The sequence below is a fragment of the Bacillus cereus group sp. BfR-BA-01522 genome (genome assembly GCF_022662635.1).
In the GTDB taxonomy this organism is placed as follows: Bacteria; Bacillota; Bacilli; order Bacillales; family Bacillaceae_G; genus Bacillus_A; species Bacillus_A cytotoxicus.
Genome location: NZ_JAKUDY010000008.1, coordinates 115,343 through 206,955, shown reverse-complemented (window position 1 = coordinate 206,955; position 91,613 = coordinate 115,343). Strand labels below are relative to the sequence as shown.

Genomic DNA, 91,613 nt, shown 5'->3' with positions numbered 1-91,613 from the left:
CCATAGCGTAAGCTAGTAAGATCCCTGAAAGATGATCAGGTTGATAGGTTCGAGGTGGAAGCGTGGTGACACGTGGAGCTGACGAATACTAATAGATCGAGGACTTAACCATATATCTAAAGCGGAAGCGACTTGTTCAGAGTCGCTGGAGCTGGATTCAATATGAAGCAAATGTTATCTAGTTTTGAAGGAATATCCCTTCAATAGTTTGGTGATGATGGCAGAGAGGTCACACCCGTTCCCATACCGAACACGGAAGTTAAGCTCTCTAGCGCCGATGGTAGTTGGGGCCTTGCCCCTGTGAGAGTAGGACGTCGCCAAGCAAAAAAACCTAAGTCAATCTGACTTAGGTTTTTTGTTATTTCTCTATCATTTGAATATTCGTGTTTGATTGTAACTTATCAAGCTCACTTTGCAATTCTTTTGTTCTACTATGTTTTTAATATGAATAGAAATAGCTACATAGGTGAGGTGGATTTAGATATCTTAGGTTAGAAAGAACTATAGGAATCCCTCCCCCCTAAGTTTAGCTTTTAGCAATTTAAGAGGATAAAAAGAAACATGAGAGAATGACTTAAAATTCTTTTATATTAATAATAATTCGCATAAATATGTCAACAAATAACTAAAACACGAACATTTTTTTTAGTGTTTAAAAAAACATTCGATTATTTGTTGACATCGCTTACTGAATATTGTTAATATAACCATAGAAACAATATTATATCGCACCTCATATAATCGCGGGGTTATGGCCTGCAAGTCTCTACCTAACGACCGTTATTCGTTAGACTATGAGGGAAAGTCACTCGGTATTTTCTATTCACAAGGGATACGTATGCCTGGATAGAGCGCTTTCTCTTATAGTAAGAGAAATGTTCTATTTCAGGCTTTTTTTATTTGAATCGGGGGGATTCTACTATGAAATCACTAGTTGGAGTCATAATGGGAAGCACGTCAGACTGGGAAACAATGAAATATGCTTGTGACATCTTAAATGAATTAAAAATTCCGTATGAGAAGAAAGTTGTATCTGCTCATCGGACTCCGGATTATATGTTTGAATATGCAGAAACCGCTCGTGAGCGTGGATTAAAAGTGATTATCGCTGGAGCTGGAGGTGCTGCTCATTTACCAGGAATGGTTGCAGCAAAGACAAATCTTCCTGTAATTGGTGTGCCTGTGCAATCAAAAGCATTGAATGGCTTGGATTCATTATTATCTATTGTTCAAATGCCAGGGGGAGTTCCCGTTGCGACAGTTGCCATTGGAAAGGCTGGTTCCACAAATGCAGGGTTGCTCGCGGCACAAATACTTGGCTCATTTTATGATGACATACATGATGCATTAGAACTGAGACGAGAAGCAATTGAGAAAAATGTGCGCGAAGGTAGTGAGCTAATATGACGAAAATCATTTTACCTGGACAAACAATTGGAATCATTGGCGGCGGTCAGCTTGGAAGAATGCTGGCTTTAGCAGCGAAGGAAATGGGCTATAAAATCGCTGTTTTAGATCCAATAAGACATTCTCCATGTGCACAAGTTGCTGATATTGAAATTGTAGCCGCTTATGACGATTTAAAAGCGATACAGCATTTGGCGGAAATAAGCGATGTTGTTACATATGAATTTGAGAACATTAATTATAGATGTTTACAGTGGCTTGAGAAGTATGCATATTTGCCACAAGGGAGCCAATTACTATTCAAAACCCAAAATCGTTTTACAGAAAAGAATACGATTGTAGAAGCTGGTTTGCCGGTAGCACCATATCGTCTCATTCAAAAGCAAAATGAGCTACTTACGGCAATAAGGGAACTGTCTTTCCCTTGTGTATTAAAAACAACAACGGGAGGATACGACGGCAAAGGTCAGGTTGTTTTAAGAAGCGAAGCTGATATTACAAGAGCAAGTGAACTGATTAGTAAATCTGAATGTATTTTAGAAAAATGGGTGCCATTTGAAAAAGAAATATCTGTTATTGTAACGCGCAGTGTAAGCGGGGAAACAAAGGTATTTCCAGTAGCTGAAAATATTCACGTGAATAACATCTTACATGAATCAATCGTACCAGCTCGCATTACAGCAAACCTTTCCCAAAAGGGAATTCAATATGCACAGATACTCGCGGATGAACTTCAGTTAGTGGGAACACTAGCAGTAGAAATGTTTGCTACAGTTGATGGTGAAATTTATATTAATGAATTGGCTCCACGTCCTCACAATTCCGGTCATTATACAATTGATGCATGTGAAACGAGTCAGTTTAGACAGCATATTCGAGCAATCTGTAATTTACCTCTTGGGGAAACAAATTTGTTAAAACCAGTTGTCATGGTAAACATTTTAGGCGAACATATAGAAGGGGTCCTAAGACAAGTGAATAGATTAACCGGGTGTTATTTACACTTATATGGAAAAGAAGAAGCAAAATTACAGCGTAAAATGGGACATGTTAATATTTTGAATGAAAATATCGAAGTGGCTCTAGAAAAAGCGCGTAGTTTGCATATTTGGGACCATCAAGAACAACTGTTGGAGGGAAAAAGATGATTAGTCGTTATACACGCCCTGAGATGGGTGCGATTTGGACGGAAGAAAATAAATTTAAAGCATGGTTGGAAGTGGAGATTTTAGCTTGTGAAGCATGGGCGGAACTTGGTGAAATTCCAAAAGAAGATGTGAAAAAAATTCGCGAAAATGCATCATTTAATATGGATCGTATTTATGAAATTGAAAAAGAAACACGTCATGATGTAGTAGCATTTACTCGTGCAGTATCAGAAACACCTGCATTAGGGGAAGAACGCAAATGGATTCACTACGGTTTAACATCAACAGACGTAGTAGATACAGCATTGTCTTATATTTTAAAACAAGCAAATGAAATCTTATTAAAGGACTTAGAAAACTTTATTGAGATTTTAGCAAATAAAGCGAAAGAACATAAATACACAGTTATGATGGGGCGAACACATGGTGTTCATGCAGAACCAACAACGTTTGGTTTAAAACTTGGTCTTTGGTATGAAGAAATGAAACGTAACTTGGAACGTTTCAAACAAGCAGCTAATACAGTTCGCGTCGGTAAATTATCAGGTGCAGTTGGTACGTATGCAAACATTAATCCATTTGTAGAAAAATATGTTTGTGAAAACTTAGGATTAGAAGCAGCACCAATTTCTACACAAACATTGCAACGTGATCGCCATGCGCATTACATGTCAACACTTGCATTGATTGCCACATCTATTGAAAAGATGGCAGTTGAAATTCGCGGTTTACAAAAGAGTGAAACTCGTGAAGTAGAAGAGTTTTTCGCAAAAGGTCAAAAAGGTTCTTCTGCTATGCCGCATAAACGTAACCCGATTGGCTCTGAAAATATGACTGGTATGGCACGTGTTATTCGCGGTTATATGTTAACAGCTTATGAAAATGTTCCATTATGGCATGAGCGTGATATTTCGCACTCTTCTGCAGAACGTGTTATCTTACCCGATGCAACTATTGCATTAAACTATATGTTAAACCGCTTCGGTAATATCGTGAAAAACTTAACGGTATTCCCAGAGAACATGAAACGCAATATGCAAAGAACATACGGTTTAATTTATTCGCAACGTGTCATGCTTACTCTTATCGACAAAGGTATGGTACGTGAAGAAGCTTATGATATCGTACAGCCTAAAGCGATGGAAGCGTGGGAGACACAAGTACAATTTAAAGATCTTGTAGAGGCAGATGAGCGTATTACAAGCAAGTTAACACAAGAAGAAATCAACGAATGTTTCAACTATGAATATCACTTACAACATGTTGATACTATTTTTGAACGTCTTGGACTAAACTAAGCAGAAAATTTTATATGGCACAGAATAGCGTTATTCTGTGCCATTCTTTATAAAAATATTATTCACATTTTTCAAACTACAGGGGGCTTGCGAAATGCAAAAGCTAGAATTGCTGTATGAAGGTAAGGCAAAAAGAATATATCGTACAGAAGCAGCAGATATGGTTTGGATAGAGTACAAAGATAGTGCTACTGCTTTCAATGGAGAGAAAAAAGCGACCATTACAGGAAAAGGTCGTTTGAACAATGAAATTACAACTTTTTTGTTCAGAAAGTTGCAAGAAGTGGGAATTGAAACACATTTTGTAAAGAAGCTATCAGATACAGAACAACTTGTGAAAAAAGTAAGTATTATTCCATTAGAAGTTGTTACAAGAAACGTCATTGCAGGGAGCCTTTCCAAACGATTAGGAATGGAAGAGGGAATACCACTTGCCAAACCAATCGTAGAATTTTACTACAAAGATGATGATTTAGGAGATCCTCTTGTAACAGAAGATCATATTCGTGTGTTAAACGCTGCAACATTAGAGCAGATAAGTACATTACGAGAAAAGGCTCTACGAATCAATCAAGTTTTGATTGAGCATTTCGCAAGCTGTCGTGTAAGGTTAATAGATTTTAAATTAGAGTTTGGTATTACAGAGGAAGGCAAGATTGTATTAGCGGATGAAATCTCACCAGATACTTGTCGTTTATGGGATGAAGAGAGCAATGAGAAATTTGATAAAGATGTATTTCGCCGCGATTTAGGTAATTTAACCGAGGCATATGAAGAAATTTTAAAACGTTTAGGAGGGGCTTCACATGTATAAAGTTAAGGTATATGTAACATTAAGAGAGAGTGTATTAGATCCACAAGGAACAGCAGTAAAAGGTGCTCTTCACAGCCTTTCCTTTACAGAAGTACAAGATGTGCGCATTGGTAAATATATGGAGTTAACAATTGATAAATCGGTAACTGATCTTGATAGAAAAGTAAAAGAAATGTGTGAAAAACTATTAGCAAACGTTGTAATGGAAGATTTCCGTTATGAAATTGAGGAGGTTGTCGCACAGTGAAATTTGCCGTAATCGTTTTTCCAGGTTCGAACTGTGATGTTGATATGTTTCATGCAATTAAAGATGAGCTTGGTGAAGATGTAGATTATGTTTGGCATGATGCAGAGAACTTAGACGAATATGATGCGATTCTTTTACCAGGTGGATTCTCTTATGGTGATTACCTTCGCTGCGGTGCCATTTCTCGATTTGCGAATGCAATGAAAGCAGTGCAAAAAGCTGCTGAGCAAGGAAAGCCTATTTTAGGCGTGTGTAATGGATTCCAGATTCTTGTTGAATCAGGATTATTACCAGGGGTATTGATACGAAATCAAAACTTAAAATTCATGTGCCGAACTGTTCCGTTACGTGTTGAAAATAATGAAACGATGTTTACATCACAATATAACAAGGGGGAAATCATTCATATCCCAATTGCACATGGTGAAGGAAATTATTATTGTGATGAAGCAACTCTTAAAAAATTAGAGCAGAAGAATCAAATTGTATTCCGTTATGTAGACAATCCAAACGGAAGTGTTTCAGATATTGCAGGTATTGTAAATGAAAAAGGTAATGTGCTTGGCATGATGCCACACCCAGAGCGTGCTGTGAATGAAATTCTTGGCGGTGCAGAAGGGTTAAAAGTCTTTCAATCTATTTTGAAATATTGGAGGGAAACATATGTCGTTAATGCTTGAACCAAATCCAACACAAATTAAAGAAGAACGTATATATGCGGAAATGGGGTTAACAGACGAAGAGTTTGCCATGATTGAAAAGATTTTAGGACGTCTGCCGAACTATACGGAAACAGGGCTTTTCTCTGTTATGTGGTCAGAGCATTGTAGTTATAAAAACTCAAAACCAGTTCTTCGCAAGTTCCCAACAACAGGAGAACGTGTATTACAAGGACCTGGAGAAGGCGCAGGTATTGTAGATATTGGTGATAATCAAGCAGTTGTATTTAAAATGGAAAGTCACAATCATCCTTCGGCAATTGAGCCGTATCAAGGTGCAGCAACAGGGGTTGGCGGTATTATTCGTGATATATTCTCTATGGGAGCACGTCCGGTTGCATTATTGAACTCACTGCGCTTCGGTGAACTCCAATCACCACGCGTGAAGTATTTATTTGAAGAAGTAGTTGCAGGGATTGCAGGATACGGTAACTGTATTGGTATTCCAACTGTTGGCGGAGAAGTACAATTTGATCCATGTTATGAAGGAAACCCACTTGTCAATGCAATGTGCGTTGGGTTAATTCATCATGAAGATATAAAAAAAGGGCAAGCGCACGGTGCTGGTAACACGGTTATGTATGTCGGTGCTTCAACAGGACGAGACGGTATTCATGGTGCAACTTTCGCATCAGAAGAACTATCTGAGAGTTCAGAAGCAAAACGCCCAGCAGTACAAGTAGGCGATCCGTTTATGGAGAAACTTCTTATTGAAGCATGCTTAGAGTTAATCCAATCTGATGCGCTTGTTGGAATTCAAGATATGGGCGCTGCGGGCTTAACATCATCTTCTGCGGAAATGGCAAGTAAAGCGGGAATGGGTATTGAAATGTATTTAGACGATGTGCCACAGCGTGAAACAGGTATGACACCATATGAAATGATGTTATCTGAATCACAGGAACGTATGTTGATTGTGGTGAAAAAAGGTAGAGAGCAAGAAGTTGTAGAGTTATTTGAAAAGTATGGCTTAGCGGCAGTTGCGATGGGAAAAGTAACGGAAGATAAAATGCTTCGTTTATTCCATAAAGGTGAAATGGTAGCAGAAGTACCTGCGGATGCATTAGCAGAAGAAGCGCCAATTTATCATAAACCTTCAAAAGAGGCAGCATATTTTAGGGAATTTCAAGAAATGAAAATGAAGACGCCAAAAGTAGATAACTATAAAGAAACATTACTAGCTTTATTACAACAACCAACGATTGCAAGTAAAGAATGGGTATATGATCAGTATGATTATCAAGTACGCACAAGTACTGTTGTTACACCAGGATCAGATGCAGCGGTGGTGCGAGTACGTGGTACAGAGAAGGCATTAGCAATCACAACGGACTGTAACTCTCGTTATATTTACTTAGATCCTGAAACGGGCGGTAAAATTGCAGTAGCAGAAGCTGCGCGTAATATTGTATGTTCTGGCGGAGAACCACTTGCAATCACAGATTGCTTAAATTTTGGTAATCCAGAGAAACCAGAAATTTTCTGGCAAATTGAGAAATCAGTAGATGGTATGAGCGAAGCTTGTCGTACATTACAAACTCCAGTTATTGGTGGAAATGTATCAATGTACAACGAGCGCAGCGGTGAAGCTGTATATCCAACACCAACTGTTGGAATGGTTGGGCTTGTTCACGATTTAAAACATGTAACAACACAAGAATTTAAGCAAGCTGGGGATCTTATTTATGTTATGGGTGAAACGAAAGCTGAATTTGGTGGAAGTGAATTACAGAAGATGATGTACGGTAAAATCTTCGGTCAATCACCAAGTATTGATTTAGAAGTAGAAGCAAAACGTCAAAAACAATTACTAGAAGCAATTCAGGCGGGACTTGTTCAATCGGCACATGACGTTGCAGAAGGCGGATTAGCAGTTGCGATTGCTGAAAGTGCAATCGGTGCGAAAGGATTAGGTGCTACTGTGAAATTAGCTGGGGAGGCAACAGCGGCATTATTCGCAGAATCACAATCTCGTTTTGTTGTAACAGTAAAACGTGAACAACAAGAAGCGTTTGAAAAAGTAGTAGAAGCAATTCAAGTTGGTGAAGTCACAAATACAAATGAAGTAACAATTCATAATGAAGAAAATGAAGTACTACTTACAGCAAATGTTGATGAAATGAGAAAGGCTTGGAAAGGGGCAATCCCATGCTTGCTGAAATAAAGGGGTTAAATGAAGAATGTGGCATCTTCGGAATTTGGGGGCATGAAAATGCAGCACAAGTTACGTACTACGGATTGCATAGTTTACAGCACCGTGGGCAAGAAGGTGCAGGTATTGTGGTGAATAATGGGGAGAAAATTATTGGTCATAAGGGGTTAGGTTTAGTATCAGAAGTGTTTTCAAGAGGCGAGTTAGAAGGTTTAAATGGAAAATCAGCCATTGGCCATGTGCGTTATGCAACAGCGGGCGGAAGTGAAGTAGCAAACGTTCAGCCATTACTATTTCGTTTCTCTGATCATAGTATGGCATTAGCTCACAATGGGAATTTAATTAATGCCAAAATGCTTCGCCGTGAATTAGAGGCAGAAGGAAGTATCTTTCAAACAAGTTCAGATACAGAAGTATTGCTGCATTTAATTAAGCGAAATACGAAAGGGTCATTAATCGAGAGTGTAAAGGATGCGTTAAATAAAGTAAAAGGTGCATTTGCATATTTGTTACTAACAAGTCATGAAATGATTGTTGCACTAGACCCAAATGGGTTTCGCCCGCTTTCGATTGGGAAAATGGGGGATGCCTATGTTGTAGCATCTGAAACATGTGCTTTCGATGTAGTTGGTGCGACATATATTCGTGATGTTGAACCTGGAGAACTTCTTATCATAAATGATGAAGGGATTCAAGTAGATCGTTTTACAAATGAAGTAGAGCACGCAATTTGTAGTATGGAATATATTTATTTTGCACGACCAGACTCTAATATTGCCGGCGTCAATGTTCATGCGGCGCGTAAAAATATGGGGAAACGTTTAGCAATGGAAGCACCTATTGCGGCAGATGTTGTAACAGGGGTACCTGATTCTAGCATCTCAGCAGCCATTGGTTATGCAGAAGCAACGGGAATTCCATATGAATTAGGATTAATTAAAAATCGTTATGTCGGACGTACCTTTATTCAACCATCCCAAGAGCTGCGTGAGCAAGGGGTGAAAATGAAGCTTTCTGCAGTACGCGGTGTAGTTGAAGGAAAACGTGTTGTCATGATTGATGACTCAATTGTAAGAGGGACAACCAGTAAGCGGATTGTTCGCATGCTTCGTGAAGCAGGAGCGACAGAAGTGCATGTAAGAATTGCTTCGCCTCCTCTTAAGTATCCATGTTTCTATGGCATTGACATTCAAACGAGAAAAGAATTAATCGCTGCAAATCACTCTGTAGAGGAAATCTGTCAAATCATCGGTGCAGATTCTCTAACATTTTTAAGTGAAGATGGATTAGTAGATGCAATTGGACGTCCATATGAAGGGAAATACGGCGGGTTATGCATGGCTTATTTTAATGGAGATTATCCGACCGCTCTTTACGATTATGAACAAGAACTTTTAGAAAGTATGAAATAAAAAAGAAAAGAAGCTTCTACTTCTTTCTATGTAGAAGCTAGCTTCTTTCTGAAAACGGTCGCCCTAGATGGGGAGAAATTAAAAGACGAGGTGTGAAAAACAATGGCGAATGCGTATAAGCAAGCAGGAGTAGATATTGAAGCTGGATATGAAGCGGTATCTCGCATGAAAAAACACGTACAAACAACAATGAGAAAAGAAGTGCTAGGCGGTCTAGGTGGTTTTGGGGGTATGTTTGATTTATCAAAATTGCCATTAGAAGAACCTGTATTAGTATCAGGAACAGATGGTGTAGGTACAAAGTTAATGCTTGCTTTCATGGCAGATAAACATGACACAATTGGCATCGATGCAGTAGCAATGTGTGTAAATGATATCGTTGTTCAAGGAGCAGAACCATTATTTTTCCTTGACTATATTGCTTGTGGTAAAGCTGATCCAAGTAAAATTGAGCACATCGTCAAAGGGATAGCGGAAGGTTGTCGGCAAGCTGGATGCTCACTAATTGGAGGGGAAACAGCAGAAATGCCAGGTATGTATTCCAAGGAAGAGTATGATTTAGCAGGATTTACTGTTGGGATTGTTGATAAAAAGAAAATTATAACAGGTCATTCGCTTGATGAGGGGCATGTGTTAATTGGTTTAGCTTCTAGTGGGATTCATAGTAACGGTTATTCTTTAGTTCGCAAAGTATTATTAGAAGACGGACAGATGTCTTTAGACCGTATATATGGACGGTTAGAACTACCTCTTGGTGAAGAGTTATTAAAGCCGACGAAAATTTATGTCAAACCTATTTTAGAACTATTGAAGAAATATGAAGTGTATGGCATGGCACATATTACAGGTGGTGGTTTTATTGAAAATATTCCACGTATGTTACCGAAAGGAATTGGAGCAGAAATTGACCTTGGCTCTTGGAACATTCAACCGATTTTTAGCCTAATTCAAGAGGTTGGAAAGATAGAAGAGAAGGAAATGTTCAATATTTTTAACATGGGTATTGGTATGGTAGTAGCGGTGAAAGAAGAAAATGCAAAAGCGGTTGTTCGTCTTCTTGAAGAACAAGGAGAAAAAGCGTATATCATTGGACGCACTGTAAAAGGATCAGGTGTTGCTTTTAATGGAGGAATAGATCATGAATAGATTGGCAATCTTTGCCTCTGGAAGCGGATCTAACTTTCAAGCATTCGTTAACGCAGTAGAAGAAAATAGATTACATGCTGAAATTAGTTTGCTAGTATGTGATCAACCCGAGGCGCGTGTAATCGGAAGAGCGCATTATCATCATGTTCCATGCTTTGCTTTTTCGGCGAAAGCATATGAATCAAAGGAAGCGTTTGAAAAAGAGATATTAAAAAAATTACGAGAATACGAGATTGATTTTGTTATTTTAGCGGGATATATGCGTCTTATCGGACCGACATTGCTAGAAGCATATGGGGGAAAAATCATTAATATTCATCCATCGTTATTACCGAGCTTTCCAGGAAAAGATGCTATTGGCCAAGCGTTAAAAGCAGGGGTGGGAGTAACTGGAGTAACGATTCACTATGTAGATGCTGGTATGGATACAGGACCGGTTATTGCACAAGAAGCAGTGCAGGTTTCTGAAAATGATACGAGAGATAGTTTGCAAAAGAAAATTCAACAAGTGGAACATCGTTTATATGTAAATACGGTAAATAAAATCATTCAATCTATGAAAGAACGAACTGTGAAATAGGGGTGTAAAAGAAATGAAAAAGCGTGCATTAGTAAGTGTTTCTAATAAAACAGGAGTAGTAGAATTCGTGAAAGGTTTGCTTGAACAAGGAATTGAAGTGATTTCAACAGGTGGCACGAAAAAATTATTAGAGGAAAATGGCTTACAAGTAATGGGGATTTCTGAAGTAACAGGTTTCCCAGAGATTATGGATGGTCGTGTCAAAACATTACATCCCAATATTCATGGTGGATTACTTGCAGTGCGTGATAATGAAGCGCATGTAGCAGAAATGAGCGAATTAGGCATTCAGCTGATTGATTTTGTCGTTGTAAATTTATACCCATTTAAAGAGACGATTGCTAAGCCTGATGTAACATTTGCTGATGCGATTGAAAATATTGATATCGGTGGTCCAACAATGATTCGTTCAGCTGCAAAAAATCATAAATTTGTATCAGTAATTGTAGATCCAGCAGACTATGACGTTGTATTAGCTGAATTAAAAGAAAAAGGTGAGGTTACAGACGAAACAAAGCGTAAATTAGCAGCGAAAGTATTCCGTCATACAGCGGCATATGATGCATTAATCTCAAACTATTTGACTGAACAAATGGGAGAAGAAAGCCCAGAAATATTAACAGTAACATTCGAGAAAAAGCAAGATTTACGTTACGGAGAAAATCCGCATCAAAAAGCAACATTCTATAAAGCACCATTTGCGGTGGCTTCTTCTGTTGCATATGCAGAGCAATTGCACGGAAAAGAACTATCTTATAACAACATCAATGACGCAGATGCAGCGCTTAGCATTGTGAAAGAATTTACAGAACCAGCGGTAGTCGCCGTAAAACATATGAATCCATGCGGAGTTGGTGTTGGTACGGATATCCATGAAGCGTATACACGTGCTTATGAGGCGGATCCAGTATCAATCTTCGGCGGCATTATTGCAGCGAACCGTGAAATTGATAAACGTGTGGCAGAGAAATTACATGAAATCTTCTTAGAAATTATTATTGCACCTTCATTTTCGAAAGAGGCTTTAGAAGTATTGCAAAGTAAGAAAAACTTACGTCTGTTAACGGTAAATATTGAGAAGACAACAAGTGCAAGTAAAAAACTAACTTCTGTTCAAGGTGGACTTCTTGTTCAAGAAGAAGATACGTTAGCGCTAAATGAAGAGACAATCATAATTCCTACAAAACGTGAACCAACAGAGCAAGAATGGAACGACTTAAAATTAGCTTGGAAAGTTGTAAAACATGTAAAATCAAATGCAATTGTACTCGCAAAAGATAATATGACAATCGGTGTTGGTGCTGGACAAATGAATCGTGTTGGTTCTGCAAAAATTGCAATCTCGCAAGCAGGTAGCAAAGCGCAAGGTAGCGCCTTAGCATCCGATGCGTTCTTCCCAATGCCAGACACAGTAGAAGAGGCCGCAAAAGCGGGGATTACAGCAATCATTCAACCAGGCGGGTCAATCCGTGACGAAGATTCGATTAAAAAAGCGGATGAATATGGGATTACGATGGTGTTCACGGGCGTACGTCATTTCAAACATTAATAGGCATATAAAAGTACATGAAATTTTATCGGCGCAAATTGAAATATATCGACCGTTTCTCATGATATATCGGCGTTTCGACATGAGATATCGACATATCTACAAAATACGACACGAAAAATAGGCTTGCTCCTATTTTCCATTTTAAAAGTGGAGGATGACATATGAATATATTAGTAATCGGCCGCGGCGGACGTGAACATGCTTTAGCTTGGAAGTTTGCACAGTCTGAGAAAATAGAGAAGGTGTATGTAGCACCAGGTAATGAAGGTATGCGAGATGTAGCAACACCAATTGATATCGAGGAACATGAGTTTGATGCACTTATTTTATTTGCGAAAGAAAACAATATCGGTTTCACATTTGTTGGTCCAGAAATTCCTCTTATGAATGGAATCGTTGATCGTTTTGAAGCAGAGGGGCTTCGCGTTTTTGGACCGAATAAAGCGGCTGCTGTAATTGAAGGAAGTAAAGCTTTTGCAAAAGAATTAATGAAAAAATATGATATTCCAACAGCAGCATATGAAACATTCACGGATTATGAGGAAGCAGTCGCATACATAAAAAAAGTCGGTGCACCAATTGTAATTAAAGCGGACGGTTTAGCAGCTGGTAAAGGCGTGACAGTCGCAATGACGCTTGAAGAGGCACTCGAAGCTGCGCGAGAAATGCTGCACGATGTAAAATTTGGTGAGTCGAGCAAAAAGATTGTTATTGAAGAATTTTTAGATGGACAAGAATTTTCTTTAATGGCATTTGTAAATGGAACAACAGTACACCCAATGGTAATTGCACAAGATCATAAACGTGCTTTTGATGGGGATAAAGGACCGAATACAGGCGGGATGGGAGCATATTCTCCAGTACCGCAAATTCCACAATCAGCGGTTAATGAAGCGGTGGAGAAAATTTTACATCCAACTGCAAAAGCAATGATTCAAGAAGGACGTTCATTTACAGGTATTTTATATGCGGGACTTATTTTAACTAATGAGGGACCGAAAGTAATCGAATTCAATGCACGTTTTGGTGATCCAGAAACAGAGGTTGTATTACCTCGCTTGGAAAATGATTTAGTTGATGTATGTCATGCTGTATTGGATAATCGTGAGTTAACACTAAAATGGTCTAAAGAAGCTGTGATTGGTATTGTACTTGCCTCAAAAGGATATCCGGAATCATATGAAAAAGGTGCTGTTATTTCTGGGCTAGAGATGTTAGAAGATGTAATTGTGTTCCATGCAGGGACAAAGATGCAGCATGGAGATTTTGTAACAAATGGTGGTCGTGTGCTATTTGTTGCATGCAAAGCGCACGACTTACAATCTGCCAAAGATCAAGTATATACAGAAGTTACAAAGATTAAGAGCGATGGTTTATTTTATCGAAATGATATAGGATATCGTGCAATTGGAAATGAAATGACGAGAAGCTAACAGATGTTAGCTTCTTTTTTTGAAAGGAAATAAGAAAGGGAATGTGGAATGGTTTCAACAGCTTATAAAGAGTCTTGTACCGATAGAGAGTTTTTGGCTGCTTGTTTACATCGTATTTCACCGATGAATAAGAGTAGAATTGCGATGAATAAAGTGAGAGCGGCGATGAGAAGTGGGAAGAAAAAGCTATCAGTTTGTTTTGCGATAACACCTGTTAATATAGGCCCGATAATTTGCCCAATTCCATAAACACCTGTTGTATAGCCGATAATTTTATTACTTTCATTCGGCTGGATTCGCTTTGCTTCTGTCGTTGTTAAGATGGTAATCCCAACAAAGGTGCCTCCCAGAAATAATGCGCTTAAAAATGATCCGAGAACATTTGGAAGGAGGAGCGGGGAAAGGATACTTATCATTTGTAAAATATAAGCAAAAGTAAGGGTACGCGTTGTTCCGTATTTTTGTGCAAGACTTGACCAAAGATAGCTAGATGGAATCACGGCAATTCCAACAATAATCCAGCTCCAAGATGCGTAAAAGAGAGAATGTGTCATTCTTTCGACAATCATAACAAGGAAAGTACCAGTAATGATATAGCCAAATCCTTCAAATCCATAAGCTAAAATAAGCCAAAATAAATAGTTTTTTCTATGATTTGTATGGATTGAAGGAACTTTTGATTTTTGTTCGGTATGTTTTGTATCTTCTTTTAACCATTTCCACACAAAAATAGCTAGACTAAAGCTAATAAGACCTAATCCAAGCCAAGCACCTTGCCAATTCCAAAATGAGTTGAACAGAGGAGCGAATACTCCAGCAAAAATAATTCCGATTCCAACGCCGCTATAAATCATCCCGCTTAGTACAACTTTATTCCGATGAAATAAATAATCTAAAACAATACTGGAGGCAAGAACAAATACGATAGCGCTCGTAAATCCTCCAATAAATCGAAGAGGAAACCAAAAGTAAATTTGAGAGGGAACGCCCATACAAAGGGTCGAAAGAACATTGAAAAATAAACAATGATGTAACACTTTTTCACGATTTTTTATCGTAATTAATCCAATGAAGAAGGCGCCAAGGAGATAACCGAGATAGTTACTGGATGCTAAATATCCAGCAAGGTCTTCTTCTACATGAGCTTGCTTTTCCATAAAAGAAATAATGGGTGTATAAGCGAATCGACTGATGCCCATTACAGCTACTAGGGCAAAGATACCGGATAAAATCATTTTCCATGTTTTTGTGTCTTTCATGTAATCTCCCTTCTTGAAATAGCTCTTAATACATATGATAGTGGAATATACATAGTGCGTAAAATACTGTTTTTCAATATGTAATATCAAAAATAATGATATGAATGAAAGGATGAGAAAAAATGAATTTACAAGATTTTGTAGCTTTTTATATGGTTGCGCAAGAGAAGAGCATTTCAAAAGCAGCAGTTCGTCTTAATTTTGTCCAATCGAATGTAACAGCTAAAATAAAAAGATTAGAAGTAGAATACGAAACACAGTTGTTTTATCGCCATCGAAATGGGGTGACATTAACACATGCAGGAGAAAAGTTACTAATATATGCTGAAAAAATGATTCAATTATTGAATGAGTCAAAAAGAGATATTAAATATACGATTTTACCAGGGGGGACATTAAAGATTGGAGCGATGGAAACGGCAGCAGCAGTTAGACTGCCAAACATTCTTTCTAATTATCATACAAAATATCCAGAAGTTGAGATTGCGCTTCAAACGAATAGCACGGAAGAATTAACGAAAAAGGTGCTTTTGCATGAGCTTGAAGGAGCATTTGTAGCAAATTGTATAGATGATCCAGCACTCGAAAAAATTGAAGTATTTCAAGAAGAAATGATGCTGCTGTCAAAGAAAAGTTTGTTACTGGACCATAAGTATATGGAAAATCAGTCGTTTATTGTTTTCCAATCGGGCTGTTTTTATAGAAAAGTATTGGAAGAATGGCTATTGTCAGAAGGAATTGTTCCGAGGAAAGTGATGGAGTTAAATTCTTTGGATGGTATTATCGGCTGTGTAAAAGCTGGGCTTGGGGTATCTATACTCCCGAGAGAAGTAGCAGAGCAGTTCGATTCTCATCAAGAGCTCGTTCGGAAACCGTTATTAAATGAAAATAGATTTATTCCAACGTATTTTATTTATCGGAAGGATAGTGTGAAAACCGCTACATTTAATGAATTTATCAGACTTCTCGTATAGTATAGGAGAGATAGGGGTTCTAAAATTACTCTTATACTTTTGGAAATTCGATAATTGAAGAGAAGAGACTATATTCATCTTTAATCATCGCATAGGCAAATTATTTTAAGAGAGCAGAATAGGAAGGTGATATGAAAACTTTTATGTTACTATATGCAAAATAAGGATTTTTTTGTATTTTTCTCATGGCATAGTCGATCATAGGATGATAGATTTCCAAAGAAAATCTGGAGAAGAGATTGTTTTGCATAATTAATTATGAGTGTTCGAAAGTCAATTTTTGTCTGTTTTATTATTGCGGATATGCAAAGAGTGGTACCTAAATATTATAAGAGAGAGTATTGGCAGATACTCTCTTCTTTAGACTTACTATGATTATATACTTTTTAAGAAATTTTAAAACCTATTTATAAAATAGCTTTCCTTTTATCTGTTAAAGGGAAGAACTTTATAGGGGAACTTTAAGCCTATTTCTCTTTTTTGAGCTTTCCTTTTTGTTTCGCCATTTCTCGAAGTAAATACTCGATGTGAGCATTAACACTACGAAACTCATCATTCGCCCATTTTTCAATGATTGCGTGTAATTCAGGATCAATGCGTAATGGAAAACTTTTCTTTTTCGCCATATTACCTACAACCTTTAATATAGACTTCCTGTGTTAATAACCGGTTGTGCTCCTTTATCTGAAACGATGGCAACTAATAAGTTATTCACCATATTTGCTTTACGTTCATCATCTAAATCAAGTATACCTTCTTCATCTAGCTTCTGAATAGAGTCTTTTGCCATTTGAACGGCACCCTCAACAATTTCTTTACGCGCAGCCAGTACCGCTTTTGCTTGCTGACGCTGTAGCATGGCATGCGCAATTTCTGTCGCGTAAGCTAAATGTGTTAAACGAGTTTCTAATACTTCTACACCAGCGATTTCTAAGCGTGCTTCTAGTTCACGCTTTAGTTCTTCTGAAATTTCTTCAGCATTTCCGCGTAGTGTGATGCATTTATCATCTTGAAAATTATCATACGGATATTTCGTTGCGACGTGGCGGATTGCTGTTTCACTTTGAATTTCTACGAATTCATCATAATGTTCTACACCGAAAATTGCTTTTGCTGAATCCACAACTTTATAAACAACAACAGCTGCAATTTCAACTGGATTCCCATCAATATCATTTACTTTTAATTTTTTACTATTAAAATTTTCTACGCGAAGAGAAACAGTTTGACGGAAGGATAAAGGAATTGTTAAAAATAAACCATTTTCACGAATCGTTCCTAAATAATTACCGAAAAATGTAATAACTTTTGCTTGGTTTGGTGGAACAATTCCAATGCCAGTAGCAAGAATGGCAGCTAAAATGATACAAAGTGCAGCTACGATAAATACTTCTTGTACGAGGCAAAATACACCGATACCAGCTAAGACTAAGAGCCCGATAATACCTAGAAACCCATTTACATAAAACACCTGTTTTTCTTTCATACAAATCGCCTCCTTTTGATATAAAAATGATATCACTTTTATATCATTTAAACAATGATTAAAACGAAAAATTCCGAAAAATAACAAATTGGGAATGTATGTTCTGATTTATGGTAAAATAAAAAGACTTAGCTGCCCACTGCAGCAGCTAAGTCTTTTTGAGAGCATCTATGACAAATGATTCAAAGCGGTTTGGTCAGAATTGCTTTTTCAATTGCTGACTCAATCTCTTTGTCAGAAGCATCATAACTTCCATTCGACGTTTGTTTGTCAGAACTAGAAGGGGAATTCGCTTCCTGATTAGTATGTCCCGTTTTCTTAAAATCCATGCTAGGAATTTTAACAGCATTCATATATTTTCCGAATTTCAATACCTCTACAATTGGACAAAAACGAACAAACCCTTCCGCAATTTTCATCGCACCCCACCATAATAAAACTTGAGACCAAGTACACCAAGGTTTACGTACGAGTTTAGCTGTACTACAACTTAACAGAACGAATCCGAGTGTAATTCGAATTAGGGCATTTATTGTTCCGATATTTGGCTTCATCAGAAAAACATTCCTTTCTTAATGAGCTTAGAAATAGAAAAAGTACTATTTCATCTTTTATTGTTCCACCTAAGTTTTGCGATATGTAATCCAACATTTGACGGTGGAAAAGATGTTGATTAGGGCGTGTGTGTAAGATGTTTTTTTTGTTATAATGTAAGAATGCGTAAAGGAAATGAAAAAAGACCAGTCCCAGTTTTTTCGCTATGTAGCTAGCGTTCTTCGGACTCCTTTTTTGAATAAATAGGTGATTAGAAAAAAGAAAGGGTGTTTTCATGTACGATATTTCAAAGTGGAAACATGTATTTAAACTTGATCCGAATAAGGAAATAAGTGATGAACATTTAGAGATGATTTGTGAGTCTGGCACAGATGCTGTTATTGTAGGCGGAAGTGATGGAGTTACAATTGATAATGTATTGCACATGCTTGTAAGCATTCGTAGATATGCAGTTCCTTGTGTATTAGAAGTTTCTAATGTGGAAGCAATTACACCGGGATTTGATTTTTATTATATACCAAGCGTGTTGAATAGCCGAAAAGTTGAATGGTTAACGGGCGTTCATCATGAGGCGCTAAAAGAATTTGGAGATATTATGAACTGGGATGAAATTTTCATGGAAGGATATTGTGTTTTAAATCCGGAAGCGAAAGTAGCTCAGCTGACAGAAGCAAAATGTGACTTAACGGAAGATGATGTGATTGCATATGCTCGCATGGCAGACAAGCTGTTACACTTACCGATTTTCTATTTAGAATATAGCGGCACATACGGAGATGTGGAACTTGTTAAGAAAGTAAAGGCAGAATTACAGCAAGCGAAGTTGTATTATGGCGGCGGAATTTCAAATGTGAAAGAGGCAAAAGAGGTAGCGCAATATGCCGATACAGTTGTTGTTGGGAACGTCATTTATGAGAATATAAAAGCAGCGTTACAAACAGTAAAAGCTGTAAAAGGAGAGTAGGTGCAAGTAAATATGAGTATGACAGATCGATTATTGAACGGTTTAAACCCAGAACAGCAAAAAGCGGTACAAACAACAGAAGGCCCCCTTTTATTAATGGCGGGTGCAGGTAGTGGTAAAACACGCGTGTTAACGCACCGTATTGCATACTTACTTGGTGAGAAGGGGGTTGCACCGTGGAACATACTAGCAATTACCTTCACAAATAAGGCAGCTCGTGAAATGCGTGAACGTATCGATACACTTGTTGGACCTGAAGCAGAAGATATTTGGATTTCTACATTCCACTCTATGTGTGTACGCATTTTACGACGTGACATTGATCGTATTGGAATTAATCGAAACTTCACTATTTTAGATGCAAGCGATCAACTTACTGTTGTAAAAAAGATTATGAAAGAACGTAATATTGATCCGAAGAAATTCGATCCACGTTCTATTTTAGCTCGTATTAGTAATGCGAAAAATGAATTGTTATCTGCAGAGAAGTATGCAAAACAAATTTCAATTGCGGATCCATTTGAAAAATTATCAAGCGATGTGTATACAGAATATCAGAAGCGTCTTTTGAAAAATAATTCATTGGATTTTGATGATTTAATTATGACAACGATTCACCTGTTTGAGCGCGTACCTGAGGTATTGGAATTTTATCAACGTAAGTTTCAATATATTCATGTGGACGAGTATCAAGATACGAACAGAGCGCAATATATGCTTGTAAATAAATTGGCAGCGCGCTTTAAAAATCTTTGTGTTGTTGGTGATTCTGATCAGTCAATTTATCGTTGGCGTGGTGCGGATATTTCCAACATTCTTTCATTTGAAAAGGACTATGAGAACGCAAAGGTTATTTTGTTAGAACAAAACTACCGTTCCACAAAAAATATTTTAAATGCAGCGAATGCCGTTATTGAGAACAATATAAATCGTAAGCCAAAGAAATTATGGACAGAAAATCAAATTGGAAGCAAAATTTCATATTATCGAGCTGCAACGGAAAAAGATGAAGCATACTTTGTTGCGAAGAAAATTCGCGATGAAGTTCAAATGGGAAACAGAAAGTATACAGATTTTGCTGTATTATATCGTACGAATGCCCAATCTCGTATGGTCGAGGAGATTTTCTTGAAATCAAATATCCCATACAAAATTGTTGGCGGAATTAAGTTCTATGACCGTAAAGAAATTAAAGATATTTTGGCATATTTACGTCTTATTGCGAATCCGGATGATGAAATTAGCTTTGCGCGCATTATTAATGTGCCAAAACGCGGAATTGGTGCCACTTCCATTGATAAGATTATTAATTACGGTGTGCAAAATGGAATTTCATTAACAACTGTATTAGATGAAATTGAACATGTTGGTGTGAGTGCGAAAGTTACAAAGGCTGTGAAAGAGTTTGCGGGTTTATTACACAATTGGGTAAACATGCAAGAATATTTATCAGTTACAGAATTAGTAGAAGAAGTAATTGAAAAAACGGGTTATCGCGACATGCTTAAGAATGAGCGAACTTTAGAATCTGAAGGCCGCTTAGAAAACTTAGACGAGTTTTTATCTGTTACACAAACATTTGAATCACAAAGTGAAGATAAGAGTTTAGTTGCGTTCTTAACAGACTTAGCACTTGTTGCAGATATCGATCGAGTGGATGAAGACCCAACTGCTGGTGAAGAAGTGATTTTAATGACAATGCATTCAGCGAAAGGGTTAGAGTTTCCAGTTGTCTTCATTATTGGCTTAGAGGAAGGGGTCTTTCCGCATACTCGTTCGCTTATGGAAGAGGATGAAATGCAAGAAGAACGCCGTCTTGCGTATGTAGGGATTACACGTGCGGAAGAAGAGCTATATTTATCGAATGCGCAAATGCGCACATTATTTGGTAGAACAAATATGAATGCAGCATCTCGATTTATTTCAGAAATTCCGACAGAACTAATTGAACCATTAAATGAAACAAAACCAAAAAGAGAAACATTTGGTGCAAAAGCAAAAGTGGCAGCGACAACGACACGTTCTCGTTCGCAGATTGTAAGGCCAACTGTGAAAACAACAGGAGGAGAGCAAATTGGTTGGGCAGTAGGCGATAAAGCGCTCCATCAAAAGTGGGGAGTCGGTACGGTTGTCAGTGTAAAAGGAGAAGGTGATGCAAAAGAATTAGATATTGCATTCCCAAGTCCGATTGGAATTAAACGATTATTAGCGAAATTTGCACCTGTGACGAAACAATAAGAAAGGAATGAGGATATGTCAAAAGAGGCGGTACAACAGCGTATAGAAGAACTTCGTGATCTTTTAAATACATTTAATTATCAATATCACGTATTAGACAATCCTTCTGTTTCTGATGCGGAATATGACCGCAATATGCAGGAGCTTATAAAATTAGAAACAGAAAACCCAGAATTTATAACGGAAGACTCTCCCTCTGTTCGTGTTGGGGGAGCTGTCCTTGATATATTTGAAAAGGTAACGCATAAATCACCGATGTTAAGTTTAGGAAATGCATTTAATGAAGGGGATTTACGTGATTTTGATCGCAGAGTTCGTCAAGGAATTGATGGTGTAAATGTAAGATATATTTGTGAATTGAAAATTGACGGCCTTGCAGTTTCTCTTCACTATGAAAAAGGCCGCTTTATTCAAGGTTCAACACGAGGCGATGGTATTACAGGCGAAGATATTACACAAAATTTAAAAACGATTAAGGCGATTCCTTTACGTTTGCAAGAAGAAGTAACGTTAGAAGTGCGAGGCGAGGCTTATATGCCGAAGCGTTCATTTGTAAAATTAAATGAAGAGAAAGAGCAAAATGGCGAAGCTGTATTTGCGAATCCTCGTAACGCAGCAGCAGGGTCTTTACGTCAACTGGATCCAAAAATCGCAGCAAAACGTAACTTATCTATGTTTGTATATGGACTAGCTGATATAGAAGGAAAAACAATTACATCTCATAGTGAAGCACTAGATTTCTTAGGAGAGCTAGGGTTTAAAACAAATCCGAATCGTCGCATCTGTGAGACAATTGAAGAAGTAATTGCTTATGTAGAAGAATGGCAAGAAAAACGTCCAAATCTTGATTATGAAATTGACGGTATCGTAATTAAAGTAGATGATGTAACATTGCAAGAACGTTTAGGAACGACTGCGAAGAGTCCAAGGTGGGCAATCGCTTATAAATTCCCAGCTGAAGAAGTTGTAACACGATTAACTGGTATCGAACTAAGTGTAGGACGTACAGGGGTTGTAACACCAACTGCAGAACTTGAACCAGTGCGAGTAGCTGGGACGATTGTTCGCCGTGCTTCTTTACATAATGAAGATTTAATTCGGGAAAAAGACATTCGCATTGGCGATTATGTCGTTGTGAAGAAGGCGGGCGATATTATTCCTGAGGTTGTGAATGTTGTTTTCGATAAACGAACTGGTAAAGAAGAAGCATACCATATGCCAACGCACTGTCCTACTTGTGATAGTGGGCTTGTCCGCTTAGAAGAAGAGGTGGCTCTTCGCTGCATTAATCCAGCTTGTCCAGCTCAAATTCGTGAAGGATTAATCCACTTTGTATCACGTAATGCGATGAATATTGATGGGCTAGGAGAACGCGTTATCACACAGCTATTTGAAGCAAATTATATTCGAACATTTGCGGACCTATATGGTTTAACGAAAGATCAGTTACTCCAGCTTGATCGCTTTGGTGAAAAATCAGCTTCTAATTTAGTACAAGCAATTGAAGCTTCGAAAGAAAACTCATTAGAACGATTGTTATTTGGATTAGGTATTCGCCATGTTGGAGCAAAAGCAGCACGAACATTAGCTGAACATTTTGAAACGATGGATAATCTTGTGAAAGCTGGGGAAGAAGAATTAAAGGCGATTAATGAGATCGGTGAAAAAATGGCGCAATCTATTGTTACGTACTTTGATAATGAAGATGTACTACACTTAATTCAACAGTTTAAAGACTATGGCGTTAATATGACATATAAAGGTATAAAGCGTGCTGATTTGCAAAATATCGCATCTTACTTTGCTGGAAAAACAGTTGTATTAACAGGTAAACTAGAAGTTATGGGACGAAGTGAAGCAAAGAAAAAAATTGAAGCATTAGGCGGAAAAGTAACGGGTAGTGTAAGTAAAAGTACTGACCTTGTCATAGCAGGTGAAGCGGCTGGATCGAAATTAGCACAGGCAGAGAAACATAATATTGAAATTTGGAATGAAGAGAGGTTCTTACAAGAGCTGAATAAGTAAGAGGTGCACTTACCATGAAAAAAATAGCATTAGCGGTATTGAGTCTTGGGCTACTTGTAAGTGGTTGTAGCACGGGACTAAAAAAAGAAGAGAAGATCGTGGAAAAATCAGGTGGGGCGAAAGAACAAGCCATTGTTCCGAAGTATTCTATTTCCGATGATTACTATAAAACGACCGTTCCGTTTGACCCAGGTGAGGCACGTGGCTTAGTTGTACAAGGGTTAAATAGTCGTTTGGATATAGATGAGTTCGAAACAGGTTTAATGCGTATTGCAAAAGAATCATTTAGTACAAAGGATTATTTATTTGGAGGCGGCAAAATTTTAACGGGCCAGAAGATTCAAATGCTTGTCAAAAGAAAACGGACAGATGCTGAACAAAAGGAACTGGAAGAAAAACTAAAAAAAGATGCCGTTAAATTTCCTAATATTGGTTTGAATCCGCCGTTACCAGAGGGGGCAGAGTCATTAGAGGTAAAACATAAAAAAGCCCCAATATACCTTTCTAACATTTTAGAACATGATTATTATGTGCAAAAGAATAACAAAGCTGAACTTGGTGGGGTTGTAGTTGGCTTAGCGATGAATTCAATTCAATATTATAATGAAGAGCACGGTTACCCACGTGAAAGTGAAATTTCAAAAAAAGTGATGTTAGAACAAGGAAAGAAAATGGCACAGGAAATTTTAAAAGAGATGCAAAAAGAGGATCCAAAGGTAAAAGAGGTTCCAGTTATCTTTGCTATTTATCGTCAAGGTCCAAAGTCGACACTTGTACCGGGAAACTTTTTGTCCTATGCTAAACTTGATAAAGGCAGCGATTCGATTGAAGAATGGAATCCAATTAATGAAAAGTATTACTTATTCCCTTCTGAAGCAGCGAAATCTGATAAACGTGAAGATCATGCCATGATGGATAACTTTAAGACGAATCTGAGCAAGTACTTTGAAGGAGATTACAGGGCTGTTGTGGGTACAGGATTTTATAAGGATGATGAATTAAAAGAGATGAAAGTGGATATTCCGGTTCAATTTAATGGAAAATCAGAAATTATCGGCTTTACTCAATATGTAGCTGGAAGTGTCATGCAGTACTTCCCAAACTATATGAAAGTACAAGTAACGATTAGGTCAGTTGAACATCCAGAAGCTGTGATTGTACGTGAAGCGAAGCAGGACGAACCGTTTGTGAAAATTTTAAATTAAAGAAAAAAGCTGTTCCATTCATGGAATAGCTTTTTTTCTTTAATAATTTTGTTATAATTTCTAATGTTACAAATAAAAGGATGAGGGGAAAAGAAATGGATGAATTAAGTCTTCAGGTTATCGTTTTACTAGTGGCTTTCGGCTTTTTAGCTTCTTTTATTGATTCTGTTGTTGGAGGAGGGGGATTAATTTCATTACCTGCACTTATGTTCGTAGGATTATCACCTGCTTCAGCGATTGCAACAAATAAATTAGCTTCAACAATGGGGGCATTCACAAGCACAATTTATTTTATTCGTTCAAAAAAAGTTGATTTTTGCATTGTAGGAAAGTTAATCCCATTAACTATTATGGGAGCAATTGCGGGAGCGTTAGTTGTAAAATGTATTCCCCCGGATATTTTACGGCCACTTGTATTAGTTATGTTGGTATTTATCGCCATTTATATTATTGTAAAAAAGGATTGGGGAAGCGTCTCTACTTATAAAAAGATGACAAAGGGAAAAGCTTTAATGTTTTACTTTGCAATTTTAATGATAGGATTTTATGATGGTTTTTTTGGTCCAGGTACCGGATCCTTTTTAATTTTTGCATTTTTATTAATTGGTTTAGATTTTATTCGAGCAGCTGCATCTGGAAAAGTTTTGAATTTTGTTAGTAATATTGTGTCTTTCTTTACATTTTTATTTTTAGATATTATTCATTTTGAATACGGTATTATTATGGGATTATCAATGATTATCGGAGCATATTTTGGGTCGAGATTTGCAGTGCAAAAAGGTGTTGGGTATGTCCGAACTTTATTCCTATTGGTGACGATTTTGTTAATTGGAAAAAATGTTTTAGAATATACGCATGTTTTTTAGGTTCATACTTTTGTATGAATCTTTTTATTATATTTTAAAAATTTATTAATTTTTAAAATATAAGTCTAGGAATATTTGAATAAATCTAAATTATCGTGTAGAATAATGTTGTAAAATGTAAACGTTTTTCTAAGGGGAGGCTAAAAAGAATGGTAGTAGCGTACAAACATGAGCCCTTTACAGATTTTTCAGTAGAGGCTAACAAATTAGCGTTTGAAGAAGGGTTAAAGAAAGTAGAATCTTATCTTGGACAAGACTATCCATTAATTATCGGGGGAGAAAAAATTACTACAGAAGATAAAATTGTTTCTGTAAACCCTGCGAATAAAGAAGAAGTTATTGGTAGCGTTTCAAAGGCTAGTCGCGAATTAGCTGAAAAAGCAATGCAAGTGGCTGATGAGACATTCCAAACTTGGAGAAAGTCGAAACCCGAAATGCGTGCAGACATTTTATTCCGCGCTGCAGCAATCGTTCGCCGTAGAAAACATGAGTTCTCTGCTATTCTTGTAAAAGAAGCAGGTAAACCATGGAATGAGGCAGATGCTGATACAGCAGAAGCAATTGATTTTATGGAATATTATGGACGTCAAATGTTGAAATTAAAAGACGGTATTCCAGTAGAAAGCCGTCCTATTGAATATAACCGTTTCTCTTATATTCCATTAGGAGTAGGTGTAATTATTTCACCTTGGAACTTCCCATTTGCAATTATGGCAGGAATGACAACAGCTGCGTTAGTTTCTGGTAATACAGTATTATTAAAACCAGCTAGTACAACACCTGTAGTAGCAGCGAAATTTATGGAAGTTTTAGAAGAAGCAGGCTTACCAGCAGGCGTAGTAAACTTTATCCCTGGTAGTGGTTCTGAAGTTGGTGACTATTTAGTAGACCATCCTCGTACGCGTTTCATTAGTTTCACTGGATCACGTGATGTAGGTATTCGTATTTACGAACGCGCTGCAAAAGTACACCCAGGTCAAATTTGGTTAAAACGCGTTATTGCTGAAATGGGTGGTAAAGATACAATCGTTGTTGATAAAGAAGCAGATCTTGAATTAGCAGCGAAATCTATCGTTGCATCCGCATTCGGATTCTCAGGACAAAAATGTTCTGCTTGCTCTCGTGCAGTCATCCATGAAGAGGTATACGATCAAGTATTAAATCGTGCAGTTGAATTAACAAAAGAATTAACTGTAGGTAACCCAGCTGAAAAAGGAACAAATATGGGACCAGTAAATGATCAAGCTGCATTTGATAAAGTGATGAGCTATGTTGCAATTGGTAAAGAAGAAGGGAAAATAGTAGCAGGTGGCGAAGGAGACGATTCTAAAGGATGGTTTATCCAGCCAACAATCGTTGCTGACGTTGCAGAAGATGCTCGCTTAATGAAAGAAGAAATCTTCGGACCAGTAGTAGCATTCTGTAAAGCAAAAGACTTTGATCATGCGCTTGCAATTGCAAATAATACAGAATACGGTTTAACAGGAGCAGTAATCTCTAACAACCGTGCACATATTGAAAAAGCACGTGAAGACTTCCATGTAGGTAACTTATACTTTAACCGTGGATGTACTGGAGCAATCGTAGGTTATCAACCATTCGGTGGTTTTAACATGTCTGGTACAGATTCTAAAGCTGGTGGTCCTGATTACTTAGCGCTTCATATGCAAGCAAAAACAACTTCTGAAATGTTATAAGAAGTAACAAAGAGAGCCTTTCCAAAATGTATAACTTTTGGACGGGTTCTTTTTACGTTTGTAATAGCAACATTTTTTGATTAAGCTGATCTATTGTCATTTTGTGTTGATATTAAAAGTTCATGGTTTTGTGCTCTTTTACGTAGGTTATGTTATGAAACGAATAGAATGCTACAAAATTTATTCAATTCGTCGTATTTTTCTGTATTATTTTTATGGAATTCCTGTATAATACAACTTGAAAGAAAATCTATGGTTAGGCAAGAGAACACTACTTTCAGTTTTATTGACTGAAAGTAGTGTTTTTATATTCACAAATATAGTAAAAAGGGTAATAGATAGAATTTTTTAGACGGGTAAAAATTCTTCTGTACTTATTACATCAGCATATCCTTCATTTAGACTTGCCAAAATGGTGTTATGAATATAGACAGCGGGAATAGTGGCATTTTTAAAGAGAAGGTCTTTCGTTGCGCAAGCATCATGTATCACGGTGCAATGAAACCCAAAATCAAAAGCAGCTCTCACGGTAGCATCAATACACATATGTGTCATCATTCCGCATATAATAATACGCTCGATTTTTAATTTCTGTAGTTTCTGTAATAGATTTGTTTCTCGAAAGCTATTCGGATAGTGTTTTAAAATCACCGTTTCATTTTGTAAGGGACGAACGCTTTCGTGAATATGGACACCTTCTGTATTGGGGAGGAAGAAAGTTGCATGATCCCCAAAAGATACATGTTGAATATGAAAAATTGGTTGGTTTGTTTGTCGAAAATATTGTAATAATTGACGAGCGTACTCACTAGCTTCTACGGCATTACGTAATTCCATCTTTCCATTCGGAAAATAGTCATTTTGAATATCAACGAGTAACAGTGCTGTTTTCATATTATTTATCGTCCTCCACTATATTTCGTATTCATGTCATTTTATTCAATGAGGCAGGGATATTTTCCTTTGCAAAAGAGAATAAGAGAAGAATTTTACATTTGATTTGAAAATTCCAATAGAAAAATAATCGCTATACTTTAGGAATTTTATGTTGACTCTAACTTTTCTGAGTTTTATAATAAAAAATAATTAAATAACAATTAAATCGAGACATTCTTATCCAGAGAGGTGGAGGGACTGGCCCTATGATACCTCAGCAACGGGTTTTTTAATACCGTGCTAATTCCAGCAAGTCTAAAAAGGACTTGAAAGATGAGAAGATGTGAACGAGTATATTTAAAAGTGCTCTCCTTCTTATCTTTTATGACTGATAAGAAGGAGGGCGCTTTTTATTTTACCTCGGGAGGTCTACTTCAAGTTGCTATAGCATATGGGAGGGGAAAAAATGATTTCTTTTACAAATGTAAGTAAGGTATATGAATCTGGTGGAGAGCCTATTCATGCAGTAGAAGATGTAACACTTTCGATTAAAAAGGGAGAAGTATTCGGTATTATTGGGTTTAGTGGCGCTGGAAAAAGCACATTATTACGCTTAGTTAATATGTTAGAAAGACCGACTTCAGGGAAAGTTTCAATAGATGATAAAGACATTACATCTCTAACAACAAAGGAGTTACGACAGTTAAGACAAAGAATCGGAATGATTTTCCAAAGTTTTAATTTATTCAATTCAAGAACAGTGTTTGGGAATATTGCATATCCATTAAAGTTAGCGAAAGTACCGAAGAATGAGATAAAAGAAAGAGTAAATGAGCTGTTGGAATTTGTAGGATTAGAAGATAAAGCAAATTATTATCCAGAGCAATTGTCAGGGGGACAAAAACAACGTGTTGGAATTGCGAGAGCACTTGCTACATCACCAGATATTCTTATTTGTGATGAAGCAACATCGGCATTAGATCCTGAAACAACCACAGAAATTTTGAATCTATTAAAGAAAATAAACAAAGAATATAAATTAACAATTCTCCTCATTACACATGAAATGCAAGTTGTGAAAGAAATTTGTCACCGCGTGGCAGTTATGGAGAAAGGGAGAGTCATTGAAGAAGGGACATTATTTGATATCTTTACAAAACCAAAAACAAAAACGACTCAAAATTTTGTTCGTTCTGTTGTGAATGACCATTTACCAGAAAGTGTACTAGCAAAAATTCAAACTGGTGGACAAATTTATCGATTAACATTTACGGGTGAAGAGACAGGACAGCCGGTATTATCGTATATTGCCAAAAATTATAATGTGGATGTAAATGTGCTCTACGGAAACATTATTGAATTACAAAATGTGTTATTTGGAAATCTTCTTGTAGAACTGCAAGGTGAACAAAAAGAAATTCAAAAAGCCTTACAATATCTCAGACTGCAAGTACAACTGAAGGAGGTTAAAGCACATGCGAGTTGATTGGAGTATATTTTGGCCACGGATTCTCGATGCGACAGGGGATACCCTTTTAATGGTAATTGTAACTCTTATATTCGCCGCAATACTAGGTATACCTCTAGGTTTACTTTTATATGTGACAAGGAAAGGTAACTTTTTAGAAAATAAATTGGTCTTTTCTATTCTTAATATTGTTATTAATACGATTCGTCCAATTCCGTTTATTATCTTTTTAGTAGCTTTAAGTCCCATTACAAGAACTGTTATTGGAACAACAATCGGAACAGCTGCAGCGATTTTTCCAATGACACTTGTTGCTTCGATTGGAATTGCCAGAATGGTAGAAACAAATCTTGTTTCAGTACCGAAAGGAGTAATCGAGGCAGCGCAAGCAATGGGGGCATCACCATTAAGAATTGTGTTTGAAATTCTTGTTCCGGAGGCATTGGCACCATTAATTTTAGGGGTTACGTTTATGACTGTTGGCTTAATTGAGTTTTCAGCAGTGGCTGGGCTTGTTGGTGGCGGTGGTCTTGGTGATTTAGCAATGACATATGGTTATCAACGCTTTGATACATCGGTTATGTTCGTGACAGTTGTATTGCTTATTATTCTTGTACAATTAGCTCAACATCTAGGGAATTATTTCTCGAAAATATTTTTAAGAAGGTCATAAAGAAGAGAAGAGGGATAGAAGATGAAAAAGATATTAGCATTTGCATTATCAGCAATTGTAGGAATTACCGCTTTGAGTGGTTGCTCAAATGGGGATGCTGAAGCGAAAGAAAAGGAGAAGGTCGTTCGCATCGGTGTAACAGGAACGGATGGAGAAGCTTGGAGCATTCTTCAGAAGAAAGCTGAGAAAGAAGGTATGAAAATCAAACTTGTGGAGTTCTCTGATTATACAACGCCAAATAAAGCATTAGCTGATGGGGATATTGAATTGAATGCATTTCAACATATTGCCTTTTTAGAGCAGTTTAAAAAGGAACATAAATTAGATATTACAGCTGTAGGTACAACGCAAATTGCACCAATGGGATTATTCTCTGAAAAGTATAAAAAACCAAATGACATTCCAAATGGTTCAGAAATTGCTATTCCGAATGATCCAACGAATCAAGCACGTGCCTTAAAACTTCTTGATGCAGCGGGCCTATTAAAATTGAAAAAAGATTTCGGTTTATTCGGCGATCCAAGTGGTATTGCTGAAAATCCAAAAAAATTAAAAATTACACCAGTTATTGCACAGCAAACCCCTCGTGTATTAAAGGATGTAGCAGCTTCCGTTATTAACAATGGTGTAGCTGGTCAAGCTGGTTTAAATCCTGCGAAAGATCCTATTTTCTTAGAAGATCCAAAAAACGACAGTGCGAAAGCGTATATTAACATCTTCGCAGCTCGTACGAAAGATAAAGATGATCCAACAATCAAAAAAGTGATTAAATTATACCATTCAAAAGAAGTAACAGATGCAATTAAGAAAGAAACGAAGGATGGTTCGATCTCAGTAGATCTTTCACTTGATGAAATAGAAAAAATTGTTAAATGATAGTGCGTTTAACGGATTAACAGAAGGAACCCCTCCGCTGTTAGTCTGTTCAACATATAATCTTACTTAACAGATGAAACCCTAATTTTTTGTATCTTCCAATTCTGTATACCATAAAAAATAACGTCTGTGAAGGAGAGTGGAGAGATCAGGAGTTTTCCTGGTCTCTCTTATTTTGGTTAGTCAAAGAAACTAGCTAAATATAAGGTGATCCAAATCATAGAAGGATAGGAGAGTAAGCTGAAAATTAGTATAAGGACTAGTTTCTTTTTTGGAACTTGTATTAAAGAAAATAAGTAGAGGGAAAATAGTACAATGATAAATGCTGATATCACTCCAGGGTTGTATGCGCGATACATGAAAAATAAAATCATATGTTGAACAGCGTTAAAGAAAATAGCACCTTGTATGAAAATAATCCAGTAAATAGAAGAGATAATATGAAGTTGATAGAGAATGATAAAGAGCAGAACAATGGTTGTTAATATACAAATTGCTATTAGAAATTGATGCGTATTTATGAAGTTGATAGAGAATTGATTAGCGAGATATTGAGGCATACTAATAGATTCTTCAAGATTATGAATGAAAAATAATAAGGGAATAATCCAAATTATCATATTGGTAGATACATGTTTCGCTTTAGGTGTTTTAATCAAATCGATCATCTCCGAGTAAAGGAATAGAAAGCCCTTAAGGAGAGGGCTTCCCATATTGTTATTCGATAGTAATACTTTAATAGGTAAAGCTATACTGAGCCTCGTTAATCATCATTTTTCAGGATTTACAACAATGTGAATTTATCCCGCTATTTTAGGGCAGTAAGACTCCCATCTCAAGATTCAGAGAGAAGCAAGGAAGATAGGTGGGAGTAGGGCTGCCCGTAACAGCCCGATTGGTGAGGGCTCAGAATCAGTGGGAGATGAAGAAAAACCCCACTGATTAAAGTTTCACTTTATTATATCACGATTGGAAAAAGTTCTCGTATTTCTTCTAGTTGCTTGAGTGTGTTTGTTAATTCATCCATGATATCATCTGTAGGAAGAGGGATACCGAGTAAAGGTTGTGCCACAGGACGGGCAACTTTTAATACTTTTCTGTTAATAGAAAAGAGTTTTTCCATCCACCATCCGAGCATGTCAAGAAAACTTAACATAGCAAGTGTTTCACTCGTTGGTGCACAGTCAATAACGATAACACCATATATTTTTTTGATTAATTCGAAAATAAGTTGTGAAGTGAGAAAATTTTATGATAGATTAATAAAGAGAAAAAATTACATAAAAATCCATGATGATAAATATATTTATCTATAATGGATATGCAGCTATAAGGGGGAGAACAATGAGAAGGAGAAATACGCAAGCGTTCACGTTTTTAGCATGGACTTCGTTTGTTTGTGCGCTTTCAGGTATGTTGATTGGTATTTATACACTAGATGAAACGCTTAGTGTAAAAGGATACTATTTAATAGGTACATTGTTTTTAACAATGTCATGTTTTGTACTTCAAAAAACAATTCGTGATAATGAAGAAGATAACGAAAGATTTCCGAAAAATAAACCATTAGATAAAGAGTGATTTACGAGAAGGGCAAAAGCCTTTCTTTTTTTATGTAAAAGTGCTATAAGTGCCATGTGTTGACTTGCTTGAAGTACTGAAAATTTGGTATCATCAATAGTATTGTAGATTGCACGATATATTATGGAGGTGGCCTAGCCGTGTCAAGAATTTCCGTTGAGAATGTAAAGCATGTAGCGCATTTAGCGCGTCTTGCCATTACAGATCAAGAAGCAGAAAAGTTTCAAAAACAACTCGATGCAATTGTTACTTTTGCAGAACAGTTAAATGAATTGGATACAACAAATGTCAAACCAACAACTCACGTATTAACGATGAGAAATGTTATGCGTGAAGATGTACCAGAACAAGGTTTACCAGTAGAAGAAGTATTAAAAAATGCACCGGATCACAAAGAGAATCAAATCCGTGTTCCAGCAGTATTAGAATAGGGGGGGAATTTCGATGTCATTATTTGATCATTCTGTATCAGAGTTACATAAGAAATTAAACAACAAAGAAATTTCCGTTACGGATTTAGTAGAAGAGTCTTACAAACGTATTGCGGATGTTGAAGATAACGTAAAAGCGTTTCTTACATTAAATGAAGAAAACGCACGTGCGAAAGCGAAAGAATTAGATGCAAAAATTGGTGCTGAAGATAATGGTCTATTATTCGGTATGCCAATCGGTGTTAAAGATAACATTGTAACAAAAGGTCTTCGTACAACTTGTGCAAGCAAAATGTTAGCAAACTTTGATCCAATTTATGATGCGACAGTTGTGCAGAAGTTAAACGAAGCTGACACAATTACAATCGGTAAATTAAATATGGACGAGTTTGCAATGGGTTCTTCCAATGAAAACTCTGGTTTTTATGCTACGAAAAATCCATGGAATTTAGAATATGTTCCAGGTGGCTCTAGCGGTGGTTCTGCAGCAGCAGTTGCAGCAGGAGAAGTATTATTCTCTCTAGGTTCTGATACCGGCGGTTCCATCCGTCAGCCAGCTGCATATTGCGGTGTTGTAGGTTTAAAACCAACTTATGGACGTGTATCTCGTTATGGTTTAGTCGCATTTGCATCTTCACTTGATCAAATCGGACCAATTACACGTACTGTAGAAGACAATGCGTACTTATTACAAGCTATTTCAGGTGTTGACCGTATGGATGCAACTTCTGCAAATATTGAAGTAGGTAACTATTTAGCTGGTTTAACAGGCGATGTAAAAGGTTTACGTATTGCTGTACCAAAAGAATATTTAGGAGAAGGTGTTGGTGAAGAAGCTCGTGAGTCCGTACTAGCTGCTTTAAAAGTGTTAGAAGGTATGGGCGCAACTTGGGAAGAAGTATCCCTTCCGCACTCTAAATACGCGCTAGCAACGTACTACTTAATTTCTTCTTCTGAAGCGTCTTCTAATCTGTCACGCTTTGATGGCGTACGCTACGGTGTTCGTTCTGATAATGTGAATAACTTAATGGATCTTTACAAAAATACGCGTAGTGAAGGGTTCGGAGACGAAGTAAAACGTCGTATTATGCTCGGTACATTTGCACTTAGCTCTGGTTACTATGATGCATATTACAAAAAAGCACAACAAGTACGTACATTAATTAAAAATGACTTTGAAAATGTATTTGCAAATTACGATGTGATTATTGGACCAACAACGCCAACTCCAGCGTTTAAAGTAGGCGAAAAAATTGATGATCCAATGACAATGTATGCAAATGACATTTTAACAATCCCAGTAAACTTAGCAGGTGTTCCAGCGATTTCTGTTCCATGTGGATTCGGCGCTAATAATATGCCGCTTGGTTTGCAAATCATTGGTAAACATTTCGATGAAGCGACAATTTACCGCGTTGCACATGCATTTGAGCAAGCAACAGACTATCATACAAAAAAAGCAAGTCTGTAAGGAGGCGAGCATAGATGAATTTTGAAACAATTATTGGTTTAGAGGTTCACGTTGAGTTAAAAACAAATTCGAAAATTTTCTCTGCGAGTCCAACAGAATTCGGAGCGGATCCAAATACACAAACAAGTGTAATTGATTTAGGATACCCAGGGGTACTTCCAACTTTAAACAAAGAGGCAGTAAACTTTGCAATGAAAGCTGCAATGGCTTTAAACTGTGAAATCGCAACAGAAACGAAGTTTGACCGCAAGAACTATTTCTATCCAGATAATCCGAAAGCATACCAAATCTCTCAATTTGATAAACCAATTGGGCAAAATGGTTGGATTGAAATCGAAGTAGGTGGTCAAAAGAAACGAATCGGTATTACTCGTCTTCATTTAGAAGAAGATGCAGGTAAATCAACACATACAGGTGAAGGTTACTCATTAGTAGACTACAATCGTCAAGGCCTTCCGTTAATTGAGATCGTATCTGAGCCAGATATGCGTACGCCAGAAGAAGCATATGCATACTTAGAAAAATTAAAATCAATCATTCAATACACTGGTGTATCTGATTGTAAGATGGAAGAAGGTTCTCTTCGCTGTGATGCAAACATTTCTCTTCGTCCAGTAGGGCAAGAGAAGTTTGGTACAAAAGCAGAACTAAAAAACTTAAACTCTTTCACTTATGTTCAAAAAGGTCTTGAGTTTGAACAAGCTCGTCAAGAAAAAGAATTACTATCCGGTGGTATTATTCAACAAGAAACACGTCGTTATGATGAAGCTACAAAGAAAACAATCTTAATGCGTGTAAAAGAAGGATCTGACGATTATCGTTACTTCCCAGAACCGGATTTAGTTGAACTTTATATTGATGAGGAATGGAAAGAACAAGTTCGTGCTTCCATTCCTGAACTTCCAGATGCTCGTAAAGCACGTTATGTTGCAGAACTTGGTCTGCCAGCTTACGATGCACACGTATTAACATTAACAAAAGAAATGTCTGATTTCTTTGAGGAAACAGTTGCAGGCGGTGCAGATGCGAAGTTAGCATCAAACTGGCTAATGGGTGAAGTGCTTGCATATTTAAACAAACAACAAAAAGAATTAAAAGATGTAGCTTTAACACCTGCTGGGCTATCTAAAATGATTCAATTAATCGAGAAAGGTACGATTTCTTCTAAAATTGCGAAGAAAGTATTTAACGAGTTAATTGAAAAAGGTGGAGACCCAGAAGAAATCGTGAAAGCAAAAGGTCTTGTTCAAATTTCTGATGAAGGTACACTTCGTAAGATTGTAACAGAAATCCTTGATAATAATGCACAATCTATTGAAGACTTTAAAAACGGTAAAGACCGTGCAATTGGTTTCTTAGTTGGTCAAATTATGAAAGCGACAAAAGGACAAGCAAACCCACCGCTTGTGAATAAAATCTTACTAGAAGAAATAAATAAGCGATAAAAAGAAAAGCATAGGCGGTTCGATTAGAAGAAGGAGGCGTTGGAGCCTTCGAAAGAGAAGTGTTTTTTGCTTCACTACAGGAGGAGAAACGCCTGATCCTTCTAGCTGCAAGAACTAGTCCGTAATGAAAGATCAAGGAAAAAAACACCCGCATGTGGGTGTTTTTTTCTGTAAAATGTGGGAAAATGTTTGTATAGCAACTATGGTATGATAGTTGCAAAAAGGTGGGAATAATGATACATCTAGACATATAAAGTTTTTTATCTTATGAAAAATAGATCATTAAGATTCCCATGTTTTCCATAAAACAAACAGTAATAGCGATGAAGAATGGTAGGATTTGCGAATGCATAGCGATATGAATCCTGGTTCTTACTTGTCCTTTTAAATTGGGATAAAAGAAGGATATGGAGATGAGAGGAGGCAGGCATAGGAAGGCTGGAGAAAAGTTGGATATATTCTTTTTTCTGAATTGATGAATGAGAAAATTCCTGTGCTAATACATGATGAAACGAGCAAGAATAATTTATAATCCTACTTCTGGTCGTGAGTTATTTAAAAAGCATTTACCAGAAGTATTACAGAAATTAGAACAAGCTGGATATGAAACATCTTGTCACGCGACAACAGGGCCTGGAGACGCAACAATTGCGGCAAGGCAAGCGGCAAAGCGTAAATTTGATGTAGTCATTGCAGCAGGCGGTGATGGGACTTTAAATGAAGTGGTAAATGGTTTAGTAGAGCAAGAACATCGTCCGAAGTTTGGAATTATTCCAGTTGGAACAACGAATGATTTTGCACGTGCTATTGGTGTCCCACGTTCTATTGAAGAAGCGGCAGATATTATCTGTGAAGGGAAAACGGTCCCGTTAGATCTTGGTAGAGCAAACGATACATATTTTATTAATATTGCTGGAGGCGGACGTATTACAGAGTTAACGTATGAAGTGCCGAGCAAATTAAAAACAGTGCTAGGACAATTAGCATATTACTTAAAAGGAATTGAAATGTTACCGTCATTACATCCAACGTATGTTGAGATTGAGTATGATGGAAAGTTGCTGCAAGAAGAAATTACGATGTTTTTAATTACAAATACACGTTCAGTAGGTGGATTTGAAAAGGTAGCACCATATGCTTCTATTAATGATGGGTTATTTGACTTGTTAGTACTGAAAAAAGGATCAATAGCGGATTTAATTAAAGCGGCAACTCAAGCGCAGCGCGGTGAGCATATTAACAATCCAAAAGTATTATATACGCAAGCAAATCGTATTAAGGTGCATTCGCCTGATAAGTTAATGATCAACTTAGATGGTGAATACGGTGGAGATGCACCGATGGAGTTTGAAAACATCTATCATTGCTTAGAACTATTTGTTCCTGAGCAGAAAGAGGACGCCTTATAATGGCATCCTCTTTTTTAATAGCTTATTATTGCTTTGTATCATACATATAGGCGCGTGTCCATGGAATATCATCATTAATCCCTTTAGTAAATACGAATTGGTGTAAGTCGATATTGCCAGTATAGAATGAAGCTGCGCAAGCATTTAAATAGAGGCGCCACATCCGGATGAAGCGTTCATCTTTCGTTTTGCGAATTTCATCAAGTGCATTTTCGAAATTTTTGGCCCAGTGTTCCAATGTTTTACCGTAGTGTCTTCGTAAACTTTCCACATCCACGAGGAACATTTTTTGATTCGTGATGTTTGTAATTAATTCACTAACAGATGGAACGTATCCGCCAGGGAAGATATATTTTTCAATCCATCCATTTGTAGCTCCATCTGTTGGAGAAGTAATACAATGTAGTACAGAAACACCACCGTCTGCTAATAGACGATTTACTGTATGAAAATATTCAGTAATACGATCTTTTCCCACATGTTCAATCATACCAACACTTACAATTTTGTCGAACTTGCGATTTGTAATGTCACGATAATCAAGTAAGGCAACTTCCACTAAATCAGTAAGGCCTTCTTGCTTAATTTTTTCAGTAGTTTTTGCGTATTGTTCTTCACTTAATGTTACGCCCATTGCCTTCACGCCATATTGTTTCGCGGCTGCTGTAATCAGTTCTCCCCATCCGCATCCGATATCTAACAAAGTATCTCCTTTACGCAGATTTAATTTTTTTAGAATGTGATTTACTTTATTATGTTGAGCTGTTGTTAAGGGGTCATCAGGATGCTGAAAATAAGCACAAGAATACGTCATTGTGTCATCAAGCCATAATTTATAAAAGTCGTTTCCAATATCATAGTGATGAGTAATGTCTTCTTTGTTTTTCTTCTTTGAAAAATTCCATTTACTTGTGAAGTATTGCAACTTACTATTTCCTAAAAAGCTTTCTTGGCTCTTGTAAATGGACTCAATCGCTTTTTCAAGATCACCCTTTAATTCAATATCTCCATTCATATAAGCTTCGCCGAATGCAATCGATGGGTCGTTGGCAAGTTCTTTTTTGGAAAGGGGTTTATGGAATGTAATTTGAAATAGAGGTTCTCCTTCACCATATTGAACTGTTTTTCCATCCCAAAGTGTCACTTCAATAGGGTCTGAAAAGAGATTTTCTAATATTTTTCGATAAAACATTTCTTCAACCATATAAACATCTCCTATAATAATATAAAAATTGTAGGAAACTATCATGATAGTTAATAAAGTTAAATAATTAGCTCATTACGATGAAAGTAATTCTACGCCTTTCCAAAATGATAGTCAAATGATTCGATTTAGATTGTAAATTGGAAGTTTGTTTGTTTTTTATGGCATCTTTACAATATATTCATTTTTTATCCATATTTCCTTGTTACAATGGGAGAGAGAAGAAGAGAAAGGTGGGGGGTTATGGAGAAGATCAAAGCAATATTATTTGATAAAGATGGTACATTAATGGATTTTCATTCCGTTTGGGTAAAAGTGGCCGAAGAACTTGTCGCTGAGCTTATAAAGGTATATGATTTACCACAATCTTTACAACAAACGCTTTTAAGTGAAATAGGTGTAGAAGAAAATTTTGTTCATCCTGAGAGTGCCTTAGCAGCTGGAACAAGTCGTGATGTAGCAAAAGTATTTTGTGAATATATTTCATCAGAAAAAGAAGAGAATATGTCTCAGTGGGTGAGTCAGCAATTATTTACTCTTATGTATGAACACCGCTCTCATATGAAAATGACCGCGAATATTCCGGAAATTTTGCAAGCGTTGAAAGATAGAGAATTTATTTTAGGTGTTGTAACAGCTGATGATTTAGCGCCAACAGAATTATTCTTGAAGCAATATCAATTGGAATCTTTCTTTGATTGTATAATTACTTCTGACACTTTCCCAGCACAAAAACCAGATAAAAAAATTATAGAATTCATTTGCGAAAGATTTCATCTCATACCGTCAGAAATTGCTGTTATTGGAGATACCCCAACAGATTTACATTTAGCGAAAAATAGCGGGGATTGTTATGCGATTGGTGTGCTATCTGGGACTGGGGATTATCAAACTTTAGCACCGCTTGCCGATCTTATATTAGATTCGGTAGGAGATCTAATTTCAAGTTCTGGTACACTTCTTTTTGAACAAGTAAAGCCTAATAGGTAAATAAAATAAGTCTATACTGACTTGAAATAAGTCGTTATAGACTTATTTTTTATGTTGAAATATAAAGAAAAAGGGAAGAATGCTAGGATCATAAGTTGGCATACATTTTGCAATGGATATAAGAAAAAACATTGTATAGAAAAGGATGGGAAAAACGATGAGTATAAAAAAATATGCAAAAGTAAATGAGCAAATTCCAGGGCCAAAAGCAGCTTCTTTATTAGAACGTCGTCAAAATATTATACCAAGAGGTGTGAGTAATGGGATTTCAACGTTTGTACAATCAGCAGATGGAGCACTTGTAACAGATGTCGATGGAAATCAATTCATTGATTTTGCAGGTGCGATTGGAACGATTAATGTAGGGCATTGTCATCCAGCAGTAACAGAAGCGCTTCATAAACAAGTAGATCAATATATTCATACTGGCTTTAATGTTATGATGTATGAACCGTATATTGAGCTAGCAGAGAAATTAGCTAGATTAGCACCAGGAAATTTTGATAAGCAAGTATTATTTTTAAATAGCGGTGCGGAAGCAGTTGAAAATGCAGTGAAGATTGCTCGTAAATATACGAGAAGATCTGGTATCATTGCATTTTCAAAAGGATTTCATGGTCGCACATTAATGACAATGACGATGACAAGTAAAGTGAAACCGTATAAATTTGGCTTTGGACCATTTGCCCCTGAAGTATATAAAGCGCCGTTTCCATATGAGTATCGCCGTCCAGAAGGGTTAACAGATGAGCAATATGATAACTTTATGATTGAAGAATTGAAGAACTTCTTCCTATCAGAAGTAGCTCCAGAAAGCATAGCTGCTGTTGTAATGGAACCTGTTCAAGGTGAGGGTGGTTTTATCGTTCCAAGTAAAAAGTTTGTTCAAGAAGTACGTCGTCTTTGCTCGGAATATGACATTTTATTTGTAGCTGATGAAATTCAAACAGGATTTAGCCGGACAGGAAAATATTTTGCAATTGATCATTACGATGTTGTACCAGATTTAATTACGGTTTCTAAGTCACTAGGGGCTGGAGTACCAATTAGTGGAGTTATTGGTCGTAAGGAGATAATGAATGAGGCAGCACCAGGCGAGCTTGGAGGAACGTACGCGGGAAGTCCACTTGGCTGCGTAGCCGCATTAGCTGTTTTAGATATTATTGAGAAAGAAAAGTTAAATGATCGAGCTATGCATATTGGGAAAATTGTGATGGAACGATTTGAAGAGATGAAGAAGAAATATCATTGTATTGGTCATGTTCGTGGATTAGGGGCAATGTGTGCATTTGAGCTTGTGAAAGATCGCAGTACGAAAGAGCCTGATAAAGCTTTAACTGCAAACTTATGTGCTGAAGCGAATAAACGTGGCTTGCTTTTATTATCAGCGGGAACTTATGGAAATGTCATTCGTGTTCTTATGCCGCTCATTATTACAGATGAGCAATTGGAAGAAGGGCTTACAATTATTGAAGAATCTTTACAATCTTGTTATACACAAGCAAATATGGCTCGGGTATAAAGGGTAGATGTACCGATAACACAGTTGCAATTATTCTAGTTTACCGCCTTAAAAATACAGAAAATTCCCTTAAATTAAGTTTTAGATTTATAATAGAATATAAGAGGTAAATAATTGGAGTAAGGGATTGACTTTGAGGAGTGGCTAGAATGGTTGCAGAAAAGGAAAGAGCATATATGGATTTAAAAGATGTATTTGAATATGCGTTTGACGAAATCTTTGTTACGGATGAGAAAGGGATTGTTGTACGTGTAAATAGTACATGTGAAAGGCACTATCAATTGTCCGCGAAAGAATTGATTGGGAAACATGTGAAAGATTTGCAAAAGGAAGGGATTTTCTATCCATCTGCAACATTAGAAGTCATTGAGAAGAAGAAACCAATTGAACTTGTTCAGACAACAAAATCAGGTGAGTATTTACATGTTCGTACAAGACCGGTGTTTGATGCAAAGGGAAATTTACGTAGAGTCATCAGTTATTCTCGTGATCTCACTGAACTTTATCAATTACGAAAAAAAGTAGAGGAGATGGATCATCAATTAAAGACATATAAAAGGGAATTACGAGAAACATATGAGCACGAAGGACTTATTTTTAAAAGTGTAGCTATGCAGAAAATAGTCGAAACAATCAAAAAAATATCCATGGTAGATAGTACAGTCCTCATTTTGGGTGAGACCGGTGTAGGAAAGAGTAGATTAGTACGTCATTTACATGAAATTAGCCATCGAAAAAATGAAGTGTTTTATGAAATGAACTGTGCGGCATTGCCAACAAATCTTATTGAATCAGAGCTATTTGGATATGCTGGAGGGTCTTTTACGGGCGCCAATCGTGAAGGGAAGAAAGGAATATTAGAACTCGCACATAAAGGAACGCTTTTTTTAGATGAAATAGGAGAAATACCGCTAGAAATGCAAGCGAAATTATTACAAGTGCTACAGGAAAAAACATTCCGCCCGGTAGGGGGTAGAGAATTAAAAAAGGTGGATGTTCGTATTGTAGCAGCTACGAATAGAAATTTAGCAGAAATGGTGAAACAAGGGACTTTTCGAAAAGACTTGTTTTACCGTCTAAATGTCATACCGATTCAAATTCCGCCCCTTCGTGAAAGAACAGAGGATATTTTGCCATTAGTTTATCATTATTTACAGCACTTTAATGAAAAGTATGGACGAGATGTGAAATTAGCCCCTAGTACATTACAAATGTTTGTAGGATATCCTTGGGAAGGGAATAATCGTGAAATTGAGAATGTAATTGAGCGGCTTGTTATTACTGCTGATGATATTGTTACGATAGAAGATTTACCAGTATCTATGCAAGAAGTAACGATTGAACAATCTGGTCAAAGTCTCTACCAAATGTTGGAGGAAGTAGAGCGGAATATTATTTTAAAAGCATATAAAACATATGGATCAAGCTATAAAGTAGCAGAGTTTTTGAAAATAAGTCAATCGGCAGCTACTCGGAAAATTAAAAAGTTAATAGGAGGGGATTTCATAGTTGGGAGAGAAGAAACTTAAAAAGGTGTTATCACGTTTTGATGTTCTTTTCCTTGCGATCGGTGCAATGCTTGGATGGGGCTGGGTTGTTCTCTCGGGGGATTGGGTTACATCTGCTGGTTCAATGGGGGCTGTAATTGCCTTTATTATTGGAGGGTTACTTGTTATTTTCGTTGGATTAACATACGCTGAACTTGCTTCCGCGATGCCGGAAACAGGCGGTGGCTTATTGTATGTACGTAAGGCATTTGGAAAGAAGGCGGCTTTTGTTGCATCATGGGCAATCATACTAGGATATGTATCTGTCGTTACCTTTGAAGCTGTTGCATTACCGACAGTGGTAGATTATGTATTACCTCATTATCAAAGCATTTATTTATGGACGATTGCTGGTTGGGATGTATACTTGACATGGGCGATGATTGGAATGGGTGGTGCCCTGTTTATTACAATTATCAATTATTTTGGTGTGAAGACAGCAGCTGTGTTTCAAAGTATATTTACTCTCTTTATTGTAGCAACAGGAATTATGCTTGTTTTTGGCGCTGGTTTCAACGGCGATACAAAAAATTTAGAACCGTTTTTTATAGATGGTATAGGCGGAGTTATGACCGTTCTTATTATGGTTCCGTTTTTATTTGTTGGATTCGATGTAATCCCTCAAGTTGCTGAAGAAGTAAATCTTCCATTTAAAGAGATTGGGAAACTTTTAATTTTTTCTGTCATTTGTGCTGTGATTTTCTATCTTTTTATAGCATTAGGTGTATCAATGGCGTTAAATCAGAAAGCGCTTCTTCAAACAAAATTAGCAACAGCAGATGCTATGGGAGCAGTGTTCGGTTCTAAAGTATTTGCGAATATCTTAATTTTTGGTGGCTTAGCTGGTATCATTACAAGTTGGAATGCTTTCATCATTGGAGGCAGCCGTGTATTATACGCAATGTCGAAAGAAGGAATGATACCGGCATGGTTTGGAAAAGTGCATCCAAAATATAACACCCCTTCTCATTCTATCATCTTTTTAGGGATGCTATCCTTTTTTGCACCATTACTAGGAAGACCGGCGCTTGTTTGGATTGTAGATGCAGGTGGACTTGGCATTGTTGTTTCTTACTTATTAGTCAGTCTATCCTTTTTCATATTACGCAAAAGAGCACCGAAGATGAAGCGACCATTTCAAGTAAAGAATGGAAGAGTAGTTGGAAGTATTGCAATTATATTAAGTATTGGCTTTATTGTATTATATATGCCAGGCATGCCAGCGGCGCTAATTTGGCCATATGAATGGTTAATGGTACTAGGTTGGGTAACTTTGGGAGGTTATTTCTTTATTAGAATGCTTCTCGGTAAGTATAAAAGAAACACTTTCAAACAGGAAAGTATAGAGGAGGAAGAGAATTTTGGATAAGAAAGCGACATATGTAAATTTAGATCAAAAAGCAATGTATATAAATGGTGAATGGATTCAATTAGAGGAACAAATTAAAATTCATAATCCAGCAACACAAGAGATATTTGCCACGGTTCCAAAAGGTGGAGTGACAGAGGCGAAGCAAGCCGTTGATGCTGCGCATGAAGCTTTTAAATCTTGGTCAAAATTAACAGCGGCTGAGCGTGCGGAGAAATTAAGAAAATGGTTTACGCTTATTGATGAAAATAAAGAAGAAATTGCTGCTATTATGACGAGAGAACAAGGAAAGCCATTTCTTGAGGCACTTGGAGAAGTAAATTATGCAAATAGCTTTGTAGAGTGGTATGCAGAAGAAGGAAAACGTGTATACGGTGAAATGATTCCAGCTTCTCATCCGAATAAACGTATTTTAGTAACGAAACAACCTGTTGGGGTTATTGCAGCTATTACACCATGGAACTTCCCAGCGGCAATGATTACAAGAAAAGTAGCACCAGCACTTGCAGCAGGCTGTACAGCAGTTGTAAAACCTGCTAGCCAAACCCCGTTAACAGCGCTGAAATTAGCGGAATTAGCACATGAAGCTAATATTCCAAAAGGTGTTTTAAACATTGTAACAGGTAGTGCCAAAGCGATTGCAGATGCTTGGATGGAAGATGGCCGCGTAAGAAAAGTTTCCTTTACAGGATCAACGGAAATTGGAAAAGAATTAATGTCTAGCGCTGCGAAAACGATGAAGAAAGTGTCACTTGAACTAGGAGGGCACGCTCCATTTATCGTGATGAATGATGCGGATTTAGATAAAGCTGTCGAAGCTGTAATTGGGTCGAAATTCCGTAATGCTGGGCAAACATGTATCTGTACAAACCGCGTTTTTGTACAGGAAGCGGTATATGAAGAATTTGTAGCGAAATTCAAAAAAGCAGTTGCACAGTTAAAAGTTGGAGATGGCTTTGGTGAAGGGACAACTGTAGGACCGCTTATCGATGCAAATGCAGTAGAAAAAGTACAAGAGCACATTGAAGATGCAGTGAAAAAAGGCGGCGAAATTTTATATGGAGGCCAAACGGTTACAGAATTAAATGGTCACTTTATTGAACCAACTGTTATTGGCGGTGCAAATGATACGATGCTATGCATGACAGAAGAGACATTTGGTCCAGTAGCGCCAGTTGCGAAGTTTAAAACGGTAGAAGAAGTGATTGAGCGTGCGAATAATACGCCATATGGTTTAGCGGCATATATATTTACAAAAGATATGAGTCAAGCATTCCAAATTAGTGAAGCATTAGAATATGGAATTATCGGTTTAAATGATGGCCTTCCATCTGTTGCACAAGCGCCGTTTGGTGGATTTAAAGAAAGCGGGATCGGTCGTGAAGGCGGTCACTTTGGAATTGAAGAGTATTTAGAAATTAAATATATTTCATTAGGATTATAATGCTAACAATCTTGTTTAGGAGAAGATAAAAATATATACTAGAATCTCTATAATCTAACAAAAAGATGAGGGATCTAGATGATATATTGGTTATTACTACTCGTAACAATTATATTTGAAGTCGCTGGAACGGTCGCAATGAAGTTATCAAATGGTTTAACGAAGTTTGTTCCAAGTGTATTCATCTTTGTATGTTATGGCATTTGTTTTAGCGTTTTTGCCATTGTTGTAAAAAAGATTCATTTAAGTATTGCTTACGCAATCTGGTCCGGTTTAGGCACATTATGTATTACAATCATTAGCTTTTGCTTTTTTAAAGAACATATTAGCTTGTTTCAAGCGTTTTGCATTCTGTTCATTGTATTAGGTGTAATCGGATTAAAGGTTTCATCAGCAACATAAAAGCTGTCTTCCGATTTTTGGAAGACAGCTTTTATGTTGTATTAAAACGCCCAATTCCCTTTACGGAAGATAGGCTCATGTTTCCCATCAGCTGTAATACCATCGATATCAAGATCAGCTGAACCAATCATGAAGTCTTCGTGTGTAATGCTAGCATTTGCTCCGTTTGCTGCAAGCTCCTCTTTCGTCATTGTTTTTCCGCCCTCTAAGTTAAATGCATAAGCATTTCCAATTGCTAAATGACAAGAGGCATTTTCATCAAATAGTGTATTGTAGAATAGAATATTTGTATTTGAAATCGGTGAATCATGCGGCACTAAGGCAACTTCCCCTAAGAAATGAGAGCCTTCATCTGTTTCAATTAAATGTTTTAACGCTTCTTCGCCAACGTCTGCTTTATAGTCAACGATGCGACCATTTTCAAAAGTGAGTGTAAAGTTATCAATAATATTTCCGGAAAACACAAATGGTTTTGTGTTCGAAACATAGCCGTTCACACCTGTCTTTAATGGCATAGTAAAGACTTCTTCTGTTGGGATATTAGCCATAAACGGTACATTTTTTTCATTTAAGCTACCAGCGCCAGCCCAAACGTGTTTTTCTGGAAGTTCAATTGTTAAATCTGTTCCAGGGCCTGTGTAGTGAAGTGCTTTATAGTGTTTTTCATTTAAGTAGTCGACTTTTTTATGTAATGTTTCATCATGCTTTTTCCATGCTTCAACTGGGTTTTCAAGATTTGTACGAGTCGCTTGGAAAATAGCATCCCACAGCTTTGCTTCTTGTTGCTCGGGCGATACATCAGGGAATACTTTTGCAGCCCATTCTTTTGTAGGAACAGAGATGACGCACCAGCTTACTTTATCAGCTTGTACATAATCGCGATATACCTTCATCGCTTCTCCAGCAACTTTATGAGCAGTTGCAATTTTTGTTGCATCTACACCTTTTAATAAGTCAGGATTCTCTGCATAAATAGACATAAATGCCGCACCTTCTTTTGCTAATTCTTCACGTGCACGCGCTTTCCAAGCAGGAAATTCAGAGAACGCTTCATCTGGAGCTAAATCAAACTTTAAGCGTGTTAACACTTCATCATTCCAATCTACATATACATGCTTTGCACCAGATTTATATGCTTTTTCTGTAACGAGACGTACAAATGGAGCAGCTTCAAGTGGAGCATTAATCGATAACGTTTGACCAGGTTGAATGTTTACGCCAACATTTACTGCAAGTGCAGCATATTTCTCTAAGTTCTGTTCAAATGACATATATATAATCTCCTTTATTCGAAATGTTTATTATATACATAATACAGGAAAAATTCAAAAATATAAATAGAATACATCTGTTATTGAGCTTTTATGTCTACTTACTTAATAGACGCAGCAAATTGCTCTACCGTAGTTGTGTGGTGGACGCGAACACGTTTCATTTTTAACAATTCGTCCGCTTCACCTTTTGTAATGAATTGTCCTGGTTTAGTTGTTGTAGCAAACTGATAATATTTTTTCGTTTCTGCAACAACTTGATCATTTACATGTCCAAACGGATAGGCAATAGCGATCACAGGCTTTCCAGTAATCTTTTCAAGCTTTTCTTTCGATCCTTTTAATTCTTCTTCATAGTTTGTGATTTTTGGTAGGTCAGCATGTGTCGCTGTATGAGATTGGACAGAGAAAATACCAGAGTTCACCATCTCTTTTATTTCATCAGCCGATAAGGCACCTTCAACACCGACATTATCAACAATCATATATTCGGTTGCAGTCGGTTTAAAAGTAGCATCCTTTAATTGTTGCAGAATGCGGAATGCATTCATATTATTTTTCATCCCATCATCAAGTGTTACAAATATCGGTTTATTCACTTTATTAATCTCGTTCCATCGTTCAAATGTTAATAACGTATACCCGTTGTCTTTTAAATATTTCATTTGTGCTTCAAAGTTAGCAGGTGATACAAATAAGTCTTTAATTCCTTGACCGTGATAATCATCGATAGCATGATACATTAAGATAGGAACATGTTGCTGGAATGTAATGGTAGATGGTGTAAGAGGGATGCGTTTGCCGTCTTCTTTCACACCAAATGCTTCAATTTGGTATTCACCGCGTTTTCCTTCAAACTCGTTTACATGAAAAGGAATTACAAATTGATTGTCTTTTTCTTTAGAAGCGAAAGGTTTTGCGCTCTCTTTCCCGTCTGCTGTTCGCCAAATTTTATATTGTACTTCTGTGAAAGAATCTTTTACATCTGTCACACGAATTGATGTATTCATAGATTCATATGTAATAGGATCAGAAACAATCTTTCCTTGCGGTTTTACAAGCTCGTCTTGTTTTTTTACTTGCTTTTGAACCTGTTTCTCTTGTTTTGGTTCATTACTTACATTGCTAGTGTTACAGCCCGCTAGAATAGCAGATGTGCATAAAGCAATAGCGATATATTTTTTCATAACGATCACCTTCTATTGTGTAGTATGTTGCCTATTTACATTGAAATACCCACCCCTATAAGAGTGGTGGGTTTATACCCTTGTTCATCATATCATTTGAGGAAAATTAGTGGTTGTGAATCGACCTACTTTTTCTTTTTTTATTGAAGGAAATGCTTACATAAGCTGCTACAAAAAGGACAGGTAGAATGAATACATACATTGGAATTCCTAATATATAGTAGCTTTTTAAACTGAAAAACAGTACATGTAAAAAATCAAAAAGAATATGAGCCTTCATTATAATCCCTCATCTCATTTTTACAAATTATAACATTTTAGGAAGGGTAATAAATATTAGGAAATAAGAATTAAGCTAAATTTAAAGTAAGCGAAATCAAAAAGTCTCTATGATACGACTCGTATCATAGAGACTTTTTGTTAAATAAATAATCCAGCGATGGTAGCGGATAAAATAGAAGCAAGTGTTGATGCAAATAGCATTTTCCAACCAAATTTAGAAACAACACTTCCTTGTTTTTCAGAAAGAGCACGAATGGTACCAACGATTGCACCAATTTGGCTAATACTTGCGAAGCTAATTAAGAATACTGTAACGATTCCAATTGTACGTGGAGATAATGTTTTCGCAATTTCTTTTAAATCAAGAATTGCTACAAATTCATTTAAGGCGATTTTCGTTCCCATAATGCCGCCAGCTGGGATAATTTCATGAACTGGAATCCCCATTAGGAAAGCAAATGGGGCTAGAATATAACCAAAAATTTGTTGTAGTGTAATTGTATGTCCCATTGCACCTGAAGCGGAGGTAATTACGTAGTTTACAACTTCCATTACACCAATGAAGGCGATCATTAATGCAGCAACGATACCAGCTACTTTTAAGCCGTCTAATGCACCATTAATCATTGCACCAATGAAGCTATCACCAAATAAGCTTCGATCAAACTTTTGAACAGTTTCTTCTTCGCGTTTTGTATCAACGGGTGTTAATAAAGAACAAACAATTAAGCTTGAGAATAAGTTCAATGGAAGAGCAGCTAATACATATTTCGCATCTAGCATCATCACGTATGATGCGGTAACAGAAGCTGAAACAGAGCTCATCGCTGAACAACAAATGATGAACATACGGTTTTTATTAAAGTGTTTTAAGTCATTTTTAATTACGATTAAAGCTTCACTTGAACCGAAAAATACAGAATTTACGGCATGGAAGGACTCGACGCGTGGTAAACCAGTAACTTTTGAAATAGCACCACCTACAACGCGAACAATAAATGGTAAAACGCCTAAATAACTAAAAATAGAAAGTAGTGCCGAGAAAAAGACAATAATTAATAGTACGTTTAAGAAAAAGACAAAATCTCGTTGAATTCCATTAAAAAGAAAATCAACACCTGTTGTACCAAGTTTAATGAGTTTGTTGAAGACTTTACTAATTAAAATAATGATTTGTTGACCAACCTTTGTGGCAAACATAAACCAACCAATAAAAATTTGAAAAACAATCATAATAGCAATTGCACGAAAGTTAATTTTACTTTTGTTGTTTGATAAAGCAAAGCATAAACCTAACACGGCGAGGATGCCGATAATGCTTATTACATATTGCATGTAATTGCCCCTTTCACAAGTTCTTATAAAGTTTTTACATAAAACATTAGTTATATAACTAATAAATAAAGGATTAAAAAGTTTTATGTCATACGTAAGATGTCCGACCTGTTAAAAGTGAAAATAAAAAAAGACTCATAATAGATTCACTTTCATCTATGAGAGAAAGCTAATCAATATAAGTCTTCCTATAAGCTAATATTCATTAGTTTTCCCCATAGTCCGGCAATTATTGGTTGCCAGGTAGAAACTCTCGATCCATATTATCGAGGATATATGAGGTAACACCGTCCGTATTAAATTATTAGTAGCGTAACATTAATAGAGAAGTGTCGTCAATAGCTTTTTTTCTTCCAATAGAAAAAGACTATGTAAGTATGATAAAATGTAACGCAGTGTTATGAAAAAGAGAGGTCGGAAAATGAGTAATAAAATGACGCCACCAGTTGAAAAAAACGAGTTTATAGATGTAGTATTTGAAGATTTAACCCATGATGGTGCCGGTGTTGCGAAAGTGGACGGATATCCCATTTTCGTCAAAAACGGATTACCAGGTGAAAAAGCGCAAATTAAAATTATTAAAGTAAAAAAGAATTTCGCATTTGGCCGCTTAATGAAGCTTTACACAGAAAGTCCATATCGTAAAGAGGCAGAGTGCCCGGTTTACAACCAATGCGGTGGTTGCCAGCTTCAGCACGTAACGTATGAAGGACAGTTAGCAGCGAAGCAAAAGCAAGTACGTGATGTCATGCAGCGTATTGGAGGTCTTCATGACGTGCCAGTTCACCCTGTTCTCGGTATGGAAAATCCGTGGGTGTATCGCAACAAAGCACAAGTGCCAATTGGAGAACGTGAAGGCGGACTAGTAGCGGGTTTTTACCGTCAAGGGACGCATGATATTATCAATATGGAAACGTGCTTAATTCAAGCGGAAGAGAACGATACATTAATTCAAGAAGTGAAACGCATTTGTGAAACGCATGGCATTCGTGCGTACAATGAAGAACGTCATAAAGGCACACTTCGCCACGTAATGGCAAGATATGGACACGTAACAGGGGAAATTATGCTTGTTTTCATCACGCGCACGGCAGAACTTCCAAATAAAAAGGCGATAATCGAAGAAATTACAGCGAAATTCCCAAATGTAAAATCAATTGTTCAAAACGTAAACACGAAACGTACAAATGTTATTTTTGGAGAGACAACAACAGTTCTATATGGATCAGAATATATTTATGACTTTATCGGTGATATTCAATTTGCGATTTCAGCGCGTTCGTTCTATCAAGTAAACCCAGAGCAAACGAAAGTGCTATACGATAAAGCATTAGAATATGCACAACTAGACGGAAATGAAACAGTTATTGATGCGTACTGCGGAATCGGATCCATTTCTCTATTCTTAGCGCAAAAAGCGAAAAAAGTATATGGCGTTGAAATTGTGCCAGAAGCAATCGAAGACGCAAAGCGAAACGCAGAACTCAACAACATGACAAATGCAGAATTTGCAGTTGGAGAAGCGGAAGTTGTCATTCCAAACTGGTACAAAGAAGGCGTAATCGCCGACACAATCGTCGTCGACCCTCCGCGCAAAGGTTGCGATGAAGCATTACTAAATACAATCATCGACATGAAACCAAAGCGCGTCGTATACGTATCATGTAACCCAGCAACACTTGCACGCGACTTAAAAGTACTAGAAGAAGGCGGGTATAAAACACAAGAAGTACAGCCTGTTGATATGTTCCCGCATACGACTCACGTGGAGTGTGTAGCTTGGCTTAAGTTGGTATAATAAAAAAGCAGTTGATATAGAAAAAATCTATACCATCTGCTTTTTGGTTTATAAATATTGCTGATTTTTAAAAATAATAAATGTTCAAATGTACTGGTGTTTGATAATAAGCGATTGTAACATTTGACTTTAGACTTTTTTAATTGAGAGGATTTGAGTTTGACATGATAGATAATTTTTGGCGTGATTTACCACGACCATTTTTTGTACTTGCACCAATGGAAGATGTGACAGATGTTGTTTTTCGTCACGTAGTAAGTGAAGCCGGTCGACCGGATGTATTTTTCACGGAGTTTACAAACTCGGATAGCTATTGTCATCCAGAGGGTATGAAAAGTGTGCGTGGCCGTTTGATTTTTACAGAAGATGAACAGCCAATAGTGGCGCATATTTGGGGAGATAATCCCGAATATTTCCGTCAAATGAGTATTGGCATGGCAGAACTAGGGTTTAAAGGAATCGATATTAATATGGGCTGTCCTGTACCGAATGTAGCTTCGAGAGGAAAAGGTAGTGGCCTTATTCTGCGTCCAGACGTCGCAGCAGAACTTATTCAAGCAGCAAAAGCAGGCGGACTACCTGTCAGCGTAAAAACACGACTTGGCTTTAAGGAAGTAAATGAGTGGGAGGAGTGGTTAACGCATATTTTCAAACAGGATATTGCGAACCTTTCTATTCATTTACGTACAAGAGAAGAAATGAGCCAAGTGGCTGCTCATTGGGAGTTAATTCCAGAAATCAAAAAATTACGTGACCGTATCGCACCAAATACGCTCCTAACAATCAATGGAGACATTCCTGACCGTCAAACCGGGCTACAGCTTGCTGAAAAATACGGCATTGATGGTGTGATGATCGGGCGAGGTATTTTTAAAAATCCGTTTGCGTTTGAAAAAGAGCCAAGAGAACATAGCAGTAAAGAACACCTTGATCTTTTAAGACTACAGCTTGATCTTCAAGATCAATATGCGGAAGTACTACCACGTTCCATCACAGGACTTCATCGCTTTTTCAAAATTTATGTTAAAGGATTCCATGGAGCTGCTGAATTAAGAAATCAATTGATGAGCACGAAATCAACAGATGAAGTGCGTGCATTGCTTGATAAATTTGAACAGAGATGAAGGAATGAAAAAGCAGGGGCTTTCTAGCTCCTGCTTTTTGTCGTTATATGTCGCGAAATCGATATCCTTTGTCGAATAGTCGATAAGTTGTGTCTAAGCGCCGATATAATGAAAATATCGCCGATAAATAGGGGAGAAGCGCCGATATAATTTCATGTACTTGTCAGCTCGATCCTCTATGAATGTAGCAGAATTCTTTATCGTATATAATAAAAGTATCATTTCTCAATAGGAGTAAATAAATGAACGAACAATATTACGACGCAGTGTTAAATATAAAGACTGTAGGGGAGCAAAAAGGATTTAATAAGTCTATGCATTATCATCGCTATGAACCAACGCCATATAGTGGTTTAGATGAGTTATTGAATCAATACGAAATCAAAAGTAGTGATCGAGTTGTAGATTTTGGGTGCGGCAAAGGGCGATTGAACTTTTATATGCATCATAAGTGCGGTGCTTCGGCAGTTGGGATTGAAATGAATGAAGTGTTCTATAAAGAAGCAGTGGAAAATCGTGATCGTTATGCAAAAAAATCGAAAAATAGTAAGGGTAAAATTGAGTTTCAATGTTGCTTAGCACAAGAATATAAGATTGACATGCGTGATAATCGTTTTTATTTCTTTAACCCGTTTTCGGTACAAGTGTTTATGAATGTTGTAAATAACATATTACTTTCGGTGGAGGAAGTAGAGAGAAGTGTAGATATTATTTTATATTATCCGTCCGAGGATTATATCTTTTTCCTAGAGAATCAGACAGCTTTTGAGCTGGAGACGGAAGTAAGGTTACCGGGAGCTTATGAGAAGAATGGGAATGAAAGGTTTTTAGTTTATAGATTAGCATGATAAAGAAAGCAGGTGCCAAAGGCACCTGCTTTTGTAAAAACTTGATTAGTTACGGATTAAGTAATCAAAAGCACCTAAAGCTGCAGTTGCTCCTGAACCCATAGAAATAATAATTTGTTTGTACGGATTATTTGTACAGTCACCTGCAGCAAACACTCCTGGTACGTTTGTAGCACCGTGTTTATCAATTACGATTTCACCGCGAACACGTTCAACAGTGTCTCCTAACCAGTCTGTGTTTGGTACAAGACCGATTTGAACGAATACACCTTGAAGTTCGATATGATGAACTTCTTCTGTTTCACGATCGATGTAAGAAATGCCGTTTACTGTGTCGGTACCAGTAATTTCTTTTGTTTGAACATTTTTCAGAACAGTTACGTTAGGTAAGCTGTAAAGTCGTTCTTGCAGTACAGCATCAGCTTTTAATTCTGGCATGAATTCAAGAACAGTTACGTGTTTTACGATACCTGCTAAGTCGATTGCTGCTTCAATACCAGAGTTACCGCCGCCGATAACTGCTACGTGTTTTCCAGCAAATAGTGGACCGTCACAGTGAGGGCAGTATGCGACACCTTTGTTTTTGAACTCAGCTTCACCTGGTACGCCAACATTACGCCAGCGAGCACCTGTTGAAATGATTACACTCTTACTTTTTAGAACAGCACCATTTTCAAGTTCCACTTCAATAAGTTCTTTCTTCTCTAGGCGTTTTGCACGTTGTAATTTCATTACATCGATATCGTAATCTTTTACGTGCTCTTCAAGGCTTGCTACTAGCTTAGGACCTTCGGTGCGTTTTACGCTAATGAAGTTTTCAATACCTAGTGTATCCATTACTTGACCGCCAAAGCGTTCCGCAACGATACCTGTGCGGATGCCTTTACGTGCTGCATAAATTGCTGCACTTGCACCAGCTGGGCCACCGCCAACAACAAGAACATCGTATGGATCTTTATCAGAGAATTCTGATGCATCAGGACCGTTACCCATTTTAGCTAAAATTTCTTCAAGTGTCATACGACCGCTTCCGAAAGGTTCGCCATTTAAGTAAACAGTTGGTACTGCCATGATATCTTTGCTTTCTACTTCTTCTTTGAATGCAGCGCCGTCAATCATAGTATGTGTAATACCAGGATTTAGAACGCTCATTACGTTAAGAGCTTGAACAACATCAGGACAGTTGTGACAGCTTAAGCTGATATAAGATTCAAAATGATATTCACCTTGAATATTTTTTATTTGATCAATTACTTTTTGTTCAACTTTTGGAGCACGTCCACTTACTTGAAGTAATGCTAACACTAATGAAGTAAATTCGTGTCCTAAAGGAATACCAGCGAACGTTATGCCAGTTTCTTCGCCGATACGATTCACACTAAAGCTTGGTGTTCTCTCAAGTTGCGCTTTTTCGACTTTAATCTTAGATGACATAGCAGTTAATTCATCAACTAGAGCTAACATATCTTTAGAAACATCATCGTCTCCTGTGCTAACTTTAAGTAAGATGTCGCTTTCCATTAGTTGAAGGTATTGGGATAGTTGTGCTTTTATATCTGCATCTAGTATCATTTTGATCGCTCTCCTTAGATTTTACCTACAAGGTCAAGGCTTGGTTTAAGTGTTTTAGCTCCTTCTTTCCATTTCGCTGGGCAAACTTCGCCTGGGTTGTTACGAACGTATTGTGCTGCTTTAATTTTGTTAATAAGGATGCTTGCATCGCGACCAATACCGTCAGCATTGATTTCTACAGATTGGATAATGCCATCTGGATCGATGATGAATGTAGCGCGAGCTGCAAGTCCTTCTTCTTCCACTAACACGTCGAAGTTGCTAGTGATTGTGCGAGTTGGGTCACCAATCATAATGTATTCGATTTTACCAATCGTTTCTGAGCTATCATGCCATGCTTTATGTGTGAAGTGAGTATCTGTAGATACAGAGTATACTTCAACACCTAGTTCTTTAAGAGCTGCATATTGATTTTGTAAGTCTTCAAGTTCAGTTGGGCAAACAAATGTGAAGTCTGCTGGGTAGAAGCAAACTACGCTCCATTTTCCTTTTAAACTTTCGTCAGTAACTTGGATGAATTCTCCATTATGATAAGCATTTGCTTTAAATGGTTTTACTTCTGTGCCGATTAATAACATATCACATTTCCTCCTAATTATAAGTTTTGAGCAACATAAACTAGTGTGCTCAGAAAATAAAGTTCTTAATTAACAATAATAATTCTAATTCGATATTAATTATCATATAAAATCTGTTATCTTGTCAAGAGAAATGTATAACTTTATTGAAATTAATTATCAATTACTTTTGGAATATAAAGTTCTTTCTCTTAACGTAACTATGCTAGTAGTAAAATGGAATGTTTCTGTTAACTTTATTATAGTAAAAAGAATGAAAAATAACCTTAATTAGAATTTGAATATTGTTTGAAATTTCACGCCATTTTTGTATGACGGAAGATTTATATAATCGTGCTATTTTGCGAACGTTTCCTGACCTTACAGAAGATATAACGATTTTTATGGCAAATACGCTATTGTTAACATCTGATATGGTTATGAATCATAAAAATAAGAAAGAATTTGTCAAACATTATATGAATCCTGAGCCATTTACAGATTATCATAAACGTAATGAACTTATTTTATATGTAATTGATAAAGCTTTTATTTCAAGTAAAGTATTGAGTTTTTTATAATAAATAAATTATTTATAAAAAATATTGTACAAGGACAAGAAACTCTAAACTATTTAGACAAGAAAGTCTAAACGGAATTTTTATAGATTTACAGAATTATATTCATTTAATCTTGTGTAAAAAGACATGAAAATGGGTACTTTTTATAAAGGGATTGCTTCAGTTATATATAATTTAAATATATTAAAGAATTATTCATTCTTCTCTATTTACCTATACTATTATCTATATCGATTTATTAATATATTTTTATTTATTTCTGGTGAATAATAAGAATTAAATCAACTTGAAAGAAATCGTTTAAAAAAACTCACAAATTCTTCAAAAGGTCTATATATTTTTGAAGTACTTTAAAATGTTATCTCGAACTTTTTGACACATTGTTTTTTATAGAAATTACCCCACTTCAAAAGGTGTATCTTTTGGAATGAAAAAGAAAAATCAAATTTAGTGTCCTCTTCCATACAAAATAGATTATTCATTGAATATTAATTATTTTATTCTCTAGTTTTCGTTTCTTCTATTGCTTCAATTACATATTGTGGTTCTAGTGCAAAAACTTTAATAGACGTGTAAGTAATCTCTAAAACTTGGACATACGGAATCTATTACTCTAGAAAAGATATGTGATTGGTCTGGGAAAGGAACATGTATTCAAATATATGTATTATCAGCTGATAATATTTTGTTAACGATACAACCTCAGTTTTCAAAATTTGGTAGAAATGATGGGGAAACGGGTTTTATCCATTTCTCATTCAACGATTATGCGTTAGGTTCATCAGTATGGTTCTGAATTGGACAAAAGAATCCGTCGTCACCTCAAACAAACAAGTGACTCTTGGGGAGTCGATAAAACATATATCAAATTAAAAGGTTAATGAATCTATTTATATTGATTTTTTTCTAAATAAAACAAGAGGCCAGAAGGCTACAAAGCGCTTTTTCAAGAAAGCTTTGAGGTCTTTTCATGTTTCAAAGCCACGTGTTATAACAGTCGATAAGAACCCAGCTTATCTTATAGCAATTGAACAGTTGAAAAAAGAAAAAAGCATACCTGATGGTATGCAACTTAGACAACAAAAGCACTTGAATAAAATAGTAGAATAAGATCATCGTTTTATAACGAAGCGATGATATTGTTCTATGCTAGGAATTAAATGTTTTGACACAACTACATCCATTCTTCCTAGAGTAGAAGCCATGCATATGATTAAAAAAGAACAGCTTGATTTACGGGACCAGTCTGTCCAAAACCAGAAAAAATTCATTCATCAATTGTTTGGACTTGCAGCATAAGATACGATTCCGTTAGGAATCTATGCGTTTTATTCTCTTTTATTTTTGTACCAGAACCGATTTTATTACTCAGTTTTCTTGTTTTGCTGTATCCACAGCACTGTTTTTTCTACGTCTATTTCTGAAGAAGGTTTATTTCCATATCGGATGGATTCATAAATAGGAATGATATCCCTGGTTCTACAAATTCTATATAACCATTGCTGTATGGACTCGTGAGAACGTCGTTTTTCATGTAATTGCAAGGTTTGTTCCCATTCAATCAATTTTATTCGCACCGGATCAGTGGGAAGTTGATTTAATGGTTTATTAATAATCCCTCCTTTTTTTTCTGTATTAATTTTTTGATTGCTTGTATGATATGTTTTTGGGTGTTTCCTTTTTTTGCGGATTTGTTTTCTAACATATTTATAAATAAAACAAACGATAATTAGAATACAAATGAGATAAAAAACTACAGTAATCCATGAATTGCTAAGTAGTAAAATTATAGAATTCAAGAAATTTTTTTCTTCTGCTATTTTTATTTTTCGATTGGTGTGCGTCTTTTGCTCAGTATCAATATATTCGACTTCATCCATAGGTGTTTCAGGAAGGTCAGTTTCTTTAAATTCCCTTATTGTCTCTTTATACTCTTTCTTGGGTGATTTCTTAAAATATTGTTCTTTAATCACTTTTTGTATGTGCACAACACTAGTGGACATAGTTATCGCACCAATTGAGAAAAAAATAATTATCAAAAATCTTGCACACCACAAGCCAATCTGTATATGCCCTTTACTATTGAACATGACATAAATCCCTTCTTATTCTTTTATTACAATCCATTTTTCGGTTCGATTATTTGGTTTCGGAGAAGTACCGATAATTAAGGGAATAGCATCTAATTGCTTACGACGAAAACCTGCCGTAAAAAAATAAGAAGAAGATACAGGAGTATCCTGTTCTTTAATGGAGGCAAGTACTTTTAGCGTGTTTTGTAACTGCTTTCTGCTATTTCCTAATTTAATGTGTAGCAATCCATTGTGACTTACGGTATTTATCCACAATTCATAAGAACAATCTTGTACTAAAAGTTGTTTGCACATACCGGCTGTTATTTCTATAAGTTCCTCTGTATCCTTTCTTATTGACACTCCGTTCTTATTTATTAAATTTAAATAGAGTGCATATTTATCAGATTGTGTTCGTTCGTATTTCTTTGCAGTTATGATTCCTGTTTTTGCCGTTGCACTCCAATGTATCGAGCGGAAATCTTCATTTTCATAATTTTTTATCCCTATTACATTCGTTTCATCGTACAATGGTGAAGATAGAGATTTTCGAAATCCACGCGACCACTCTTTTAATTCTGGTACTTGGATATTAGGTACAGCAGGAAAAATCAAATAAGCAGGTGTATCAATTTGACTATACGTTAGATGGCTCATAATGAGACCAAATGGATCAGAAATTACTATTTCAACTTCTTCCCATTTCCCGATTCCCCTTTTCAAGGCTATGGCTTGAATGTCAAATGTTCTTATCTCCTCTCCCTTCATATTGAATTTCATATAGTAATTTGAACCTGTACTTTGATTTTTGTTTAGTGCGTCATGGTTCCAACTTAGTCTATTATCGCATTTAAATCGAAATACTATATTAAATATAGGTAATATAGTATTGTTTGAAATTTTAATTGAACAAATATTTTTTTCTCCTATAAAAGTATTTGGACTACCTTGAACATATTCCCAATGCACATGAGATATTTTACGTACATAAACATGGACAAACAGAATTAAAAATATATATAAGAATACAAACGATAAAATCAATAGATTGCTTGAAAATATACATAACACTAGGGCAGCTACTGATACAACTCCTATCATAAGTGGCTCAGCTAATGGAGTGTAAATAAGTGTCCGTTTCATTGCGTATTCTCCACCGGAACATGAAGACGATCGAGAATTTCATTTATAAGTTCCTCTTTTGTAGTTTTCATTTCACCTTCAATAGTTAAGGTTAATCGATGAGCACATACCGGTCTTACAAGTGCCTGTAAATCATCAGGAGTACAAAAATCTCTTTCTTTTAATAATGCACGAGCCTGAGCAGCTCTCATTAATGCTAGGGTACCCCGTGGACTGACACCAATTTCGATGAGTTCGTGTTTACGTGTCGCCTCAATAATTTCAAGAAGATACTCTTGAACGTCATCCCCCATTAAAACTTCTCTTGCTTGTTGCTGTAAAGCTAAGATTTCTTCGCTTGAAATGACGGAATGTAGGTTTTCTAAAGGATCATTTCTTTGGAATCGCTGCATCATCTCTTTCTCAGCCTCTCTAGTAGGATACCCTTGACGTATAGTTAATAAAAAACGATCTAATTGGGCATCTGGTAAAGGGAATGTCCCTGCTGATTCAAGTGGATTTTGCGTTGCAATAACTAAAAAAGGTCCAGGTAAAGTGTATGTGCTTTTGGCTATAGTAACTGTACGTTCTTCCATAACTTCCAATAATGAAGATTGAGTTCTAGGTACAGCGCGATTTATTTCATCGACCAATACTATATTTGCAAATATAGGCCCTAATCTCGTTTTAAATTCTGATTCTTTGACATTAAAATATTCTAACCCAATCACATCACCTGGTAAGGTATCGGCAGTAAATTGGATTCTTTGAAATTCGGCATCAATACTTTTAGCTAAACTTTTAGCTAAAGATGTTTTCCCAGTTCCAGGAACGTCTTCTAATAAAATATGTCCCTTTGCTATAAGAGCAATGGCCGCTAATTCAATCGACTCGTTTTTACCTATAATTACCCTTGAAATATTGTTGACTATTTTTTGTAATGTACTCATAAAATGCCCACCTATCTATCATCCTATTTTTTGTTTTGCTAAATCTTCCCAAGTTTGTAATTTTAGAGTATCGGTTATGTACCCACGACTGTTAACTATAATGGCTTGCGGGGCGGATCTTATGTTATATAACTGAAAAATATCAGGAGATACCGAGAAAGATAAATTATGGTTTTTGAATTTTGAAATGTAACTATCATCTAATTCTTTATTACTAATAAAGAAAATTTTGATATATTCAAAATTGTAGGTAGAACTAATTGAATCGACAAATCTTTTGCAAGTTGGACATCCTGATGAAATAAAAATTAGTAGTGTATTACTATTGGAATTTGGCCCAACTCTTAATTCTTGCTTGAATTGGTCTTTTAACTTAAATGGTGGTGCAGCCTGTCCAATCTGTAGTTCCGTTCTAAATTTTACATAAGATGAAGTGGCAATTACCCCAGCGAAAAATTTGATTTGGTTTGTAAATTTAAACAATAACAATCCTTGAAATACTACTAAAATTGATAAAAGTATTAAAGCCATTAAGGTTATTGAATTGTTCATCGTATCCCCCCTTATTTATCATTAGTTGACTCAATTACCTCTATAAAGTCGTTCAAGCTTTTAATGATGTAAAGCATAAATCCCGCTTCAGCTATAACAACAATCCATAAAATAATAAAACCCACAATTAAAAATGTATCCATATATTATTCCCCCTTTGTTATTATGTTTCTAATATTGAGTTTGAAACTATATATGATTTTTATAGTTAAATATATAATGATTGTCAAAATTAAATAGGAATGAAGAAATAGAAATTGGTTATTAAAAGGGAAACTAAATACTTTATAATCAAAATTCAACCAAAGTATAAAAATGCTAATTATCATTATTACATTTCGGAATACCAACTTCTTTGATATTTTCCCATTGCCAACAACTCCCCCACAACCACAATCGATATTTGTCCTACCCCTAAATAGATTAATTGTTATCGCTATTGTATACATTAGCATTAATAACATCGCGAATATTAGGTTAATTTTAAGTAGCAATCCAATCAACAAACAGAGTCCAATTACCAATTCTACTAGGCTATCAAACCATGCAAATAATCTATTTGTGGATTCGGGTACTATATTATAGGAATGTACAATAGCGTAGTGTTGTTCAAATCTTAATAATTTATATAAACTAGATGTAATGAAAATATATCCAAAAATAAAACAAGTCATATTAATAATTAGGTTCATAAATTTGCTCCTTTACTGTATCTTCTTTAGGGTCTATATACTTCTCTTTTTGTGAACTATATAGATTGAAATATTCACCGTGTAGATTCAATAATTCATTGTGTGTACCCATTTCGACTATGCCCCCGTCCTTCATCACTATAATTCGGTCAGCTAAATGGCATGCATACATTCTATGAGAAATAAAGATTGTGATTTTTTCGTTTGATATTTCTTTGAATTTTTCAAATAGATTTGCTTCGGTATTAGGATCTAGTGCAGATGTAGGTTCATCTAAAATCAGTATCGGTGCTGTTTTAATCAATGCTCTTGCAATAGCTATTCTTTGCCATTGTCCGCCCGATAAATCTGTACTATTGCCAAAGAGCCTTCCCAATTGAGTATTATAACTGTTTGGTAGTTTCGATATTAAACTATGTGATTCTGCAATTTTAGAAGAAGAAATTATGGTGTCTTCGGAAAACTCACAGGAACCTATTGAAATATTTTCTTTAGCAGTTAATTCATATTTAACAAAGTCCTGAAATATAACAGCTATATTGTTATATAAACTTTTCTTTTCTATTCTATTTTTATCTATTTCATCAAAAAAAATCGTGTTATTTGGAACTTCAAAACTTCCGATTAAGCATTTAATAAGGGTTGATTTCCCAGATCCATTTTCTCCTACGATCACTAGCTTCTCGTTCGGATGAATATCAAAATTAATATTTTTTATTACCTTTTTTTCTGTTCCAGGGTATGAAAAAGATAAATTTTTAACCTGTATTCCTTTCTGTAGTGTTTTTGGAAACATCTGTAATTCATTTGCAATACTAATTTCTTGTTCGTCCTCGTAGCCTAGTAACTCGTACAAATCGGTTATAAACAAATTTTGTTTATATATCTCCGCAAGCAAGGTTGCTATGGTATTTATTGAGTTTTGTGCAATTTGTACCGCACTATTTATTGAGACAAAATCTCCAATTTTTATTGATTTTCTAAAAATAAAAAATAGCAACAAAATTACTGTACCCATACTAATTATGTGATTAATAGAATTAAACAAGATTAATTTATTTTGTTGCCTGTTAACTTGCATTAAGATATCATTATTATTTGCTTTTAGTGATTTAGACCATTTTTGAATTAAAAATTCATATGTTTGATTTAAACGTAATTCTCGATTCGCTTGACGATTTACTAATAATGAAAAGATATAATTTTGTTCTCGTGCTTTTGGTGTCTGGAATTTCATCAAAAAGTAATTTTGTTCTCCAAATTTCTTTTGCATAATAAACAGCGGGATTGCTGAAATTATGCTTAAAAAAAGAAACAACCAATGAAATTGTGCCAAAAATAAAAGGGTGGATACTAAGGTAATACTATTTTTTGTGATTTCTATAATTTTCAATATAGGATCTAAAAATTTATTCCCTATATCCCCCTGAACTCTTTGAAGATGATCATAAAACTTATTATCTTCAAAATATTGATACTTTACCTTTAACACTTTATTTGCAATTATTTTTTTTATTTTATAGTCTATTTGTTGCTCCAATTTTATATTTATCGTTATCTTATACTTATCTAAAAAAGTAGAGGTTAAATTAATTAAAAGCTGTAGAATCAAATAGATAATCACATTGGAGATTACTTTATCATTAGAAGTAAATAATTGTTGAATCGAATTCAGTAATTTTTGAGTAATAATTAAAGTAAATAATGGTAAAATCCCTTGGAATATATTTATTAATAGAATACAGATTAGTTCTAATCTAGCTGTAGACCACACTAGTTTACTAGAATTTAATAGATATTCAATCCGCATAGTCCACCTCATTTTTCTGAAAATTTTTAAAAAACTAAAAATATTTTTTCATTCCAAATTATAACATGTTATAATTTGGAATGAAAGGGGGGAGAATGATATGTTATTAGGCGCAATATTATGTGACTGTAGTAGATATTCTTGTAGTCCAGATACATATTGTGGTACAGGTGGTAACCCACATCCATATGTAGGGACAGGGACAAGGTATGTTTGGGACTGTAAATCTGGAGCTGACTGTGGCTCGAATCAGACCGGTTCTAGATGTAATTGTAACCGTTAAAGCCAAAACAATGGATTAGTTTATAAACTAATCCATTGTTTTATGTTGACTTATTGGGGGAATATAAATGTTTTACTTTGTAATGTTTATTCTAACATTAGTGATATTTATATTTACAAATCTATCACTTAAAAAATTGCATTCTAAACTACATACAATAAAATCTGCAAAGCAAAATACTATGGCTTCTAATAGTCTACCTATCAATTCAATTGCTCCAAGCTTTAGTTTAGAAACCCTAACGGGAAATATAGTGACATTAGAAGAGTTACGGGATAAACCCGTTATACTCTTAATTGCTGCTGATACTTGTGATGCTTGTTCACTAGACATTATTGAATTTAGAGAAGAAGCCAGAAAGTACGGGGATAATTATAATTTTGTCTTGATTGTTGCAACCTCTGATCCTACTATGTTAAATAACATGGACTTTGTAGAAGAAACAAAGTTGCAAGTATTATTAGCCACAATGAATTTTATGAAAGACTATAAAATCTCCATGATTCCTACATTTTTATTTCTTGATGAAAGAGGTGCTGTTTTAGGCTCTCCTTACATAGTAAATCAATTTGATAGATATTATAAACTTCTCGGTAATTCTACAATAACTGCATAATTTCCCACACATTGTTTTAAGAATGTTACATAAAAACTGAATAAAATATAATTAATCAAAACAGGTTACAAGTAAAGATATACTTCCTTACTTATAACCTGTTTTCTGTACCTTTTGGAATGAATATTTATTACAGTCTTACGATATAAACATACGTTTTTTTAAAATGCTATTTCTCTACATATATTCTTTTATTCTATATAATAAAAAGAAGAACATCTCTGTAATATTATAGTTAAAAAAGGAGGAACGGTACAGGTGGAACTTGATGTGGCATTATAACATTTAGGAGGATCTGATATGTACTCATTCAAAGAGGCACAAGCTATGGATTACCTATTAAAGAAGTTACATTATAATGGGTTATTAGAAAAAATAACAGGGAATACAAGCGAATTAAAATTGGTGATAGTATTTAATAATCAATATATATCAGGGGATTTTATTAAGTTTCAAGAAGGTTCCATTGAACAATATGAAGTCGATGGTTCACATGATTATGAAAAAGTTAAATATAATAACAAGGAATTTTCTGCCTACCATAAATTATGGTCATCGTTTTGTGAAAAGTACATAGCAGGTGGATATGAATGTAAACTAATGGGTAAAAGTTTACTTTGGAGCTTATAATAGAAATCCAACATATAATGGCCATGAGCATTTACAACATAGTTTTAGTCAGGGCAATAAGAAAAACCACAGCAATTGTTGTGGTTTTTCTTATTGATGAAACTGAAAGTAAACTTCTATTCAAAAGTTTATTTTCGTATTTTGTTTAATTTACAATTAATTTTGTAATAAATCTCCCTGTATAGATATAACGGTTATTTATGCCCTACTAGAAGATAAAAAGGTATAACATTATATAAAATGGAAGTGATATCGTGGTACGTAGTAATTATTAAATTAAAGGGGGAGAAATAAGGATGGATACTAATAAATCAAATGGCTAAAAGTTTACTTTCAAATATTGTATTATTAATGGCTAAGTAGTTTAGAGTTTCTTGTCCTATGTTCAAAAAGTTTAGACTTACATGTCCCGTTATTGAGACATGAAAGTACCTACAAAATTTATGATAATGGCTATTTATTAACGATTGTTCATGAGATTTTAGTTTAGACTTTTATGTCTTTCTACAAATATATAGATTTCATAATGTGATATAGAGTATTTTAGTAATTACGAACGAAATAAAGTTTATAGATGATGAGGAGGAAGTTTTGTTTAAAAAATGCTTATTTATATTTTTGTTTATAATAATTTCGATAGGAGGCTATATAGCGTATAATCATTATTTTTATCATGATAAGAGTTCGAAAGTTAGTAGAGAGAGTCAAAAGATTATAAGTATTATTTCTAACGCTACCGATGAAATTGCAAAAGGTGTTCCTGTTCGGAGTGAACGAGGAACAATTTCTAGAAAAGATCATGCATTCATTTTAAGTTTTTTTCGAAATTATGAAAAATTGTTATCGGATGAGATTGATCCTAAAAAACATGGATATACAGAGTCTGAGCAACAGTTGGTCAGGTATACAATAAAACTTTTTACAACATATAATATAATGAACCAGCAGTTTATTCTTGGGGATATGTCGTTTGCTTCTACAATTATGAAAAATCTCTATGAAGACTTAGATAAGGCTCCTATGTATTTATATCTTGAATCTCAAGGTGAGCTGAAAAAGGAACAAAAGAAACAAGAGGAGCAGATCACATCAGTTGAAAAGGGGCAGAAGAAAGAAAACTTCTCAGAAAATAAATATAAAATAGAGGAGTCTACTAAGGAACAAGTGTCAGAAGATGAAATTCGAGATTTTATGGAGAAATATGCAGATGCTGGTATGAAAGCAATTAGGGAAAATGACTTCTCGTACATAAAGAGTTTTTTAGATCCAAAAGGAAAAGCGTACCGAGAAAGTCAAAAATATATTAAATATATAAATGATAAAAATATCTCAGAGACGTTGCTAACCTATCAAGTGAATAGTATTAAATTAATTAATAAAGCAGAATATGTCGTAACTGCTTATGAAGAATATGGAATTACATATGGTGATGGGACAACTAAAATTAAAAGCTTTAACAATACGTATAAAATCAAAGTATTAGAAAATGGAAGGTTGGCAATGAATGAGCTTTTGACGAAACATTAATGGAAGGTAGAGTATATAAAAGGGAAACTATATTCATAACAAATTCGAATTTGTTAGATTTATGACGAAATAAAAATAGTAAGTACGTCAGCTTCTAAATTCCAAATAAATACAAAACAAGGAGTGCAGAACGTGTTAGAAATCGCTTTTCGTGAAGGGAAGCTGGAACCATTTGAATTAAGCGTAATGGGAAAAGATATATCTGCAGTGAAAAAAAGAATTTGGAGCACCTGATGTTTGGCAAGAGGCAGGATGTACAGAATGTGATGCTCCTAATACTGCCGTGCATGGAGGTTATAATCTTAATATGTTTCCGTCAAAAGTTCGAACAGTTTGGATAGCACCTTATATTTCGGTAAGAGAGTTAAAAGAATGGTTTGGTGAACCAGATGATACTGATAGCGGCATAGAATATGAATAACGAGGCACTCGTTTATAATCGCGAAGGTTATTCGATTTATTGTAGCTTTTCTGATACTCTTGTTGAACGTATTGCTGTTTATAAGCATGAATAAAGAAGAAGCCATAACCTTATCTATTTTATAAGTTTCTAAAGGATAGAAGAAATCCCCCAAGAACACTCTATTCTTAGGGGATTTCTATGTAATTTACTTTGGACTTTTTAATAGTAAATACATAAAGTAAGGAGCACCAATTAAAGCAACAACGATACCGGCAGGAATCCCGCTAGGTTCGACGATATGGCGACCGATTGTATCAGCTAATGACAGAAGCCATCCTCCAATTAAAATGGCTACGGGGACAAACATTTGATGTCTAGGCCCTACTAATGATTTTGCAATATGCGGAGCCATAAGACCGATAAAGGCAATGCCTCCTGTAACTGAAACGGCAGCGGCAGCCAATGCCACAGCTGCTAGGAGAAGAGAGCGGCGTTCTTTTTCGAGTTCGATTCCAACGCCAATTGCGACGGGTTCGTTTAAGGCTAAGATATTGAGACGATTTGCTTTATATAAGATGAATGGGATCAGTATAGCTAGCCATGGAAGAATTGCTAAGACGAAGACCCAATCATCTCCCCATATGTTTCCGGCAATCCACTTTGCAATAAAGTCTACCTTTACACGCTCAGCAGATGAAATAATGACGATCATTGTTCCTGAGAGCGCAAATGAAAATCCAATCCCTGTTAATGTTAAGTGAATCGGCTGAAGACCAGTCGTTTTTCTATAAGAAAAAATATAAATAAGACAAGCTGTCAAAAAAGCCCCGATAAATCCAACAACTGGAAGTAAGTAGATAAAAGAACCTGCATCGATAGGAAAATATAAAAAGAAAATCGCAATTGCAACGCCTGCACCCGAGTTAATCCCAATAATTCCTGGTTCCGCTAAATCATTTCGGGTAATTCCTTGTAGTATAGCTCCAGATAGAGAAAGTGCCATTCCGGCTAATAACGTAATCGTAATTCTAGGTAACCGAAGGGAGAATAGAACAAATTCCTCTTTAAAGGTTCCTTTTCCAAACAATGTTGGAAGTAGTCTATCATAGGAAAGAGAAGCTGCTCCAAGTCCCATACTAATTGTAATCGTCGTGATAATAAGAATGAGTAAGGCAAGTATAATAAGGCGTTGCTTTCTTAGCATAGGTTGAATCATGAGAATGTTTGGCCTCCTTTACGTACAATGAACAAGAAGAATGGCAGCCCAACAATAGCAACAATGGCAACAAGTGGCGTTTCATATGGAGCATTCATTGTACGACCAATTGTATCTGCAAGTAGCATAAAAGAAGCCCCGGCAAGTGCGGACATCGGAATGACAAATCGATAGTCCGGTCCAACGAGTGGGCGTACCATATGAGGTACCATAAGACCGATGAATGCCATATTGCCAACGAGTGCAACGGAAGCCCCGGCAAGTAAAATGATGATAATAAACAGGATTATTTTAATTACAATAATTTTTTGGCCGAGTCCAATTGCGACTTCCTCACTTAGACTGAGGACTGTTAACTTTTTTGAAAATAAGATGGCAATAAGTACGTTGATTGAAATGACGGGAATAATGAGCTGCAATTGACCCCACGTTGTTCCAATTACGCCTCCAGCTGTCCACATTGATACGTCTTGAGAAATCTTAAAATAAATTCCAATCCCTTCTGAAACTGCAATTAAAAATGCGGACACTGCTGCACCAGCAAGTACGATTCGAAACGGAGAAAGTCCGCCCTGTTTCATCATTCCGATTCCAAAAACCATAATGGCACCGATTGCTGCTCCGATAAAACAAGCAATCATGATATAAAAATAGTTTGCAGAAGGAATAAATGCGATTGTAATGGCAAGAGCTGCATTAGCACCACCTGTTAGTCCAAGGAGACCTGGATCAGCAAGGGGATTTCGAGTTAACCCTTGCATAATGGCGCCTGAAACCGCGAGTCCAGCCCCGACAAAAATAGCAGCAACTTCACGTGGTAAACGTATTTCGCGAATAATAGATATTTTATCTCCTTTAGCGGAGGAAGTAAGAGCTAACCAGACATCTTTTATCGTTGTATCTGCAGCACCGAATACCATTGAAGCCATAAAAATAAGAAGAAAGACAATGATTCCTAATATAAATTTGTATATAAAGGAGGTGGAACGTAGAGTGTTTTTTGTCATCAGTTTCACATCTTTTCTTTTCATAGAATAAAGGAAGAGGAATTCTTATTGTAAGAATTCCTCATTGTTGTATTATTGACCCAGAAAACTTTTTTTGAAGAAATCTAATTGGAAATCTAATGTCAGTGGATCATTAAAGTAGAATTCCATCATATTGACTTCATATGCTCTATTGTTTTTTACAGCTGGAATGTTTTTATAGGATTCTGTTTCTTGGAATGAATTATCAGCATCTTTATTTTTACTTACGATTAAGTAATCTCCAGCATACTCAGGAAGAACCTCAGTAGATAAAGCGTAATAGCCTGGTTTTAATGCTTTTTCTTTTACTTTTTCAGGCATTTTTAGTTTCATTTCTTGGTATAGAATTTCTGTTCCACGGCCCCAGTTCTCGCCGTACACATAAATTTGTTTATTGAAGTTTTCGATAACAGAAACGGTTGCGTCTTCTCCGATTTTTGCTTTAATTTCTTTACCAGCTGCTTGAGCACGTTTTTTGAAATCATCAACCCAAGCTTTTGCTTCCTTTTCTTTATTTAATAATTTACCAATTTCAATATGTTGTGTTAAGTAATCAACTTTTCCATAAGTATATGTTACAGTAGGAGCGATTTTCTTTAACTTATCAACATTTTTAATATTTGATAAACCAATGATTAAATCAGGATTTAGTTCAGCAATTTTTTCAATATTTTCATCTGATACTTCAGCAACATCTTTAAGTTTGCTATCAAAACGTGGGTTTTGTTTAGACCATGAATCTACCCCGACAAGATTTACGCCTAATGACATTACGTTACCAGCGAATGATGACAAAACAACAACGCGTTTCGGATTTGCAGGAACTTCAACCTTACCATTTTCAGATTGGTATGTAATTGTTTCAGACTTTCTTTCTTTTGCTTCGTTCTTCTTATTTGATGAGCTGTTGCTACAAGCGCTCATAATTAGAACGAATAAAACTGTTAATGAAATAAATAATTTCTTCATGTTATATTCTCCTTATGAAAATTTCAGTGATATATGTTAGTACGAAATAAAGAATGGCTAAAATAATTTCAAAATTAACAATTCTTTACATATTGATAATGATTATCAATATTGATTCTGTAAATAATATAATTTCATCTCCTTACCTTGTCAATAGTAATTTTGATTGTAAATCTAATAGAAACAAGTTATATTTTATTGAGAATGATAATCATTTGATTATAACTGAGGAGTGAATACGAATGAATAAAGAAGAATTATTTGATGTAACTGTAATTGGTGGGGGACCTGCAGGGCTTTATTCAGCGTTTTATAGTGGATTACGAGAAATGAAAACAAAAATAATTGAATTTCAGCCACATTTAGGCGGGAAAATACATGTTTACCCTGAAAAAATGATTTGGGATATTGGAGGATTGCCACCAATTACAGGGGCAAAATTAATTGAACAACTTGTAGAACAAGGATTAACATTCCAGCCGGAAGTAGTCTTAAATGAGAAAGTAGAATCGATTACTCGCGACGAATATGGAACGTTTCTATTAACAACTTCTTCTGGGCAACAACATTTTTCGAAGACTGTTATTATAGCGACAGGAAGCGGAATATTGAAACCACAAAAATTAGCAATTGAAGGTGCTGAAAGATTTGAAGTATCAAATTTAAATTATACAGTAAAATCTTTGAAGCATTTTAAGGATAAAACAGTTATTGTTTCAGGTGGAGGGAACTCAGCGATTGATTGGGCAAATGAACTGGAACCGCTTGCGAAAAAGGTATATGTAACATATAGGAAAGAGGCGTTATCTGGCCATGAAGCACAGATTACACAATTGCTGAACAGCTCGGTTACTTGCTTGCTCAATACATCTATTACAAAACTAATTGCAGGAGAAAATCATGAAGCAATTGAACGTGTGGAATTGACGAATCATGAAACCGGAGAAATTTCCTATTTATCAATTGATGAAGTGATCATCAATCACGGTTATGAACGTGATATGACATTATTAGAGAATAGCGAATTGAACATTGAAATGATTGATAATTATTTCATTGCGGGAAATGCAAACAGTGAATCTTCTATACCGGGTCTATATGCTGCTGGAGACATTTTAAAACATGATGGGAAGTTGCACTTAATCGCAGGGGCATTCCATGATGCCGGTAATGCTGTTAATAAAGCGAAACAGTTTATCCAGCCAGATGCAAGTGAATATGGAATGGTCTCCTCACATAATGATGTGTTTAAAAAACGCAATCGAGAATTAATGAAGCAAATGATAGAATAAATGGCTTTATGAGTAAGGAAAGACAGCGGATAGGAAATTATTTACAATTTTGTTTTTGAAGAAAAGTAAAGATTTTTAGTGTATCATGGAAAGTATGAGCAATAATAATAATCTAGAAAAATATAAAACACCCAACTACGAACCCACTTTTACACAGAAAGGGGAAGTAATTTGGGTGTTTTCCTATTTGCTAGCATAACTATGACACCGGTTTCATAAATTCACGTCGTATAATGCTATTTGAAAAAGACAAGAAGACGTGTAACTTGTGAATCTTTCTAGTGTATATATAGTTTGAGCTTATGTTTGCTTGAAAATACGAAATCATGCAGTCCCTTGTGCTTGTTGATCAGGGAATTTCCAGTTTTGTACAGATGAAATATATTGTTTTCCATGCTTTCTAGCTATAGATTCTAATATGTGACGAACACGTTTAGTTAAGTGACCTTGTTTTTGTAATGCTTCGCAATATGCATCATAGAAGGCATATTTAGCCCAAAGAAAATCACTTTGTTGGAATAAGAAATGGTTTTTATACCAATCTCCAATGGTTTGATATGTCTTATTTTTATCAGTCATTTTTGCTTGTTCCATAATTCGTTTCGGTAAAGTTTTAGATAGATAAGAACTTGTCTGTTCTGTTTCGGCGCGTAATGATTGCTCTAACATAGTAATGATGTGACGAGTAGCCATATGTTAACTCTCCTTTGTATCAATGGGTAATACCATCTATATTTGTAAAAAAGCTTACTTATATTATTATACAGTATATGGAATGCATCTACCTGCTTTTTACTACGCATTTACTAAATCTTTTTAAATTATTTACAAAAGTATCCTATAATAAAGTAAGATAAATGATATATATGAAAAATAAATAAAGGAATGAAAAAAATGTATATAACAATAGAAGAGGCTGCTGAATATTTAAACCTTCCGAAGTCATATATTGAAGAATTAGTTCGGCAAAAGCGTGTCCGTGCTGTATATGATGGGGAACAGTACTTGTTAAATAAAGAGCAGTTTAATACACATTTAGAGCAAATGGAAAAATATAAACAATTAATCGAAGAAATATTAAACGAACCAATTCCTGAAGATATGGATGTGAAAGACGAAGATTAAAATGAATAGTAAATGCTATTTAAAATTCTGTTTGAAGGTATGAAAACAGAATTTTTTTTGAAATGATGAGCATGATTCATGTTGATTTACTGCCTGGATTCGTTAACGAAAACCGAGGGAGTCTAGCATCTCAAAATAGCATAGTGTGGTTGCGGTGTTTTACCCTGTTCAGTGAGAACGGGAACCATTTTATATACAGACGGTCTGTTGTATAATCAAATAAAGTGGATGTAGTGTAATAATAAAGAGGTTATTTAAAGGGAAGCGATTGTTCTGAAAGCAATTTCATCATTATAATGTAAAGGGTTAGTAAATATAATGAGGTTTGGGGACAAATTAAGAGGAGTATTTACTATGAACAAATTGAAAAGCTTGATTCAAGAGGAAAAAGAAGCTTTAAAAGTATTTTTATTATTATTCTATATTATATTCTTTTTATATGACATTATATATTATTTTGTATATCCTACAATGAATATAAATGAGACGAAGGTAGGATGGCCTGAAGGTGGGCTAGGAATTGGCGTACATATCTTTGTTATTTTATTATTTCCTATTTCTGTATATTTACAAAGGCGTGGACATACATATTTTATAAAGTATTTATTTCTAATCGGGTATATGGCTGTAGACTTTATTAATAACTTAATGATTTATTTGAAAACAGATCGGGGATTTGACAACGGAAATATGGTTGAAATATTTTTCGTTTTATTCGCGCCAGTATTTGTGAATAAAAGATATTTTTATTTAGTTTCTGCACTCGTAATTGGAAAATATACATTTTTTTGTTTGTTTTTACAAGATGGGAAAGTTATTATTCCGCTCGTTTTATGTATTTTTTTCTGTTTGATTTCACATTCTTTACTAAAAAGATTTCAATCGTATGTTAGAACTGTATTAGAAATCTTGAGTCGAGTGAAGCAGACAGAAAATTTAGCTTTAATCGGAACGATGTCTACAACAATTGCACATGAAATCCGCAATCCTTTAACAGCTTTAAAAGGTTTTACTCAAATTCAAAAAGAGCGGAATCCAGATTAAGCAATAAGTTACGAGATTATGTTAAAGGAAATTGAACGAATTAACGAATTTGTGAATGAGTTAATGCTATTAGGAAAGCCGAAATCAAAAGAATATACGTGCTGTAATATACAAGACATTTTAATATATGTTGTTCGATTAATGGAAAGTTATGCAGACCAATATCATGTGAAGATTCATATGCAATTAAATAGTGAATTACCAAAGGTCAATGGAGATGAAAAACAACTAAAACAAGTACTGTTGAATATTGTTAAAAATGGGATTGAGTCCATGAAGGAGGGCGGGAATCTTAAAATTTCTGCTCAGGAAAACATGAAAGGTAAGTTATCCCTGTTTATTGAGGATCAGGGGTGCGGGATAAATGAGGAAGAAATGAAAAAGCTCGGTAAAGCATTTTATACAACAAAAGAAAATGGAACGGGTCTTGGATTAATCATTACACATAAGATTATTCAGGAGCATCAAGGAAGTATGAATATAAAGAGTAGCATTGGTGCAGGTACAAAGGTAGAACTAACGTTACCAACAGTATAAAAAGCATTTATATTGTGCTTTATGAATTGTTTCTAGAAATTGTATGATAATTTTATAGATGACATAGCAGATATCTTTAGGACAAGAGCACTTTTCTGAAAAGTGCTCTTGTTGTGTAAATATAAACATTTTATAAAATGTATTAGGGTACTTTTTTTTATAAAATACTTCGTTTATAATGAAGGAAAATATCGACATGGGCTTTATATTTCTGTAATAGTTTCTTGGTTTGTTAAGGGATGCGCACGCATCTTTTTTCTATGCAGATTGGATGAAAGAGGTGGTATGATGGAATTAACATTAAATTCGACTGTATGCTTACACACAATTCAATTTCGAAAAGAGCAAAAGAATTATATTGTAAAGGATACAATTACAGGAGAAAAATATGAAATGCCGCCACTTTGTATCGATGCACTTGCAATGATGCGTGACGGATTTTTATTAGGAGAAATTGAAGAGAAATTAAAGGAAGAATATCCAAATGAAGAAGTAAACATTCTTGCATTTACGAGGCAACTGTTAGAACTAGAACTAATTGAAATGGTGGATGGAGAAAAAATTGCTTGTACAAAAAAGAAGGATCGAGATTATTTAGCTTGGATTCGTCCGAGAATTGAACAGATTGTTATGAATTTAAATAGAAAATATCGAAGCAAAGGTCAAAGGTGACCTTTGCTTTTTTAGTAGTATGAGAAAATAAAGCGATAAAGAGCCACTTTTCTTTTCTGTCTAATTTATCCACAATAGGCGAGAATACTCCCACCTCAAGGAATGTGAAGGGCGTAGCCCAATGAGTAGGTGGGAGATGAATCGCCTTCGGATAGGGGATTTGTGCCACGTTAACGATCTGACACACGTAAACCTTTGCGGATAAGTTCATAAACTGCACCCGCAAAACTTGAGATATAGTTTTCCTTTTGATACTTTTCGATTTCTGCTACTAAATCAGCAGGGAACTTAATTAATTTTGAAATACGTTTCATGTTTTTCACTACCCTTTCAGTATATACTCGACATATTCTATATATTAAATATATAATTAGTGTATACCGAGAAGGAGGTAGAAATCAATGTTGGTCAAAAAGGCATATAAATTCCGTATCTACCCGAATAAAGAACAAGAAATACTGATTGCGAAAACAATCGGATGTTCTCGGTTTGTATTCAATCACTTTTTAGAGAAGTGGAATAACGTATACAAAGAGACAGGCAAAGGATTAACATATAATTCTTGTTCAGATAAACTCACATAGTTGAAAAAGGAATTAGTATGGCTAAAAGAAGTTGATAGCATTGCCCTTCTTCAATCATCACTGAAAAACCTTGCTGATTCGTATACTCGATTCTTCAAGAAACAAAACAAAGCACCACGTTTCAAGTCTAAAAAGAATAAAGTGCAATCCTACACAACAAAGCATGTGAATGGAAATATTGCCATTGTAGACAACAAAATCAAGTTACCTAAACTTGGATTTGTTAGGTTTGCGAAAAGTCGTGAAGTAGAAGGACGTATTCTTCATGCTACAATGAGAAGAAATCCAAGTGGTAAGTATTTTGTATCCATTCTTGCTGAAACAAACGTTCAAGGACTTCCTAAAGCTGGGTTGTCTGTTGGTGTGGATGTGGGTCTGAAAGATTTTGCGATTCTTTCAACGGGAGAAGTATTTAGCAATCCTAAATGGTTTCGCAAACTGGAAGAAAAATTAGCGAAAGCACCGTCACTATTTTTAATTTTTAAAGGTGCTGCTGAAAAGAAGAAACGTTTTGTTTCAATTTCATCTAGGTTGGTTAAGTTTTCAATTAAATAAATATCATTCCCGAGTAAAATATGATGAATAGGTGAAGTTTTTGTCGTTACTTCGTCAGGAGAAATAAAGTCTAGACCAACAGATTTTACCTTTAATTTTACCAATTCTTCGGCGAGTTCTTCTGAAAGATAAAAAGCCTCTTTTTCATATGCTTCTGTGTTCCATTTATTTGAAAGATTCGAACGGAAGATGACAATATCGCCTTCTTTTACTCCAGCATGATGAAGAACCTCTTTTGGTAATTTTCGTTCTTTTCTATTTGTTACGTCAATAAGAATCGCTTCTCCTACAAAATGATCTAGTGGCAATTGATCAATTGTTGTTGCGCCAGAAATAAAATGAGCAGGTGCATCACAGTGTGTCCCAACATGAACAACCGAGTGGAAATCTGTAACTTGAAATCCTGCTTCTTCCACACTTGTAATAGCTTCCAAATGAATGGCTGGAGTGCCTGGGAATTGAGACATATTGTTTTCGAACGTTTGAGATAAATCAATTATTTTCATTGTGATACCTCCAATCGTTTTTTATAAATTGAAAAACTGAAAGAGTCCCATTCTTTATAGATGAGGAAGTAAGTATTCAACCGCACATAGAGGTTTGAAAATCAAGTTAGATAGAGAAAAAGCCCATCTTTCAAATCAAGAAAGATGGGCTTTACATATTTATATGTAAATATATTTTATCTTCCAAAATGCTTTGCATTTTGCAGGATTTAGCACCTGTTCAGTTTTTTGTAACTGAGGTTGCCGGGCTTCAAAGGGCCAGTCCCTCCGCCTCTCTTGATAAGAAGTATATTTAGTTATGGAGTCTGAAAATTTCGTTATTTAAATTGTAAGGTATTTCTTTTTTTATTGCAAGAATAAAAATAGGTATTCACCCAATAGAAAAGGATTGCATATTGTAACTTATGTAAATAAATTGCTCCAAAGGAGTGAGTGTAGTGACAGGGAAAGTGTTAAATTATTATGCTGGAGGAAACACTGCTCGAGGATTTCATAATTTATTTGACGAATGTTTAACGGGGTTAGATCGATTGTTTATATTAAAGGGGGGCCCAGGTACAGGGAAATCATCATTGATGAAAAGTATAGGGCGTGAATGGAATGAAAAAGGGTATGATATTGAACTCTTACATTGCTCTTCAGATAATAAATCAATTGATGGTGTCATTATTCCAAAATTAAAAGTAGGTATTGTAGATGGAACAGCGCCGCATGTTATCGAGCCGAAGATGCCTGGTGTTGTGGAGGAATATGTGAATTTAGGAACGGCCTGGGATGCGGAAGAGTTAAAGAAACATAAGAAAGAAATTGCGCGGTATATTTCAGAAGCAAGCGGAGCGTTTCAATCTGCGTATAGTTGCTTTCAAGAAGCTTTAGAGATACATGATGTTTGGGAAGAGATTTATATTGATAACATTGATTTCGAAAAAGCAAATGAATTAACAGATCAGCTTATTCAAAAATTATTTGCTCATCATACAGGAGAAAAAGCAGTTGTGAAACATCGTTTTTTAGGAGCAGCAACCCCAAAAGGAGCAGTGGATTTTGTACCAAATTTAACAGAGGATATCCCGCATCGCTATTTTATAAAAGGACGCCCAGGGTCTGGAAAATCGACAATGCTAAAAAAAATAGCAGCTGCAGCAGAAGAAAAAAGATTCGAAGTTGAAGTGTATCATTGTGGATTTGATCCAAATAGTCTGGATATGATAATTGTAAGAGAATTAGGGTTTGCGATATTCGATAGTACAGCGCCTCACGAATATTTTCCGAGTCGAGAGGGTGATGAAGTAATCGATATGTATGAACTCATTATTACGCCGGGTACAGATGAAAAATATGCGAAGGAAATTCGTGAAGTATCAATACGATATAAGTCAAAAATGAATGAGGCAATATCCTTTTTAGCAAAAGAAAAAGCAGTTCGAGATAAATTGGAGCGAATTTATATAAAGGCGATGGATTTTTCAAAAGTTGATGCATATAAAGATGAAATACAAAGGGAAATTGAAAAAATTGAACAAGTGATTGTTCAGAAGTAAGATTGGCTTGTTAGGCTGTCAGGGGCTTCCTGACAGCTAGTTATGTCTTGTCGAATTTCCAGGGAAATGATCAAAAAATAGGGAGATACATATGAAAGAAAGAATTCTAGTCGAATTAGCGAAAATTGAGAAAGAACATGACGTGGAAATTTTATTTGCAGTAGAGGCGGGCAGTCGTGCATGGGGATGGCATTCTAAAGCTAGTGATTATGATGTTCGGTTTGTCTATGTTCACCGTTTGGAGTGGTATGTATCTATAGATGAAAAGAGAGATGTTATCGAATGTCCCATTCATAACACTTTAGATATAAGTGGATGGGATATCCGAAAGGCATTGCGATTATTTGCAAAATCAAATCCGTCTTTATTAGAATGGATTCATTCTCCGGTCTTTTATATTAAAAACTCTAATTTATCAACATGTTTACAGAAAATAAGTGAACATCGTTTTAATCTCAAGTCAACAATGTACCACTATTTGCATATGGCTTCGAAAAATTATCGTGAGTTTTTACAGGGAGAGAACATGCAGGTGAAAAAATATTTTTATGTATTACGTCCGATTTTAGCATGTAAGTGGCTAGAGGAGAAAGGAACAGTGCCACCTGTGGAATTTGCACGTGTCATAAATGAACTCTCTTTCGAACATAGTGTTTTAGAGGAAATAAAGCATTTATTGTGGATGAAAAAAAGAGGAGATACGTTAGATACTTTACCGAGAATGCCTAGATTACATCAGTTTTTTGAGGAACAAATCGCATATTATCAAGAATATGCAAAACGTGTTGAAAAAAGAACTGAAGTAGAAAATGAGGAATTAAATCGTTTGTTTCGAGAGATTGTATTTAAAAAGAGTGGAAACGCTTGTGTCAAAAAGTTATAGAAAAATGCTTTTTTATTACAACAAAGGCACAAATTATTTATAATCTATTGGAACGGATTTGCAAAGTTTGCTATCACATCGCTATTAGAAAAGAGACTGTCCAAAAGGTATACTTTTGGACAGTCTCTTACTTATCATGATTTGAAATCTGGTTAGGAATAAAGAAAACGGAAATAGCGGCAATTAGACCTGCAAATGCAAACACATAAAAATTCCATACTTGATTATACTGTAATGTCATGAAGATACCGATAATAATGGGGGCAGCAATCGCACCGATTCTCCCAAGACCAAGTCCCCAGCCTAAAGCAGTAGCACGTATACGAGAAGGGAAATACTGAGTGACATATGCATTTAATATTTGTGTGATACCAACGGAACCAATTCCAGCAATTCCAATTAAAATATAAATCATAGTAGTGGAAGTCTGTATGGTTAATAATCCGATACAGATAGCGGCCATGAGGTAAGAGAAGCTAATGACGATTTTTGCCCCGATTCTATCTGCAATGGCTCCTGCAAATAAAGCTCCAATTGCTGCGGTGATATTCAGCATTAACAAGAAGGATAAACTAGAGCCTAACGGATAGCCAGCTTTCCGCATCATTTGGGGCAACCATGTATTTAATCCATAAATAAGAAACATCCCCATTATATAAGTGAGCCAAAAGAGTAAAGTTGCTCTTACATATTGTTTTGAAAATAATACGAAATATCCACTTTGTTGCTTTTCCTTAGGGGGATTATATGTTTGTTTTTGAGGTAACTGGATTTGAAAACGCTCGCTAACTCGAATTGCCTCTTCTTGACGATTGCGTGAAAGTAAGAATTGAATTGATTCCGGCAAGTAACGAATAATAATAGGAACGAGAAGAAGAGGAATCATGCCAATACCAAACATTGTTCGCCAACCGAAATCTTGTAACATAAAGATGGATAAAATAGCTCCTAACACAATTCCTAATGGATAACCAGTAAACATAAGTGCATAAATAAAGGATTGTCGTTTCTCGGGTGAATATTCAATTGTAAGTGCAGAAGCAGTCGGAATGACGCCGCCTAGACCAATGCCGCCAATAAAGCGAAAAAAACCAAATAATTCAGGAGATGAAGCAATAGCAGCTAAGCCCATTGTTAGAGAGAAAAGAGATAAACAAAATACTAAGGTCCATTTTCTGCCGATATAATCTGTAATCGTTCCGACAAGAATGGCGCCAATAAACATACCCAAAAGAGCATAACTGGCAATTGTACCCGCTTGAGTCGGCGATAAAGCCCAATTTTGATCTTCTAAAAGTGTTGGCAAAATCGCCCCATAAATACCTAAATCGTAGCCATCAGCTAAAATAGCTAACCAACAGATCAGAACAACAAGCCTAGTAGTAGAATTTGAAAGGGCTGTTTTTGTGGATTCTGGATGAGGAGAAGAGATTTGCATCATATACACCTCTTTTTTTCGGTTTACTGTATTATTTGGTTATATATAAACAATTCCCTTCAATTGTCGAATTTTTTCGCTATTTATACGCATTTTGCTTCGAGATTCAGCAAAAGTAAGGACATATGATATGAAGTGAGTATACAGAAAAATGGACTCATCGAAACTGCCTGTTGGATAAGTCCATTTTTTCTTAAAGTAAGGTTATTCTTCATATACTCGTTTTAAAGGTTGGTTAGCAGGACCTTCTACTACATCCCCATTAATGGAAAAGCGCGAGCCATGACAAGGACAGTCCCATGTACAGTCACCGCTGTTCCATTCCACTTCACATCCGAGATGTGTACAAGTTGTATCGACGATATGTAATTTCCCATTATCATCTTTATAGGCACCAGCACGTTTGCCGTTCACTCTTACGACAGCACCTTCACCATTTGCAAGATCTTCTGGTTCACGAAGAGCAAATTCTAGTTTTCCTTCAATGAGATGTTTAGCTACATCTAGATTTTGAGAGGCAAACGTTTTTATGTCTGGATCAGCATGAAAGCGCGATGGCGCAAAGAGTTCTTTATAAGGACTGTTTCTTTTTATGATAGATGTTGTTAATAGTTGAGCGGCGACAGTTGAGGTCGTCATTCCCCATTTGCGGTATCCGGTTGCAACAAATATATTTGGATTATTTTCATTGATGTGCCCAATATAAGGAATTTTATCTAAAGTGATTAAATCTTGTGCTGACCATCTATAAGGAATCTGCTCTATTTCAAATATTTCCTCAGCGAAGGAGTGCAGCGCCTCATAATGAAGCATCGTATTAATTCCTTGTCCTGTTTTATGGCTTTCACCGCCAACAAGAATCAGTTTTGTTCCGTCTATCGTTGTGGATCGTAAAGAACGTGTAGGATTATCAATACTTAAATACATGCCTCCTGGATATTCTGTTTTAGATTGAATAGCCAGTACATAGGAGCGTTCTGCATACATTCGTGTGAAGAAAAAACTACTCTTATCATAAAACGGAAAATGAGAGCAGAGGGCGACATATCCAGAAGTGATACGTTGTCCATTTTTTGTAATGACTTGTGGATAAAATCCTTTTTCTATATCAATTGCCGTTGTATGTTCATAAATGGTACCACCCATTTTAATAAATTCCTCAACAAGCTTTTTTAAGTAGTGAAGAGGATGAAATTGTGCTTGTTTTTTCATTACAAGCGCAGCTTGAGTGGAAAGAGGAACTGGAATAGACGTTACATATTCGCACGGAATGTTTAGTTTTTTGTATGCCTCGTATTCTTTTATTAACTTTCTTAACTCATCTTTACCTGTTGTATATAAATAGGCATCTTCTTCTGTAAATCCACATTCGATATGATGTGTTTTTACTGTTTCTTTTATAAATTGTAAAGCTTGATGATTCGCTTCATAGTAGAGGCGTGCTTTATCTATACCAAAGTGGTTGATGAGCTCATCATAAATGAGGTCATGCTGTGCGGTGATTTTTGCTGTGGTATGTCCAGTTGTCCCATTTAAGATACGGTCAGAATCAAGTAAGACAACCTTCATACCTTCTTTAGCGAGTAAATAAGCAGTCGTAATTCCCGTAATACCAGCACCAATAATGACAACTTCTGTTTTTATATTTTCAGATAAAGCTGGAAAAGTAGGGAGTGAGGTAGAGTCCATCCAGTAAGAATGGGGAAATTTAGGGAAAGAATGATTATTCATGATGCAAACCTCCTAATTTAGGATATTTTTCCTATTCATTTTTCCCATTTATATGAAATTCATGTGAGAAAATTTGGTATGAAATGTAAAATATTTTGTTAGGAGGAATATTTCTGAAATGATATATTGATATAGTTTTTTATCGTTCTTTTTAAGAGCGAATATTTTGTGAAATAAACATTTATATAGGAACTAGCTCAATCTATATCTAATAAAAAAAGAGCTTTTTATGTATAATAATGATTTTTAATATAATGGATACCCCCTTTTAAAACATAGGTTTTTTCTTTGGTAAAATAGGATATGATTATAAAAATATAACCACATTTTATGACCTAGTAATAAAATGTGTTGACAATGCAGAAAGTCTATTGATATGATTCAACATGTGGAAAGGTTGATAGAGAGTAAAAAGAGAAATGTTTTTCATTGATAATAAAAGCGATAATAAGTGACGATAGAGTGAGTATATTTTACTTATGATATATGCTTTTTTTGCATCATCTAGTCGTATCAATCTGGAAACAACAATTGATTTATGCAGTTTGCGTAAGCATGGCATAAGAAAGGAGCAAAAGGATGAAGGAGCTTCATACGTTTGGATGGTATGCAGCACGTGTATCACCGCACTTGCCAAAAAAAGCATTTAAACCAGTTCCGACCCGTCTATTTGGCGGATTAGCTTATTTGCTTGTGGCAGTAGCAGGATTAATAACGATTGGGTTGTTTGAATTGAATGCGTGGATAAATCTAGGAATTGCAATTGTTCTTGGATTGTGTTTTGCTTCACTTGGATTTTTAGGGCATGAAATTTTACATGGAACGGTTGTAAGAAAAGCGTGGCTTCGTGATTTACTAGGAGCAATTGCATTTATGCCATTAACTACAGGACCAAAGCTTTGGAGGAAGTGGCATAATGCGACGCACCATGTTCATACACAACATGAAGAAAACGATCCAGATGCATGGCCAACACTTGAGAAGCTGAAAAAGAGTCAATTTTTAAGATGGGTGTATCGTTTACCACTTCACGTACGTTCATTCTTTAGTTTTTTATCATTAACGTTTCAATTTACATTACACTCAACTCGAATGTTCTTTCATTTTATAAAAGAATTTAAAACGTCGAATCAACGAGCGGTATGGCTTCAACTTCTTTTGCCATGGACAGTCTGGATGAGTCTCTTGTTTATTATGGGACCGATGAAATGGTTGTTTGCATATGTGATTCCGTTATTGATTGCGAACTTTATTGTAATGGCGTATATTGCAACCAATCATCGCTTAAATCCAATTGTTCCTGTAAATGATCCATTAGCAAACTGTTTATCTGTAACAGTACCACGCTGGGTTGATGTATTACATTTTAATTTTTCATATCATACAGAACATCATTTGTTTCCTGCGATGAGTTCGAAATACTATCCATTAGTAAAAGAGAAAATTAAAGAAATGTGGCCGGAACGTTATCATGAAATGCCAATGAGTAAAGCGTTAGTAGCACTTTGGAAAACACCGCGCGTGTATTATGAAGGCAGTGAATTGATTGATCCGCAAAAAAAGCATTTCTATGGGTCGCTAGGAAATGGACTAGATCCGGAGAATATTTCGTATCGTGAGGAGTATATGAAAGAAGAATCAATGAACAAGGCAAATTTATAATTGTAGATAAAGAAAAGCAAGCTATAATCAGTAGCTTGCTTTTCTATATAGAAACGACTTTTTCCTTTTGGTTATTTATTTGTACAGTGTTACTTTGCTTACGACTGAGCCTTTTTTCGAGGAGATTCACGAAATAAGTGAATAGTAAAACAAGGACAAGATAATAGATACCTACTACGATATAGGTGTTTAATTGTTGGTAATTTCCAGCGGCAATCGATAACCCAGATCCCCACAATTCTGACATACCAACGTAAGCAACAAGGGAAGAATCTTTTAACCCAATAATAAATTGATTTCCTAAAGGAGGTATTGAAAGGCGAAATGCTTGTGGTAATATAATGCGACGCATAGCTAGTGGATAAGACATTCCGAGAGAACGGGCGGCTTCTATTTGCCCACGGTCTACAGATTGAATCGAGCCGCGGAAAATTTCTGTAATATAGGCACCATTATGAATCGCTAAAGCAATGGCACCGGCCCAAAATGGTGTGAAAACAACAATAGAAGTAATACCGAAGTACAAAATTGCAATTTGTACGATTAAGGGAGTACCGCGAATGACAGCAATATAAATATGAGCAATACTATTTAATAGTTTGTTGTTTGAAATGCGAAAGAATGCAAATAGTAATCCAATTAGTGAACCAAGTAGTAAAGAAGTTAAAGTCAATTGCAATGTGATAAGAACTGCTTTGAGCAACGTTGGATAAGTAGATAAAAAAATCTCAATCATTCATTTCACCTCATATTGGTTAGGAGTTATAGTGGATATAAATACCCCACAATTTATGTGGGGCACCGTATTTCTTTACAGAATAGGAGAATTGTTTATTTTGTTTGTTCCTCTTCTCCAAGAATATTGCGACCAAACCATTTCTTACTAATTTTCTCGTACGTACCATCTTTAATGATCTCATCTAATGCTTTATTTACTTTCTCAACCATTTTTTTATCATCTTTGCGAACAGCGATAGCCATTTCATCAAGGTTTAATGGTTTTCCAGCTTCTTTTATAGAAGAATTTCCTTCTTTTATCATGCGAAGTCCAACCATTTGGTCGGTAATAACAGCATCGACACGACCGGGTTCTAAATCCATAAGAGCTGTAAGGTCGCTATCATATTCTGTTATTTTATCTGTTTGCTTTTCAACAAGTGCCTTAAATGTACTTGCTTTTACAACTCCAACTTTTTTGCCTTTTAAATCATCAACAGAGGAGATGGAATCATTCTGTTTTGATACGAAGATTTGGGCGCCAGAACGATAATATGGTTTTGTGAAACTAACAGCCTTTAATCGTTCTTCTGTAATTGCCATACTTCCTAAGATGACATCATATTTTTTGGCCTGAAGACCTTGGATTAATGTTTCCCAAGGATTGGTAACGGGGGCAGGTTTCATTCCCATTTTCTTTGCAAGAGCTTCTCCAATTTCAACATCGAAACCCATAAGTTTCCCATCATTTTCTTTATAATTAAAAGGTTTATATAATCCACTCATTGCATAACGAAATTCTTTTTTTCCATCTGTAGAAGTAGTACTACTTTCTTTACTACAAGCCCCCAATATGAAAGAGAGACTCAGCGTAATGGTTGCAGCGACAGTAAATAATTTCTTTTTCATATAACCCCTCCTATATATTGTTCCTATCAATACGGACATTTTTATATATGGTGTTGGGTAGTAGTATATGTGTCCGTCTTGCTTTGTCTTTAGACACTATAAAACATTTCTTAAAAACTGTTTTGTCCGCTCATTTGAAGGTGAGGAGAAGAATTGTTCTGGCGGAGCATCTTCGACAATTTGGCCATCATCCATAAAGATGACGCGGTCGGCTACATCTCGTGCAAAGCTCATTTCGTGAGTAACAATAATCATCGTCATTCCTTCACTAGCAAGTTCTTTCATTACTTGTAATACTTCGCCAACAAGTTCAGGGTCAAGAGCTGATGTAGGCTCATCAAATAGCATAATATCGGGGTTCATCGCAAGAGCTCGTGCAATGGCAATACGTTGTTTTTGACCACCAGATAATAAGTGTGGTGTGATATTTGCTTTATCTTCTAATCCAACTTTTTTTAATAAATCCATTCCGATTTCTTTTGCTTTTGCCTTATCTAACTTTTTTACATGAATGGGTGCTTCTGTGATGTTTTCTAATGAGGTCATATGAGGAAAGAGGTTAAAATGTTGAAAGACCATACCAACGTTTTCGCGGACTTTGTTTAAATCTGTACGTTGAGGATCAATTTGTTCCCCTTGCAGACGAATGTTCCCTTCATCGTACATTTCTAAAAAGTTAAGACAGCGGAGTAAAGTGCTTTTCCCAGAACCGCTTGCACCAACTAAAACGACAACTTCTTTTTCCTTTACTTCTAAGTTAATTCCTTTTAAAACATGTAATGAGCCAAATGATTTTACTAAATTTTGAACTTGAATCATACCAAACCCCCAGTGAATTTTATATTTTGATAAATGTGTTCCTTCTTTTTGTTATTAGTCATAAAACGGCAAAATCCTCTATTTTTTAAAGTTCTAGATGTTATGTATGAAACATTATTTCATGAGCCAGTATAGTATGTTTCTCGTTATATGGAGAAGATTACAATTTGTTTTCTGATTATAAGGTGTTTTAAAAATCTTTATATCTTTCTATAATAAAAATATGGATAATAATATAGAAGTAGTATTTATATAGTTAATGGGGAGGAATGCGAAGGTGGAAAGAGAGCAGAAAACCTTTTCTTTTGGTTTACGTATGCAGCTTATGTTATTTACAACAATTTTGGCATTGATTACGTATTCGACAAGTTTATTTTTTATTTATGTGTTGTACGACTATTTTCAAAGTTATGTAAGTCAAACAGTTTATAATATTGTTGTAATGCTGTTAGGGGTAATATGGTCTGGTATTCTAGCATATGTTGCAGCAGTTTTTTTAATTAAGCCTTTACGTAAATTGGAGGAAGCTGCTCATAGAGCTGCTGAAGGTGATATTCGTGAAAATGTACCATTACCAAAAGTAGATGATGAAATAAAATCCTTAAGCATTGCTTTTAATATGATGCTAGGAAATTTGCGCACAATGGTAAACAATATCGATACAACATTTTCTTATACAAACATGCAAGTGCAGCAAATTAGAAAACAAACAAATGAAGCGACAAAGCAAGCACAAGTTGTGTCAGAAACATTAGCTGAAATTTCCTCAGGAGCGGAACAGTCAGCAGCATCTATTCAGACGATTGTTTCCACTGTAGACCAAACAACATCCATTGCTAGTGAAGTGGAAGAAAAGGCAAATCAATCCGATCAATTATCTTCTGAAATGGTGCAAGCATTAGGGCAGAGTACGAAAGTATTCACATCACTTATTAAAGGAATTCAGACACTTGCAAAAGAGAATGAACAATCTATGCACAATGTGCAAAAATTAGAAGAACGAATGAAACAAGTTGAACATATTGTTTCTGTGGTAAGTGAAATAGCGAGTCAAACAAATTTATTGGCGCTAAATGCATCAATTGAAGCTGCTCGCGCTGGAGAACACGGAAGAGGATTTGCTGTTGTAGCAGAAGAGGTTCGGAAGCTTGCTGATGAGAGCGATCATTCAGCGCGAAATATATCTCAGTTACTTTGCGATATGAAGAATGAAGTACAACAAGTAGCAATGCAAATGACAGAGCAAGTTAAGTCTGCTAACGAAGAAGCAAAGCGCGGAGAAGCAACGGAATTGATTTTAAAAGAGATGTCAGAAAGTATTATGGAAGTAGCAGATGCAACGAAAAAGATTAGTGGTTATATGAAGGAGCAAGTAGAACATATTCAAGTAACAGGTACGCAAACGAAAGCAGTAGCAGCAATTGCAGAAGAAACATCGGCAGGCTCACAAGAAGTTGCAAGGGTAACCATGCAACAATCTAAAAATATGATAGCAATTAATCAGTTGTTAGAGCAATTAGAAAAACAGGCAACTGAGTTAAAGCAAACAATAGAACGATTTATGTTATAAAAGGAAGAATGATTTTATGTTCTTCCTTTTTATCTTGTGAGAATTTTTTCTGAAGCACTTTACGAGCATTTTTTTATTTCTAGATACATAACACAATACATCATATAAGTGATATAAATAATGAATTTTTACTAAAAACTATGAACGTTTCCGCAACTTTTATGATTGTCTCTTTTGAATGAAAATTATAGCAAGATATAATAAAGTTATAATGTTAGAAGGGGTGTCTTTTATGAAAAGAGAAAAAAGACAACGACTTATTAAACAATTAGTAGAAGAATATGAAATAGATACACAAGAGCGATTAGTAGAATTATTGGCAGAACAAGGTGTGTCTGTAACACAAGCTACCATTTCGAGAGATATTCGAGAATTAAATATAATAAAAGTAGCTTCTTCAAAAGGATTACCAATATATAAATTTTTCTCGAAGGATCATTTACAAACGGATATGCAGTTAAAGAAAAAATTAGAAGAAGTAGTTGTGAAAGTTGATTATGTAGATCGATTAACGGTTATTAAAACGTTACCTGGTAATGCACATGTGATTGGTGCTTTGTTGGATTCGTTAGATTGGAAAGAAAAAATAGGATGTGTATGTGGAAACGATACATGTCTTATTATTTCTCATTCTCTTTCTGATAGAAAAATTTTAGAAGAACGACTAAATTTTATTATGTAGATGAAATCCCATTTCTAATAGAGATTAGAAATGGGATTTTTTTTTTATACATTTCATACTCTAATATTCATTGATATATACAGAACAAATAACTATATTGTGAGATATGTGATAAAACGATTTATAAAAATACAACTATATATGACTTTAAAAAATAATTTGTGAAATATTTCACCATTGAATGTTAACCTTTTCACAAAAGCGGAAATGTTTTCTGTTTATGATGTACTTGTAAGATATCAAACGAACTTAAAGGGAGGTACAACAAATGAAACATCCGATTCATGTTACTTCAGAAATTGGGGAGTTGCAAACGGTTTTATTAAAACGTCCTGGAAAAGAATTGGAGAATTTAACACCAGATTATTTGCAACAATTATTATTTGACGATATTCCCTACTTACCAATTGTTCAAAAAGAGCATGATTACTTTGCACAAACATTACGTAATCGGGGTGTGGAAGTTCTTTATTTAGAAACGCTAGCAGCAGAGGCATTAACTGATAAAAAACTTCGTGAAGAATTTGTTAATCGTATTTTAAAAGAAGGGCAAGCTGATGCCAATGTTGCGCATCAAACCTTAAAAGAATATTTACTTTCCTTTTCAAATGAAGAATTGATTCAAAAAATTATGGGCGGTGTGCGGAAAAATGAAATTGACACAAGTCAAAAAACACATCTATACGAATTAATGGAAGATCATTATCCGTTTTATTTAGACCCAATGCCAAATTTATATTTTACGCGTGATCCGGCGGCTACGATAGGTGAAGGGGTAACCATTAACAAAATGAGAGAACCAGCACGTAGACGTGAATCATTGTTTATAGAATACATTATGAAATATCATCCACGATTTGCAAATCATAATGTACCAGTTTGGTTAAATCGTGATTATAAGTTTCCAATTGAAGGCGGTGACGAACTTATCTTAAATGAAGAAACAGTTGCGATTGGTGTATCTGCTCGTACATCAGCAAAAGCGATTGAACGGTTGGCTAAGAACTTATTTAGTCGTCAAAATAAAATTAAAAAAGTATTGGCAATAGAAATTCCAAAATGCCGAGCATTTATGCATCTAGATACAGTCTTTACGATGGTTGACTATGATAAATTTACCATTCATCCAGCTATTCAAGGACCAAAAGGGAATATGAACATTTACATTTTGGAAAAAGGTCTGGATGAAGAGACTCTTAAAATTACACATCGCACATCGTTGATGGAAGTTTTAAAAGAAGTTTTAGGCTTACAAGAATTAGTATTGATTCCTTGTGGAGGAGGAGATGTAATTGCTTCTGCTCGTGAACAATGGAATGATGGATCGAATACATTAGCAATTGCTCCAGGAGTAGTTGTTACATATGATCGCAACTATGTATCAAATGCTTTATTACGTGAACATGGAATTGAAGTAATTGAGGTATTAAGCTCGGAATTATCACGCGGTCGTGGGGGTCCACGTTGCATGAGTATGCCGATTGTTAGAAAAGATATTTAGTGATAAATAACGGAGAAAGTAGGGATGAACGATGTTAATGACGAGATCAAACTTAAAAGGAAGAAGTTTTCTTGCTGAAAAAGATTTTACAAAAGAAGAATTATTATATTTTCTTGATTTAGCAGCGGAATTAAAAGAGAAAAAGAAAAATGGTATCCCACATCATTATTTAGAAGGAAAAAACGTTGCACTCCTATTTGAAAAAACTTCAACCCGTACAAGATGCGCATTTACAGTCGCTTGTACTGATTTGGGTGCAAATCCTGAATATTTGGGAAAAGGTGATATTCAGCTTGGTAAAAAGGAATCTGTTGAAGATACAGCAAAAGTGTTAGGCCGTATGTTTGATGGAATTGAGTTCCGTGGTTTTTCTCATGAAACAGTAGAATCGTTAGCTGCAAACTCTGGTGTGCCAGTATGGAACGGTTTAACAGATATGTGGCATCCGACACAAACACTTGCAGACCTTCTAACAATTAAAGAGCACGTAGGGCATTTGAAAGGTGTGAAGCTTGTTTATGTTGGTGATGGCCGGAATAATGTAGCGAATAGTTTATTAGTTGGTGGTTCAATTGTTGGAATGGAAGTTCGTATTTGTGCACCAGAGTCATTATGGCCAGCGCAAGAAGTAATCGACTTAGCGAAACAATATAGTAATCGTGTTATGGTAACAAGCGATGTGGAAGAAGCGGTTGCAGATGCAGATGTCATTTATACAGATGTATGGGTATCTATGGGAGAAGAAGATAAATTTGCTGAACGGATTGCTTTATTAACGCCTTATCAAGTGAATATGCAAATGATTCAAGCAACAGGAAATGATAATGTGATTTTCCTACATTGTTTACCTGCATTTCATGATGTGGAAACAATGTATGGTAAAGAAATTTATGAAAAATACGGCTTGAACGAAATGGAGGTAACAGACGAGGTATTCCGCAGTAAATATTCAAAAGTATTTGATCAAGCTGAAAATAGAATGCACACAATTAAAGCGGTTATGGCAGCTACTTTAGGGGATATGAAATAAAGAAGGAAGTATTGCTTCCTTCCTTTCTCCTCCTTTGGATATAATCATTCACTATTTGTAATATTGCAAATTAAGAGAGGTGAGTGGAATGGATGAAGAAAAGAAATTAGGACTCTTTACTTTAATCGCCCTTGTAGTTGGTTCTATGATTGGCGGTGGTGCATTTAATTTGGCGAGTGATATGGCAAAAGGTGCTGGCGCAGGGGCTATTATTATTGGATGGATTATAACGGGTATTGGAATGATTGCCCTTGGTTTATCTTTTCAAAATTTAACTGTCAAAAGACCAGATTTAGATGGTGGCATTTTTAGTTATGCAAAAGCTGGATTTGGTAATTTTATGGGATTTAATAGTGCGTGGGGGTATTGGCTGTCAGCTTGGCTAGGGAATGTCGCTTACGGTACATTATTATTTGCTTCATTAGGATATTTCTTCCCTATTTTTGAAGGGGGGCAAAACGTTGCATCTATTATTGGAGCAAGTGTATTACTTTGGTGCGTTCAC

83 protein-coding genes, 2 rRNA genes, 4 pseudogenes and 4 riboswitches (1 of these 93 cut by a window edge) are annotated in these 91,613 nt (G+C 35.7%); of the genes and pseudogenes, 58 read left to right on the top strand and 31 right to left on the bottom strand.

Translation table 11 applies throughout. The features are described from left to right. The 14 genes from MR059_RS13905 to purD all read left to right on the top strand — a co-directional run. Positions 1-112: ribosomal RNA gene (locus MR059_RS13905) — 23S ribosomal RNA — on the top strand; the annotation flags it as partial. Between the two features lie 95 nt (positions 113-207). After that, positions 208-323: ribosomal RNA gene (gene rrf, locus MR059_RS13900) — 5S ribosomal RNA — on the top strand. A gap of 390 nt (positions 324-713) precedes the next feature. Next, positions 714-815, top strand: a riboswitch (purine riboswitch). Between the two features lie 106 nt (positions 816-921). Beyond that, complete coding sequence (gene purE / locus MR059_RS13895) at positions 922-1,407, top strand: 5-(carboxyamino)imidazole ribonucleotide mutase (protein WP_011983389.1); 486 nt, start codon at positions 922-924, stop codon at positions 1,405-1,407. Then, positions 1,404-2,555 (top strand): 5-(carboxyamino)imidazole ribonucleotide synthase, encoded by a 1,152-nt coding sequence (gene purK / locus MR059_RS13890; protein ID WP_011983390.1) that lies wholly within the window; start codon positions 1,404-1,406, stop codon positions 2,553-2,555. Before purE ends, purK begins: the two co-directional genes overlap by 4 nt. Next, the gene (gene purB, locus MR059_RS13885) at positions 2,552-3,853 is read left to right on the top strand and encodes an adenylosuccinate lyase (protein WP_011983391.1); all 1,302 of its coding nucleotides are present in this window, start codon (positions 2,552-2,554) and stop codon (positions 3,851-3,853) included. The genes purK and purB overlap by 4 nt, the downstream gene beginning before the upstream one ends. Before the next feature lie 94 nt (positions 3,854-3,947). Then, positions 3,948-4,667, top strand: coding sequence for a phosphoribosylaminoimidazolesuccinocarboxamide synthase (purC, locus tag MR059_RS13880; RefSeq protein ID WP_011983392.1), 720 nt, complete (start codon positions 3,948-3,950; stop codon positions 4,665-4,667). Beyond that, positions 4,660-4,914 (top strand): phosphoribosylformylglycinamidine synthase subunit PurS, encoded by a 255-nt coding sequence (purS, locus tag MR059_RS13875; RefSeq protein ID WP_011983393.1) that lies wholly within the window; start codon positions 4,660-4,662, stop codon positions 4,912-4,914. Before purC ends, purS begins: the two co-directional genes overlap by 8 nt. After that, positions 4,911-5,594: a phosphoribosylformylglycinamidine synthase subunit PurQ gene (gene purQ / locus MR059_RS13870; RefSeq protein WP_011983394.1), complete on the top strand. Its 684-nt coding sequence runs from the start codon at positions 4,911-4,913 to the stop codon at positions 5,592-5,594. Before purS ends, purQ begins: the two co-directional genes overlap by 4 nt. Next, entirely contained in the window at positions 5,578-7,797 is a 2,220-nt protein-coding gene (gene purL, locus MR059_RS13865) for a phosphoribosylformylglycinamidine synthase II (RefSeq protein ID WP_011983395.1), read from the top strand. The genes purQ and purL overlap by 17 nt, the downstream gene beginning before the upstream one ends. Further along, positions 7,782-9,197 (top strand): amidophosphoribosyltransferase, encoded by a 1,416-nt coding sequence (gene purF / locus MR059_RS13860; protein WP_011983396.1) that lies wholly within the window; start codon positions 7,782-7,784, stop codon positions 9,195-9,197. Before purL ends, purF begins: the two co-directional genes overlap by 16 nt. Before the next feature lie 102 nt (positions 9,198-9,299). Further along, positions 9,300-10,343 carry a phosphoribosylformylglycinamidine cyclo-ligase gene (gene purM / locus MR059_RS13855; protein ID WP_011983397.1) on the top strand — a complete coding sequence of 348 codons (1,044 nt, stop codon included), beginning with the start codon at positions 9,300-9,302 and terminating at the stop codon, positions 10,341-10,343. Beyond that, positions 10,336-10,923: a phosphoribosylglycinamide formyltransferase gene (gene purN / locus MR059_RS13850; RefSeq protein WP_011983398.1), complete on the top strand. Its 588-nt coding sequence runs from the start codon at positions 10,336-10,338 to the stop codon at positions 10,921-10,923. Before purM ends, purN begins: the two co-directional genes overlap by 8 nt. 13 nt (positions 10,924-10,936) lie before the next feature. Continuing rightward, the gene (gene purH / locus MR059_RS13845; protein ID WP_011983399.1) at positions 10,937-12,472 is read left to right on the top strand and encodes a bifunctional phosphoribosylaminoimidazolecarboxamide formyltransferase/IMP cyclohydrolase; all 1,536 of its coding nucleotides are present in this window, start codon (positions 10,937-10,939) and stop codon (positions 12,470-12,472) included. Between the two features lie 164 nt (positions 12,473-12,636). Next, on the top strand, positions 12,637-13,908 hold the full coding sequence (purD, locus tag MR059_RS13840) for a phosphoribosylamine--glycine ligase (RefSeq protein ID WP_011983400.1): 1,272 nt from the start codon (positions 12,637-12,639) through the stop codon (positions 13,906-13,908). A gap of 62 nt (positions 13,909-13,970) precedes the next feature. Here the strand turns inward: purD and MR059_RS13835 are convergent, their stop codons facing one another. Then, the gene (locus MR059_RS13835; RefSeq protein ID WP_011983401.1) at positions 13,971-15,167 is read right to left on the bottom strand and encodes a YbfB/YjiJ family MFS transporter; all 1,197 of its coding nucleotides are present in this window, start codon (positions 15,165-15,167) and stop codon (positions 13,971-13,973) included. A 122-nt stretch (positions 15,168-15,289) separates the two neighbouring features. Here MR059_RS13835 and MR059_RS13830 point away from each other — a divergent pair, with 122 nt between their 5' ends. Continuing rightward, positions 15,290-16,141 (top strand): LysR family transcriptional regulator, encoded by an 852-nt coding sequence (locus MR059_RS13830; RefSeq protein ID WP_011983402.1) that lies wholly within the window; start codon positions 15,290-15,292, stop codon positions 16,139-16,141. Between the two features lie 467 nt (positions 16,142-16,608). On the opposite strand, the gene MR059_RS13825 is transcribed toward MR059_RS13830, so the two are convergent. The 3 genes from MR059_RS13825 to MR059_RS13815 form a co-directional block, all read right to left on the bottom strand. Then, positions 16,609-16,767, bottom strand: coding sequence for a type II toxin-antitoxin system antitoxin (locus tag MR059_RS13825; RefSeq protein ID WP_011983403.1), 159 nt, complete (start codon positions 16,765-16,767; stop codon positions 16,609-16,611). Positions 16,768-16,781: 14 nt separating this feature from the next. Further along, positions 16,782-17,627 (bottom strand): SPFH domain-containing protein, encoded by an 846-nt coding sequence (locus tag MR059_RS13820; protein ID WP_011983404.1) that lies wholly within the window; start codon positions 17,625-17,627, stop codon positions 16,782-16,784. A gap of 182 nt (positions 17,628-17,809) precedes the next feature. Beyond that, a complete protein-coding gene (locus MR059_RS13815) occupies positions 17,810-18,181 on the bottom strand; it encodes a YgaP family membrane protein (protein WP_011983405.1) in 372 nt (123 codons plus the stop codon). 275 nt (positions 18,182-18,456) lie between these two features. Here MR059_RS13815 and pcrB point away from each other — a divergent pair, with 275 nt between their 5' ends. The 6 genes from pcrB (at position 18,457) to pruA (ending at position 27,177) form a co-directional block, all read left to right on the top strand. Further along, positions 18,457-19,146: a heptaprenylglyceryl phosphate synthase gene (gene pcrB / locus MR059_RS13810; RefSeq protein WP_011983406.1), complete on the top strand. Its 690-nt coding sequence runs from the start codon at positions 18,457-18,459 to the stop codon at positions 19,144-19,146. 12 nt (positions 19,147-19,158) lie between these two features. Then, positions 19,159-21,384: a DNA helicase PcrA gene (gene pcrA, locus MR059_RS13805; RefSeq protein WP_011983407.1), complete on the top strand. Its 2,226-nt coding sequence runs from the start codon at positions 19,159-19,161 to the stop codon at positions 21,382-21,384. A 15-nt stretch (positions 21,385-21,399) separates the two neighbouring features. Then, on the top strand, positions 21,400-23,409 hold the full coding sequence (gene ligA, locus MR059_RS13800) for an NAD-dependent DNA ligase LigA (protein ID WP_011983408.1): 2,010 nt from the start codon (positions 21,400-21,402) through the stop codon (positions 23,407-23,409). A gap of 14 nt (positions 23,410-23,423) precedes the next feature. After that, positions 23,424-24,614 (top strand): CamS family sex pheromone protein, encoded by a 1,191-nt coding sequence (locus MR059_RS13795; protein WP_011983409.1) that lies wholly within the window; start codon positions 23,424-23,426, stop codon positions 24,612-24,614. A gap of 95 nt (positions 24,615-24,709) precedes the next feature. Beyond that, entirely contained in the window at positions 24,710-25,480 is a 771-nt protein-coding gene (locus MR059_RS13790; protein ID WP_011983410.1) for a TSUP family transporter, read from the top strand. A 149-nt stretch (positions 25,481-25,629) separates the two neighbouring features. Then, the gene (gene pruA, locus MR059_RS13785) at positions 25,630-27,177 is read left to right on the top strand and encodes an L-glutamate gamma-semialdehyde dehydrogenase (RefSeq protein WP_011983411.1); all 1,548 of its coding nucleotides are present in this window, start codon (positions 25,630-25,632) and stop codon (positions 27,175-27,177) included. Positions 27,178-27,525: 348 nt separating this feature from the next. Here the strand turns inward: pruA and MR059_RS13780 are convergent, their stop codons facing one another. Next, positions 27,526-28,071 carry a cysteine hydrolase family protein gene (locus MR059_RS13780; RefSeq protein ID WP_011983412.1) on the bottom strand — a complete coding sequence of 182 codons (546 nt, stop codon included), beginning with the start codon at positions 28,069-28,071 and terminating at the stop codon, positions 27,526-27,528. A gap of 216 nt (positions 28,072-28,287) precedes the next feature. Then, positions 28,288-28,393, top strand: a riboswitch (SAM riboswitch). Positions 28,394-28,519: 126 nt separating this feature from the next. On the opposite strand from MR059_RS13780, the gene MR059_RS13775 reads away from it, so the two are divergent. Genes MR059_RS13775 through MR059_RS13765 form a run of 3 tightly spaced genes read left to right on the top strand, consistent with a single transcriptional unit; the run spans position 28,520 to position 31,070 of the window. Then, entirely contained in the window at positions 28,520-29,539 is a 1,020-nt protein-coding gene (locus tag MR059_RS13775) for a methionine ABC transporter ATP-binding protein (RefSeq protein ID WP_242161873.1), read from the top strand. Beyond that, positions 29,529-30,194, top strand: a complete 666-nt coding sequence (locus MR059_RS13770) for a methionine ABC transporter permease (protein WP_011983414.1) — start codon at positions 29,529-29,531, stop codon at positions 30,192-30,194. Before MR059_RS13775 ends, MR059_RS13770 begins: the two co-directional genes overlap by 11 nt. 21 nt (positions 30,195-30,215) lie before the next feature. Continuing rightward, positions 30,216-31,070: a MetQ/NlpA family ABC transporter substrate-binding protein gene (locus MR059_RS13765; RefSeq protein ID WP_011983415.1), complete on the top strand. Its 855-nt coding sequence runs from the start codon at positions 30,216-30,218 to the stop codon at positions 31,068-31,070. Positions 31,071-31,249: 179 nt separating this feature from the next. On the opposite strand, the gene MR059_RS13760 is transcribed toward MR059_RS13765, so the two are convergent. Both MR059_RS13760 and MR059_RS13755 read right to left on the bottom strand, forming a co-directional pair. Further along, positions 31,250-31,729 carry an HXXEE domain-containing protein gene (locus tag MR059_RS13760; protein ID WP_011983416.1) on the bottom strand — a complete coding sequence of 160 codons (480 nt, stop codon included), beginning with the start codon at positions 31,727-31,729 and terminating at the stop codon, positions 31,250-31,252. Positions 31,730-32,046: 317 nt separating this feature from the next. After that, positions 32,047-32,274, bottom strand: a pseudogene (locus tag MR059_RS13755) (ArsA-related P-loop ATPase); the annotation flags it as partial. Between the two features lie 140 nt (positions 32,275-32,414). Between MR059_RS13755 and MR059_RS13750 the strand changes: the two are divergent. The 5 genes from MR059_RS13750 to MR059_RS13730 all read left to right on the top strand — a co-directional run bounded on the left by MR059_RS13750 (position 32,415) and on the right by MR059_RS13730 (position 37,407). Further along, a complete protein-coding gene (locus tag MR059_RS13750; protein WP_001254393.1) occupies positions 32,415-32,651 on the top strand; it encodes a YiaA/YiaB family inner membrane protein in 237 nt (78 codons plus the stop codon). A gap of 140 nt (positions 32,652-32,791) precedes the next feature. Next, positions 32,792-33,082 (top strand): Asp-tRNA(Asn)/Glu-tRNA(Gln) amidotransferase subunit GatC, encoded by a 291-nt coding sequence (gatC, locus tag MR059_RS13745; RefSeq protein ID WP_011983418.1) that lies wholly within the window; start codon positions 32,792-32,794, stop codon positions 33,080-33,082. Positions 33,083-33,095: 13 nt separating this feature from the next. Beyond that, positions 33,096-34,553: an Asp-tRNA(Asn)/Glu-tRNA(Gln) amidotransferase subunit GatA gene (gene gatA / locus MR059_RS13740; RefSeq protein ID WP_011983419.1), complete on the top strand. Its 1,458-nt coding sequence runs from the start codon at positions 33,096-33,098 to the stop codon at positions 34,551-34,553. 14 nt (positions 34,554-34,567) lie between these two features. Further along, entirely contained in the window at positions 34,568-35,998 is a 1,431-nt protein-coding gene (gene gatB / locus MR059_RS13735; RefSeq protein WP_011983420.1) for an Asp-tRNA(Asn)/Glu-tRNA(Gln) amidotransferase subunit GatB, read from the top strand. Positions 35,999-36,501: 503 nt separating this feature from the next. After that, complete coding sequence (locus tag MR059_RS13730; RefSeq protein WP_011983421.1) at positions 36,502-37,407, top strand: diacylglycerol kinase; 906 nt, start codon at positions 36,502-36,504, stop codon at positions 37,405-37,407. A 25-nt stretch (positions 37,408-37,432) separates the two neighbouring features. Here the strand turns inward: MR059_RS13730 and MR059_RS13725 are convergent, their stop codons facing one another. Next, a complete protein-coding gene (locus MR059_RS13725) occupies positions 37,433-38,611 on the bottom strand; it encodes an SAM-dependent methyltransferase (protein WP_011983422.1) in 1,179 nt (392 codons plus the stop codon). 243 nt (positions 38,612-38,854) lie between these two features. Here MR059_RS13725 and MR059_RS13720 point away from each other — a divergent pair, with 243 nt between their 5' ends. The 6 genes from MR059_RS13720 (at position 38,855) to MR059_RS13695 (ending at position 45,885) form a co-directional block, all read left to right on the top strand. Beyond that, entirely contained in the window at positions 38,855-39,601 is a 747-nt protein-coding gene (locus tag MR059_RS13720) for an HAD family hydrolase (RefSeq protein ID WP_011983423.1), read from the top strand. Between the two features lie 157 nt (positions 39,602-39,758). Continuing rightward, positions 39,759-41,123, top strand: coding sequence for a 4-aminobutyrate--2-oxoglutarate transaminase (gene gabT, locus MR059_RS13715; protein ID WP_011983424.1), 1,365 nt, complete (start codon positions 39,759-39,761; stop codon positions 41,121-41,123). 149 nt (positions 41,124-41,272) lie between these two features. Next, a complete protein-coding gene (locus tag MR059_RS13710; protein ID WP_011983425.1) occupies positions 41,273-42,652 on the top strand; it encodes a sigma-54 interaction domain-containing protein in 1,380 nt (459 codons plus the stop codon). Continuing rightward, on the top strand, positions 42,633-44,039 hold the full coding sequence (locus MR059_RS13705) for an APC family permease (RefSeq protein ID WP_011983426.1): 1,407 nt from the start codon (positions 42,633-42,635) through the stop codon (positions 44,037-44,039). Before MR059_RS13710 ends, MR059_RS13705 begins: the two co-directional genes overlap by 20 nt. After that, positions 44,032-45,483, top strand: a complete 1,452-nt coding sequence (locus MR059_RS13700; protein ID WP_011983427.1) for an NAD-dependent succinate-semialdehyde dehydrogenase — start codon at positions 44,032-44,034, stop codon at positions 45,481-45,483. The genes MR059_RS13705 and MR059_RS13700 overlap by 8 nt, the downstream gene beginning before the upstream one ends. 78 nt (positions 45,484-45,561) lie before the next feature. Beyond that, entirely contained in the window at positions 45,562-45,885 is a 324-nt protein-coding gene (locus MR059_RS13695) for a DMT family transporter (RefSeq protein WP_011983428.1), read from the top strand. A 41-nt stretch (positions 45,886-45,926) separates the two neighbouring features. On the opposite strand, the gene MR059_RS13690 is transcribed toward MR059_RS13695, so the two are convergent. From MR059_RS13690 to MR059_RS13680, 3 genes are all read right to left on the bottom strand, one after another. Continuing rightward, complete coding sequence (locus MR059_RS13690; protein WP_011983429.1) at positions 45,927-47,156, bottom strand: aminopeptidase; 1,230 nt, start codon at positions 47,154-47,156, stop codon at positions 45,927-45,929. A 101-nt stretch (positions 47,157-47,257) separates the two neighbouring features. Continuing rightward, positions 47,258-48,343: a polysaccharide deacetylase family protein gene (locus MR059_RS13685; protein ID WP_011983430.1), complete on the bottom strand. Its 1,086-nt coding sequence runs from the start codon at positions 48,341-48,343 to the stop codon at positions 47,258-47,260. Positions 48,344-48,763: 420 nt separating this feature from the next. Then, positions 48,764-49,960 carry a NupC/NupG family nucleoside CNT transporter gene (locus MR059_RS13680; protein WP_011983431.1) on the bottom strand — a complete coding sequence of 399 codons (1,197 nt, stop codon included), beginning with the start codon at positions 49,958-49,960 and terminating at the stop codon, positions 48,764-48,766. Between the two features lie 198 nt (positions 49,961-50,158). Next, a riboswitch (purine riboswitch) is annotated at positions 50,159-50,260 on the bottom strand. A 121-nt stretch (positions 50,261-50,381) separates the two neighbouring features. Between MR059_RS13680 and rlmD the strand changes: the two genes are divergently transcribed. The 3 genes from rlmD (at position 50,382) to MR059_RS13665 (ending at position 53,730) form a co-directional block, all read left to right on the top strand. Next, entirely contained in the window at positions 50,382-51,758 is a 1,377-nt protein-coding gene (gene rlmD, locus MR059_RS13675) for a 23S rRNA (uracil(1939)-C(5))-methyltransferase RlmD (protein WP_011983432.1), read from the top strand. 164 nt (positions 51,759-51,922) lie between these two features. Continuing rightward, entirely contained in the window at positions 51,923-52,882 is a 960-nt protein-coding gene (locus MR059_RS13670; RefSeq protein ID WP_011983433.1) for a tRNA dihydrouridine synthase, read from the top strand. A 242-nt stretch (positions 52,883-53,124) separates the two neighbouring features. Beyond that, positions 53,125-53,730, top strand: a complete 606-nt coding sequence (locus MR059_RS13665) for an SAM-dependent methyltransferase (RefSeq protein ID WP_011983434.1) — start codon at positions 53,125-53,127, stop codon at positions 53,728-53,730. Between the two features lie 45 nt (positions 53,731-53,775). Here the strand turns inward: MR059_RS13665 and ahpF are convergent, their stop codons facing one another. Together ahpF and ahpC are read right to left on the bottom strand one after the other, a co-directional pair. Continuing rightward, positions 53,776-55,302: an alkyl hydroperoxide reductase subunit F gene (gene ahpF / locus MR059_RS13660; RefSeq protein ID WP_011983435.1), complete on the bottom strand. Its 1,527-nt coding sequence runs from the start codon at positions 55,300-55,302 to the stop codon at positions 53,776-53,778. Positions 55,303-55,316: 14 nt separating this feature from the next. Then, a complete protein-coding gene (gene ahpC, locus MR059_RS13655; protein ID WP_011983436.1) occupies positions 55,317-55,880 on the bottom strand; it encodes an alkyl hydroperoxide reductase subunit C in 564 nt (187 codons plus the stop codon). Between the two features lie 284 nt (positions 55,881-56,164). Here ahpC and MR059_RS13650 point away from each other — a divergent pair, with 284 nt between their 5' ends. After that, positions 56,165-56,440: a hypothetical protein gene (locus tag MR059_RS13650; RefSeq protein WP_210351908.1), complete on the top strand. Its 276-nt coding sequence runs from the start codon at positions 56,165-56,167 to the stop codon at positions 56,438-56,440. A 635-nt stretch (positions 56,441-57,075) separates the two neighbouring features. Further along, positions 57,076-57,739 (top strand): annotated as a pseudogene (locus tag MR059_RS13645) (IS6 family transposase). Between the two features lie 65 nt (positions 57,740-57,804). On the opposite strand, the gene MR059_RS13640 reads toward MR059_RS13645, so the two are convergent. Genes MR059_RS13640 through MR059_RS13620 form a run of 7 tightly spaced genes read right to left on the bottom strand, consistent with a single transcriptional unit; the run spans position 57,805 to position 63,638 of the window. Further along, positions 57,805-58,530 (bottom strand): hypothetical protein, encoded by a 726-nt coding sequence (locus tag MR059_RS13640; protein ID WP_011983438.1) that lies wholly within the window; start codon positions 58,528-58,530, stop codon positions 57,805-57,807. 15 nt (positions 58,531-58,545) lie between these two features. Further along, entirely contained in the window at positions 58,546-59,655 is a 1,110-nt protein-coding gene (locus MR059_RS13635) for a DUF58 domain-containing protein (RefSeq protein WP_011983439.1), read from the bottom strand. Further along, positions 59,652-60,584 (bottom strand): AAA family ATPase, encoded by a 933-nt coding sequence (locus MR059_RS13630; RefSeq protein ID WP_011983440.1) that lies wholly within the window; start codon positions 60,582-60,584, stop codon positions 59,652-59,654. Before MR059_RS13630 ends, MR059_RS13635 begins: the two co-directional genes overlap by 4 nt. Before the next feature lie 18 nt (positions 60,585-60,602). Next, entirely contained in the window at positions 60,603-61,136 is a 534-nt protein-coding gene (locus MR059_RS13625; RefSeq protein ID WP_011983441.1) for a TlpA family protein disulfide reductase, read from the bottom strand. Between the two features lie 11 nt (positions 61,137-61,147). Then, positions 61,148-61,279 (bottom strand): hypothetical protein, encoded by a 132-nt coding sequence (locus MR059_RS21835; RefSeq protein WP_002052178.1) that lies wholly within the window; start codon positions 61,277-61,279, stop codon positions 61,148-61,150. A gap of 3 nt (positions 61,280-61,282) precedes the next feature. Next, positions 61,283-61,810 (bottom strand): MauE/DoxX family redox-associated membrane protein, encoded by a 528-nt coding sequence (locus MR059_RS22295; protein WP_225986721.1) that lies wholly within the window; start codon positions 61,808-61,810, stop codon positions 61,283-61,285. A 1-nt stretch (position 61,811) separates the two neighbouring features. Further along, positions 61,812-63,638: an ABC transporter ATP-binding protein gene (locus MR059_RS13620; protein WP_011983443.1), complete on the bottom strand. Its 1,827-nt coding sequence runs from the start codon at positions 63,636-63,638 to the stop codon at positions 61,812-61,814. 100 nt (positions 63,639-63,738) lie between these two features. Here MR059_RS13620 and MR059_RS13615 point away from each other — a divergent pair, with 100 nt between their 5' ends. The 4 genes from MR059_RS13615 (at position 63,739) to MR059_RS13600 (ending at position 66,694) form a co-directional block, all read left to right on the top strand. Next, positions 63,739-63,921, top strand: coding sequence for a hypothetical protein (locus tag MR059_RS13615; protein WP_142288750.1), 183 nt, complete (start codon positions 63,739-63,741; stop codon positions 63,919-63,921). A 67-nt stretch (positions 63,922-63,988) separates the two neighbouring features. Then, complete coding sequence (locus MR059_RS13610; protein WP_011983444.1) at positions 63,989-64,537, top strand: peroxiredoxin family protein; 549 nt, start codon at positions 63,989-63,991, stop codon at positions 64,535-64,537. Positions 64,538-64,837: 300 nt separating this feature from the next. Continuing rightward, complete coding sequence (locus tag MR059_RS13605; RefSeq protein WP_011983445.1) at positions 64,838-65,167, top strand: hypothetical protein; 330 nt, start codon at positions 64,838-64,840, stop codon at positions 65,165-65,167. A 591-nt stretch (positions 65,168-65,758) separates the two neighbouring features. Further along, the gene (locus MR059_RS13600) at positions 65,759-66,694 is read left to right on the top strand and encodes a TcaA NTF2-like domain-containing protein (RefSeq protein ID WP_011983446.1); all 936 of its coding nucleotides are present in this window, start codon (positions 65,759-65,761) and stop codon (positions 66,692-66,694) included. A 608-nt stretch (positions 66,695-67,302) separates the two neighbouring features. Here MR059_RS13600 and MR059_RS13595 read toward each other — a convergent pair. Genes MR059_RS13595 through MR059_RS13585 form a run of 3 tightly spaced genes read right to left on the bottom strand, consistent with a single transcriptional unit; the run spans position 67,303 to position 70,310 of the window. Then, a complete protein-coding gene (locus MR059_RS13595) occupies positions 67,303-68,313 on the bottom strand; it encodes a FecCD family ABC transporter permease (RefSeq protein ID WP_011983447.1) in 1,011 nt (336 codons plus the stop codon). Next, the gene (locus tag MR059_RS13590) at positions 68,310-69,344 is read right to left on the bottom strand and encodes a FecCD family ABC transporter permease (RefSeq protein ID WP_041809394.1); all 1,035 of its coding nucleotides are present in this window, start codon (positions 69,342-69,344) and stop codon (positions 68,310-68,312) included. The genes MR059_RS13595 and MR059_RS13590 overlap by 4 nt, the downstream gene beginning before the upstream one ends. Positions 69,345-69,392: 48 nt before the next feature. Next, entirely contained in the window at positions 69,393-70,310 is a 918-nt protein-coding gene (locus MR059_RS13585) for an iron-hydroxamate ABC transporter substrate-binding protein (protein ID WP_011983449.1), read from the bottom strand. 242 nt (positions 70,311-70,552) lie between these two features. On the opposite strand from MR059_RS13585, the gene MR059_RS13580 reads away from it, so the two are divergent. After that, on the top strand, positions 70,553-71,602 hold the full coding sequence (locus MR059_RS13580) for an NAD(P)/FAD-dependent oxidoreductase (protein WP_011983450.1): 1,050 nt from the start codon (positions 70,553-70,555) through the stop codon (positions 71,600-71,602). A 324-nt stretch (positions 71,603-71,926) separates the two neighbouring features. On the opposite strand, the gene MR059_RS13575 is transcribed toward MR059_RS13580, so the two are convergent. Beyond that, positions 71,927-72,295 (bottom strand): hypothetical protein, encoded by a 369-nt coding sequence (locus MR059_RS13575; RefSeq protein ID WP_011983451.1) that lies wholly within the window; start codon positions 72,293-72,295, stop codon positions 71,927-71,929. Positions 72,296-72,496: 201 nt separating this feature from the next. Between MR059_RS13575 and MR059_RS13570 the strand changes: the two genes are divergently transcribed. The 3 genes and pseudogenes from MR059_RS13570 to MR059_RS13560 all read left to right on the top strand — a co-directional run bounded on the left by MR059_RS13570 (position 72,497) and on the right by MR059_RS13560 (position 74,980). Further along, complete coding sequence (locus MR059_RS13570; RefSeq protein WP_011983452.1) at positions 72,497-72,727, top strand: helix-turn-helix domain-containing protein; 231 nt, start codon at positions 72,497-72,499, stop codon at positions 72,725-72,727. A gap of 354 nt (positions 72,728-73,081) precedes the next feature. Continuing rightward, positions 73,082-74,308 (top strand): annotated as a pseudogene (locus MR059_RS13565) (ATP-binding protein). Between the two features lie 285 nt (positions 74,309-74,593). Next, complete coding sequence (locus tag MR059_RS13560; protein ID WP_081428342.1) at positions 74,594-74,980, top strand: hypothetical protein; 387 nt, start codon at positions 74,594-74,596, stop codon at positions 74,978-74,980. Between the two features lie 170 nt (positions 74,981-75,150). Here MR059_RS13560 and MR059_RS13555 read toward each other — a convergent pair whose 3' ends face one another. After that, a complete protein-coding gene (locus tag MR059_RS13555) occupies positions 75,151-75,294 on the bottom strand; it encodes a hypothetical protein (RefSeq protein WP_164468619.1) in 144 nt (47 codons plus the stop codon). 87 nt (positions 75,295-75,381) lie between these two features. Here MR059_RS13555 and MR059_RS13550 point away from each other — a divergent pair, with 87 nt between their 5' ends. After that, complete coding sequence (locus MR059_RS13550; protein ID WP_237701314.1) at positions 75,382-75,564, top strand: helix-turn-helix domain-containing protein; 183 nt, start codon at positions 75,382-75,384, stop codon at positions 75,562-75,564. Beyond that, a pseudogene (locus tag MR059_RS13545) lies at positions 75,565-75,966 on the top strand (IS200/IS605 family element RNA-guided endonuclease TnpB); the annotation flags it as partial. Here MR059_RS13545 and MR059_RS13540 read toward each other — a convergent pair. Next, complete coding sequence (locus MR059_RS13540) at positions 75,894-76,625, bottom strand: cyclase family protein (RefSeq protein WP_237701315.1); 732 nt, start codon at positions 76,623-76,625, stop codon at positions 75,894-75,896. The pseudogene MR059_RS13545 and the gene MR059_RS13540 overlap by 73 nt on opposite strands. 173 nt (positions 76,626-76,798) lie before the next feature. Further along, a riboswitch (SAM riboswitch) is annotated at positions 76,799-76,911 on the bottom strand. 151 nt (positions 76,912-77,062) lie between these two features. Here MR059_RS13540 and MR059_RS13535 point away from each other — a divergent pair. Beyond that, a complete protein-coding gene (locus MR059_RS13535) occupies positions 77,063-78,166 on the top strand; it encodes a PRK06851 family protein (protein ID WP_011983454.1) in 1,104 nt (367 codons plus the stop codon). Between the two features lie 91 nt (positions 78,167-78,257). After that, a complete protein-coding gene (locus MR059_RS13530; protein ID WP_011983455.1) occupies positions 78,258-79,049 on the top strand; it encodes a nucleotidyltransferase domain-containing protein in 792 nt (263 codons plus the stop codon). Between the two features lie 127 nt (positions 79,050-79,176). On the opposite strand, the gene MR059_RS13525 is transcribed toward MR059_RS13530, so the two are convergent. Beyond that, on the bottom strand, positions 79,177-80,487 hold the full coding sequence (locus tag MR059_RS13525) for an MFS transporter (protein ID WP_375293721.1): 1,311 nt from the start codon (positions 80,485-80,487) through the stop codon (positions 79,177-79,179). Between the two features lie 204 nt (positions 80,488-80,691). Further along, positions 80,692-82,218 carry an FAD-dependent oxidoreductase gene (locus tag MR059_RS13520; protein ID WP_242161872.1) on the bottom strand — a complete coding sequence of 509 codons (1,527 nt, stop codon included), beginning with the start codon at positions 82,216-82,218 and terminating at the stop codon, positions 80,692-80,694. A gap of 579 nt (positions 82,219-82,797) precedes the next feature. Between MR059_RS13520 and desB the strand changes: the two genes are divergently transcribed. Further along, positions 82,798-83,880 carry a Delta(10) desaturase DesB gene (desB, locus tag MR059_RS13515; protein ID WP_087094387.1) on the top strand — a complete coding sequence of 361 codons (1,083 nt, stop codon included), beginning with the start codon at positions 82,798-82,800 and terminating at the stop codon, positions 83,878-83,880. 43 nt (positions 83,881-83,923) lie between these two features. On the opposite strand, the gene MR059_RS13510 is transcribed toward desB, so the two are convergent. The 3 genes from MR059_RS13510 to MR059_RS13500 form a co-directional block, all read right to left on the bottom strand. Continuing rightward, complete coding sequence (locus tag MR059_RS13510; protein ID WP_087094388.1) at positions 83,924-84,616, bottom strand: amino acid ABC transporter permease; 693 nt, start codon at positions 84,614-84,616, stop codon at positions 83,924-83,926. A gap of 95 nt (positions 84,617-84,711) precedes the next feature. Continuing rightward, the gene (locus tag MR059_RS13505; RefSeq protein ID WP_011983460.1) at positions 84,712-85,506 is read right to left on the bottom strand and encodes an ABC transporter substrate-binding protein; all 795 of its coding nucleotides are present in this window, start codon (positions 85,504-85,506) and stop codon (positions 84,712-84,714) included. 96 nt (positions 85,507-85,602) lie between these two features. Continuing rightward, complete coding sequence (locus MR059_RS13500; RefSeq protein ID WP_048724269.1) at positions 85,603-86,325, bottom strand: amino acid ABC transporter ATP-binding protein; 723 nt, start codon at positions 86,323-86,325, stop codon at positions 85,603-85,605. A 277-nt stretch (positions 86,326-86,602) separates the two neighbouring features. Between MR059_RS13500 and MR059_RS13495 the strand changes: the two genes are divergently transcribed. The 5 genes from MR059_RS13495 to arcD all read left to right on the top strand — a co-directional run. Then, positions 86,603-87,895 (top strand): methyl-accepting chemotaxis protein, encoded by a 1,293-nt coding sequence (locus tag MR059_RS13495; protein ID WP_011983462.1) that lies wholly within the window; start codon positions 86,603-86,605, stop codon positions 87,893-87,895. Between the two features lie 232 nt (positions 87,896-88,127). Beyond that, a complete protein-coding gene (gene argR / locus MR059_RS13490) occupies positions 88,128-88,577 on the top strand; it encodes an arginine repressor (protein ID WP_011983463.1) in 450 nt (149 codons plus the stop codon). A gap of 268 nt (positions 88,578-88,845) precedes the next feature. After that, positions 88,846-90,078 (top strand): arginine deiminase, encoded by a 1,233-nt coding sequence (gene arcA, locus MR059_RS13485; protein ID WP_011983464.1) that lies wholly within the window; start codon positions 88,846-88,848, stop codon positions 90,076-90,078. A gap of 31 nt (positions 90,079-90,109) precedes the next feature. Further along, a complete protein-coding gene (gene argF, locus MR059_RS13480; RefSeq protein WP_011983465.1) occupies positions 90,110-91,108 on the top strand; it encodes an ornithine carbamoyltransferase in 999 nt (332 codons plus the stop codon). A gap of 88 nt (positions 91,109-91,196) precedes the next feature. Further along, positions 91,197-91,613: the 5' portion of an arginine-ornithine antiporter gene (gene arcD / locus MR059_RS13475; RefSeq protein ID WP_011983466.1), read on the top strand. 999 nt of this gene lie beyond the right edge of the window; 417 of the gene's 1,416 nt are visible here — the first part of the coding sequence; the start codon lies at positions 91,197-91,199; its stop codon lies off the right edge, out of view.

Coding starts and splice junctions, on each gene's coding strand:
- purE (WP_011983389.1), top strand. CDS start 922: ATGAAATCACTAGTTGGAGTCATAATGGGAAGCACGTCAGACTGGGAA.
- purK (WP_011983390.1), top strand. CDS start 1,404: ATGACGAAAATCATTTTACCTGGACAAACAATTGGAATCATTGGCGGC.
- purB (WP_011983391.1), top strand. CDS start 2,552: ATGATTAGTCGTTATACACGCCCTGAGATGGGTGCGATTTGGACGGAA.
- purC (WP_011983392.1), top strand. CDS start 3,948: ATGCAAAAGCTAGAATTGCTGTATGAAGGTAAGGCAAAAAGAATATAT.
- purS (WP_011983393.1), top strand. CDS start 4,660: ATGTATAAAGTTAAGGTATATGTAACATTAAGAGAGAGTGTATTAGAT.
- purL (WP_011983395.1), top strand. CDS start 5,578: ATGTCGTTAATGCTTGAACCAAATCCAACACAAATTAAAGAAGAACGT.
- purF (WP_011983396.1), top strand. CDS start 7,782: ATGCTTGCTGAAATAAAGGGGTTAAATGAAGAATGTGGCATCTTCGGA.
- purM (WP_011983397.1), top strand. CDS start 9,300: ATGGCGAATGCGTATAAGCAAGCAGGAGTAGATATTGAAGCTGGATAT.
- purN (WP_011983398.1), top strand. CDS start 10,336: ATGAATAGATTGGCAATCTTTGCCTCTGGAAGCGGATCTAACTTTCAA.
- purH (WP_011983399.1), top strand. CDS start 10,937: ATGAAAAAGCGTGCATTAGTAAGTGTTTCTAATAAAACAGGAGTAGTA.
- purD (WP_011983400.1), top strand. CDS start 12,637: ATGAATATATTAGTAATCGGCCGCGGCGGACGTGAACATGCTTTAGCT.
- MR059_RS13835 (WP_011983401.1), bottom strand. CDS start 15,167: ATGAAAGACACAAAAACATGGAAAATGATTTTATCCGGTATCTTTGCC.
- MR059_RS13830 (WP_011983402.1), top strand. CDS start 15,290: ATGAATTTACAAGATTTTGTAGCTTTTTATATGGTTGCGCAAGAGAAG.
- MR059_RS13825 (WP_011983403.1), bottom strand. CDS start 16,767: ATGGCGAAAAAGAAAAGTTTTCCATTACGCATTGATCCTGAATTACAC.
- MR059_RS13820 (WP_011983404.1), bottom strand. CDS start 17,627: ATGAAAGAAAAACAGGTGTTTTATGTAAATGGGTTTCTAGGTATTATC.
- MR059_RS13815 (WP_011983405.1), bottom strand. CDS start 18,181: ATGAAGCCAAATATCGGAACAATAAATGCCCTAATTCGAATTACACTC.
- pcrB (WP_011983406.1), top strand. CDS start 18,457: ATGTACGATATTTCAAAGTGGAAACATGTATTTAAACTTGATCCGAAT.
- pcrA (WP_011983407.1), top strand. CDS start 19,159: ATGAGTATGACAGATCGATTATTGAACGGTTTAAACCCAGAACAGCAA.
- ligA (WP_011983408.1), top strand. CDS start 21,400: ATGTCAAAAGAGGCGGTACAACAGCGTATAGAAGAACTTCGTGATCTT.
- MR059_RS13795 (WP_011983409.1), top strand. CDS start 23,424: ATGAAAAAAATAGCATTAGCGGTATTGAGTCTTGGGCTACTTGTAAGT.
- MR059_RS13790 (WP_011983410.1), top strand. CDS start 24,710: ATGGATGAATTAAGTCTTCAGGTTATCGTTTTACTAGTGGCTTTCGGC.
- pruA (WP_011983411.1), top strand. CDS start 25,630: ATGGTAGTAGCGTACAAACATGAGCCCTTTACAGATTTTTCAGTAGAG.
- MR059_RS13780 (WP_011983412.1), bottom strand. CDS start 28,071: ATGAAAACAGCACTGTTACTCGTTGATATTCAAAATGACTATTTTCCG.
- MR059_RS13775 (WP_242161873.1), top strand. CDS start 28,520: ATGATTTCTTTTACAAATGTAAGTAAGGTATATGAATCTGGTGGAGAG.
- MR059_RS13770 (WP_011983414.1), top strand. CDS start 29,529: ATGCGAGTTGATTGGAGTATATTTTGGCCACGGATTCTCGATGCGACA.
- MR059_RS13765 (WP_011983415.1), top strand. CDS start 30,216: ATGAAAAAGATATTAGCATTTGCATTATCAGCAATTGTAGGAATTACC.
- MR059_RS13750 (WP_001254393.1), top strand. CDS start 32,415: ATGAGAAGGAGAAATACGCAAGCGTTCACGTTTTTAGCATGGACTTCG.
- gatA (WP_011983419.1), top strand. CDS start 33,096: ATGTCATTATTTGATCATTCTGTATCAGAGTTACATAAGAAATTAAAC.
- gatB (WP_011983420.1), top strand. CDS start 34,568: ATGAATTTTGAAACAATTATTGGTTTAGAGGTTCACGTTGAGTTAAAA.
- MR059_RS13730 (WP_011983421.1), top strand. CDS start 36,502: ATGATGAAACGAGCAAGAATAATTTATAATCCTACTTCTGGTCGTGAG.
- MR059_RS13725 (WP_011983422.1), bottom strand. CDS start 38,611: ATGGTTGAAGAAATGTTTTATCGAAAAATATTAGAAAATCTCTTTTCA.
- MR059_RS13720 (WP_011983423.1), top strand. CDS start 38,855: ATGGAGAAGATCAAAGCAATATTATTTGATAAAGATGGTACATTAATG.
- gabT (WP_011983424.1), top strand. CDS start 39,759: ATGAGTATAAAAAAATATGCAAAAGTAAATGAGCAAATTCCAGGGCCA.
- MR059_RS13710 (WP_011983425.1), top strand. CDS start 41,273: ATGGTTGCAGAAAAGGAAAGAGCATATATGGATTTAAAAGATGTATTT.
- MR059_RS13695 (WP_011983428.1), top strand. CDS start 45,562: ATGATATATTGGTTATTACTACTCGTAACAATTATATTTGAAGTCGCT.
- MR059_RS13690 (WP_011983429.1), bottom strand. CDS start 47,156: ATGTCATTTGAACAGAACTTAGAGAAATATGCTGCACTTGCAGTAAAT.
- MR059_RS13685 (WP_011983430.1), bottom strand. CDS start 48,343: ATGAAAAAATATATCGCTATTGCTTTATGCACATCTGCTATTCTAGCG.
- MR059_RS13680 (WP_011983431.1), bottom strand. CDS start 49,960: ATGCAATATGTAATAAGCATTATCGGCATCCTCGCCGTGTTAGGTTTA.
- rlmD (WP_011983432.1), top strand. CDS start 50,382: ATGAGTAATAAAATGACGCCACCAGTTGAAAAAAACGAGTTTATAGAT.
- MR059_RS13670 (WP_011983433.1), top strand. CDS start 51,923: ATGATAGATAATTTTTGGCGTGATTTACCACGACCATTTTTTGTACTT.
- MR059_RS13665 (WP_011983434.1), top strand. CDS start 53,125: ATGAACGAACAATATTACGACGCAGTGTTAAATATAAAGACTGTAGGG.
- ahpF (WP_011983435.1), bottom strand. CDS start 55,302: ATGATACTAGATGCAGATATAAAAGCACAACTATCCCAATACCTTCAA.
- ahpC (WP_011983436.1), bottom strand. CDS start 55,880: ATGTTATTAATCGGCACAGAAGTAAAACCATTTAAAGCAAATGCTTAT.
- MR059_RS13640 (WP_011983438.1), bottom strand. CDS start 58,530: ATGTTCAATAGTAAAGGGCATATACAGATTGGCTTGTGGTGTGCAAGA.
- MR059_RS13635 (WP_011983439.1), bottom strand. CDS start 59,655: ATGAAACGGACACTTATTTACACTCCATTAGCTGAGCCACTTATGATA.
- MR059_RS13630 (WP_011983440.1), bottom strand. CDS start 60,584: ATGAGTACATTACAAAAAATAGTCAACAATATTTCAAGGGTAATTATA.
- MR059_RS13625 (WP_011983441.1), bottom strand. CDS start 61,136: ATGAACAATTCAATAACCTTAATGGCTTTAATACTTTTATCAATTTTA.
- MR059_RS21835 (WP_002052178.1), bottom strand. CDS start 61,279: ATGGATACATTTTTAATTGTGGGTTTTATTATTTTATGGATTGTTGTT.
- MR059_RS22295 (WP_225986721.1), bottom strand. CDS start 61,810: ATGACTTGTTTTATTTTTGGATATATTTTCATTACATCTAGTTTATAT.
- MR059_RS13620 (WP_011983443.1), bottom strand. CDS start 63,638: ATGCGGATTGAATATCTATTAAATTCTAGTAAACTAGTGTGGTCTACA.
- MR059_RS13615 (WP_142288750.1), top strand. CDS start 63,739: ATGTTATTAGGCGCAATATTATGTGACTGTAGTAGATATTCTTGTAGT.
- MR059_RS13610 (WP_011983444.1), top strand. CDS start 63,989: ATGTTTTACTTTGTAATGTTTATTCTAACATTAGTGATATTTATATTT.
- MR059_RS13605 (WP_011983445.1), top strand. CDS start 64,838: ATGTACTCATTCAAAGAGGCACAAGCTATGGATTACCTATTAAAGAAG.
- MR059_RS13595 (WP_011983447.1), bottom strand. CDS start 68,313: ATGATTCAACCTATGCTAAGAAAGCAACGCCTTATTATACTTGCCTTA.
- MR059_RS13590 (WP_041809394.1), bottom strand. CDS start 69,344: ATGAAAAGAAAAGATGTGAAACTGATGACAAAAAACACTCTACGTTCC.
- MR059_RS13585 (WP_011983449.1), bottom strand. CDS start 70,310: ATGAAGAAATTATTTATTTCATTAACAGTTTTATTCGTTCTAATTATG.
- MR059_RS13580 (WP_011983450.1), top strand. CDS start 70,553: ATGAATAAAGAAGAATTATTTGATGTAACTGTAATTGGTGGGGGACCT.
- MR059_RS13575 (WP_011983451.1), bottom strand. CDS start 72,295: ATGGCTACTCGTCACATCATTACTATGTTAGAGCAATCATTACGCGCC.
- MR059_RS13570 (WP_011983452.1), top strand. CDS start 72,497: ATGTATATAACAATAGAAGAGGCTGCTGAATATTTAAACCTTCCGAAG.
- MR059_RS13560 (WP_081428342.1), top strand. CDS start 74,594: ATGATGGAATTAACATTAAATTCGACTGTATGCTTACACACAATTCAA.
- MR059_RS13555 (WP_164468619.1), bottom strand. CDS start 75,294: ATGAAACGTATTTCAAAATTAATTAAGTTCCCTGCTGATTTAGTAGCA.
- MR059_RS13550 (WP_237701314.1), top strand. CDS start 75,382: ATGTTGGTCAAAAAGGCATATAAATTCCGTATCTACCCGAATAAAGAA.
- MR059_RS13540 (WP_237701315.1), bottom strand. CDS start 76,625: ATGAAAATAATTGATTTATCTCAAACGTTCGAAAACAATATGTCTCAA.
- MR059_RS13530 (WP_011983455.1), top strand. CDS start 78,258: ATGAAAGAAAGAATTCTAGTCGAATTAGCGAAAATTGAGAAAGAACAT.
- MR059_RS13525 (WP_375293721.1), bottom strand. CDS start 80,487: ATGCAAATCTCTTCTCCTCATCCAGAATCCACAAAAACAGCCCTTTCA.
- MR059_RS13520 (WP_242161872.1), bottom strand. CDS start 82,218: ATGAATAATCATTCTTTCCCTAAATTTCCCCATTCTTACTGGATGGAC.
- desB (WP_087094387.1), top strand. CDS start 82,798: ATGAAGGAGCTTCATACGTTTGGATGGTATGCAGCACGTGTATCACCG.
- MR059_RS13510 (WP_087094388.1), bottom strand. CDS start 84,616: ATGATTGAGATTTTTTTATCTACTTATCCAACGTTGCTCAAAGCAGTT.
- MR059_RS13505 (WP_011983460.1), bottom strand. CDS start 85,506: ATGAAAAAGAAATTATTTACTGTCGCTGCAACCATTACGCTGAGTCTC.
- MR059_RS13500 (WP_048724269.1), bottom strand. CDS start 86,325: ATGATTCAAGTTCAAAATTTAGTAAAATCATTTGGCTCATTACATGTT.
- argR (WP_011983463.1), top strand. CDS start 88,128: ATGAAAAGAGAAAAAAGACAACGACTTATTAAACAATTAGTAGAAGAA.
- arcA (WP_011983464.1), top strand. CDS start 88,846: ATGAAACATCCGATTCATGTTACTTCAGAAATTGGGGAGTTGCAAACG.
- argF (WP_011983465.1), top strand. CDS start 90,110: ATGTTAATGACGAGATCAAACTTAAAAGGAAGAAGTTTTCTTGCTGAA.